This window comes from Bacteroides sp. An322, assembly GCF_002161765.1.
In the GTDB taxonomy this organism is placed as follows: Bacteria; Bacteroidota; Bacteroidia; order Bacteroidales; family Bacteroidaceae; genus Phocaeicola; species Phocaeicola merdavium.
Map to the genome: position 1 here is coordinate 1 of NZ_NFIN01000009.1, position 113015 is coordinate 113015.

102 protein-coding genes and 1 riboswitch are annotated in these 113015 nt (G+C 44.5%); of the genes, 67 read left to right on the forward strand and 35 right to left on the reverse strand.

Annotated elements, in window-relative coordinates:
• Positions 1–332 precede the first annotated feature (332 nt).
• The 38 genes from B5F91_RS06545 to B5F91_RS06725 all read left to right on the forward strand — a co-directional run bounded on the left by B5F91_RS06545 (position 333) and on the right by B5F91_RS06725 (position 38806).
• Positions 333–836 carry a UpxY family transcription antiterminator gene (locus tag B5F91_RS06545; protein ID WP_087428380.1) on the forward strand — a complete coding sequence of 168 codons (504 nt, stop codon included), beginning with the start codon at positions 333–335 and terminating at the stop codon, positions 834–836.
• 103 nt (positions 837–939) lie between these two features.
• Positions 940–1197 carry a hypothetical protein gene (locus B5F91_RS06550; RefSeq protein WP_087428290.1) on the forward strand — a complete coding sequence of 86 codons (258 nt, stop codon included), beginning with the start codon at positions 940–942 and terminating at the stop codon, positions 1195–1197.
• Positions 1194–1373 carry a PIN domain-containing protein gene (locus B5F91_RS15380; RefSeq protein WP_239416293.1) on the forward strand — a complete coding sequence of 60 codons (180 nt, stop codon included), beginning with the start codon at positions 1194–1196 and terminating at the stop codon, positions 1371–1373. The genes B5F91_RS06550 and B5F91_RS15380 overlap by 4 nt, the downstream gene beginning before the upstream one ends.
• A 201-nt stretch (positions 1374–1574) precedes the next feature.
• Positions 1575–1865 carry a nucleotidyltransferase domain-containing protein gene (locus B5F91_RS06560; RefSeq protein ID WP_239416295.1) on the forward strand — a complete coding sequence of 97 codons (291 nt, stop codon included), beginning with the start codon at positions 1575–1577 and terminating at the stop codon, positions 1863–1865.
• The gene (locus tag B5F91_RS06565) at positions 1862–2263 is read left to right on the forward strand and encodes a HEPN domain-containing protein (protein WP_087428292.1); all 402 of its coding nucleotides are present in this window, start codon (positions 1862–1864) and stop codon (positions 2261–2263) included. The genes B5F91_RS06560 and B5F91_RS06565 overlap by 4 nt, the downstream gene beginning before the upstream one ends.
• A 56-nt stretch (positions 2264–2319) precedes the next feature.
• Positions 2320–2706: a hypothetical protein gene (locus tag B5F91_RS06570; RefSeq protein ID WP_087428293.1), complete on the forward strand. Its 387-nt coding sequence runs from the start codon at positions 2320–2322 to the stop codon at positions 2704–2706.
• A 7-nt stretch (positions 2707–2713) separates the two neighbouring features.
• A complete protein-coding gene (locus tag B5F91_RS14895) occupies positions 2714–2908 on the forward strand; it encodes a hypothetical protein (protein ID WP_144025082.1) in 195 nt (64 codons plus the stop codon).
• Between the two features lie 257 nt (positions 2909–3165).
• Positions 3166–4605: a lipopolysaccharide biosynthesis protein gene (locus B5F91_RS06575; RefSeq protein WP_087428294.1), complete on the forward strand. Its 1440-nt coding sequence runs from the start codon at positions 3166–3168 to the stop codon at positions 4603–4605.
• Positions 4606–4610: 5 nt separating this feature from the next.
• On the forward strand, positions 4611–5720 hold the full coding sequence (locus B5F91_RS06580) for a DegT/DnrJ/EryC1/StrS family aminotransferase (protein ID WP_087428295.1): 1110 nt from the start codon (positions 4611–4613) through the stop codon (positions 5718–5720).
• Positions 5717–6349, forward strand: a complete 633-nt coding sequence (locus tag B5F91_RS06585; protein WP_087428296.1) for an acetyltransferase — start codon at positions 5717–5719, stop codon at positions 6347–6349. Before B5F91_RS06580 ends, B5F91_RS06585 begins: the two co-directional genes overlap by 4 nt.
• A gap of 11 nt (positions 6350–6360) precedes the next feature.
• Positions 6361–6591: an acyl carrier protein gene (locus B5F91_RS06590; RefSeq protein WP_087428297.1), complete on the forward strand. Its 231-nt coding sequence runs from the start codon at positions 6361–6363 to the stop codon at positions 6589–6591.
• Positions 6591–7643 (forward strand): ketoacyl-ACP synthase III, encoded by a 1053-nt coding sequence (locus B5F91_RS06595; RefSeq protein WP_087428298.1) that lies wholly within the window; start codon positions 6591–6593, stop codon positions 7641–7643. Before B5F91_RS06590 ends, B5F91_RS06595 begins: the two co-directional genes overlap by 1 nt.
• Positions 7644–7645: 2 nt before the next feature.
• Positions 7646–8398 (forward strand): SDR family oxidoreductase, encoded by a 753-nt coding sequence (locus B5F91_RS06600; protein WP_087428299.1) that lies wholly within the window; start codon positions 7646–7648, stop codon positions 8396–8398.
• 2 nt (positions 8399–8400) lie between these two features.
• Positions 8401–9405: a ketoacyl-ACP synthase III gene (locus B5F91_RS06605; protein ID WP_087428300.1), complete on the forward strand. Its 1005-nt coding sequence runs from the start codon at positions 8401–8403 to the stop codon at positions 9403–9405.
• Positions 9406–9417: 12 nt separating this feature from the next.
• A complete protein-coding gene (locus B5F91_RS06610; protein WP_087428301.1) occupies positions 9418–10365 on the forward strand; it encodes a glycosyltransferase in 948 nt (315 codons plus the stop codon).
• A gap of 5 nt (positions 10366–10370) precedes the next feature.
• On the forward strand, positions 10371–10994 hold the full coding sequence (locus tag B5F91_RS06615) for an acyltransferase (RefSeq protein ID WP_158099895.1): 624 nt from the start codon (positions 10371–10373) through the stop codon (positions 10992–10994).
• Entirely contained in the window at positions 10987–12057 is a 1071-nt protein-coding gene (locus B5F91_RS06620; RefSeq protein ID WP_087428303.1) for a glycosyltransferase family A protein, read from the forward strand. Before B5F91_RS06615 ends, B5F91_RS06620 begins: the two co-directional genes overlap by 8 nt.
• A 61-nt stretch (positions 12058–12118) precedes the next feature.
• The gene (locus B5F91_RS06625) at positions 12119–13144 is read left to right on the forward strand and encodes a glycosyltransferase family 2 protein (protein WP_087428304.1); all 1026 of its coding nucleotides are present in this window, start codon (positions 12119–12121) and stop codon (positions 13142–13144) included.
• Positions 13145–13153: 9 nt separating this feature from the next.
• Complete coding sequence (locus B5F91_RS06630; protein ID WP_239416329.1) at positions 13154–14191, forward strand: hypothetical protein; 1038 nt, start codon at positions 13154–13156, stop codon at positions 14189–14191.
• A gap of 9 nt (positions 14192–14200) precedes the next feature.
• Positions 14201–16165: a capsular polysaccharide synthesis protein gene (locus B5F91_RS06635; protein ID WP_087428305.1), complete on the forward strand. Its 1965-nt coding sequence runs from the start codon at positions 14201–14203 to the stop codon at positions 16163–16165.
• Between the two features lie 5 nt (positions 16166–16170).
• Positions 16171–17022 carry a beta-1,6-N-acetylglucosaminyltransferase gene (locus tag B5F91_RS06640; protein ID WP_087428306.1) on the forward strand — a complete coding sequence of 284 codons (852 nt, stop codon included), beginning with the start codon at positions 16171–16173 and terminating at the stop codon, positions 17020–17022.
• Positions 17019–17993, forward strand: a complete 975-nt coding sequence (locus B5F91_RS06645) for a glycosyltransferase family 2 protein (protein WP_087428307.1) — start codon at positions 17019–17021, stop codon at positions 17991–17993. The genes B5F91_RS06640 and B5F91_RS06645 overlap by 4 nt, the downstream gene beginning before the upstream one ends.
• A 2-nt stretch (positions 17994–17995) precedes the next feature.
• Positions 17996–19291 (forward strand): hypothetical protein, encoded by a 1296-nt coding sequence (locus B5F91_RS06650; protein ID WP_087428308.1) that lies wholly within the window; start codon positions 17996–17998, stop codon positions 19289–19291.
• 101 nt (positions 19292–19392) lie between these two features.
• Complete coding sequence (locus B5F91_RS06655; RefSeq protein WP_087428309.1) at positions 19393–20961, forward strand: ATP-binding protein; 1569 nt, start codon at positions 19393–19395, stop codon at positions 20959–20961.
• An 82-nt stretch (positions 20962–21043) separates the two neighbouring features.
• Entirely contained in the window at positions 21044–22183 is a 1140-nt protein-coding gene (locus tag B5F91_RS06660; protein ID WP_087428310.1) for a glycosyltransferase family 4 protein, read from the forward strand.
• Complete coding sequence (locus B5F91_RS06665) at positions 22180–23433, forward strand: glycosyltransferase (protein WP_087428311.1); 1254 nt, start codon at positions 22180–22182, stop codon at positions 23431–23433. The genes B5F91_RS06660 and B5F91_RS06665 overlap by 4 nt, the downstream gene beginning before the upstream one ends.
• Positions 23434–23460: 27 nt before the next feature.
• On the forward strand, positions 23461–24567 hold the full coding sequence (locus tag B5F91_RS06670) for a glycosyltransferase (RefSeq protein ID WP_087428312.1): 1107 nt from the start codon (positions 23461–23463) through the stop codon (positions 24565–24567).
• A gap of 57 nt (positions 24568–24624) precedes the next feature.
• Positions 24625–25245, forward strand: a complete 621-nt coding sequence (locus B5F91_RS06675; protein ID WP_087428381.1) for a sugar transferase — start codon at positions 24625–24627, stop codon at positions 25243–25245.
• Positions 25246–25270: 25 nt separating this feature from the next.
• Positions 25271–25540, forward strand: a complete 270-nt coding sequence (locus B5F91_RS06680; protein ID WP_087428313.1) for a PqqD family protein — start codon at positions 25271–25273, stop codon at positions 25538–25540.
• The gene (locus B5F91_RS06685; protein ID WP_087428314.1) at positions 25537–26628 is read left to right on the forward strand and encodes a nucleotidyltransferase family protein; all 1092 of its coding nucleotides are present in this window, start codon (positions 25537–25539) and stop codon (positions 26626–26628) included. Before B5F91_RS06680 ends, B5F91_RS06685 begins: the two co-directional genes overlap by 4 nt.
• Positions 26625–27524 (forward strand): phosphoenolpyruvate carboxykinase, encoded by a 900-nt coding sequence (locus B5F91_RS06690; protein ID WP_087428315.1) that lies wholly within the window; start codon positions 26625–26627, stop codon positions 27522–27524. The genes B5F91_RS06685 and B5F91_RS06690 overlap by 4 nt, the downstream gene beginning before the upstream one ends.
• A 6-nt stretch (positions 27525–27530) precedes the next feature.
• On the forward strand, positions 27531–28325 hold the full coding sequence (locus B5F91_RS06695; protein WP_087428316.1) for a polysaccharide biosynthesis/export family protein: 795 nt from the start codon (positions 27531–27533) through the stop codon (positions 28323–28325).
• A 45-nt stretch (positions 28326–28370) separates the two neighbouring features.
• Positions 28371–30734, forward strand: a complete 2364-nt coding sequence (locus B5F91_RS06700; protein ID WP_087428317.1) for a tyrosine-protein kinase family protein — start codon at positions 28371–28373, stop codon at positions 30732–30734.
• A gap of 77 nt (positions 30735–30811) precedes the next feature.
• Positions 30812–31825 carry a PD-(D/E)XK nuclease family transposase gene (locus tag B5F91_RS06705; RefSeq protein WP_087428318.1) on the forward strand — a complete coding sequence of 338 codons (1014 nt, stop codon included), beginning with the start codon at positions 30812–30814 and terminating at the stop codon, positions 31823–31825.
• Positions 31826–32262: 437 nt separating this feature from the next.
• Positions 32263–32469 (forward strand): hypothetical protein, encoded by a 207-nt coding sequence (locus B5F91_RS06710; RefSeq protein WP_087428319.1) that lies wholly within the window; start codon positions 32263–32265, stop codon positions 32467–32469.
• Positions 32470–32488: 19 nt separating this feature from the next.
• Complete coding sequence (locus tag B5F91_RS06715; RefSeq protein ID WP_087428320.1) at positions 32489–34768, forward strand: fimbrillin family protein; 2280 nt, start codon at positions 32489–32491, stop codon at positions 34766–34768.
• Between the two features lie 664 nt (positions 34769–35432).
• Positions 35433–37574, forward strand: coding sequence for a fimbrillin family protein (locus B5F91_RS06720; protein WP_087428321.1), 2142 nt, complete (start codon positions 35433–35435; stop codon positions 37572–37574).
• A 29-nt stretch (positions 37575–37603) separates the two neighbouring features.
• Complete coding sequence (locus tag B5F91_RS06725) at positions 37604–38806, forward strand: OmpA family protein (protein WP_087428322.1); 1203 nt, start codon at positions 37604–37606, stop codon at positions 38804–38806.
• 209 nt (positions 38807–39015) lie between these two features.
• On the opposite strand, the gene B5F91_RS06730 is transcribed toward B5F91_RS06725, so the two are convergent.
• From B5F91_RS06730 to B5F91_RS06745, 4 genes are all read right to left on the reverse strand, one after another.
• Complete coding sequence (locus B5F91_RS06730; protein ID WP_087428323.1) at positions 39016–39399, reverse strand: hypothetical protein; 384 nt, start codon at positions 39397–39399, stop codon at positions 39016–39018.
• Positions 39396–40604, reverse strand: coding sequence for an AAA family ATPase (locus B5F91_RS06735; RefSeq protein WP_087428324.1), 1209 nt, complete (start codon positions 40602–40604; stop codon positions 39396–39398). Before B5F91_RS06735 ends, B5F91_RS06730 begins: the two co-directional genes overlap by 4 nt.
• Positions 40605–40770: 166 nt before the next feature.
• On the reverse strand, positions 40771–42405 hold the full coding sequence (locus B5F91_RS06740; protein WP_087428325.1) for an ABC transporter ATP-binding protein: 1635 nt from the start codon (positions 42403–42405) through the stop codon (positions 40771–40773).
• A complete protein-coding gene (locus tag B5F91_RS06745) occupies positions 42402–42878 on the reverse strand; it encodes a S24/S26 family peptidase (RefSeq protein WP_158099896.1) in 477 nt (158 codons plus the stop codon). Before B5F91_RS06745 ends, B5F91_RS06740 begins: the two co-directional genes overlap by 4 nt.
• A 178-nt stretch (positions 42879–43056) precedes the next feature.
• On the opposite strand from B5F91_RS06745, the gene B5F91_RS06750 reads away from it, so the two are divergent.
• Positions 43057–43761 carry an SIMPL domain-containing protein gene (locus tag B5F91_RS06750; protein WP_087428327.1) on the forward strand — a complete coding sequence of 235 codons (705 nt, stop codon included), beginning with the start codon at positions 43057–43059 and terminating at the stop codon, positions 43759–43761.
• A 112-nt stretch (positions 43762–43873) separates the two neighbouring features.
• Positions 43874–45658 carry a 30S ribosomal protein S1 gene (gene rpsA / locus B5F91_RS06755; protein WP_087428328.1) on the forward strand — a complete coding sequence of 595 codons (1785 nt, stop codon included), beginning with the start codon at positions 43874–43876 and terminating at the stop codon, positions 45656–45658.
• Positions 45659–45901: 243 nt separating this feature from the next.
• Here the strand turns inward: rpsA and B5F91_RS06760 are convergent, their stop codons facing one another.
• Together B5F91_RS06760 and B5F91_RS06765 are read right to left on the reverse strand one after the other, a co-directional pair.
• Complete coding sequence (locus B5F91_RS06760; RefSeq protein ID WP_087428329.1) at positions 45902–46453, reverse strand: NADH peroxidase; 552 nt, start codon at positions 46451–46453, stop codon at positions 45902–45904.
• A gap of 61 nt (positions 46454–46514) precedes the next feature.
• Positions 46515–46934 carry a transcriptional repressor gene (locus tag B5F91_RS06765; RefSeq protein WP_087428330.1) on the reverse strand — a complete coding sequence of 140 codons (420 nt, stop codon included), beginning with the start codon at positions 46932–46934 and terminating at the stop codon, positions 46515–46517.
• 177 nt (positions 46935–47111) lie between these two features.
• Between B5F91_RS06765 and B5F91_RS06770 the strand changes: the two genes are divergently transcribed.
• A complete protein-coding gene (locus B5F91_RS06770; RefSeq protein WP_087428331.1) occupies positions 47112–49043 on the forward strand; it encodes an NAD(+) synthase in 1932 nt (643 codons plus the stop codon).
• 101 nt (positions 49044–49144) lie between these two features.
• Here the strand turns inward: B5F91_RS06770 and B5F91_RS06775 are convergent, their stop codons facing one another.
• Positions 49145–49708: an HD domain-containing protein gene (locus B5F91_RS06775; protein ID WP_239416331.1), complete on the reverse strand. Its 564-nt coding sequence runs from the start codon at positions 49706–49708 to the stop codon at positions 49145–49147.
• 385 nt (positions 49709–50093) lie between these two features.
• Between B5F91_RS06775 and B5F91_RS06780 the strand changes: the two genes are divergently transcribed.
• Genes B5F91_RS06780 through B5F91_RS06795 form a run of 4 tightly spaced genes read left to right on the forward strand, consistent with a single transcriptional unit; the run spans position 50094 to position 54771 of the window.
• Positions 50094–51107, forward strand: coding sequence for a glycoside hydrolase family 43 protein (locus B5F91_RS06780; protein ID WP_087428333.1), 1014 nt, complete (start codon positions 50094–50096; stop codon positions 51105–51107).
• A gap of 33 nt (positions 51108–51140) precedes the next feature.
• Positions 51141–52292: an alpha/beta hydrolase-fold protein gene (locus B5F91_RS06785; RefSeq protein WP_087428334.1), complete on the forward strand. Its 1152-nt coding sequence runs from the start codon at positions 51141–51143 to the stop codon at positions 52290–52292.
• Positions 52289–53410, forward strand: coding sequence for an alpha/beta hydrolase-fold protein (locus B5F91_RS06790; RefSeq protein WP_087428335.1), 1122 nt, complete (start codon positions 52289–52291; stop codon positions 53408–53410). The genes B5F91_RS06785 and B5F91_RS06790 overlap by 4 nt, the downstream gene beginning before the upstream one ends.
• Before the next feature lie 41 nt (positions 53411–53451).
• Entirely contained in the window at positions 53452–54771 is a 1320-nt protein-coding gene (locus B5F91_RS06795) for a family 43 glycosylhydrolase (protein ID WP_087428336.1), read from the forward strand.
• Between the two features lie 191 nt (positions 54772–54962).
• On the opposite strand, the gene B5F91_RS06800 is transcribed toward B5F91_RS06795, so the two are convergent.
• The 4 genes from B5F91_RS06800 to B5F91_RS06810 are packed head-to-tail and all read right to left on the reverse strand — an operon-like array spanning position 54963 to position 58247.
• Complete coding sequence (locus B5F91_RS06800) at positions 54963–56297, reverse strand: DUF2130 domain-containing protein (RefSeq protein ID WP_087428337.1); 1335 nt, start codon at positions 56295–56297, stop codon at positions 54963–54965.
• Positions 56298–56329: 32 nt separating this feature from the next.
• On the reverse strand, positions 56330–56488 hold the full coding sequence (locus B5F91_RS15170; RefSeq protein WP_158099897.1) for a hypothetical protein: 159 nt from the start codon (positions 56486–56488) through the stop codon (positions 56330–56332).
• 30 nt (positions 56489–56518) lie between these two features.
• On the reverse strand, positions 56519–57529 hold the full coding sequence (locus B5F91_RS06805) for a GGGtGRT protein (RefSeq protein WP_087428338.1): 1011 nt from the start codon (positions 57527–57529) through the stop codon (positions 56519–56521).
• A gap of 16 nt (positions 57530–57545) precedes the next feature.
• Positions 57546–58247, reverse strand: coding sequence for a hypothetical protein (locus B5F91_RS06810; RefSeq protein ID WP_087428339.1), 702 nt, complete (start codon positions 58245–58247; stop codon positions 57546–57548).
• A gap of 380 nt (positions 58248–58627) precedes the next feature.
• On the opposite strand from B5F91_RS06810, the gene B5F91_RS06815 reads away from it, so the two are divergent.
• From B5F91_RS06815 to metH, 7 genes are all read left to right on the forward strand, one after another.
• Positions 58628–59143, forward strand: coding sequence for a DMP19 family protein (locus tag B5F91_RS06815; RefSeq protein ID WP_087428340.1), 516 nt, complete (start codon positions 58628–58630; stop codon positions 59141–59143).
• A 230-nt stretch (positions 59144–59373) separates the two neighbouring features.
• Entirely contained in the window at positions 59374–60177 is an 804-nt protein-coding gene (locus B5F91_RS06820) for a hypothetical protein (protein WP_144025083.1), read from the forward strand.
• A 126-nt stretch (positions 60178–60303) separates the two neighbouring features.
• Entirely contained in the window at positions 60304–60438 is a 135-nt protein-coding gene (locus B5F91_RS15515; protein ID WP_255376659.1) for a hypothetical protein, read from the forward strand.
• Positions 60428–60622: a hypothetical protein gene (locus B5F91_RS06825; protein ID WP_087428342.1), complete on the forward strand. Its 195-nt coding sequence runs from the start codon at positions 60428–60430 to the stop codon at positions 60620–60622. Before B5F91_RS15515 ends, B5F91_RS06825 begins: the two co-directional genes overlap by 11 nt.
• Positions 60623–60707: 85 nt before the next feature.
• Positions 60708–61277: a Yip1 family protein gene (locus tag B5F91_RS06830; protein WP_087428343.1), complete on the forward strand. Its 570-nt coding sequence runs from the start codon at positions 60708–60710 to the stop codon at positions 61275–61277.
• A gap of 2 nt (positions 61278–61279) precedes the next feature.
• Positions 61280–61738, forward strand: coding sequence for an SsrA-binding protein (gene smpB, locus B5F91_RS06835; RefSeq protein ID WP_013616098.1), 459 nt, complete (start codon positions 61280–61282; stop codon positions 61736–61738).
• 173 nt (positions 61739–61911) lie between these two features.
• Positions 61912–64662 carry a methionine synthase gene (gene metH / locus B5F91_RS06840; protein WP_087428344.1) on the forward strand — a complete coding sequence of 917 codons (2751 nt, stop codon included), beginning with the start codon at positions 61912–61914 and terminating at the stop codon, positions 64660–64662.
• Between the two features lie 152 nt (positions 64663–64814).
• Here the strand turns inward: metH and B5F91_RS06845 are convergent, their stop codons facing one another.
• The 4 genes from B5F91_RS06845 to pheS form a co-directional block, all read right to left on the reverse strand.
• Positions 64815–65549, reverse strand: a complete 735-nt coding sequence (locus B5F91_RS06845; RefSeq protein WP_087428345.1) for a nucleotidyltransferase family protein — start codon at positions 65547–65549, stop codon at positions 64815–64817.
• A 58-nt stretch (positions 65550–65607) separates the two neighbouring features.
• Entirely contained in the window at positions 65608–67026 is a 1419-nt protein-coding gene (locus B5F91_RS06850; protein WP_087428346.1) for an RNase adapter RapZ, read from the reverse strand.
• 41 nt (positions 67027–67067) lie between these two features.
• Complete coding sequence (locus B5F91_RS06855) at positions 67068–68267, reverse strand: MFS transporter (RefSeq protein WP_087428347.1); 1200 nt, start codon at positions 68265–68267, stop codon at positions 67068–67070.
• Between the two features lie 166 nt (positions 68268–68433).
• The gene (gene pheS, locus B5F91_RS06860) at positions 68434–69468 is read right to left on the reverse strand and encodes a phenylalanine--tRNA ligase subunit alpha (RefSeq protein ID WP_087428348.1); all 1035 of its coding nucleotides are present in this window, start codon (positions 69466–69468) and stop codon (positions 68434–68436) included.
• Between the two features lie 151 nt (positions 69469–69619).
• Between pheS and B5F91_RS06865 the strand changes: the two genes are divergently transcribed.
• The 3 genes from B5F91_RS06865 to B5F91_RS06875 all read left to right on the forward strand — a co-directional run bounded on the left by B5F91_RS06865 (position 69620) and on the right by B5F91_RS06875 (position 72468).
• Complete coding sequence (locus B5F91_RS06865; protein WP_087428382.1) at positions 69620–70480, forward strand: DUF4348 domain-containing protein; 861 nt, start codon at positions 69620–69622, stop codon at positions 70478–70480.
• A 33-nt stretch (positions 70481–70513) separates the two neighbouring features.
• Positions 70514–71527, forward strand: coding sequence for a UDP-N-acetylmuramate dehydrogenase (murB, locus tag B5F91_RS06870; protein WP_087428349.1), 1014 nt, complete (start codon positions 70514–70516; stop codon positions 71525–71527).
• 164 nt (positions 71528–71691) lie between these two features.
• Positions 71692–72468 (forward strand): MBL fold metallo-hydrolase, encoded by a 777-nt coding sequence (locus B5F91_RS06875; RefSeq protein WP_087428350.1) that lies wholly within the window; start codon positions 71692–71694, stop codon positions 72466–72468.
• 145 nt (positions 72469–72613) lie between these two features.
• Here B5F91_RS06875 and B5F91_RS06880 read toward each other — a convergent pair whose 3' ends face one another.
• The 14 genes from B5F91_RS06880 to bglX all read right to left on the reverse strand — a co-directional run bounded on the left by B5F91_RS06880 (position 72614) and on the right by bglX (position 88676).
• The gene (locus tag B5F91_RS06880) at positions 72614–73354 is read right to left on the reverse strand and encodes an NADPH-dependent oxidoreductase (protein ID WP_087428351.1); all 741 of its coding nucleotides are present in this window, start codon (positions 73352–73354) and stop codon (positions 72614–72616) included.
• A gap of 278 nt (positions 73355–73632) precedes the next feature.
• Positions 73633–74580, reverse strand: coding sequence for a nitronate monooxygenase (locus B5F91_RS06885; RefSeq protein ID WP_087428352.1), 948 nt, complete (start codon positions 74578–74580; stop codon positions 73633–73635).
• A gap of 49 nt (positions 74581–74629) precedes the next feature.
• Positions 74630–76282, reverse strand: a complete 1653-nt coding sequence (locus B5F91_RS06890) for a DUF4080 domain-containing protein (RefSeq protein WP_087428353.1) — start codon at positions 76280–76282, stop codon at positions 74630–74632.
• Positions 76283–76423: 141 nt separating this feature from the next.
• Positions 76424–77362, reverse strand: coding sequence for a ribose-phosphate pyrophosphokinase (locus B5F91_RS06895; RefSeq protein WP_087428354.1), 939 nt, complete (start codon positions 77360–77362; stop codon positions 76424–76426).
• Positions 77363–77445: 83 nt separating this feature from the next.
• A complete protein-coding gene (locus tag B5F91_RS06900; RefSeq protein ID WP_087428355.1) occupies positions 77446–78054 on the reverse strand; it encodes a thiamine phosphate synthase in 609 nt (202 codons plus the stop codon).
• A 58-nt stretch (positions 78055–78112) separates the two neighbouring features.
• Complete coding sequence (locus B5F91_RS06905; RefSeq protein ID WP_087428356.1) at positions 78113–78808, reverse strand: HesA/MoeB/ThiF family protein; 696 nt, start codon at positions 78806–78808, stop codon at positions 78113–78115.
• Between the two features lie 85 nt (positions 78809–78893).
• Positions 78894–80015 carry a 2-iminoacetate synthase ThiH gene (thiH, locus tag B5F91_RS06910; protein ID WP_087428357.1) on the reverse strand — a complete coding sequence of 374 codons (1122 nt, stop codon included), beginning with the start codon at positions 80013–80015 and terminating at the stop codon, positions 78894–78896.
• A 1-nt stretch (position 80016) separates the two neighbouring features.
• On the reverse strand, positions 80017–80568 hold the full coding sequence (locus B5F91_RS06915) for a transposase (protein WP_204244667.1): 552 nt from the start codon (positions 80566–80568) through the stop codon (positions 80017–80019).
• A 73-nt stretch (positions 80569–80641) separates the two neighbouring features.
• Positions 80642–82351 carry a phosphomethylpyrimidine synthase ThiC gene (gene thiC / locus B5F91_RS06920; protein ID WP_087428359.1) on the reverse strand — a complete coding sequence of 570 codons (1710 nt, stop codon included), beginning with the start codon at positions 82349–82351 and terminating at the stop codon, positions 80642–80644.
• Positions 82344–83120, reverse strand: a complete 777-nt coding sequence (locus B5F91_RS06925) for a thiazole synthase (protein WP_087428360.1) — start codon at positions 83118–83120, stop codon at positions 82344–82346. Before B5F91_RS06925 ends, thiC begins: the two co-directional genes overlap by 8 nt.
• Before the next feature lie 33 nt (positions 83121–83153).
• Complete coding sequence (locus B5F91_RS06930) at positions 83154–83765, reverse strand: thiamine phosphate synthase (RefSeq protein WP_087428361.1); 612 nt, start codon at positions 83763–83765, stop codon at positions 83154–83156.
• Between the two features lie 6 nt (positions 83766–83771).
• Positions 83772–83972, reverse strand: coding sequence for a sulfur carrier protein ThiS (thiS, locus tag B5F91_RS06935; RefSeq protein ID WP_087428362.1), 201 nt, complete (start codon positions 83970–83972; stop codon positions 83772–83774).
• A gap of 137 nt (positions 83973–84109) precedes the next feature.
• Positions 84110–84200: riboswitch (TPP riboswitch) on the reverse strand.
• 599 nt (positions 84201–84799) lie between these two features.
• The gene (gene guaA, locus B5F91_RS06940; RefSeq protein ID WP_087428363.1) at positions 84800–86323 is read right to left on the reverse strand and encodes a glutamine-hydrolyzing GMP synthase; all 1524 of its coding nucleotides are present in this window, start codon (positions 86321–86323) and stop codon (positions 84800–84802) included.
• A gap of 64 nt (positions 86324–86387) precedes the next feature.
• Positions 86388–88676, reverse strand: coding sequence for a beta-glucosidase BglX (gene bglX / locus B5F91_RS06945; protein ID WP_087428364.1), 2289 nt, complete (start codon positions 88674–88676; stop codon positions 86388–86390).
• A gap of 439 nt (positions 88677–89115) precedes the next feature.
• On the opposite strand from bglX, the gene gap reads away from it, so the two are divergent.
• Both gap and B5F91_RS06955 read left to right on the forward strand, forming a co-directional pair.
• Positions 89116–90126 carry a type I glyceraldehyde-3-phosphate dehydrogenase gene (gene gap / locus B5F91_RS06950; protein ID WP_087428365.1) on the forward strand — a complete coding sequence of 337 codons (1011 nt, stop codon included), beginning with the start codon at positions 89116–89118 and terminating at the stop codon, positions 90124–90126.
• Between the two features lie 104 nt (positions 90127–90230).
• The gene (locus B5F91_RS06955; protein ID WP_087428366.1) at positions 90231–91271 is read left to right on the forward strand and encodes an ABC transporter ATP-binding protein; all 1041 of its coding nucleotides are present in this window, start codon (positions 90231–90233) and stop codon (positions 91269–91271) included.
• A gap of 73 nt (positions 91272–91344) precedes the next feature.
• Here the strand turns inward: B5F91_RS06955 and B5F91_RS06960 are convergent, their stop codons facing one another.
• A complete protein-coding gene (locus tag B5F91_RS06960; RefSeq protein ID WP_087428383.1) occupies positions 91345–92004 on the reverse strand; it encodes a glycine zipper domain-containing protein in 660 nt (219 codons plus the stop codon).
• Positions 92005–92139: 135 nt separating this feature from the next.
• On the opposite strand from B5F91_RS06960, the gene B5F91_RS06965 reads away from it, so the two are divergent.
• Complete coding sequence (locus tag B5F91_RS06965) at positions 92140–93102, forward strand: YitT family protein (protein ID WP_087428367.1); 963 nt, start codon at positions 92140–92142, stop codon at positions 93100–93102.
• 90 nt (positions 93103–93192) lie between these two features.
• Positions 93193–94761, forward strand: a complete 1569-nt coding sequence (locus B5F91_RS06970; protein ID WP_087428368.1) for an ATP-binding protein — start codon at positions 93193–93195, stop codon at positions 94759–94761.
• Positions 94762–94818: 57 nt separating this feature from the next.
• Here the strand turns inward: B5F91_RS06970 and B5F91_RS06975 are convergent, their stop codons facing one another.
• On the reverse strand, positions 94819–95256 hold the full coding sequence (locus tag B5F91_RS06975) for an Hsp20/alpha crystallin family protein (protein WP_087428369.1): 438 nt from the start codon (positions 95254–95256) through the stop codon (positions 94819–94821).
• Between the two features lie 359 nt (positions 95257–95615).
• Between B5F91_RS06975 and amrB the strand changes: the two genes are divergently transcribed.
• The 4 genes from amrB to ybaK all read left to right on the forward strand — a co-directional run bounded on the left by amrB (position 95616) and on the right by ybaK (position 101730).
• On the forward strand, positions 95616–97073 hold the full coding sequence (gene amrB / locus B5F91_RS06985; protein ID WP_239416333.1) for an AmmeMemoRadiSam system protein B: 1458 nt from the start codon (positions 95616–95618) through the stop codon (positions 97071–97073).
• A 152-nt stretch (positions 97074–97225) separates the two neighbouring features.
• On the forward strand, positions 97226–98233 hold the full coding sequence (amrS, locus tag B5F91_RS06990; protein ID WP_087428372.1) for an AmmeMemoRadiSam system radical SAM enzyme: 1008 nt from the start codon (positions 97226–97228) through the stop codon (positions 98231–98233).
• 77 nt (positions 98234–98310) lie between these two features.
• On the forward strand, positions 98311–101148 hold the full coding sequence (gene uvrA, locus B5F91_RS06995) for an excinuclease ABC subunit UvrA (RefSeq protein WP_087428373.1): 2838 nt from the start codon (positions 98311–98313) through the stop codon (positions 101146–101148).
• Between the two features lie 108 nt (positions 101149–101256).
• Positions 101257–101730: a Cys-tRNA(Pro) deacylase gene (ybaK, locus tag B5F91_RS07000; RefSeq protein WP_087428374.1), complete on the forward strand. Its 474-nt coding sequence runs from the start codon at positions 101257–101259 to the stop codon at positions 101728–101730.
• Between the two features lie 64 nt (positions 101731–101794).
• On the opposite strand, the gene B5F91_RS07005 is transcribed toward ybaK, so the two are convergent.
• Positions 101795–102928 carry a glycerate kinase gene (locus tag B5F91_RS07005; protein WP_087428375.1) on the reverse strand — a complete coding sequence of 378 codons (1134 nt, stop codon included), beginning with the start codon at positions 102926–102928 and terminating at the stop codon, positions 101795–101797.
• Between the two features lie 95 nt (positions 102929–103023).
• On the opposite strand from B5F91_RS07005, the gene B5F91_RS07010 reads away from it, so the two are divergent.
• The gene (locus B5F91_RS07010; RefSeq protein WP_087428376.1) at positions 103024–104556 is read left to right on the forward strand and encodes a peptide MFS transporter; all 1533 of its coding nucleotides are present in this window, start codon (positions 103024–103026) and stop codon (positions 104554–104556) included.
• A gap of 229 nt (positions 104557–104785) precedes the next feature.
• On the opposite strand, the gene B5F91_RS07015 is transcribed toward B5F91_RS07010, so the two are convergent.
• Positions 104786–105487 (reverse strand): DUF4369 domain-containing protein, encoded by a 702-nt coding sequence (locus B5F91_RS07015; RefSeq protein ID WP_022038709.1) that lies wholly within the window; start codon positions 105485–105487, stop codon positions 104786–104788.
• Positions 105488–105799: 312 nt separating this feature from the next.
• On the opposite strand from B5F91_RS07015, the gene B5F91_RS07020 reads away from it, so the two are divergent.
• Both B5F91_RS07020 and B5F91_RS07025 read left to right on the forward strand, forming a co-directional pair.
• The gene (locus tag B5F91_RS07020) at positions 105800–107965 is read left to right on the forward strand and encodes a S46 family peptidase (protein WP_087428377.1); all 2166 of its coding nucleotides are present in this window, start codon (positions 105800–105802) and stop codon (positions 107963–107965) included.
• A gap of 112 nt (positions 107966–108077) precedes the next feature.
• Complete coding sequence (locus B5F91_RS07025; protein WP_087428384.1) at positions 108078–110237, forward strand: S46 family peptidase; 2160 nt, start codon at positions 108078–108080, stop codon at positions 110235–110237.
• A 66-nt stretch (positions 110238–110303) separates the two neighbouring features.
• Here B5F91_RS07025 and B5F91_RS07030 read toward each other — a convergent pair whose 3' ends face one another.
• Positions 110304–110645, reverse strand: coding sequence for a hypothetical protein (locus tag B5F91_RS07030; RefSeq protein ID WP_087428378.1), 342 nt, complete (start codon positions 110643–110645; stop codon positions 110304–110306).
• Positions 110638–110958 carry a septum formation initiator family protein gene (locus B5F91_RS07035; protein WP_087428379.1) on the reverse strand — a complete coding sequence of 107 codons (321 nt, stop codon included), beginning with the start codon at positions 110956–110958 and terminating at the stop codon, positions 110638–110640. The genes B5F91_RS07030 and B5F91_RS07035 overlap by 8 nt, the downstream gene beginning before the upstream one ends.
• A gap of 133 nt (positions 110959–111091) precedes the next feature.
• Here B5F91_RS07035 and B5F91_RS07040 point away from each other — a divergent pair, with 133 nt between their 5' ends.
• On the forward strand, positions 111092–112879 hold the full coding sequence (locus B5F91_RS07040) for a DNA polymerase III subunit gamma/tau (RefSeq protein ID WP_087428385.1): 1788 nt from the start codon (positions 111092–111094) through the stop codon (positions 112877–112879).
• The last annotated feature ends 136 nt before the right edge of the window (positions 112880–113015 follow it).

Sequence of the window (113015 nt, forward strand, 5' to 3'; positions counted from 1 at the left end):
AATTGGCAAAAAAATTGTACAAAATCGTATATCGATAAAAATATTTTTATACCTTTGCATTAAAATATCGTCTCATAGTAAGAGATATGTATCATCTCATAGTAAGAGATAGTATTCATCTGGAAAATTTGTATTTCTTAATGCAAATTTCAAGAAGTAGGGGAATAATATTTGTAACTGCTTGTGCTTTAATTGTTTAATGGTACTTGCAGGATTAGTAGAATTGTCTTTAAGTAAAGATGGATGAGTCTTGTGACAATATAGGCAAACGGTTAGAGTGGTCTTCAGAAGTCCTTCCATTAGTAACAAATAAGTTGAAGAAATGGTTCGTTATGCGTGACTTGAAGCGTTGGAATGCTCAATGTCCGGCATATAAACAGCTTCAAGACTTGGGGATTACCGTGTTTACGCCTATGATATGGAAATTGATTCAGATTCATGGGAAACGGATACGTAAGCAAGTTCCCTTTATGCAAGATATGCTTTTCGTTTTTGACTCACGGCAAGTGATAGACCCTATCGTTGAACGGATACCGACATTGCAATACCGTTTTTTGCGGGGCACGTATTGCGAGCCGATGACTGTCAGGAACGAAGATATGGAACGTTTTATCAAAGCGGTAGATTCAGATGAAAATCCGCGTTACTATACTCCCGAAGAACTGACTCCAGCTATGGTAGGCAAGAAAGTGCGTGTTATAGGCGGTCCGTTAGACAATTACGAAGGGCGGTTGCAGAAAATGCAAGGTTCGCGGACGAAGCGGCTGTTTGTAGAACTTCCCTCCCTGCTTGCCGTTTCGGTTGAGGTAAATCCCGAATACATTCAGTTTGTTTGAAGATTCGTGAAGAAATCAGTCGGATTTAATTTATTTTTTTCCTTGCGGAAACGGAATAAAGCCGTTATATTTGCTTGGTGAAATGTAATAAGGAGAAAATAGTATGGGTACTACAGCGTTATATTCCGAAAAATCCACAAGTTCTAATATGTATTGGAATCTGCTTAAGAATTTAAGTTCGGATGTCAAGCTTGATTTGATAGCGAGATTATCTAATTCTTTGTTGAATCAGGATAAACCTGCAGAGGATAGCCAATGGGCTTCTGCTTTTGCAGGGAAATGGATAGATGCCCGTAGTGCGGAAGAAATTATAGATGATATTCGTGAATCACGTACGTCTAACGAAGAAATTGATTTATGAAACAGTATTTGTTAGATACCAGTATTTGCGTATTTCTGTTCCGTAATAAATTCGGAATAAAAGAATGTTTGGAAAAAATAGGTAAATCTCAATGCTATATATCAGAAATCACAATTGCAGAATTGACATACGGTGCTTATAAGAGCAATCGAGTGAATGAGAATTTGCATTATTGATTGCCGCTTCAGCCCGTGTGCGTGATTTGATTTTGGTGGCAGATAATGTGAGGCATTTCCAGAATATCTCTGGTCTTGAGGTGGAAAATTGGGTCAAAAGATAATGGTATTCCTCTTGCGGAAATGGAATAAAATCGTTATATTTGCTTGTCATTAATTATAAATCCTATGGCAACCGATAAGACTAAAATATTGTCCTTGATGAAAGAGACTTTGAAGAAAGTCCTTCCTCCGGGCGGACATGCTTTCTTGTATGGCTCTCAAGCGAGAGGCGATGCCCGTGCGGATTCCGATTGGGACGTGTTGATATTATTGGACAAGCCCAAAGTGGAGGCGGAAGACTATGATAATGTGTCCTATCCGTTGGTTGAGCTGGGCTGGTCTCTGAACGAATGCATCAGTCCGGTCATTTATACCGTAAAGGATTGGATGAGGTATCATTTCACTCCATATTTCCATAATGTAAAAGAGGAAGGAATACAATTGGTATGAGCATGAATGCAGAAGATATAAAAGCCGTAGTGATTTATCGGAAGGAAAAAGCGTATGTGACATTGCGAGAAGCTGAAGATATGATTGCAACTGAGCATTGGAATTTGGCGATGCAGCGTCTGTATTATGCGTGTTTCTATATGGCTTCAGCGTTACTGATAAGTGCCGGGATAAAAGCCCATACACATAATGGTGTAATAGGTCAGTTAGGCTTGAATTATGTGTCTAAGGGTCATTTGACAAAAGAAGAAGGACGTTTGTATTCTCGTCTGTTACAGAATCGGATTACTGGAGATTATAATGATTTTTTCGATTTCGAAAGCGAAGACGTGTTGCCTCTTATAAAGCCGGTAAAGAATTTGCTTGCCCATTTGGATGATTTGATAAAGTTAGATTGATTTCGGTTTTGCAGAAATAAAGCCGTTATTTTTGTAGTAAAAGGGAGGAAAGGAAAATGAAAGAATATAAGGAAACCGTTCATATTGACGGACAGGTGAATGAACCTGCCGCATCATATTCCGCGTCCGTTCCGCAAGAAACGGTCATTCCCGGGTTTTCCGATGAAATCCTGAACGAGCTTTTGCGGCAAAAAGAAAGTGTGAAACTGATGCTCATTCATAAACTTGCTGAAAGTATGATGGACAATCGTTATGCGGAGAAATCTGTCGCATTAGAGGAAACAGGAAACAAGGATTTGAGGGAAGCTAAGCGGAGATATGTTCAAAAGAAATACGGCTTGTCGGAAAGTTTGACTCGCCTGATAGGTGTATTGCCACAGGATGGAGATGATGATTGGAAGGATGCAAAACTGGCATATCTGGAAGAAAAATACGGAAAATGAGGCTTAGATGAAACTGTTTTTAGATACAAATATTATAATGGATTTTGTGAAATGTCGGGAACCTTTTATATATGAGGCTCTGCCTCTTATTCAACAAGGCGAAAAAGGCATTCATCAGTTGTTCATTTCAGATTTGACTTTTTCAGACATACCGGTATATACTCCTGCCGAGTTTATGGAAAATCCTTTATTTACCGAATAGATTCCGAACAAATTTAAAACGCTTCCGAACCCGTTTCCTTTTCCCTTTCATCCGGTTTACTTTTGCATTACCAATCAACGGTAATGCGGTCTATGACATTTTGTAACACCGGTCCGAAAGCATCAAATAGTAATGTCATCTAAGGGAGTAGCGCGAAGGATTTCGTGTACATTAGCTTATAATTTCAAAGAAACTTGATTGGTAAATTGTTTTGTTGAGCCTTGGTGAAGGCTTTTTATTAATGAAATAAAATCAGGATGTCGTCTCTGAAAGAAAAGACCGTAAAGGGGGTGATGTGGAGCAGCATTGACCGTTTCTCCACGCAGGGAATACAGTTCGTGTTCAGCATTCTGATAGCTCGTTTGCTCCTTCCTTCCGATTATGGAGCGGTGGCGATGTTGAACATCTTCTTGGCTATTTCGCAGACATTCATTGACAGTGGATTCAGTACGGCTCTTATTCGTAAATTAGACAGGACGGAAACGGATTTTTGTACAGTCTTTTATTTCAATATTGTTGTAGGGCTTTTTTTCTATATAGTCCTTTGGCTTGCGTCTCCTTATATAGCCGCCTTTTACGAGATACCTTTATTGGAAGACATTACTAAGGTAGTTGCTTTGACTTTTGTGTTCTCTTCCTTTTCAGGGATTCAGAATGCCAAGCTTTCCATTGCTATTGACTTTCAGACCAGAGCGAAAATATCGGTGACTGTAACCTTGTTTACAGGTGTTGTAGGATTATGGATGGCTTATAGTGGTTATGGTGTATGGGCATTGGTCGTACAATCGGTTTTCTCATCCTTGTTGCGTACCGTATTGTTATGGGTATTTGTCAGGTGGGTTCCACGACTGGTGTTTTCATGGAGGTCCTTTAAGGAAATGTTCTCGTTCGGTTCCAAACTGCTTGCCTCAGGCTTGCTTGATACCGTTTATGGAAATGTATATACTCTGGTGATAGGAAAATTCTTTTCGTCCGCTACGTTGGGATTTTATGGACGTGCCGGAAGTTTTGTGCAGTTTCCTTCCTCTAACCTGACAGGAGTGCTCCAAGGGGTTACTTTTCCTGTGTTGTGTTCTATCCAGAACGAAACAGAACGGCTGGCAAGTGTCTATAAGCGGTTTTTGCGTATGTCGGCTTTCATCATCTTTCCTTTGATGGTAGGTCTGGCTGCGGTGGCTGATCCGTTGGTGCGGATTCTGCTGACGGACAAGTGGGAGGGTACCATTTATTTGTTGCAGATTTTATGTTTTTCCTCAATGTGGTATCCTATCCATGCCATTAACTTGAGTTTGTTGCAGGTGAAGGGCCGTTCGGATTTCTTCCTGAAACTGGAGATTATAAAGAAAGTTCAAGGTGTGATCGTATTGTGCGTTACGCTTCCTATGGGAATCGTGGCAATGTGTTACGGTGGCATAGTCTCTTCTTTGTTGTGTCTGGTCTATAATACATATTACACCCGGAAACTGATAGGTTACGGCTATGCGGCCCAGATGAAGGATTTGCTGCATATCCTTGTTCATTCTCTTGTGATGGGTGCCGGAGTATGGTGCATTGTGCAGGTGTTCGATTCATTGTGGCTGCAACTGGTGGTCGGTATCCTGTCGGGAGCGGTCTATTATATTGCCGGAGCGCATTTCCTTCGTTTCGAGGAGTTGGATGAGGTGATTTCTTTGGTGCAGAAAAAAGGTAAGAATTAAGATATATGGAAGAGAAACTGATTACGGTGACATCTCCGCTGATGCCATCCTTAGATGAACTGAATGTCTATCTGCAGGACATTTGGAAACGGAAGTGGATAACCAATAACGGGCATTATCATCAGGAACTGGAAAAAGCCTTGTGCGAATACTTGGGTGTTCCTTTTATCAGTCTTTTTACAAACGGTACGCTTCCGTTGATTACGGCGTTGCAGGCCATGCGCATTACGGGAGAAGTGATTACTACGCCTTTCAGTTTTGTGGCCACCACCCATTCCTTGTGGTGGAACGGAATAAAGCCGGTATTTGTGGATATTGATCCGGTGACATGTAATCTTGACCCTGACAAGGTAGAAGCGGCCATCACTCCGCGTACCACGGCTATCATGCCGGTACATGTGTATGGTTATCCATGTGATACCAAGCGTATACAGGAAATAGCAGACAAATACGGATTGAAGGTCATCTATGACGCTGCCCATGCCTTTGGTGTGAAAGTGAACGGAGAAAGTATCCTGAATGCGGGTGACATGTCTACGCTGAGTTTTCATGCTACAAAGGTTTATAACACTGTTGAAGGCGGTGCGTTGGTGATGCATGATGAGCAGACCAAGAAGCGTATTGATTACCTGAAGAACTTCGGTTTTGCCGGAGAGACGACAGTAGTGGCACCCGGCATCAATAGCAAGATGGACGAGGTGCGTGCAGCATACGGCCTGATTAACTTGAAGCAAGTGGACAAGGCAATTGCAGCCCGTCATCATGTGGCAGACGCATACCGCAAGGCATTGAAGGATGTTTCAGGCATCCGGTTCTTGGAAGATGTGCCAGGGGTGCGGCATAATTATGCCTATTTCCCGATATTCGTGGATGCGGAGCAGTATGGAATGACACGCGATGAGCTGTATTTCAAGATGAAAGAGCACCGCATATTAGGCAGACGCTACTTCTATCCGCTGATTAGCACCTTCTCTACTTATCGTGGACTGGAATCGGCTACACCGGATAATTTGCCTGTAGCAACAAAGGTAGCGGAACAGGTGATTTGTTTGCCGATGTATTATGGGTTGACGGATGCAGATGTTGAACGGATTATAAAATTAATTGTAAAATGAAGAATTTGTTAATAATCGGTGCTCGTGGTTTTGGTAGGGAAATTTATAATTTAGCAAAAGAGTGTGAGGGGTATAATACTGAATTTGTAATAAAAGGTTTTTTAGATGACAATGTAAAAGCTTTGGATGGATATTTGAATTATCCTCCTATTATTAGTTCAGTAGAAGATTATAAACCTGAAAGAGAAGATGTTTTTATTTGTGCATTAGGTGATGTGTATTATAAAAAGAAATATGTAGATATAATATTGTCAAAAGGAGGAAATTTTATTAATTTGATACATCCCACTGCATATATATCGTCTAATGTAGAAATAGGAATAGGATGTATTATAGGTAGGAATGTACAAATTTCATGTGACGTAAAGATAGGAAATTATGTGACTTTACAAGTTTTTGTGGATATAGGTCATGATTGTATTATTGGTGATTTTTGTCATTTGAATTCTTATACTTTTATGGGGGGATATGTAGAGTTGGAAGATATGGTTACTTTACATACAGCTTCAATTATTCATCCTCATAAAAAAGTGGAATATGGCGGTGTAGTAGGAGCGGGTGCGTTTGTCATTCGCAATGTGAAGAATAATACATCAGTTTATGGTAATCCGGCAATTTTATTAAAATAGAAATAAAGAATATGGAACTAAAAGATTTTATTGAAAATTTTGCAGCACAATTTGATGAAACTGATGCTGCTGAAATCCAACCTGATACTAATTTTAAACAATTAAGTGAATGGTCATCATTGATAGCTTTATCTATTATTGCTATGGTTGATGAGGAATACGATGTGCGTGTCAAAGGTGATGATATTCGTTCAGCAGAAACGATAAAAGATTTGTATGATATTGTAAGAAATAGAATGTAATGGCTTTCTTAGAATTAAAAAATGTCACGGTAAAAGGTATTGCAGCTTGTGTACCAAAAAATCTGGAGTTGAATGAAGATATTTATTCTCGATGGGGGAATTATGAAGAATTCTTTCGTACGACAGGAATAGAAAAACGTCATAAAGCACCTGTAGATATATGTACTTCTGATTTATGTATAGCTGCTGCCGAGAATTTGATAAAAGAACTTCATTGGGATAAATCAGAGATAGATACAGTTGTATTTGTAAGTCAAACCCCTGATTATATTTTGCCTGCTACATCTTGTATTATTCAAAATCGGTTGGGACTAAGTGAAAGATGTTACACTTTGGATATATCTTTGGGATGTTCCGGATGGGTTTACGCATTAAGTGTGATTTCTGCTTTAATGCAAAATGGTAATTTAAAAAAAGGATTACTGTTAGCTGGAGATACTGCTCTGAAATATTGTTCTCCCGAAGACAAAAGTACTTATCCTCTTTTTGGAGATGCCGGTTCTGCCACAGCTTTGGAATATGACAATGAAACTTCTCCTATGTATTATAATATGAATACAGATGGTTCAGGTTTTGAAGCTATTATTATTCGGGATGGAGGGAGTCGCAATGGTATAACAAAAGACTCTTTGATAAACCAATCTTACGGTGAAGGAGTAATTCGTAGCAGATTGGATACAGAATTGGATGGTATGAGCGTTTTTTCCTTTGGTATATCAAAAGCCCCTCAAGTTGTGAATGATTTATTGGCTCATTTTGAACTAAACAAAGAGGCAGTAGATTGTTTTACCTTTCATCAAGCCAACTTATTTATGAATGAAAAGATTCGTAAAAAATTGAAGTTACCTGTAGAAAAAGTGCCTTATAGCTTAAAGGACTTTGGTAATACAAGTTCTGCTTCCATTCCGTTGACATTGCTTACACAACTTTCCAATCGCCTGAAATCAGAGAAGTTAAAGCATATAGCTTGTGGTTTTGGTGTTGGGCTGTCTTGGGGGGCTGTATCTTTTGAAACAAACCGAATTGTATGTCCTAATTTAATATTGTTGTAATTATGTATAATCCATTTTCTTTGTTAGGAAAACGTATATTGGTGACAGGCGCATCCTCAGGAATTGGACGTGCTATTGCAATAGAATGTTCTAGAATGGGGGCTAATGTAATTTTAACAGCACGGAATGAAGAACGTTTGAATGAGACATTACAACAAATGGACAATATTCAGTTACATCAGATTATTGTAGCTGATCTTTCTAATATGGATGATATAAAGACTCTTGTAGATTCTATGGGAAATCCTTTGGATGGGATTGTACAATGTGCAGGGTTTACAGTTCCAAAGCCTTTTCAATTTGTTAATCAAAAGGATATAGATTCTATTATGGCGGTGAATTTTATGGCACCTGCCATATTATCCCAAATGCTGTTAAAGAAAAAAATGCTTAATAAAGGAGCATCTATTGTTTTTATATCTTCTATATCGGGGGTATGGGTCTCTTATGTTGGAAGTAGCCTTTATTCTGCGTCAAAAGGGGCAGTTAATGGTTTAGTAAAAGGAATGGCTATTGAATTAGCTGCTAAATCAATTCGGGTTAATTGTGTCAATCCAGGAATGGTAGAGACAAATATTTTGGAGAAAGGAATTATATCAGATGAACAACTGCATAATGATATGCAGCTTTATCCTCTAAAGCGCCATGGCAAACCCGAAGAAATAGCTTATGCCGTCATTTATTTGTTGAGCGATGCTTCCGCTTGGGTTACGGGTACAAATTTGCTGATAGATGGCGGTTATACTTTGTTGTAGTGATGGAAAAAGTTTACATTAAAGCCATATCATATTATTTGCCGGAAAAGATTGTAACGAACGAAGATATAGTTCGAGATTTTCCGGAATGGAGTATAGAAAAGATAGCTTCTAAGGTAGGTATAGGCAAGAGACATATTGCCAAACCAGACGAAACAGCCATGGATATGGCAGTAAAAGCAGCCGAATGTCTGTTTGCAGAACATTCTGTAAATAGAGAGGAGGTCGATTATCTTCTTTTCTGTACTCAAAGTCCTGATTTCAAACTTCCTACCTCAGCTTGCATCCTACAAAGTCAACTTGGTTTAAGAACTCAAATCGGTGCTTTGGATTTCAATTTGGGTTGTTCCGGGTACGTGTATGGCCTTTCTTTGGCCAAGGGGTTAGTATGTGCCGGTGTGGCGAAAAATGTTCTTTTATTGACGGGAGAAACATACAGCAAATTTCTTCATCCGAAAGATAAGGGGAATCGTACCATTTTTGGAGATGCTGCATCCGCTACATTGGTTGGTACGTCTGGTATGGCAGAAATCGGTAACTTTTGCTTGGGAACAGATGGCTCTGGGGCTAAGAATCTGATTGTGAAATCAGGCGGAGCTCGTATTCCTGACAGACAAAATGACTTGGTATTGGATTCTAATGGAAATCCGATGTCTTCTGATTGGCTTTATATGGATGGAAGTGAGATCTTTTCATTTACTTTGGATTATGTACCGCCATTGGTGTCAAATACATTGATTCGTAATCAACTTTCAAGAGAGGAGATAGACTTATATATATTGCATCAGGCAAATAAGTATATGTTGGACTTTTTAAGAAAGAAAATGAAGATTGTGCCAGAGCGGTTTTATTATGCGTTGTCGGAATATGGGAATACGGTTTCCAATACAATTCCCATCGCATTGCATGATGCTATGGCTGATAGAAGCATTTCAAGCGAGAAGAATGTTTTGATAGCAGGATTTGGAGTGGGTTATTCTTGGGGAGGTACTGTATTGCGATTTTAAAATTGAATAGACATGTCAAATCCTTTGGTTAGTATTAATTGCATGACATATAATCATAAAGCATTCATTCGTCAATGTCTGGATGGCTTTATGATGCAGAAGTGCTCTTTTGATTTTGAGGTACTGATTCATGATGACGCTTCTACGGATGGGACACAAGATATTATTCGGGAATATGAGGTCAAGTATCCTGATATAATCAAACCTATTTATCAAAAGGAGAATCAGTATTCAAAAGGTATAGATCCCAGTTTGAAATACAATGCCCCTCGTATAAAAGGTAAATACATTGCTCTTTGTGAGGGCGATGATTATTGGACAGACCCGTATAAGCTCCAGAAGCAAGTAGATTTCTTGGAAAGTCATCCTGATTATGTGATGTGTTCGCATCGTTTTAACCAATATATACAGGACAAGAATTTGTTAGAAGAGGAAAAGAACTTGACATTTCAAGGAGCTGATTATGATTTAAAAAATCTGATAGGCGGAAAATGGCTTACTCAGACATTGACGGTAATGTATAGACGCAGTGCTCTGGATTTGAAAGAATACGAATCGTATGGAATGTCGATGGATATCATTTTATTTTATGCGCTTTTGAAGAATGGAAAAGGATATTGTTTTCCAGATATAATGGCTACGTATCGTCTGCATGGAGGTGGTGTCTGGTCGGAAGTTTCCTTGAATCAACGCCGTTTAATTGAATTTAGAGCGAGATTGGCAATTTATAGTGTTGAGCGTTCGGATAGTGCTGCTATGTTTCTTTTGTATCAATTCGCTAAAGCGATGAGTCGTGTTTGGATATTGAAGCAATGGCGTATGATTATAAAAGTTTTCCAAATATTGAAGAAACATTATGGAGGGGGTTTTGTTACCCAAATGATGTTTGATAAATTTGTATTGAATAGAAATGTAGAATGGAATACAATTCCTGATATTAAGATGATTTCACAGAAATGATAGTTATGAGTGACCTAAAGAAAAAAATTAAAAGAGTAGTTGTGAAATCTCGAATCCTGTCTCCTTTATATAATGTTTATCTTAAATATGTTTTGTGGAAAAGATGTACTATTACAATTAAAAATTACGGACAGAACAATATTACAGATATCCCTATAATTTATAGCAATAATTTTATTGTTACATTCCGAGGTGATAACAATTTTGTAAAAATAGGGAAAGGCTGTAATTTTAAAAATACAAATAGTATTTATGTTCAAGGAGATGACAATGTAGTTGTAATAGGGGATAATGTCACTTTTGATTCAAACGTGTTAATTGTAGTAGGAGAAGGGACAAAGGTAAATATTGGTTCGGATTGTATTTTTGCAGATCGGGTCCATATTCGAACAACAGACCAGCATACTATATACGATGAAAACAGGAAAAGAATCAATCCTGCAAAAGATGTTTATATAGGCAATCGTGTTTGGCTGGGGAAAGACGCAATAATTATGAAAGGCGTTAAAGTCGGGGACGGAGCCATAATCGGAATGGATTCTATGGTAACGAAAAATGTACCTGAAAGATGTATTGCTGCAGGAAAACCGGCCAAAGTCATAAGAACTAATATATATTGGAATGAATAATATTCACGGGAAAATAGAATATTCTGAATTGAAGGATGGTTTGTCGGGTCTTATACGGACACGAAATGAAGCTCCGCTTCTTGGTCCGTGCATTGACTCTTGCATAAACGCATTAGATGAACTGTTGGTTGTTTGTTTTGATTGTACAGACAATACATTAGAAATTCTTGAAGAGAAAAAGCGTCAATATCCCGATAAATTGAGAGTCTTTGAATACAATCATGAGGTTCTGGCATTTGATTTGACGCAAGAGGAGTTTGAATTTGCCAAGACATTGCCTGATGATTCTCCGCGTCTTTATGGTAATTTATGCAATTGGGGAATGTCAAAAGCTAGATATAAATACCTCACCAAGATTGATTCAGACCAGTTGTATTTTGCTGATGAATTAAAAAAATGGAGAGATGTTTGCAGCCGGGATATTCAGATGAAATGGCATATCAGTTTTGTTTTTGGATGGCTGTTTATGATGTATTTTTCATTATACCGTAGGATGTCTCTTCAAGTTGGGAAACCATGTTTGTGGATGATTCCGGATTGGTTTGTGAAGCTTCTTTTTAAACCTTATTCGGATTATTCAAAATGGATGTTGCAACGTGGAAAGGTTCTTATTGCTTTATCAGGTGTAAATGTATTTAAGGATAATCGATGGTATGTGACATTTGATGGGGTAAATATACATCCTCCATACAATGGAGAAGGAGATACCGTGATATTTAAAATCTCTAATCAAGCATATTGGAGCAAGTATTATAGAAACAGGATACCTTATTCGGTGACAGAAGTTTTTATAAATACTTCTTGTCGAAAGCTAATGTTCACTTATCCCATGTGGTTTCATCTTCATGCCAATCGGAAATATTGTTGTAACAAAGTGAAAAAAATGAAAGATGAGCACCCTGAATGTTTTGTGCCGATTGAGGATTTTCCGTCTATGACTTATCGTGAAGTACTTAATAAAATGGATAAAAAAGCGCACACATTATATCAAATGACGCTGTTTGCCTTAATACATAAAATAGGTGTGAGCAGAATAAAAAAACATTTGGATTTATTATCTTAGGTTGGGGGTATTGGTCAAATCTTATTCGATTTTTGGATTTTAAACGAAGAAAAAAACAACAATGAGTGTTCCTTATATTTCGGTGATTGTTCCAGTTTATAATGTGAAATCACTATTGCCTCGTTGTATCGATAGCTTGTTGAATCAGCAATTTACGGATTATGAGTTATTGCTTATTGACGATGGCAGTACAGACGGCAGTGGAGATATTTGTGATAAATACGGGAAGAAGGATTCTCGGATAAAAGTAATACACAAATCGAATGAAGGGGTATCAAGAACCAGAAACAGAGGAATCGATGAAGCAAAAGGTGAATGGCTTACATTTGTAGACTCAGATGATTATGTAACTCCCGATTATCTTTCAAGTCTGTATGCCTGTATTGGTTCGGAAATAGATTTGGTGGTTCAGTATTCAAAGCATATAAGAGAAAACGGTGAGCCTCTTTATGATGAATATAATTTGCCAGAATGTAAAATAGTATATGAAAGGTGTGATTTTGGTAAAATGGTTAAGGAACAATTCATTGCGCAACGAGGACAAATACATAGTAAATTGTTTAAGACAGAATTATTGAATAATAGGGCAATTAGGTTTAATTCAGAAATTAATTTTTGTGAGGATTGGATTTTCTTGTTCAATTATTTAAATGTGATAAACCAAAAGATTTGTTGTTCACCTATATCTAACTATTTTTACATTGATAGAGAAGGTTCGTTATCACACGCCGAGAATGATTTTTCCTCTGAATATGCTACGTTCTGTATTATCAAAGATATTGCGTTGGAATTTTGTTCAAAATACAATGCTAATGTCATAGATTTGGGTCCTACTTATATGATGCATAAAGCAATTACACTTGTTACTTCAAGGGCGCAACTTCGTAGTATTAAGGATACGGATTGGGATTTTTTCAGACGTTATTTCAAAGTTACATCTATGAAAACAGCTGTGGATAAATGGATGATTGATCATTTTTATTCATATCCGTCTGTCTTGTTTTTGTATTTGCGTACTGTCCGGAAATTTAGAAAAGCATTGGAAAGACATAATTTATGGACGATCGTGGATTTGCTACGAAAATAAAATGAACGTATGTATAAGAATTATCAGATAGTAGTCAATACAGCTGCCGGGCGCCGCCGTTATATGCAGTACCTGATTCCATACATTGTATCGAGTGAAATCGTTGACCGGTATGATATTTGGGTAAATACCCATAATGGGGCAGATATAGAGTTTTTTAAGCGGATTGCAGAGAAGTTTCCGAAGGTTAATCTGGTGTGGCAACCCGATGGAGTGGTGAACGGTAACAAGAGCATCAATGCTTTTTATAAAGCATGTATAGAGCCGAATACCATTTATTTCAAATTAGATGATGATATCGTCTGGATGGAACCGGAACTGATAGAAGAAATGGTGAAATTTCGGGTGGATAATCCCCGATACTTTGTGGTTTCTCCGTTGGTTATCAATAATTCTTTGTCTACTTATCTGTTGCAGTTGGAAAATAAGTTGAAACTGGACGCATATTATCAGGCGTATGCTTCAGATTCTGTGTTATGGAAAAGCGGAAATTTTGCACAAGAATTGCATACATGGTTTATTAAGAATTACCTGAAGGACCGGCAATGGGAAAAGTTATATGTAGGAAAGAAAGAAATGGGAATGACCCGCTTTTCCATTAATGCCATACTTTGGTTTGGTGATGAAATGAAAAAGTTTGCCGGTATTGTTCCGGGGGATGATGAAGAATTTATATCCTGTATCTATCCTACACAACAAGGAATGTCGAATGCCTGGAACGGGGATGCAATCGTAGCGCACTTTGCTTTTTATACGCAAAGAGAAGCATTGGATAAGAACGGTATCTTGGAACGGTATGGAGAAATCAACAACCGGCAATGGCATACGGATAAGCAACGGGCAAAAATTTATGATGCGGTTCAGCTGGTCATGAATGAAATACAGGCAGAAGAACAAGAGTTGTTGGGTAAAGCATCTCCTTACAAACGCATTGTGCCGAAAGTAACATGGCGTCAGCGGATAAAGAAATTGGTACCTCAGGTTCTGTTGGATGTGAAGGGATTTCTTGCTGACAGGAAAGACCGTTCCGGATATATACTAAATTAAGGGAATGCCATGGATAAAATTCTGACAATCATTATTCCTACTTACAATATGGAAAATTATCTTTCCTATTGTTTGGATTCTCTTTTGATTAAAGAGAATTTGGAAGGGGTGGAGGTATTGGTTATTAATGACGGGAGTAAAGATGCTTCATCAAGGATAGCCCATACGTATGCAGACCAATATCCGCAAACTTTTCAAGTGATAGATAAGGAAAACGGCAATTATGGTTCGTGTGTAAACAGAGGGTTGGCAGAAGCCAGTGGGAAATATGTGAAGATATTGGATGCTGACGATAGTTTCGATAAGGATAACTTTGAGGCTTTTATTGCCTTTCTGAAAGAAACCGATGCAGATTTGGTGGTATCTGATTTCGCTATCGTGGATGAGAACAGAAATATAAAGAAAATGGTCTGTCACGAATTTCCTTCAGGCTGTATTCCTTTAGATAAAATATGTACCACAGGAAATTTCAGCCACATACAAATGCATGCCCTGACTTATCGGAGAGATGTTTTATCGGAACTTTCTTATAAGCAAACGGAAGGTATTTCCTATACCGATCAAGAATGGGTCTTTACACCTATGGCTGGAGTGAAGTCGGTTGGTTATTTTGATAAATGTGTATATAAGTATCTGGTGGGAAGAGAAGGGCAGACTGTCAATCCTGCTGTAAAAGCCAAGCGTATGCCGGATGTTTGCCAATGTGTTTATGCAATGAGCAAGGCGTATGAACAATACCGAAACAACATATCGGAGCAGTTGCGGATGTACTTTTATGGACGGTTGGATTATATGATAAGGGAAGTTTATGTTTTTGGCTTCTTGCATTATTCTGTTCAGAACAGGAATTTGTTGGTTCAATTTGATACGACTTTAAAAAGCATTTGTCCGGAAATTTATGATTGGGTAGCTAAAGGAAATTCTAAATTCAATTATATCCGGTTTTGGCGGAATCATTCTCATTTGACTCCTGTATTAGTCAGAGGGGGAAGTTGGTGTTATTGTCGGATATTGCTTCCTTTTAAGAGGGTTTTATTTGCATGTCGTAATTATAATCAAACTTCGATGTTGAAAAAAATTGCAAAACTGTTTATTCCTTCCGGTTTACATTCTTTTATCCGAAAGAGATTGATTATGATGAAACATCGTAAGGTAGCGTCTATGCTAAGTGGAATAGTGGAAGATTGTAATGCCGGCAGATTGGAAAAGCCAGTTATCAAAACATTGGTAGAATTACCAAAGGATAAAAAAGTTATTTGGCAATATTGGGCACAAGGAACGGAAAATGTACCTCCTTTGGTACGTATTTGTTTAGATTCTGTAGACAAATATGCTGCCGACTATCATATTATTCGTTTGTCTGACAGTAATCTGGCAAACTATATTGAAATCCCTGATTGGTTAAGAGAGCGTAAACAGCAAATGTCTGTGGCTCATTTTTCCGATCTTCTGAGATGTATGTTGTTGTCTGTTTATGGTGGATTATGGTTGGATGCTGCTACATTATTGACAGGGCGTTTGCCGGATATGTTGTTCCGCTATGATTTTTTTGCATATCAACGTGATTTTGCTGAACCTCATAAAAAATATTGGGAAAATTCGTTTGCCTATTATTGGGGTTGGGATAAAAACTTTCGGGTAAATATATTGATTGGCATTATGTATGCAAAAGCAGGAAGCCAAGTAATTTCAGACATGGTAACTATGTTGTGTGCTTTTTGGAAGTATCATGATAGGGTACCTGATTATTTCTTTTTCCAAATATTGTTTGATATTTATATAAAGGAAAACCAAGAAAAGAATTGCCCGATTTTCAATGATTGTGTACCGCACATGTTGCGTCAAGTCATTAATGCGGAATATCCTTATTTGAGTGTGCATGAAATTTTGGAGAAAACGTCTATTCATTCATTGAATTACAAGAATCCCAAAGCAGCGGATAATTTACGGATTTTGCTTGCGGACATACGTTGATAAAGATGAAACACGCTTATTTGATTATAGCCCATAACGAACCTGAAATTTTGCAGCTTCTTCTTTCATCATTGGATGATGTTCGTAATGATATCTATGTACATATAGATAAAAAGGCTTCGTTTGATGGAACGATGTTGCAGACCGTAAAGAGTGGTTTGCATGTGTTGCCTGTTCGCATGGATGCGCGTTGGGGAGACTTTAGTTTGGTAGAGATTGAATTGTTACTTTTTCATGAGGCATATTCTCGTGGTCCATACGCTTATTATCATTTGTTGTCAGGAGTAGACTTGCCCGTCAAGTCGCAAGACTATATTCATCAGTATTGTGATGAACATCAGGGAAAGGAATTTATAGGGATAGCGCAGCATGTATCTCAACGGGAATTGGATTGGAGGTCGCAACATTGGTTTGTGTATGCCCGTGATTTTCAATCCGGAAATTTATTTAAAAAGGTTGTAAGAGCTGTTTTTGCAAGAATGCAGAGTCTGATTGGATACAGAAGAACATCATTGCAAGTTAAAAAGGGAGCACAATGGTGTAGCATTACACATGATTTCGTTCAGTATCTGCTGCAAAATGAACTGCTGATTCGTAAAATATTCAATCATACCTATTGTCCGGATGAATTGTTTATACAGACCTTGTGTTGGAATTCGGAATTTAAAAGCCGTATTTATAATCCAAATGATGAATTTGAAGGTTGCAAGCGGTATATCAAGTGGGAGAATGGTGTTTTGCAGCCTTTGACATTGCAAGAGGTGGATGCTATGCTTCTGTCTTCACGTTGGTTTGCACGTAAGTTCACTTCGGCTAATAAGCACGTAGTAATGGACGTTTTGAAACGTATCAAATGATGAAAGTTTCTGTTATTATTCCGGTGTATGGTGTAGAGCTTTTTGTGGAACGTTGTGTACGTTCGTTGTTGGAACAAACATTGCAAGAGATAGAATTAATCGTAGTGGATGATTGTTCACCAGACAACAGCATTGCAATTATTCAGAGAGTCGTAGGGGAGTATCCACATAGGTTGGTTAAATTTATAACACATGAAACCAATAAAGGCTTGCCGGCTGCCCGGAATACAGGACTTGCAATAGCAAAAGGAGAATATATTTTCCATTGCGACAGCGATGACTTTGTAGAACCGGATATGTTGGAAACGCTTTATGATGTAGCAAAAGAAAAAGATGCGGATATCGTATGGTGTGACTGGTTTCTTTCATTCGAAAAGAACGAACGTTATATGAAGCAGCCTCAATATGCTTCTTCAATGGAAGCATTGAAAGGTATGTTAAGTGGGGTGATGAAGTACAATGTATGGAACAAACTGATACGTCGCAGACTTTATACGGATTATGCCATTTCTTTTCCTGCCGGATATGGTATGGGAGAAGACATGACTGTCATTAAGTTGTTTGCATACGCTCAAACTGTAGCGTATATACCCAAGGCTTTTTATCATTATGTAAAACTGAATACGACTGCTTTTTCCAATACTTATTCAGAAAGGCATTTGGTTGAATTAAAGCATAACGTACAAGACGTTCTGTGTTTTTTAACGGATAGATACGGTGAGGCGTTGAAGACTGAAATGGCGTTTTTTAAATTGGATGTGAAATTTCCTTTTTTGATAAGTGATGATAAGAAAAGATATAATCTATGGACTACATGGTATCCGGAAGCCAATTCATACATTATGCAGCATAAGAATGTGGGTGTGCGTAGGTGGCTTTTGCAGTTATTGGCAGCAAAAGGACAGTTCGGACTGATTCGTTTCTATTATAGGTTTGTGCATAAATTTGTATATGGAATAATATTTCGATAGTGATGAAATACATATTAATGGCTTTTACTCTGCTTGTAGTCAGCTTTTATTTTTTCCCTTTTCAGTTTCGCTTCCTTCCTGCTGTGAACACCAAAATGGCATTAGCCGCATTAGGTTTGGTTATTTTGGGAATACAACTGGCGAGAAATAGGAATGCATTAATAAATAAAGATTTTTTTATCTTGTCCATATTTGCTGCATTTGTATCGTTGGCAGGTTTGATTTCTGTTATTTATAATGAAACTCCGGATTATGCGTATGCTACCTATATAATATCTATGTGGGTTTGGATCAGTGCAGCTTATGTTGTTGTTTCTTTAATCAGATGGGTACATGGAACAGTTTCTGTGTATCTGCTATGCAATTATTTAATTGCACTGAGTGTTGCCCAATGTATTTTGGCATTGACAATGGATTTTAGTGCACCTGTAAAAGAGTTTATCTTTTCAATACAAGATGCAAGTGTCGGCGATTTTTTCACAAGAAAAGCAAGATTGTCCGGATTGGGAGCCGGACTGGATGTGGCTGGATCTCGTTTTTCAGCAGTTCTGATTATGATTTCAATACTGTGTGTTAATAATTATCAGAAGATTAAACCATATTTGCTATTGTACATTTTAGCCTTTGTCGTCATCGGTATAATTGGTAATATGATAGGGCGCACTACAACTGTAGGCATGATAATAGCTATAGCGTATCTTATCGTAGGGTCTGCTGTTTACATGTCTGGCAAAGACAGAAATCATATCTGGTTATGTATATCGAGTATGTTGATAATTGCCATACCTATATTAATATATGGATATTACAACATACCGGAATTATATGACAACCTGCGTTTTGGATTCGAAGGTTTTTTCAGTTTGGCGGAAGAGGGACGTTGGGAAGTGCATTCCAATGAAATGCTTAAACAAGGATATATCTTCCCGGACAATCTGAAGACTTGGCTAATTGGCGACGGATATTTTGGAACTACGAATATTGACCCTTATTATACGGGCGTGAACTGGGGAGGTTTTTACAAAGGTTCTGATGTGGGTTACTCGCGGTTTCTTTTTTATTTTGGATTAGCAGGTTTGACTGCTTTTTCTGTATTTATGATGAAAACTTGCCAAGTATGTATGAAACGGTTTGGGGATTACAAATTGATGTTTCTGATACTTCTTGCGGTTAATTTTATTGTCTGGTTGAAAGTCTCTACAGATATCTTTCTTGTTTTTGCTCCTTTCCTTTGCATCAGTCAGGAAGAAAATGATGCTTACATGGAGCGGATTGCTTTGCAAGAGAAATCAGAATAGCATAACGGATGGCGGAGAACTTGACGGAATAAAGTCTTGATTTGTTTTGCAGGGATAAAGGATTTCTTTATCTTTGCGATAGACAGCATAAGGAAAAGACCATGGATGCAACGCGTAAAAGATATCCTATAGGAATACAGACATTCTCTGAAATCAGGAAAGGAGATTATCTGTATGTTGACAAGACGGAATATGTGTATCGGATGACACATAGTGACGGGAAGTATATGTTTCTGAGCCGTCCGCGCCGGTTTGGCAAGTCTTTGTTGACAAGTACGCTTTCTGCCTATTTTGAAGGTAGACGGGAACTCTTTACCGGTCTTGCCATTGAACGTATGGAAAAAGAATGGATTTCTTATCCGGTGTTGCATTTTGACATGAGTTTGGGCAAGCACATGGATAAGGATGCATTGAACCGTTATTTGCATAATCTCTTGCGGAACAATGAACAACGGTTGGGGATAAGCACCAGCGAGGCAGAGGATGTGAACGTAAGGCTTGCCAATCTGATTATGGACACATGCAGGCAGACGGGAAAGCAAGTGGTCGTGTTGATTGACGAATATGACGCTCCGTTGCTGGATGTGGTGCACGAAGATAGGAATTTGCCGACACTCCGGAACGTAATGCGTAATTTTTACAGTCCTTTGAAAGCGTGTGACCCCTATCTACGCTATGTATTTCTGACAGGAATCACAAAATTTTCGCAGTTAAGCATCTTTAGTGAATTGAACAACATTCGGAATATCAGCATGGAGGAGGCTTATGCTGATATTTGCGGCATTACGGAGCAGGAAATAAAAGCGCAAATGGGTAACGAGCTGAATGAATTTGCCGAGAAGTTGCAGATGTGTACAGATGAGGCTCTTGAAACATTGAAAGCGCATTACGATGGTTATCATTTCACATTGCCTTCGCCGGATATTTACAATCCGTATAGTTTGCTGAATGCTTTCAGCAATGGGAAATTGAATTCGTATTGGTTTGGCAGCGGGACACCGGCTTATCTGGTAGAGATGTTGCGTATGTTTGACGTATTGCCTTCTGAAATAGGTCCTGTAGAGGCAATGGCTGCTGATTTTGATGCTCCTACGGAGTCTTTGGAGAGTGTTATTCCTTTGCTTTACCAAAGCGGATACATTACTATCAAAAACGGGAATCCGCAGACGGATTTGTATGTGCTGGATATTCCGAACAAGGAAGTGCGCATGGGACTGATGAGAAGTCTTTTGCCAAACTATGTGAGCAGGCAGGCAAGAAATTGTAATATTACTGTCGTAAAAATGTCGGTCGCTATCAGCGAAGGGCGGATGGATGATGCGTTGCGTCTGCTCCAGACTTTTTTGGGAACAGTTCCTTATTGTGACCATACGGATTACGAAGGTCATTATCAGCAAATGCTGTATATCATATTCAGTATGTTGAGCTATGAAGTGGATGTAGAGGTACGTACGCCTCATGGGCGTGTGGATGTGGTATTGAAAACACGGAATGCCTTGTATCTCATGGAACTGAAACTTGACAAGAGTGCCGATGAAGCCATGGAGCAAATCAATCTGAAGAATTATTCGGAACGGTTTGCTTTGTGTGGCTTGCCCATTGTGAAAGTGGGTATTAATTTTAATACTCGAAAAGGAACGATTGAAGATTGGATGATAGCCTCTGCCTGATAAAGTAAGAGGACATAATCTGCTACCGGCAGAGAAACAATTGACATGCTTGGCGAAGCATACTCATTGAATAAAATCTGAAATGAAAATCATTTACTGTACACATTCTCTCTGTAATCCTGGAGGGATGGAGCGGGTATTGGTCAATAAGGTGACTTATCTGGTGGAGAAACTGCACTGGGATGTCTCTATTGTGACAACTGACCAAAAGGGACGACCTGTTTTTTATCCGCTTCCTAAAGGGGTGAGGATGACAGACTTAGGTATTAACTATTCAGACGATAACGCCAAGCATCCTATAGGCAAAATTTTCGGATATTTATTAAAAAGACGTACGCATAGAAAACGGCTTACGGAGTTATTGATGAAGGAGAAAGCGGATATGGTGGTTTCGCTTTATCCTTCGGAGTCTTCGTTTATTCCAGAGATAAAGGACGGTAGTAAGAAGGTTCTGGAACTACATTATTGCAAATTCTTCCGGTTGCAATACGGACGTAGCAGTTTATTGGGATGGATAGACCGTTGGCGGACAAAGCAGGATGAGCGGATTGTAAGCCGATTTGATAAATTCATTGTATTGACTAAGGAAGATAAAGGTTACTGGGGGAATTTGCCGAATATTGAGGTGATACCGAACGCAGCTAAATTTATAGGCAATACTTATTCGGATGTATTGAGACACCGGGTGATAGCTGTAGGCAGAATGGATTATCAAAAAGGATTTGACCGCTTGATATGTGCATGGGAAGTTATTCAACAACATGAACAATTTAAAGATTGGCATCTCGACATCTTTGGGCAAGGAGAATGGCGGGATATGTTGCAACAAATGATTGAGTCACGTGGATTGCAACATTCGGTAAGATTGAATTCTCCGACAAAAGCGGTAGGAAAAGAGTATGCGGATAGTGCCATGTTAGTGATGAGTTCCAACTATGAAGGTTTTCCTATGGTGATGATTGAAGCAATGGCTTGTGGGCTTCCTGTGGTTTCTTTTGATTTTAAATGCGGTCCGAAAGACATTATAAATAACAATGTGAACGGTATTTTGGTTCATAATGGGGATATTCAAGGATTGGCGGATGCAATGATGAGGCTGATGGAGGATGAAAATCTTCGGAAGCGGATGTCGGAAGAGGCGAAGAAGGTGGTTGATACTTATTCGGAAGAAACGGTGATGAAACAGTGGACGAAACTGTTCGAATCTTTAATTAAGAAATGAAAAGGCTGTTGCAGATAAATCCGGTAGTCCGGGTTTCGACATCTACAGGACGCATCATGCAGGAAATCGGGGAATTGGCAATGCGGAACGGATGGGAAAGTTACGTGGCTTATAGTAAGGGGCGTGACGGAATCCGGACTTGTGCTTCGCATACGATTCCGGTTGGCAATAAATGGGATACGTGGATGCATGGATTGGAAACCCGATTGTTGGACCGTCATGGATTGGCATCGGTTTCAGTGACGTACGATTTCATCAAGCACCTGAAAGAGATTTCTCCGGATATTGTTCATATTCATAATATACATGGCTATTTTCTGAATTATCCGGTTTTATTTGAGTATTTGAGCAAGAGTGGCATTCCCGTGGTATGGACGGTGCACGACTGTTGGTTGTATACGGGGCATTGTTATTATTATTCGTATATACAATGTAATAAATGGGAAAGCGGATGCGGGGATTGTCCGCAGAAAAGAAAGTTTCCGGCAAGTTGGTGGCTGGACCGTTCCGCACGGAATTATCAGGACAAACAGGAGGCGTTTACATCCATGCCGTATGGTAAACTGACGATTGTGCCTGTATCTGATTGGATAAGAGGGGAGATGAGCCGTTCGTTTTTGAAGGATTATCCTTTTCGGGTAATTCATAATGGTATTGATACAGACGTGTTTAATGTGTATGACACAGATGAAGTGAAACAGAAATATGGCTGGCAAGGCAAGCATATTCTGTTAGGTGTGGCCAGCATTTGGAGTGAAGAAAAGGGATTGTCTGATTTTATCAAATTGGCTCAACGGTTACGGGAGGATGAAGTGATTGTTCTTGTAGGTGTAACGGAAGAGCAGAAAAAAATATTGCCGCACAATATGTATGGTATTCGGCGTACGGAAAATATTCAGGATTTAGCGAGATTATATAGTGCGGCGGATGTGTTTGTGAATCCTACTTGGCAAGACAATTATCCTACGGTCAATATGGAGGCAATCGCTTGTGGCACTTCGGTTGTAACGTATCGTACGGGAGGAAGTGTAGAGGCTGTAACAGAAGATACGGGTTTGATTGTGGAGCAAGGGGATATCAGGGGATTGTTGGATTCGGTACGGGTAATAGAACAATATGGAAAACATTATTATGCGGACCGTTGCCGAAAATATGCATTGGCGAATTTCCGTAAAGAAGACCGGTATGCCGATTATCTGAATTTATACGAAGAATTACGTAATGGCTGCCCGGCGGGGTATAGTCTGTAATAGCTTGAGCGGGAAAAAATATCTGATATGAAAATATTACAGTTAGGGAAATTTTATCCGATTAAAGGCGGTGTGGAAAAAGTCATGTATGACTTGATGACGGGTTTGTCTGAACAGGGGATAGATTGTGACATGATGTGTACGTTTGCAGGAAATGGCAAACAGACGTTTCCGGTCAATTCACATGCCTGGTTGTTGGGATGCAAGAAGTGGATGCAATGCGCTTCTACCATGATTTCTCCGGAAATGGTTTTCCGTTTGCATCGGATTTGCAAAGAGTATGATGTGATTCATATTCATCATCCAGACCCAATGGCTTGTTTGGCATTGTTTTTTTCCGGATATAAAGGAAGGGTTATTTTGCATTGGCATAGTGACATTGTCAAACAGAAAAAGTTGCTGCATGTGTATATCCCTTTCCAGAAATGGCTTGTAAAACGTGCGGATGTGATTGTCGGTACTACTCCTGTTTATTTGAAAGCATCTCCGTTTATTGCCGGTATGCAGGATAAAACCTGTTGTCTGCCTATTGGGGTTCGTCCGTTGCCGGAAATGCCTGAGGAAGCGAAGAGCATCCGGGATCGGTATCCGGAGAAAAAGATTGTTTTTTCTTTGGGCAGGTTGATAGAGTATAAGGGGTATCGTTATTTGATAGAGGCTGCTAATTATTTGAATGATGATTATGTGATATTGATTGGCGGTACAGGGCCTTTGCAAGCCTCGTTGGAACAGCAGATTCAGCGTTCCGGATTAGAAAAGAAAGTGTATTTGCTAGGCTTTTTGCCTGATTCGTTATTGCCTGCCTATTATCAGGCTTGCGATATGTTTTGTTTAAGCAGCATCCAGAAATCGGAAGCGTTTGGCATTGTGCAGATAGAGGCAATGTCTTGCGGGAAGCCGGTAGTTGCGACAGATATTCCCGGTTCGGGAGTGCCTTGGGTGAATATGCATGGAGTTTCGGGGCTGAATGTACCCGTAGGGGATGCTCGTGCGTTGGCTGGGGCGATTACGGAAATCTTAGCTGATGAAGAGAAATATGCTGCTTTTGCCCAGCAGGCTTTGGAAAGATACCGCACTTGTTTTACATACGAGAAGATGATTAGTAATTGTTTGAAAATATATTCAATGAGATGAACTATGGAATCGAAGATTTATTCAGAAGAACAGCAAAGCTTGGATTATTCAGGCAGAATGTACTATCGTAATGTGGATAGAACGGTATCTCCATGGGCTTCTGCTCTTAAAAGGGGATTTGATATTGTGGCTTCTATTCTGGGATTTATTCTGGCTTCGCCTTTGTTTCTGGTTATTTACGTAGCAATTAAGCTTGAGGACGGAGGAAATGTGATTTTCAGGCAGGAACGTGTGGGGTATCATGGGAAGATTTTTACCTTGTATAAGTTCCGGTCCATGATTGTAGAGGCGGAACATGACGGCAAGCCGGAATTGTGCCGGAAAGATGATGACCGGCTGACAAAGGTCGGGCGTTTTTTGCGTGACCATCATGTGGATGAGTTGCCGCAGCTTTGGAATGTCTTGAAAGGGGATATGTCGTTTGTCGGACCGCGTCCGGAGCGTAAGTATTTTGTAGATAAGATTATCGCTGTCAATCCGGATTACCGTTTGCTTTATCAGTTGCGTCCGGGATTGTTTTCAGAAGCGACTTTATATAACGGATATACCGATACGATGGAAAAAATGCTGGAACGGTTACGGATGGATTTGAATTATCTGATGAACCGTACCTTTGCATTAGACATGAAAATCATTTGGCTGACCGTTATGTCGATTCTGACAGGGAAAAAGTTTTAATAGAATTAGAAAGGACAGAAAAAGAATGAAACTGAACAGAAAACTAGATTTAAGGAAAATCGGCAATAAGTATATGATAGTGAACGGTGATGCCGGAAATGTGGATATGGTTCGTGTCTTTAGCTTGAATGAGCCGGCTGCATGGTTGTGGCAACGCATCGGGGAAAACGATTTTACTATCGATTTGCTGGTTGATTGGCTTTGTGAAGAATATGATGTGGCTGCCGAAACAGCCCGGAAAGATGTCGTGGCATTAATCGATATTTGGACAAAGTGCGGATTGGTTGATGCATGAAAGATTTTGTGTTGGATGACGGGCAACGCGCTTTACTTGTCTTGCTGCGGGAAGGTTTATGGGAACGGGAAACCGACGGAAGGGATTTATTCCCATTGCCGGAAGAGCAATGGAACCGTGTGTTCCGTATGGCTTGCATGCAGACAGTGACAGGGATTGCTTATAACGGGTTATGCCGTTTGCCGGACGAATGGCTTCCTTCCCAATTATTGTTGATGAAGTGGGTGGCAGAAGCAGACCGGATTGAACGGGAAAACCGCCGGATGAATGATGTCCTAGCCGGCTTATGTGAGCTGTTTCGCAACGAAGGCATTCGTGTGGTTTTGCAAAAAGGACAAGGCGTTGCGCTTCTGTATGAGAAACCAGCTTTGCGCCAATGCGGAGACATTGATTTTTATTTTTTGTCCGAAACGGAAAGCCAGGCGGCTGCCAGATTGATGCAGCAGAAAGGATGCCGGTTGCATACGGCACCTGATGGAAGTGTTTGCTATCGGTGGCAGGGAATTGAGATTGAACATCATCCGGCATTGTTTGATTTGCAGAATCCTCATTTGAGAGGGTATTTGCAGGAACTGATTGCGGAGAAAGGGTTTGATAAGGGGTATGAAGATACGATTCTGTTTCCTTCGCCGTTTTTACATTTGATTTTATTGAATGTCCATATCTTGAAACATGCTTTTGGAGTAGGTATCGGATTGCGCCAGTTCTGCGATTTGGCACGTGCTTATTTTGTTTGGCAGAACCAAGTGGATGCAGATGAATTGCAGACGTTTTATAATCGGGCAGGACTGACGAACTGGAGTCGGTTGCTTCATGCGTTTTTAGTGCAACATTTAGGTTTGCCGGCTGGTTGTTTGCCGGTTTCTCTTAAACCGGTTACATCTTGTGATGCGCTGACGAGAATTGTGTTTCGTGGAGGTAATTTCGGACAATACCGGAAGGGCAGGCAATCGGTTTCCGAACGGGTTTGGCAACGGAAATGGCATACATTCAGTTCGTTTTTGACTAATTGGAATTTTGCGTGCAACTATGCGCCGAAAGAATATTTCTGGACAATAATGGGTTTATTGAAAGGGCAAAGCGTATGACGGTTGACTATTATTATAATGTGGGCGGTTTTATCTTCTCTGTAAGTTTGCCGCAAGGTGTGGATGCCGGTTCTTTATTGCCTTCGTTCAAGCCTTTCTGTTGTGAGGCTGTTCAGCCGGAACAATGTTTGTTCCGTATAACGGCGCAAGAGCACCCTCAAGTGCCTTCTGTGCTTGACGGGGATTTATTGGATGAAAGTGTCAATGATTTAGGATATACCAGCTTGTTTGCTGTATCGGATGGGTATCGGGTGGAAATCCGTCATACTTCTCGTGCGGCAATTCATCATTTGCAGGCTGATTCCCGTTTCACATCTGCCGTAGCTACGGTGTTTTGGGAGGATTGCCATGCAGGCAGTGTTTTGTGTTCGATGATTCGTATTGTTTATTCACAGGCGGTTTTGCTTCATGGAGCCATTTCCATTCATGCTTCGGTTGTCAGCCATTCTGGATATGCCTATCTTTTTATGGGCAAGAGCGGGACAGGGAAGAGCACTCATGCAGCCTTGTGGATGAAATATATACCGGATACGGAATTATTGAATGACGATAATCCGGTAGTGCGTATACAGGACGGCACAGCATGGGTGTATGGGACACCCTGGAGCGGGAAAACGCCTTGTTATAAGAACCAGGGCTTCCCGATAGGCGGAATGGTGCGCCTGAGGCAGGCGGCTGCAACGGCTTTTTTGCCTCGGCAGGATATAGAAGCGTTTGTTCTGTTATTGCCTGGTTGTTCGGCTATCCGACAAGATAAGATATTGTATGGGGCATTGTGTTCCACTTTGGTACAGCTTGCCGAAAAAGTGCCTGTTGCACTTCTTTATTGCCGTCCCGACCAAGAAGCGGCAACCTTATGCTTTACTATGTTAGCTAATAAAAAGATTGATGATTGATAAAAAATGAAAAGACAGACTTTGTTATTAAGTTTGCTGGCAGTATTGTTGCTGGCATCGTGTGCTTCACGTAAAAATTTTGTTTATCTGCAGGATATGCAAGTAGGAGAGGGCTATCCTTTCGATACCACGTATGAAGCTGTAGTTCATCGGGACGACCGGTTGAGCATTAATGTCACTTGCAAAAATCCCGAACTTGCCATTCCTTTCAATATGCAGGGAGGAGTGTTCCGGGTTGGGAACGACGGGGATATTGATGCTTCTGCCATTTCTTCTGGACCGCGGGAGAAAGGCTACCGGGTAGACGTAGACGGCAATATCGATTTTCCGATTTTGGGTAAATTGCATGTCGAAGGATTGAAAGTCAGTGAAGTTACCAATCTGATACGCGAGCGGATTATTGCGGGGAATTATATCAAAGACCCGATTGTTTCATTAGAATTCTTGAACTTTAAGTATACGGTGTTGGGTGCTGTGGCAAATAATGGGACATTTACCGTGGACGGCGACCGCATTACGCTGATTGATGCCATTGCCCGGGCTGGAGACCTGAATGCCAAGGCACGGATAGACCGTGTGGCTGTTATCCGTGAGATAGGCGGAGAGCGTAAAATGTTCATGCACGATTTGCGCAGTATGGATATATTTGATTCTCCTTGTTATTATTTACAGCAGAACGACATCGTGTATGTAGAGCCGAAATACCGGAAGAAGGACAACGAAGACCGTGGCTGGCAGATCGGAACGACTTTGCTTTCGGTCGTAACGGCTGTATGCTCGATTTTGTGGGCAATAAAATAAGAAAAGGAACACAAGTTAACTTAAACTTTAAAAATTCATAGTTGAATGCAGACTACTAATTCATCATCTGTAAAGAACAGCGAGCAGGGAATCAACGTCATTGATCTGCTGATGTATTTTGCTTTCCGGTGGAAATGGTTTCTCCTTTCTGTATTGATTTGTGGAGGAATCGCATGGCTTTTGTATGCCCGTGCCCCGTTGGTATATTTCCGGTCGGCAACTGTTATTATTAAAGACCCTTCCAATAAGACGTCTACGGCAGGATTGGACCGGTATGATAATTTTATCAATAAAGTGAATGTCGCGAACGAGATTCTTCAATTCCGTTCCAAGAAACTCATGCGTGAAGTGGTGCGGCGGGTACATGCCGATGTCAGTTACCAGGTAAAGGACGGATTGCGTTATAATGAATTGTATTCCCGTTCGCCGGTGGCTGTGGCATTTCCCGATGTCTTGCCTGGACGCAGTTTCGCTTTTACCGTTACGCCAAAAGACAGTACAACGGTTGCCATAACCGATTGGAAGGGCATTGACGAAGAACGTGCCTATACGGTCAAACTGAATGATACGCTTATGGTGGGAAATGAACGGATTGTGGTGACGGCGACCAATTATTATGGCGCTTCGTGGATGAATGTACCGGTCCGGGTAGAGAAAATGCCTTTAGATGCCATGGTAGGCTATTATTTAGGCAATATCGGTATCCGTCAGGAGGAGGATGAATCGTCTATTCTTACCTTGTCATTGAAAGATAGTTCGCCTGCCCGTGCCGAAGACATGCTGAACATGCTGATTGCGGTATACAACGAAGAGGCGGTTAACGACAAGAATCAGGTGGCTATCAATACAGCTGATTTCATTAACGAACGTTTGATTATCATCGAGAGCGAATTGGGAGGCGTAGAGTCAGACCTGGAGGCTTTCAAACGGGAAAATCAGATTGTGGATATTTCTTCCGAAGCGGGAATGTATATGAGTGAATCGCAGAAATACAGTTCCGATGCCATGGAACTGGAAACCCAGTTGCGGCTTGCCAATTACATTAAAGAGTATCTGACCGACCCGACGAAAGAAACCGGACTTATCCCTTCGAATACAGGTATCAGCGATATGAATATCGAAAGCCAGATTAATCTGTATAATACGGCAAAACTGAAACGCGACCGCCTGATAGACGACAGCAGCGACAGCAATCCGGTAGTGGAAGAACTGAATAATTCGCTACGTGCCATGAAGCAGAACATTATCCGTGCGGTGGATAATCTGATTGTCAGCCTGAACGTGAAACGTGACGATGCCGAGAGCAGGGAACGGCGGGCGCAGAGCCGTGTCGCTTCTATCCCTACAAAGGAACGGCAAATGCTTTCTATTGAGCGTCAGCAGAAAATCAAGGAATCACTTTATCTTTTCTTGTTAAACCGCCGGGAAGAGAATGCGCTTTCCCAGGCTATGGCAGACAATAATGCACGGGTCATCGACAGTGCCGAGGGAAGCAATGCACCTATTTCGCCGCGCCGGAACCGCATTCTTCTGTTGGGCGTGTTGATAGGCATAGCCCTGCCGGCTGTGGCTTGCCTGATGATTTTGTTCCTTGATACGCGGGTACGTGGCAGAAAAGAATTGGAAGATGCATTAAGCGTGCCGTTCTTGGGCGAGATTCCTTTAGACAAGGAGGTGCGGAAAGACGGAAAGCAAGGTTCGGATGAGGATGCCGACAAGGGAAACAGCATCGTGTCGGAAGCTTTTCGTATTTTGCGGACCAATATGTCGTTTATGGCGAAAAAAGACCAGCCGATGCAAGTCATTACCTTTACTTCTTTCAATGAAGGGGCAGGAAAGACTTTCATTTCGCGGAATCTTGCCATGAGTCTGGTGCGTGCCAAAAAGCGTGTGATTTTGGTCGACCTTGATATTCGTAAAGGTACGCTTAGCCGCCGTTTCGGTTCTCACCACAAGGGCGTGACCAATTACCTTGCCGATGCTTCCATTACTGTAGACGACATTATCCAGCATCACGAACATTTCGATGTGATACCGTCGGGAGCAGTGCCGCCCAATCCGGCAGAATTGTTAATGGACAGCCGTCTGGACGACTTGATTGCCGAATTGCGCAAACGGTATGACTATGTGATAGCCGACAGTGTGCCGGTCGGCATTATTGCCGATGCCGCTATTGCCAACCGCATTACAGACCTTACGGTATTTGTGGTCCGTGCCGGACGTCTCGACCGCCGTCAGTTGCCCGATATCGAGAAACTGTATGTAGAGCATAAATTGCGCAACATGGCTGTAGTGCTCAACGGAAGCGAACCCCACCGTCGCGGTTATGGCTACGGATACGGATACGGTTACGGATATGGCTACGGATACGGCCATTACGGTTATGGATATGTGAAAAAAGAGAAATAATGCTTCTAAATAATACCCCTATTCTTTGGGCAATTGCAATAAATTGTGTTTCTTTGTAAAAATAGAAATTCATTACAATGGATAAGAACTCATACATAAGGTTTGATTGGGCGATTAAGCGCTTGTTGCGGGATAAGGCGAACTTCAGTGTCTTAGAAGGATTGCTGACTGTGCTTTTCAATGACAAAACCAAGATTGTGGAGATTTTGGAAAGTGAAGGGAATCAGCAACGAATGGATGATAAATATAATCGCGTAGATATTAAGGCTAAAAACAGTAAAGGAGAAATTATTATTGTTGAAGTACAGAATACACGTGAATTATATTATTTGGAACGTATTTTATATGGAACAGCTAAAGCAATAACCGAACATATTTCACTTGGTGAGACTTATCAGCAAGTAAAGAAAGTTTATTCTATCAGTATCCTTTATTTCGATTTAGGAAAAGGCAATGATTATTTGTATCACGGGCAAAATCGTTTTGTAGGCGTGCATACAAAGGACGAATTGCTGATCAGTGCTAAAGAAGAAGATGCCATTGTACAGAAATTGCCGAGCGAAGTGTTTCCAGAATACTACTTGATTCGGGTAAACGAGTTTAATCAAGTGGCGAAAACTCCGTTGGAGGAATGGGTGAAATACTTGAAAACAGGTATTATTGACCCTGATACGACAGCACCCGGTTTACCCGAAGCACGTGAAAAACTTCGTTATTATGATATGTCTCCCGAAGAACAACATGCTTACGATGAGCATATTAACGCTATTATGATACAAAATGATGTATTGAATACAGCCAAATTGGAAGGTCATGCGGAAGGCCGTGCCGAAGGCCGTGCGGAAGGCCGTGCGGAAGGCCGTGCGGAAGGCCGTGCGGAAGGCCGTGCGGAAGGCCGTGCGGAAGGCCGTGCGGAAGGCCGTGCGGAAGGCCGTGCAGAAGGGCTTGTGGAAGGGCAAGCCAAAGGCCGTGCCGAGGGCGAACGGAACAAACAGATAGAGATTGCCCGCAAGATGAAACAGGCAGGTATGGATGCCGAAACCATAGCCCGGCTGACCGGACTTGCAACTGATGAAATAGATGCATTGTAACAGATTATTTCCACTTTCCCGTAGGGGCGTATCGCATACGCCCTACATATCCACGATCGTATTTCATTCAATGAATATTTATTTTAAAACCTATATAGGAGGTTGTATCAAAATGAGAATTACCTATCAAAAAGTAATGTCATTCTGTTCCCTTAGATGACAAAATAAAAGCTGAATTTTTATTTTGATAAACCTTCTTAGGATTTTGCATGCTATGAGTAATCCGCCACGAAAGACACAGAAAAACAATTGTTTTAATCTGTGTAATCTGTGGTGAAAATACCAAGGGAATCAATTGATTTTTAAACTATAAATTCAAATTTGCCAATGAAACAAAATGAAGAAATCTTTCGGGAACGTCTCAGGCAGAGCCGGGGATGCCCCAATCGCGTATGTGAAACGAATAATGTATTAACTTTAAAAACGAGAGAAAAACAATGAAGAAAAAAACGTATGTAGCTCCGGAAACGGAAATGAAAACCGTGGAACTGGAACAAGGGTTTATGACTGCTTCGGTATTCGACCCAGAAAACGAGCAAGACGATGGTGTATCAATCGAAGGACATAAAGTAGGAAATACAGGTGACTATACCAATATCGGTTGGGATAACGATGGTGGTACACAAAGCACTTGGGGTAATTAACTTAAAAACGAGTATAATCATGAAAAAAATCGTATATTCTTTATTAGCAGCCGCCATGGTAGCCATGAGCAGCTGCCAGGACGAGATGGTCGAAAATCCGGCTACTCCGGCTCAGACCGGTGCTGAGATAACGTTCGGCTCGTCATTGACGGATTTGGAAGCACAGACCCGTACAATTTACGGGGATGAACCTGTAGACGGGGCTTATCCTGTATACTGGGTAAAAGGCGACGAGATTTCAATCTACTGCCCGGAAGCGTCTAATGGAACATTGGTGAATTATCGGGTGACTCCTAACACCAGTGACGCGACCACTTCAAGTGCTGTGACAAAGGTTAACCCTGATGAGGCCGGTCTGCAATGGGGTGCAGCTGATGTACACCATTTCTATGGCTTTTATCCTGCAAGTGCGGTTACAGGTACAGAGGATGGTAAAATCAAGGGACATGTTCCGCCGACACAGAACGTAGATAGCTGGAACCCACAACCCAACAAAGCCGGAGGTACAAATTATTATGGCAAGACAAATACTGACCTTGCCTATATGTGGGCTTACGGTACGGCTAACAGAAGCACAATGGGTAACGACGATGTAAGACTTACTTTCCATCCGTGGATGACTGTTGTGCAGATAAAGCTGCCTGGACCTGAAAGTGGCGAGCTGAAGGTTTCTAACTTCAATATCCGTGCAATAGATGGTTCGCAGACAGTTCTGACAGGTGAATTTATCTGTGACATGAATCCTGTTGAAGAGGGTGGTAACGCTCCTAATTATGAGGCTGTAGTTAGTTCTACCCCTCAAGTGCGTAATACAATTGCTATTTCCGGCTGGAATGAAGAAACACAAGATTTCATTAAGTTGACACCGAAAGATACTCTGATTGTGCGTGCATATCTGTTGCCGGTCGATGAGGCTATTCAAAAATCAAGGGAGCTGCAGATACGTGTGCAGCCACAGAACGGTGCAGTCCTTACACGTACATTAGGTTATTCTAATGCAGGTACAGAATCGTCAATCAAACCGCACAAAGTCAACACCGTAATCTTGCCTCGTTTACGTTCAGTAGGTACTAACTACTGGATGTCTTCATTGGATAGGGGTATTTATCTTTCAGAGTTGTCCATACCGGGAAGTAAGTTCTCTTATCTGACATCTGAAAATGCAGGTAGCAATGCCGCATTCCAAGGCGAGCCGATAGAGCAGCAGTTCCTTGACGGAGTACGTGGCTTCATTGTTCAGGTTGGTGCAAATGCTACGTATAATGCAACTCAAACTGGTGGTGGTTGGTTCCCGAGTTATAATTACACTTATACAGATGCAACACTGCCAATTTTCTGTGGAGGTGGAGATGATTTGTCTGATGCGATAACCCATATTGCAAAAGCACTGGAAACAGCAGAAACGTCTTTGAACAAAGGAGGTCAAGACCGAAATCTGGAATGTGCGGTTGTGATGATTACTTACGCTGGTAATGAAGCTGTGTCGGCAGACTTCACAGGGAGTGGAAGACATAGTATTAGTGATGTCGGTGGAGCTGAACATGTTTGGATGGACGCTATCGCCAATGAGCTGAAACAGCTTGGAGAAGATGCCGCTAACAGAATTTATACAAAAGAAATCACTGCCAATACCACGCTTGACGATGTTAAAGGCAAGATAATCCTGAAGGTTAATACAAACAGCGATGCACAAAACGGGTACATTGCGGCTGATGACGATGTGCCTGCATTGTTCTCCCGTTGGAATGGGGCAACAAATACTGTTCCTTTGCGTTGGGGGTCTCCAAACACAAGTTCAACACGTACACCGCTTAAGTGGATGTATCAGGAGGCCACACACGTTGGAACTGGCACAGAAATTACGCCTGCCAACAAGTATGCTTATGCGATAGACATATTTACCAACAGTGTAGGCATGTATGAGCAAAATGACGCCCATGATACATGGTTCATGAATGACTGTGGCGGAACGTTCCATGGCGAAGTTTCCGGTACTAATGATTATAACAAAGATTATGGAAACGGTGATACGAACGATGAAGCTCCTATTGCATTTGCACGGTGGTTCAATCCGCAAATCACGTCTTATCTGCAGCAGCGTGATGAAAACGCTTCACTGGGATTGGTATTCTTCAATTTTGCAGACAAGCAGAAAACAGGCCAGCAATATGGAACTGACAACTTGATTCAGACCATTATCGACAACAACTTCAAGTTCAACTTGCGTAAGAAAGGAAGTACTCCAAACACGGCTTCTTACGATGCCGCTTATTCCAAAGGCGGTAATGTGTGGGATTAATTAAACAAAAATCTCTTTCATATCCTAAATACCAGTAGGGGCAGGGTTTGCCTGCCCTGAAAGCATTCATGCGGATGTATCCGGGCGAGCAGGTCTCGCCCCTACGGTAAAAAGGGGGAAATGAATTAAATGATAGCCAACTGGTTGTAGGGGCGTATCGCATACGCCCTATGTACATTGGTTGGTGTATGTGGATGTTTTGGGCGTATGCGATACGCCCCTACATTGGCAAGTAAGATAAATTCTAAAAGATTTTCGTATTTGCCTAATGTATAGCATACTCAATTAATTGCAGAAAAATAATTTGTCATGCTGAACGAAGTGAAGTATCTCGGATGCGCCCACGTGGATGTACACGAGATCCTTCACTTGCGTTCAGGATGACAATACATAGAAGTCTGTAAACATCTGACAAAAATGCATACGGCTTCATCGGCTGTTGAAGCAGGCTTCGTAGGCTTACGAAGCAGGGTGCGTTGGCTGATGAACCCTAGTGCATTAAAAAAGTATGTTTGTTTTATGGAAAAATACACGAAACGAGAATCATCTACGAATATTTACAATATTTCGAATATTAACTAATATGAATGTTCGCATTTTGCCCAATTAGTTGTAGGGGCGTATTGCGGATATTCAATTTAACTAATCAAACCAAACTCATTTTATGAAACAAAAACTGGCGTTCTGTTGCGCCGGTTTGCTTTGCCTGCTGGCTGCTTGTACCGACAAGAGCGAAAGCCTTGCCCTGGGGCAGCAGGGAGGTATATGCATCATCGGTTCGGCAGACGGATTTACATCCCTTCCGCAGACGCGGACGCAGGTGGGCGATGTGTCGGAAGACGGTGCGTTGCTGATAGAATGGAGTGCGGGAGACCGTATCGGCGTATTCGGCGACGGTTCGACAGCCAATGCGCTTTTCACCGGAAACAATGACGCACCAGCCCCTACCACAACCTTTGCGGGGACGCTTACGGGAGGCGATATGCCCGTCTATGCTTATTATCCTTATCAGGAAGGCGTTTCAGACAAGACGGTTATTCCGATAGAGATTCCTGCCGAACAGATGTATACCGATGAAAGTTCGGTAGCTCAATACGACTTCAAGGCTTCACGGGAGATAGTGGCAGACCCTTCGGGCGGTTATCGCGTGCAGTTCCGTCAACTGGCAGCACTGGTACGGTTTGAGATTGACTTGACAGGGGTGCAGAGTTTGGCAGACGATGAACTGCTGATGAACATTACGATTCATCCGACGGATAACACAGTGCCTATGACCGGCAGTTTCACTTACAATTTGACTAACTTAGATGCTGGTTTGCAGCCGGGCGATGCAACGAATAGCGGCATTACCTTGCTTTTCACTTATCCGCCTACTGCCCGCGAAAAAGCCATAGCGTATGCCGTAGTAGCTCCGGGAAAGCATGAAGGCGAGACGTGGACTTGTACATTCACCACCGACCGTCAGACGGGAACATTCACCACTACCGCCTTGTGCGATTTCGAGGCGGGCAAGTATTACACCGTTCCGCTTACGGCTTCGGTATTGGCAAACAACTATGCCGAGATTGAAGATATACCGGAAAACGAATTAGAGGAAACGGCAAATTGCTATGTCGTGACCCAGCCGGGAGAACATTCATTTAAAGCTACAGTTATCGGCAATGGGGTAAAAGGAATCATTTCCGGTGCTGGTTTCCATACGGATACTCCTTATATCAATCCGAAATCGGCGAAAGTGTTGTGGAGCAGTAAAAAAGATTTTGTTACGGATGTGCGTGTGGAGAATGGCCGTGTACGTTATACCATACCTGAAAGCATAGCCTTTTCGGATGGTACGGTAAGTGGTAACGCTGTTATAGCCGTCTATAGTGAACCTGATTGCCAAGGCGAAATACTTTGGAGTTGGCATATCTGGGGAACGCAAGGTTTGCCGGAAGACGAGGAATATACCAATCAGGCAGGTGCAACGTTTTTGGTAATGGATAGAGAACTTGGCGCGTCATCCCCGGGCCGTTATGACGACCCTCTGCTTTACCAATGGGGACGTAAAGACCCATTCCCGTCTTGTGATATTCAGGGAAGCCGATTCTTCTTGGATGGAACTACTTTGACTTCAATAGACAACTTGAAAGGTTGGGCATATAAGCTGCAAAAGGACGATGCCACCATTGAAGACGCTGTACGTAATCCGATGTATCTTGTTGCAGGTACCAGCCAGTCGGCACAGCATAATTGGCTTGGAAAGACGAATGTCAACTTGTGGGGTGGTGGCGATAAAGAATTGCCGGATAATCTGACAGCCTCTGAAGCTGGTGCAGACTGGGTTTATGGAAAAACAATTTACGATCCGTCGCCTGTGGGATATCGTGTTGCCAGTATATTCACCTTTAGCGGTTTTACAGATATGCCGAGCGGAACTACAGCCGATGTGACAGAGCCGAATGAAGGCAATTCAATTGTGGCAGCGCGGTTGGATTATATTAACTTCGTCAAGCATTCGTCGAACACTTGGTATTTCAAAAAGAACGCTGACGATACAGAGGGTGCCCAGTATGCGGACATCGTTGTCCGTGACGGATATTTGGGGTATGAGAAGAAAAACAATGGTAAAGGCGGATATTGGTGGACGGCAGAGTCATTTGTAGGAGAAGACGGTAAGACGTATGCCTGCTACTTGAAGACCGATGCGTACAAGACAGGCTCTACAGTGGCAGGAAGTAAAAGCGGAAATGTTATCGAAACCTATGGCAGGGATAAGACATTGCTCCGCGATGCCTATGCCGTCCGTTGCGTAAGAGAAAAATAAAGAAAACCAATCAATTATTTTATATAGTTATGAATAAAAAAGTGTTTATGGCGGCAGCCTTGGTGCTTGCCGCGGGTTCGGTTTGTGCTCAGACCGAACCGGTTGCCCAATCTACCGAAGTAGTAGAAGAAAGCACGGACAATGTAGAGATTAATTCCTTCTGGAGTAACTGGTTTATCAGTGCCGGAGGTGGTGCACAGATTTACTTTGGCGACCATGACCGCCAGGCAAGTTTCGGCGACCGTCTTTCGGGCGCACTCGATATTGCCGTAGGGAAGTGGTTCTCTCCGGAAATCGGGGTACGCTTGATGTATAGCGGCTTGTCGGCAAAAGGTGCCACTCAAAAAGGGCATTTGGCACATAGTACAGGTGTGGATGTCCCTGGTAAAGGTGGTAATGGTTATTGGTTGGAGAAGTCGAAATTTAATTTCTTCAATTTCCAAATCGATGCTATGTTTAATGCTTCCAACATCATTTGGGGGTATAATGAGAAGCGCGTGTACAACTTGAGCCCTTATGTAGGTTTGGGTGTGATGCGTGTAAGCGACAAGCCTGCTGAAACCGCTATTGCCGGACATTTCGGTTTGTTGAACTCGTTCCGTCTCACCTCTTGTCTGGACTTGAATCTGGATATCCGCGGGACATTGGTAAACGATGATTTCGACGGCGAACCGGGCGGACGTAAAGGCGAAGGCTTGCTGACCGCTACACTCGGGCTGACTTATAAATTCAGTCCTCGCGGCTGGAACCGTGGGAAGAATGTCATCCGCACGGTGTATAACACGGCTGAGATAAAAGCCATGCAGGAAAAGCTGCGTCAGATGAGCGAAGAAAACGCCCGTCTGCAAGAGGCGATTGCAAATGGCAATAAGGAAGAAGCACAGACTATCGTGAAGCAGATTGCTTCATCGAATCTGGTGGTATTCCCGATAGGCAAGAGCACTTTGTCGAACGAGGCGCGTGTCAATCTGGGAATGCTTGCCGAGGTGATAAAGAAAGGCGACCCGCATTCGGTTTACACCATTACCGGTTATGCCGATGAGGGTACAGGAAGCGAGGAATTGAATCGCGAATTGAGCAAGGAGCGTGCTGATGCTGTGTACGACTGCTTGGTAAAGGAATTCGGCATCAGCCAGTCTCAGCTTCGCATTGACTACAAGGGCGGTGTCGACAATATGTTCTACAACGACCCGCGCCTGAGCCGTGCGGTGATTACTCAAGAAAGCAACTGATACTGTAGCTTTTATTCTCATAACCTTTTGAAGTGAAAGCACGAAGCCAAACGGATTTCTCCGTTACGCTTCGTGCTTTTTTTGTGTCTTGTACCTCTATGGATGATTAGATAATCAACATTCCTGAGTAAGGAGTTTCCGGTGATTGCATGCGTATTATGTCACTGTTGCAAGACGCTATTAATTGCTGGGCGTAAGCATATACCTCGTCAGGTAATCCGGTTTTCAATAACAATTGTTCTGCAATATGTTTTTTTTCCGATAGCACTATTGTAACTTTCGTAAAGTGCACGCCTCTCTTCCACAATGACATTTCTATCATTTAGCTTGAAAAGCTCAATTGTATATTTGCCTTTCAGACTTTCTTGTCCATTGATAATACGCGGTTGCATAATATGTTGGTTGTAGACAATATAGTTTGATGGGGATTCGGTAGAAGGGTTGATGATAAGTGGTTCTTCTTTACTTATGTCATGGGTGTCAATACTTCGTTTGGTTTCATCTGCCAGCGGAAAATTAGTCTTTTTATAACTTCTGTTGCAAATAGTGCAAGCGAAGAGCAGATTTGTTTTTGATTTATTGAAATGCCTCATAGTTGAATCTTTAATTGTTCTGCTTCTGATAGGGTTGTTTTCGCTAATAATTGATTCCGTTGTTTGATTTTTTCATCCCATTCAGGCGGGAACAGGGATTGAAGCCCGAACCAATCACTTAGAAGTACTTGTCCGATACTTCCCGTATTTATACCGTTGTTCATTTCCTCTTTCTCAGAGCTAAGGTTAACGATTTGGGCAATGTTACTTGCTCCTACTACAATGATAGGGCTATGAGTTGAAACAATAAACTGGATGTTAGGGAATGTATGGTTTAGCTGTTTTAGGATGATGCGTTGCCAGAGTGGATGTAAATGTAAATCTACTTCATCTATCAATACAATTCCTTTCCCAATTAAAGGATTGGGCATTGACGGATTGGCTTCAGCCATGCGTGCAGCTAAATCAGCTACCATTGAAATGACGATTTTATACCCATCACTCATCTGTTCGATGCGTAGTTCATGTATGTTCCCGTCTTTTTCGATTCTATCCATTACGAAACGGAGTGGTTTAGTTTCGATACGAGGGTTTTGAAAAGAATTTATAAAACCAGATAAAGCGTTTCGCACAGTATTTAAAACCGGTGATTTGTAGTTCCAATCTTTTAGCTTTTCTTTCATTCTGCGTTCTTCATCTTCCATTAAATCAAACCAGCCGAAGAATCGTTTAAAATCTGTAGCGGGTATTAAAGCGTTTTTATAGCAGTCCCAGCGTTCATAGGCTTGCGCAAAACCTCTTTTGCGGGCAGGAACTTCAAATTGCCCTCTTCCGGTGCCATAATAGGCAAAGATCGGTATGTGTATATCTGTTTGACCGGCTATAATTGCTTCTTTACAATGAATTGCCGCCTTTTTTAATAGTTCATAATTAGCTTTGGGCGGATTTGAGATACCTTTGCGGTAGCGGATAGAAGCCATAGTGCCGTTTTCATCTTCTAATTCGGCATCAACAGTCAGATAATCAGCCATTTTTCCATAACGGTTGATATGTACGTCCATTTCAGACAGTTGAAAATCAGATATTCCGGGAAATTGCATGGAATAGGGAGCGATAGCAGTAGCCATTGCATCCAATACAGTTGTTTTTCCGAAACCATTATCGCCTAATAAGATTATGACATTCTTATCTTTTGGGAAAGATAATTTTTTCGTTACATTTCCTATGAGGCGCATATTGGTAATAGCAATACTATTAAAACGCATATATCAATTCTTTTTCTGTGTTTGTTTTATTTTTACTATTACAAATTTAGAGAAAAAATTTGTATTGTTGCAATAAAACAAGGTAGAAATCTAAATATTTGGCACGGCTCTTTCATTTAAAATATTAAATGGATATCCGCATTTGCCAAATACCTGTAGGGGCAGATTATTTTCTTTCCAGCACCACCCGCTCTGAGCAAAGTTGGGCGGTTTTGTCTCTGTGGGTAATGAGGATAAGTGTTTTGTCTTGAACCAAACGGGAGAGGCGTTCCATCAGGATGCGTTCGGTCTCTTCATCCAGGGCAGAGGTCGGTTCGTCTAATAGCAGGATGCTTCCGGGGCGGAGCAGGCCGCGGGCAATGGCGATGCGCTGGGCTTGCCCTTCACTCAGTCCGCTTCCTAATTCTCCGCACGGGGTGTCCAGTCCTTCGGGCAGGGTATAGACAAAATCGGCTGCTGCTGTATGGAGGGCATCGCGCAATTGGCTTTCGGTCGCTTGGGGATTCCCTAACAGGAGATTGTCGCGGACATTTCCGCTGATGAGTGTATTCCCTTGGGGCACGTAAACCAAATTGCAGCGCAGACGGGGCGATGCTTCGGCTTCTTTTTGGTTGTCGTAAAAGACAATGCGCCCTTGATTGGGGCTAAGCAGGGAAAGCATCAAGCGGATAAGCGTGCTTTTTCCGGCTCCGGTTTCACCGAAAACTGCCGTCAGGCTTCCGGGACGGAAGTCGTGAGAAAAGCGTTCGATGATGTTCCGATGTCCGTCGGGATAGGAGAAAGTCACATTTTCGATGCGGATGCCTGCCTTTCCCTTCAGCCGAATCGGTTCTCCTTGTTCTTCGGCAGGCAATTGAGACAACTCTGCCAGACGTTCTACCGAAGCCGAGGCACGGACAAAGGCAGGCACTTGGCGGCCCATTTCAGCCATGGGGCGTTGCACTTGGGACACCAGTTGCAGAAATGCAGCCATCATGCCGAAAGTGACCGTTCCGGCTGCCAGTCCATGGATTCCCCATAAGAATGCGGTGAGATATCCGGCGGCAAACCCCAGTTGTACGATTGTCCGTGAAAAGAGGGAGAACCCTGTACGGTGCATGATTTGCTGTTGCAGGTTTCCTTGCAAAGTCTGAAGCGCGCCGATGACTTGTGGGGTATATTCTAAGGTGGATATGAGTGTCCGGTGTTGCAGGTTTTCTTGCACGTGCGACTGTATCCGGCTGTCTGTATTACGGATATCGCGTGTCAGTCGGTGGATTTTCCGCACGTAGGCTTTGCTGAGCAGCAAGGCTGCCGGAGTGATGAAGACCAATATTCCTGCCAGACGAAGGTCTAGCCGGGTCAGGAAGAAAAAAGCTCCGGCTAGCTGGATAGCCGTTACGAGGACGGCAGGCAATGTCCGGCAAAGGATGTCGGTGACGGTATATACATCGCTTTCCAGCCGGTTCAGGATGTCTCCTGTGTGGAAAGTTTCCCGTCCTGCCCACCGGCTTTCCATTAAATGGATGAAAAGGTTTTGCCTAAGGCTATTCCTCATGCTTGTCGCTGTATGTATGTTGAGTTTTCCCATACAGTATGAGGCGGCTATCTGCATTCCAGAGCAGCTTATCAATAGCAGGATATACAGGGTGGTATTGCCTTCTGTTTGTCCGGTAGCAATGTCAATCAGGTGTTTGCTAAGCCAGACGAAGAATAATGAGAGGCAGACATGCACAATGCCGATGAGGCTGTTCGCAAGAATCCGCAGGCGGTATCCTTTCGAAGCTTTTTGTATCCAATGTAGGTAATCGGCTGGTTTCATTTCGATGTCTTGGTTTTATTTATGATACGGCAGATTTTCAACAAATATCTGCGGATAGGCAACAACTGCTGCCAGATATAGGCTTTCCTGCGTTCGGCATCCGCATCGCAATCGGTTTGCTTTCCGTCTCTGATAAGGTATTTCACTTTTCCGATAATGTCTTTGCGCCTGCATTGTTCGGTAGCCCGAAGGTTTCCGTCTCCCATTAAAGTGACGTTTTCCCCGTCCAGACTGCGGATTCTGTGTAATACGTATGGGCCTTCAGGCAAATGTGCCAATACGATGTCTCCTTTTCGGATATGGGAGCAGTGTTCTAAAACGATACAATCCCGGTTCTCGATAATAAAAGGGTACATGCTGTTTCCTTTGGCGTGGAAGGTAACGGTTTTCCCTTCTGCCAACAAAGCCGTTATTTCAGAAAACATGACTTCGTTGGGCACTATCATCTTATGGATGTCTGAGGACTGGTTCATGATGCTTGTCGTTAAGATTGGGTACAAAAGTAATGAATTTATCCGGGTTGTGAAACTTGTAGCGAACATTTGCTGTTTCTACGTTGTTTTATTTTAACGGATAAGATGCTTGGTTTTGTTTTTTTATTTGTATCTTGCCGCATAAAAATACGGAATGTATAACTAAAAGCACAAAGACATGAAAAATTTTAGATTGGAATCTGTTATTTTAGCGATTGGCTTGTTATTATTGGGAATCTGCATCAAAGGCGGATTCGATTCTTTTGCGGAGCGCGACCGTAGTGTGAATGTGAAAGGTCTGGCGGAAGAGGAAGTTCCAGCGGACAAGGTGACGTGGCCCTTGGTGTATAAAAGTTTGGGCAATGACTTGAGCACATTGTACGATGAAATCAAGCGTTCGAACCAAACCATCGTGCAGTTCTTAAAAGAAAAGGGCATTTCCGAAACCGAAATCAGCATCAACGCTCCGGAGATTATCGACCTGAAAGCCGACCGGTATAGCAATCAGGAGAATACGGCGTATCGGTATAATGTGACTTCGGTGATAACCGTGACTTCGAATAAGGTGGATTTGATTCGTGATTTAGTGACCGAGCAGGGCGAATTATTGAAGCGGGGCATAGCCGTTACGGGAGGAGACTACCGGTATAACATTCAATATGAATATACTGGCTTGAACACCATCAAGCCGAAAATGATTGAGGAAGCTACCAAGAATGCGCGTGAAGCCGCCGAGAAGTTTGCGAAGGATTCGGATAGTAAGTTAGGCAAAATCCGCCATGCTTACCAAGGTCAGTTCAGTATCAGTGACCGTGACGCGAATACGCCTTATATTAAAAAGGTAAGGGTGGTCACTACGATAGATTATTCGCTGGAAGATTAAAAAAACGGTTAAAAGTTTTCACTTTCAGGAATTTATTGTACCTTTGCACCCGATTTAGATCAATATAAAGTCTAACACAATTAGTTATTTACAAAACAATTATTTAAACTTAATGGAAAACTTAAAAGACGTAAAGCCCATTGAAGATTTCAACTGGGAAGCTTATGAGAACGGTGAGTCAACCTCAAGCATAAGCAAGGAAGACCAAGAAAAGGCTTATGACAACACCTTGAACAAAGTAGGTGACCATGAGGTAGTTGACGGTACTGTTATCGCAATGAACAAACGTGAAGTCGTTGTTAACATCGGCTACAAATCAGACGGTATCATTCCGTTGAGCGAATTCCGTTACAATCCGGATTTGAAAGTAGGTGACACTGTAGAAGTGTACATCGAAAACCAAGAAGACAAGAAAGGTCAGTTAATCTTGTCGCACAAGAAAGCACGTGCTACACGTTCTTGGGACCGTGTGAACGAAGCTCTCGAAAACGAAGAAATTGTCAAGGGTTACATCAAGTGCCGTACGAAGGGCGGTATGATTGTAGACGTATTCGGCATCGAAGCATTCTTGCCGGGCTCTCAAATTGATGTGAAACCTATCCGCGACTACGATGTATTCGTAGGCAAGACTATGGAATTCAAGGTGGTTAAAATCAACCAAGAATTCAAGAACGTTGTTGTTTCTCACAAGGCTCTTATCGAAGCAGAACTGGAACAACAGAAGAAAGAAATCATCAGCAAACTCGAAAAAGGCCAGGTACTGGAAGGTACTGTCAAGAATATCACTACTTACGGAGTATTCATCGACTTGGGCGGCGTAGACGGTTTGATTCACATCACCGACTTGTCTTGGGGCCGTGTAAGCGATCCGCATGAAGTTGTTCAGTTGGATCAGAAACTGAACGTGGTTATCCTCGACTTCGATGACGAAAAGAAACGTATCGCTTTGGGTCTGAAACAATTGACTCCGCATCCTTGGGATAGCCTCGACCCGAACTTGAAGGTAGGCGACCATGTGAAAGGTAAAGTTGTCGTTATGGCTGATTATGGAGCATTCGTTGAAATCGCTCCGGGCGTAGAAGGATTGATTCACGTATCTGAAATGTCTTGGTCACAACACTTGCGTTCGGCTCAAGACTTCATGAAGGTAGGCGATGAAATCGAAGCCGTAATTTTGACTTTGGACCGCGACGAACGTAAGATGTCTTTGGGTATCAAACAATTGAAACCGGATCCATGGGAAACTATCGAAGAAAAGTATCCTGTAGGTTCTAAGCATACTGCTAAGGTTCGCAACTTCACTAACTTCGGTGTATTTGTAGAAATCGAAGAAGGTGTTGACGGTTTGATTCACATCTCAGACTTGTCTTGGACAAAGAAAATCAAACATCCTTCAGAATTCACTCAAATCGGTGCTGATATCGAAGTCGTTGTATTGGAAATCGATAAGGAAAACCGCCGCTTGAGCTTGGGTCACAAGCAATTGGAAGAAAATCCGTGGGATGTATTCGAAACTGTATTTACAGTAGGTTCGGTACACGAAGGACAAATCATCGAAATGCTGGATAAGGGTGCCGTTATCGCTCTGCCTTACGGTGTAGAAGGTTTCGCAACTCCGAAGCATTTGGTAAAAGAAGATGGTTCTCAAGCTCAGTTGGACGAAAAGCTTCCGTTCAAGGTTATCGAATTCAACAAGGACGCTAAGCGTATCATCTTGTCTCATAGCCGTATCTTCGAAGATGCTCAAAAGGCAGAAGAAAAGGCAGAAAAGAAGGCTAAGAAGGCAGCTAAGAAAGAAGACGCTCCGATGATTCAGAATCAGGCAGCTTCTACTACCTTGGGTGACATCGATGCTTTGGCTGCATTGAAACAACAATTGGAAGAAGGAAAGAAATAATATTGCTTCTTACATAGAATAAAGAAAAAGGATATGCCCTTGCGGGTGTATCCTTTTTTATGTGTATCCGAGATGCTTCACTCCGTTTAGCATGACAAATGCTTTTTCGCAATTCATTTCTGATTGATATCGTATTTTGTAAATCGAGAAGTGTAAATCTGTGCCTTTCTGTGTCGTCTGTGTACTATAAAAAAAGCGCCAGCAATATTTGCCGGCGCCTCTTCTTAACTTGTCAGTTTCTGATTATTTCTTGAAATATCTGTTATACAGACCTTCGAAACCTTTTCCGTGACGAGCTTCGTCTTTAGCCATTTCGTGAACTGTATCGTGGATAGCGTCCAAGTTCAGTTGTTTAGCACGGGTAGCGATGCGTTTCTTGTCTTCGCAAGCACCAGCTTCAGCGTTCATGCGTTTTTCCAAGTTAGTTTTGGTATCCCAAACACAGTCGCCCAGCAATTCAGCGAACTTAGAAGCGTGTTCAGCTTCTTCCCATGCGTAGCGTTTGAAAGCTTCAGCTACTTCAGGATAACCTTCGCGGTCTGCTTGGCGGCTCATTGCCAAGTACATACCAACTTCGGTGCATTCGCCCATGAAGTGGTTGTTCAGGTCTTTAATCATTTCTTCATCGCAACCTTTTGCTACGCCGATAACGTGTTCGTCAACAAAAGTCAGACCGTTGTTGTCTTCTTCCATTTCTTTGAATTTAGAAGCGGGAGCTTTACACAATGGGCATTTTTCGGGAGCTGTTTCACCTTCATGGATGTAACCACATACTGTACAAATAAATTTTTTCATAATCGAATGATTTTAAATGAGTTAGTTATTTAGTTAATACATTAGCCTTTAAAGCTGTTTTTTAATTTTCATTCATGTTCAAGCAATTCGGACATACACCCTTATAATAGTGGTGTATTTCTTCTATCTGATACCCTTTTTCACGCAAATGCTTCATGTCTTCCGGTTCTTCCGGTGATAGAGGAATGTCGGTTATTTTTCCGCATACTTTGCATTGGAAGTGTGCATGTACCGAAGTGTCTCCGTCAAAGCAGGCATTCCGTTCATCGATGGTCAACATTCGCGCAGCTCCATGCTCTACAAAAAGCTTGAGCGTATTGTAGACCGTTGTTTTCGATAGGGTAGGAATATCTGGACATAACGCCATATAGATTTCATCGATGCGCGGATGAGTATGGTGCTTCAGCAAGTAATCCATAATGGCAATACGCTGTACGGACGGCTTGATGTGATAACTGAGCAGATATTCGTAAGCATTCATCTTTATTACTTTCTTATTTGTAATTATTACAATTTTAAATCTGAGGCAAAGATAGAAATATTTTTCTTATCTGCAAAACGTGGATTGCTTTTTTTACTTTTTTTCAATATGGGTAGTTGTTACTCCTTTTTTATATTATCTTTGTCCGTTGTAAATTAGACATTAAATGATACCCTTATGAAATATGGTTTTGTAAAGGTGGCGGCTGCTATTCCTCAAGTAAAGATAGCCGACTGCCAGTATAATGCGGAACAGGCTGAAAGCCTGATAGCGAAAGCCGAAGGAAGCGGCGTGCAGGTGATTGTGTTTCCTGAACTGAACCTTACGGGATATTCGTGTGGAGACTTGTTCGGGCAGACTTTGTTGCTGGAGCAGGCAGAGTTGGGTTTGATGCGTGTGATGAATAACACACGTCAATTGGATATAATTTCCATTGTCGGAATGCCGGTACGGGTGGAATCTGTATTGATGAATTGTGCAGTAGTGATTCAAAAAGGAAAGATATTAGGCATTGTCCCCAAAACTTATTTGCCCAATTATAAGGAGTTTTACGAGCATCGTTGGTTTGCTTCAGCCTTTACTTATACGGATGAGGTGGTAGTCCGCTTATGCGGGCAGCTTGCGCCGGTTAGCGCTAATTTGTTGTTTGAGACATCGGAAGTACGTTTTGGCATTGAGCTTTGCGAAGATGTGTGGGCACCTGTTCCTCCCAGTTCTGCATTGGCTTTGAAAGGTGCGGATATCATTTTCAATCTTTCTGCCGATACGGAAAACATCAGCAAACATCAGTATTTGCGTTCGCTCTTGGCACAGCAGTCGGCTCGGTGTTTGGCTGGCTATGTCTTTGCTTCTTCGGGTTTCGGAGAATCGACCACCGATGTAGTGTTTGCCGGTAACGCGTTGATTTATGAGAATGGAGGCCTGCTGGCGGCATCCGAACGTTTTTCTTTCGATAAACAATTGGTGATGAGCGAAATTGATGTCGAGCGGTTGCGTGGTGAACGTTTGTTGAATACAACCTTTGCCGCAAGTGTCCGCCAAATGGATGGTTGTCCGGCAAAAGTGATTCAGACGGAGCGTGTACCGGAAAAAGAACTCTCTTTGACCCGTAAAATAGAGCCGCATCCGTTTGTCCCTGCAGGAGGGGAGTTGCTTGATGAGCGTTGTGAGGAGATTTTCTCTATTCAGATAGCGGGATTGGCAAAACGGTTGGTGCATACAGGATGCAAGACGGTCGTAGTAGGCATTTCGGGTGGACTGGATTCGACATTGGCGTTATTGGTATGTGTGAAGACATTCGATAAGTTGGGCTTGTCGCGCAAAGGGATTGTCGGGATTACGATGCCCGGATTTGGCACTACAGGGCGCACGCATCACAATGCGGTTGAATTGATGCGCTCGTTGGGAGTGACGTCACGCGAAATCAGTATTCGTGAGGCATGTATCCAGCACTTTAAAGATATCGGGCATGATTTGGATGTTCATGATGTGACATACGAAAACAGCCAGGCGCGTGAACGCACTCAAATCTTAATGGATTATGCCAATAAAATAGGAGGGTTGGTCATCGGTACGGGTGACCTTTCCGAGTTGGCATTGGGATGGGCTACATACAATGGCGACCACATGTCGATGTATGGTGTCAATGCCAGCATTCCGAAAACGTTGGTGCGTTATTTGGTGAATTGGGTAGCCGAAACCGGTGTGGATGCCGATTCGCGTGCGACCTTATTGGATATCATCGATACGCCGATTAGTCCGGAACTGATTCCTGCCGATGAGAATGGCAATATCAAGCAGAAGACCGAAGATTTGGTAGGGCCTTACGAGTTGCATGATTTCTTTTTGTATCATTTTTTGCGTTTCGGTTTCCGTCCGGCTAAGATTTATTACTTAGCTTGTATAGCTTTCCGTGGGAATTATGATGACGCGACAATCAAGAAATGGCTGACCAATTTCTTCCGCCGTTTCTTTACTCAGCAATTCAAGCGTTCTTGTTTGCCCGATGGTCCGAAAGTTGGTTCGGTATCGTTAAGCCCGCGGGGCGATTGGCGTATGCCGAGCGATGCCAGTGCCGCTTTATGGCTTCAAGAGTGCGAAGAGCTATAATTTAATATATTGAACACAGAGACGCAGAGGCACAGAGGAATATTTTTTATCAAGAATAAAAACTCCGTGTCTCTGCGTCTCTGTGTTCAATAATTGAAAAATCAAAGCTCGTCCAGTTCTTTCCCGGTGCGTTCCATGATGCTTGCGGCTAAGTTATCGGCTACTTGGATAATCGAGACTAACGGATAAAGTTTTTTGGATGTGTCATAGCAACGCTGGTCTTCGAAACTGTTCATGTTGATGCCGAAAGCTCCCATGTGCCAGCGGATGGCAAGCATTTCGTCGTCGCTCATTTCCAGTCCGTTGCAAAGCAAGAGGATAACCGATTTCTCACCGTGTCCCATTGGGAAGCCTTTGTATGATACTTTATAGCCTTCGGTGTCTTCCCAAATTCCCAATGCATTCTTGGTCTTTTTTACAGAGCGGATATAGATGTCGCTTTTGCATACGTCATGCAACAGGCTGGCAATGATGACATTGTCTCTGCCTACTTCTTTTTCCAGTCCGGGTTCTAATGCTTTCATGCCTTCCCATACCATGAGGGCTGCTTTGCAAGTATTAAGCGAGTGCTGCACCAGCCCGCCTTCGGTATTCAGATGATGGTTGGCAGATGCGGGTGCGTTGAAGAACCCCATTTCTTCCAATCCTTCAATAACGTCTTCCACTCCGTCGCGGTTGGTTGACCGCAACAATTCGATAAATTCTTCTTTATTTTTTTCAAGTCCATATTGAGTATATATAATATAAGGTGTGGCAAGATACGAAGAAGATTCTGAATAGGCAAATAAAAACGGAAGACTTTCGACTCTTTTGATTTAGCCTTCAAAGCCTTTCACCCTTCACTCTTCAGTTTCTGAATAGGCTTTTCTATTCTGGAAATGGAGCTTAGCGTGCAGAATCGAACTTTTCTGAAAAGCTTTCGGGCTTTTTCGTAGACTCAAATAGCTGTCAATATAAAAAGAGTTATCATTTCATTCAATTTTGATAAATCCTTTGTATATTTACCGAGACTTAGTAATCACAATTTGTTAAAATTAAAATGAAATGCTTATGAGAAATTTGTTAGGAGTAGTTGGAGCAGTTTTGTTATTTGCAAATTGCACCTCTCAGCAGAAAGAGAATGTCCTTCCGACATTTCAAAACATGGGAAATCCGTTGATTACGGATAAGTTTACAGCCGACCCGGCACCGATGGTTCATAATGGGACGCTTTATTTGTATGTTGGTCATGATGAATTTTATGAAGGTCAGGACTCTGCATCCGGTGGAAAGGAATTCAATATTACGGAATGGCTTTGCTATTCGACAGAAGATATGCAGACATGGACAGACCATGGTTCGGTATTGAAGCCGACTGATTTCAGTTGGGCTGTAGGGGAGGCTTGGGCATCTCAAGTCGTGGAAAAAGACGGCAAGTTTTATTATTATACTACCGTACAAGGTGGTGAGCCATACGTAGGAAAAGCAGTCGGAGTTGCGGTAGGCGATTCTCCTACAGGACCGTTTAAGGATGCGATAGGCAAACCTTTGGTATGTGATACCATGACATCTAACGGGGCACGTGGCTGGTGGAACGATATTGACCCGACCGTATTGATTGACGACGAAGGACAGGGTTGGATAAGTTGGGGAAACGGAACCTGTTTCTTGGCTAAACTGAAACCCAATATGATTGAATTGGATGGTGATATTCAAGTGGTAGATTTGCCGAAATATGTAGAAGGGCCGTGGTTGCATAAACGAGGAGATATGTATTACCTGACTTATGCGTCTATGGGCGAAGGAAGAGAAACCATTTCGTATGCAACGGCATCATCGGTTGCAGGACCGTGGACCTATCAAGGTGAACTTACGGGCATGGCTGAAAACAGTTTCACAATTCATCCGGGAATCATCGAATTTAAAGATAAGTGGTATTTGTTCTATCACAATGCTGCTCTGACGTTGGATGGACATAAAGGGGCTATCGGACGTAGAAGCGTATGTGTGGATGAATTGTTCTATAATCCAGACGGAACCATGAAGTTCGTGGAACAGACGAAAAAGGGTGTAAGTGCAAAATAATTTAGTAAATTGTAATTTAGTAAATTGATCGAAATGAAAACATTATCTTTTATAGCAGTCTGCCTGTTGGCTTTGTCAACAGCTACTGCCCAGACTTTGCCGGAAGGTACACCGGCTCAGACAAATGTACCGGAAATGAAATACCCGTGTGTGGATAATTCTTCGAGAGCGACTTTTAAGATAAAGGCTCCCGAAGCTCAAAATGTGCAAGTAGACATTTGCGGGAAAAAATGGCAGATGACTAAAGATGCCGAAGGCGTATGGAGTGTAACGACAGACCCTTTGGTAGTAGGCTTCCATTATTATTTCTTGATTGTTGACGGAGTGGCTGTTAATGACCCTGCCAGTGAGACATTCTTCGGGTGCGGTAAAATGGCGAGTGGCATCGAGATACCGGAAACGCCGGAGGTTGCCGCTTATTATACCTACGACAAGTCTGTACCTCACGGACAAGTTCGTGAATGTCATTATTATTCTACGGTAGAACAAAAGGAACGCCGTTGTTTTGTCTATACGCCGGCAGATTATGATGTTAATACATCCAAACGTTATCCGGTTTTGTATTTGCAGCATGGAATGGGTGAAGACGAACGGGGCTGGAGCCAACAAGGCAAAATGGCGAATATCCTGGATAATCAGATTGCTGCAGGCAAATGTGAACCGATGATTGTCGTTATGGATTATGGAAATTGTGGTTATATTCATGGTACGAAGCCGGGTGAATCCCGTGAAGAATTCGGCGCATCGTTTACGCCTATTTTATTGGAAGACATCATTCCGTATATAGACAAGACTTTCCGGACACTGACAGACAGAGACAATCGTGCCATGGCAGGTTTGTCATGGGGAGGGCATCAGACTTTCCAAACAACCTTGGCTAATTTAGACAAGTTTGCTTATATCGGCGCATTCAGCGGTGCTATTTTCTTGCCTCCGCAGGCGGATATACGCGAAGTGTATAAGGGTGTATTTGCCGATGCGGATGCGTTCAACAAACAAGTGCATGCATTGTTCTTGGGAATGGGTTCCGAAGAGCGTATGGGTAGTAAGGAATTGAGTGAAAAACTGACTGCAGCTGGTATTAAGAATGTGTATTATGAATCTCCGGGTACGCACCATGAATGGTTGACATGGCGCAGATGCTTGAATGAATTTTTGCCTTTAATCTTTAAACCAGTAAAATGATGAAAACACTTATCACTTCTTTACTTCTGATGGGGGCAATGGGATTGTCTGCCCAATCAACTCAAGGCACTCCGACAGATTTGCCGGGTGAGCGTTCGGCTTTAAGTGTGCGTGCTTCCCAATATCCGCGGATATCTTCCGATCATCGTGCTTCTTTTAAGATCAAGGCTCCCGATGCGAAGCGGGTTCAGATTGATTTGGGAAAGAAATACGATATGGAGCGTAACGAGAATGGTGAATGGACCTGTACGACAGAGCCTTTAGGTCCGGGTTTCCATTATTACTTTTTGATAATAGACGGTGTCCCGGTGGCTGACCCTGCCAGTGAATCTTTTTTCGGTTGCAGCATGATGACGAGCGGCATTGAAATTCCTTATCCAGAAGGAGATGACCGTTTTGCCTTGGCTGATGTGCCTCATGGGGAAATCCGTATGAAACGCTATTTTTCGAAAACAGCGAATGACTGGCGCCGTATGTTCGTTTATACTCCACCCTGTTATGAGAAATCAACCGATTCTTATCCGGTGCTTTATTTGCAGCATGGAGGAGGAGAAGATGAACGAGGCTGGTCGCAACAAGGCTTGACAGATATCATTATGGACAATCTGATTGCGAAGAAAGAGGCTGTTCCGATGATAATCGTAATGCTGGACGGTAATTCGAAGGATTTTAATTCAGAATTATTCAACGATTGCATTCCTTTGGTAGAGAAAACGTATCGGGTTAAGACAGATAAAGACAGCCGGGCATTGGCTGGTTTGTCAATGGGAGGCATCCAGACATTGAATGCTTGTATCACTCATCCTGAATATTTCTCATACATTGGTGTCTTTAGTTCAGGCTGGTGGGCACAGCCTCGCCGGGGTATGCCGGGACAGGATACCGAGAAGTATTATCAAATTTTGAAAGAGCATAAGGATGAGTTCAATAAAGGTTTCAAACAATTCTGGTTTTCTATGGGAGGCAAAGAAGACATTGCTTATCAGAATTGCCAAATCATGTTGAAACGTTTTGATGAAATCGGCATTCATTATGACTATTTTGAAACACCGGGCGGTCATACCTGGCCTGTGTGGCGCGAAAGTCTTTACCGTTTTGCTCCATTGTTGTTCAAATAATGGATAATGCAGGATTGTTATACTGAAAATTAGATTGAAACATGAAGAGCAATAGATTATTTGCATTATTGGCAGGCTTGGGATTCGTTGTAGGAATTCAGGCACAGAATCCGATTATAACCGGGCAATTTACAGCAGACCCTACGGCGAGAGTCTTTGAAGGAAAGCTGTATCTTTATCCTTCTCATGATATACCAAGCCCTATCGAGCGGTTGAAAGAATGGTTCTGTATGGCGGATTATCATGTCTTTTCTTCCGAAAATTTAGTGGATTGGACTGACCACGGTATGATTCTTTCACAAGAGAATGTCCCTTGGGTTGATTCGGAGTCTTATTCTATGTGGGCACCCGATTGTGTTTACAAGGACGGAAAGTATTATTTTTATTTTCCTGCCAGCCCGAAAGGGAAAAAGGGGTTCAACGTTGGCGTTGCCATAGCTGATAAACCTTACGGACCTTTCAAACCGTTGCCTGAACCCATTAAAGGAGTGGGAGGTATCGACCCTTGTGTATTGCTTGATACCGACGGACAGGCTTATCTGTATTGGTCAGGGCGGGGATTGAATGTCGCAAAACTGAAAGACAATATGACTGAGTTGGCTTCTGAACCGGTGTTGGTGGCTGATGTAGAAGACGGTTTCAAGGAAGGTCCGTTCGCTTTCAAGCATAACGGCAAGTATTACCTCACTTATCCGTGGGTAAAGGACAAAACCGAATGCTTGGCATACGCGATGAGCGATAATCCGATGGGACCTTTTGAATATAAGGGAATTATTATGGAACAGTCTCCGACCGGATGCTGGACGAATCATCATTCGTTGGTAGAATATAAAGGACAATGGTATTTGTTCTATCATCATAATGATTATAGCCCGGAATTTGATAAGAACCGTTCGGTCCGTGCCGATTCACTTACTTTTAATCCAGATGGGACGATTCAGCTTGTTACACCGACATTGCGTGGTGTGGGCATAACTGATGCTGGAAAAGCTATCCAACTCGACCGTTATAGTGCAATAAGCCAGGAAGGTGCTTCGATTGATTATATCAATCAAGCTAATAAATTTGACGGTTGGAAAGTATTGTTCAATCGTAAAGATGCCTGGGTGAGCTATAATCGGGTAGATTTTGGTAATCAAGAGTGGCAAAAAGTCGATGCACGTGTCCTTTCGTCTGCTGGTGGTACATTAGGAGTATATGCAAATGAAAAAATGATTGCCGAAATAGAAGTGCCGGCATCTGTTTCAGAGTGGAAAACATTATCGGTTCCTGTAGAAGTTGCTCAGGCGGGCATTCAGGATTTGCGTGTATCTCTTGTGAAAGGCAATGATGTACAACTCGATTGGATTCGTTTTGAATGATTGCTTTTTTAAAAGGAAAGATTAATGAAGTTTCTTACTGTCTTAATCGTTATGTTAGGATTTGCTTTGGGCGTATTGCACGCCCAAAGCAAATCCTACTTTTTATAATAACCGGATATAACGATGCATGGAGGTGCCTTCTGCATTGGAAGAAATCGGAATACCCGCTGTCTTCGGGTGCGGAAGGTTGTTTAGGGATTGTCGTTGTCCGCTTGTTCGTTGCGTTGTCTTGCCTCTTCAAATTTTGCTTTCATGGTAGGGTTCCCACGGGTCAGTTTCTTGATAGTAAGTCCGTCTGCTTTGTCATTGGCTAAGCGGAGATTCCTTTCAGACCCTACCAACGCTTCTTTTATTTTTTGCAAATGTTGGATAGATTTATCTATCTCATCGATGGCGGTCTTGAATTTTTCGCTTGCCAAACGGTAATTGTTGGCAAATTTTTCTTTGAACTCATTCAGTTGGGTCTCGAAATTGGTGACGTCAACAGATTGGCTCCGGGCAATCTGAAGCTGGCGTTGGTATTCGATGCTTTTCTTCGAAGTCTGTACCAGCAGCGTGATGAGCGGCATGAAAAACTGCGGACGGATGACATACATTTTGGGATACCTATGCGAAAAGTCTACGATGCCTGTATTGTAGAGTTCGTTGTCCGCCTCAAGCAAGGATACCAATACGGCAAATTCACAATGCTTGGCTTTCCGGTCTTCATCCAGCTTTTTCAGGAAATCTTCGTTTTTGTGCTTGGTTGCGGTTTCATCCATTTGGTTTTTCATTTCGAACATAATGGAGATGTATTCAAAACCGTCTTCGTAATCCCGGAAGATAAAATCGCCCTTACTGCCTCCCGAAGCATCGTTGTCTTTCTCGAAGTAGGCGTTTGGGAAAAGCGGGCGCATACGGTTGAATTCGGTACTGCAATGGATTTCAAGCGTTTCACCGACCATTTTTGTCGATAATTTGCTCTTCAGGTCTTTGTAGTAGTTCACTTCGTCTTCCTTTTGTTTCAGCTTGATATCATATTCTTTTATCAAGCTGGTTTCGCGCAAGGAAGCTTCACTCTTTTCCAGTTTTATCTTTCCGGTCAATTCTGCTATTTGATTGTCTTTTGCCCGTAGTGCCTCCTGTGCTTTTTGTTGTTCTTCCAATAAAGCGATTTGGCGTTTGTTGTCACTTTGCAACAAATGGGCTTTCAACTCGGCTATTTCTTGTTCTTTTTTCGACAGAATGGTCTTGAATTCTAATTCTTTGGTTTGGGAAAGGCTGTCGATTTGTGCTTTAAGCCGGTCTATTTCGTTTTCTTTTTTCCCTATTTCTGTTTGTTGTGCCGAGAGTTTCTTTTGAAAATCTTGTTCTGATTTCAGTACGGCGGCTTGTTGTTCGGCAAGGTATTGTTTATGCAGTTCCTCCAGCCTTCTGTTTATTTCGGCATAGAATTCAGTATTTTTTACTTGGCTGACTATAGAAGCATAATCTGCTTCGTCTACTTGAAACACACTTTGGCATTTCGGGCATTTGATTTCTTTCATATCTGGATAATAAACGTTCTAATTCTGGGTTTTCAGATGAAGCAGGGTTCGATGGCTGATGAAGCAGGCTTCGTTTGTTGTCGAAGCAGGCTTCGTATGCCGATGAAGCCGTATGCATATACAAAGCTACTGATTTTTTTATTATTGTGCAAATAAAAAAACTCCCGCACGGTAAGTACGGGAGTTTCCATGTCAAATTAAATTGTATGTTCAAGCAATGATTACTTGTTCAGAGCCAAAGCCACGTTAACGGCGCAAGCTACTGTACATCCTACCATCGGGTTGTTACCGATACCCAGGAAGCCCATCATTTCTACGTGTGCGGGAACTGAAGAAGAACCTGCGAACTGAGCGTCTGAGTGCATACGGCCCAATGTATCGGTCATACCGTAAGAAGCAGGACCTGCAGCCATGTTATCCGGGTGCAAAGTACGACCTGTACCACCACCTGATGCTACAGAGAAGTAAGGTTTGCCTGCAAGTACACGTTCTTTCTTATACGTACCTGCTACCGGGTGTTGGAAACGGGTCGGGTTAGTAGAGTTACCTGTGATAGATACGTCTACGTTTTCATGCCACATGATAGCCACACCTTCGCGAACGTCATCAGCACCGTAGCATTTTACTTTCGCACGAGGACCGTCTGAATACGGAGTTTCGTTTACGATGTTCAATTCACCGGTGAAGTAATCGAACTTCGTCTGAACGTATGTAAAGCCGTTGATACGAGAAATAATCATAGCGGCGTCTTTACCCAAACCGTTCAGGATGCAACGCAACGGGTTGGTACGAACCTTGTTTGCCATTTCTGCAATCTTGATAGCACCTTCAGCTGCGGCGAATGATTCGTGGCCTGCCAAGAATGCGAAGCATTGGGTTTCTTCGCGGAGCAGACGGGCAGCCAAGTTACCATGGCCGATACCTACTTTACGGTCATCAGCTACAGAACCCGGAATACAGAATGCTTGCAAACCGATACCGATAGCTTCGGCAGCATCGGCAGCGTTCTTGCAGCCTTTCTTCAGTGCGATAGCGCAACCTACTACGTAAGCCCACTTAGCGTTTTCGAAGCAGATACCCTGAGTTTCCTGACAAGTCAGATACGGGTCGAGTCCTGCTTCTTCACAGATCTTGTTAGCTTCTTCAATGTCTTTGATGCCGTTTTCGTTCAATGCAGCCAAAATCTGCTTCATACGACGGTCTTGACTTTCAAACTGTACTGGTCTAATCATAATCTGTGTCCTCCTATTATTCTTTACGTGGGTCAATATATTTAACTGCGCCTTGCTCTTCTTTGAAGCGTCCGTAAGTGCCTGTAACGGCTTTCAATGCTTCGTTAGCGTCAACACCTTTCTTCACTTGTTCCATGAACTTGCCCATGTGGACGTATTCATAACCGATAACTTGGTTGTCTTTGTCCAAAGCCATACGGGTGATGTAACCTTCGGTCAGTTCGAGGTAACGGGTGCCTTTTGCTTTTGTTCCGTACAATGTACCTACCTGGCTGCGGAGACCTTTACCCAAGTCTTCCAAGCCTGCGCCGATCATCAAGCCGCCTTCTGAGAAAGCTGATTGGGTACGACCGTAAACGATTTGCAGGAACAATTCACGCATGGCTGTATTGATAGCGTCGCAAACCAAGTCGGTGTTCAAAGCTTCCAAGATAGTCTTGCCCGGCAGGATTTCAGATGCCATAGCAGCTGAGTGGGTCATACCTGAGCAACCGATAGTTTCTACCAGACATTCTTGGATAACGCCTTCCTTAACGTTCAGTGTCAGCTTGCACGCACCTTGCTGAGGAGCACACCATCCCACACCGTGGGTCAAACCAGAAATGTCTTTGATTTCTTTTGCTTGAATCCATTTCCCTTCTTCAGGAATAGGAGCCGGACCGTGATTGGGTCCTTTTGCGACACAACACATGTGTTCAACTTCGTGTGAATAAGTCATATTCGTTACGTTTTTATTGAGTAATAAAAAATAAGTAGTTTTAATACTTTGCGGGTCGGGGAAAAGCTTTCCTCAATCCGCACGCAAAGTTAGTCGTTTTCTTGATTTATACAAGGTCTTGGAACAAACTTTTTGTTACATTTTAATGATATTTTTTACCGCGTCCGCTATTTTGCTATGTCAACGTGGCAAAATCTTTTTCGTATGTGGATGAAAAGACTTATCTTTGCGGTGTGATTCTTATTTTAATGTAAATCGAACGCAGAGACGCAAAGACGCGGAGATTTATTTTAGAGAAGGCAAAGGGCGCAAGAGGATATTTCTATTGCAAATGAAAAAAACTTTGCGTTTTTGCGTCTCTGCGTTTAAATAAATAATCAATGGAAGAAGAAAAGAAGATTACGGTAAGCGACGAGGCTTTGCGCCGGGCGGCGGGCGAAGGAATGGACGAGTTCTTGCGGGTATTTACCGACCGCTATTTGGAAGTGACGGGCGGGCAGATTAATTCCGAGACGATGCCTTTGCTCAACGGATACCAGCATACGTTGTTGGGATACCGCATCTTTTGCGAAGAGGTGAACGAAGGCGGCTTTGTGCAACTCATCCAGAACGGATACGGACCGTATATTTTTCTCAATCCTTTTGCCAAGGCGATGCGCCTGATGGGTGCAAAGGAGTTCTCAAAGTTAGTTTACGAGGCAAAGAAGATATACGATGCGCATCGGGAAGACTTGGAGCTGGAACGGGATGAGGACGAGTTTATGGCGATGTATGAGCAATATGAGGAGTTTGATGACCTCGAAGAGCAATTCATGGATATGGAAGAGGAAGTGACGGAGCAAGTGGCGCGCTATGTAGACGAACATCTCGACCAGTTTGCCGAGATTTCCGCTTGATGCCGGTAGGGGGAATATAACGCATATAAGTCCGTAGGCTTTCAGAATTGGCTTCATCGGCTGATGCATCTATATTAATAAGGTGATGCATATAGATGCGTGAAAAGGAGGAAAGGATAATAGTTTAAATAAATGTTAAATATAGAAAGCGGATGCAGTATTTCCCGCATCTTTGCATTTTGCATAAAAAGTTTATCAAATTTAATTATAAAATCAAATCAAAGAAGAACATGAAAAAGTTTAAATTTGGCGTGCTCGCCATGGCACTGGTTTCGATGTTAGGGTTTACATCTTGTTTGGATAGTGGTGATCCGGGTCCTCAACAAGTTGGTGGATATATGGAAGTAAGCAGCAGTTTTTATGGGACTACATTTTTATCTGATTATGGCGTTACTTTCGTGCCTACTCAAATGTTGACATCTTCACCGACTTCTTCTGTGGCATACATTTACGGTACGCTTCCAGAGGATGAAGTGGTAACGGCTGAAACAAAATCGGTCAATATAAATTTGGCACAAGACCCTATTTATTTGCGTGAAATGTCACCGGTGCTTACTTCTGTGCCTGAGAAAAGTCAGACGGTTGGTTTGTATGAGATGAGAGGTTGTGCTATATGGGGAGAATATAAGTACTTTATTTACTCTTTTGCTTATTTATTAAAGAAAGGAACCACTACTGAGACTGTGAATACGGCACGTGATGAATTCCGTATCAATGTTTATTATGATAGTAATGAAACTGGCGTTGCAAAAGGGACGTTGAAATTGCATATTCGTTGTGAAGCCAAAGGCATAGATACAAGTAAAGAAAATTGGGGACAAGAATATACCGCAGGTTATCTTGAAGATGTTTTCGTGAGAATGGACCCAATCATATCGCAATATAAAGCAAATAATAATGGGGAGTATCCCAAACGTATTGAAGTGGAATATGAGAAATCTTCTTTGGTTTATGCGACTTCCGATCCTAATGCAAAGTTGTCTCAAACTATAAGTATAGAAAATAGTTATTTACCTAATATGTCAAAAGAATAATTGGTGTTAGTCCAATCGTTAGTATATATGAGCCGGGCAAAAATGTCCGGCTTTATTTTGATATATAGTGTCTTTTTCTCATCTTTGCATTTTGATATAAAAACGATATAATAATTAGAGAACGATATGAAAAAAATGAAATGGAATGTGCTTATGCTGGCACTGGCTACAATGCTTGGCTTTACTTCTTGTTTGGACGGCGAGGATAATAGCAATATCTTGTCGTATAATGAAATTGTGAAAGTGGATAATGCATTTTAACATTAATGATGCGTTGAACCGTTATGGGGAAATATATAGCAAACGTCCGGATAAGATTACGGTTTCGTATGAGCAGAATGCGCGTGACAATAGTTATGCGGAAGATTCGGTTTCCGTCCGTACGGTAGAGCTTAATTATGAGTCAATTATGGAGGCTCATGACCAGATTTCAGGAAATAAGTGAAATAAAAAATAGAGCCGAGTGTTTTATGCCCGGCTTTATTTTTGTATATTTGCAATTTGAGTATAATGCAAAAAACGTGTGAATTTTGAATTATAAAGGATTGTTTCATCAGATATGGGCATTGTTGTCTGTTCCGGGCAAAGCGTGGGATGAGATACGGGAACATGGAGGAGGGCACGATATCCAGACCGGGTTTGTGTATCCGTTGATAGGGCTTTGTGGCTTGTCTGAATTTGCGGGCACCTTTATCGGGAGAGATTTTTCTTCGTTGATGTTTCAAGTGGCATTGACGCGGTGTTGTGCCGTGGCGGTTGCCTTATTCGGCGGTTTTTTCCTTTCGGCGTATGTGCTTGACAAAATTTGTGCCAAGTGGTTGAAATGGGGGAGTATGCACAACCGTATGCTGGTGTTTGTAGGCTATTCGATGGTGGTTACTTTTGTGCTGAATATAGTCAGCGGCTTGTTTTCGATAGCCCTGCTTCATTGGATATTGCAAGTGTACACGGTCTTTGTCGTATTCGAAGGGGTACGCCGGTGGTTAGGAGTTCCCGAACGTCTGCAGATGTCTTTCACTTTTGTGGCTACGTTGGTCATTTTGATTTGCCCGTGGCTGATAGAATACGTGTTTAATCAATTATCTGTAATATTGAATTGAAGATGAAAACAAATGCAAGCAATATAAATATCAAGAACAAACGAGCCTCGTTCGATTACGAGTTTATCGACACCTATACGGCGGGCATTGTGCTGACGGGAACCGAAATCAAGTCTATCCGTCAGGGCAAGGCAAGCCTGGTAGATACGTTCTGTTTCTTTTCGCGCGGCGAGCTATGGGTGAAGAACATGCACATCGCCGAATACTTTTATGGCTCGTATAATAATCATGCCGCAAGGCGTGACCGCAAGCTCTTGCTTACCAAGAAAGAGCTTCGCAAGCTGGAGCGCACTTCAGCCGAACCGGGCTTCACCATTGTGCCTACCCGTATGTATATCAACGAGAAAGGGCTGGCAAAGGTGGTTATTGCCTTGGCAAAAGGAAAGAAGCAATACGATAAGCGCCAGAGCCTGAAGGAAAAGGAAGACAAGCGGATGATGGACCGTATGTTCAAACGATGAGTGTTTTTATTGAACGCAGAGGCGCAAAATCGCAGAGAAGATAATTGAAAGAGAGAAGGCAAAACTCACGGAGTAGTGTGAAGCCTAATTCAGTCTCTATGCTTTTACTTTTTTCTAAATAAAAACCTTTGCGCTTTTGCGTCTCTGCGTTTGATATAAAAATAAGAAGAGCAATGAAAACAATACAAGAGCAGATAAACGAACGCATCTTGGTGCTGGACGGTGCCATGGGTACCATGATTCAGCAATATGGTCTGACGGAAGACGATTTCCGTGGAGACCGTTTCCATGATGTGCCTGGCATGTTGAAAGGATGCAACGATGTGCTTTGCCTGACCCGTCCGGATGTGATAGAAGATATACACCGGAAGTATTTGGATGCCGGTGCGGATATTATCGAGACTAATACGTTTAATGCCACCCGTGTTTCGATGGCGGATTATCACCTGCAAGCTTATTGTGCGGAAATCAACCGGGAGGCGGCACGTTTGGCACGGCGTTTGGCAGATGAATATACGGCAAGATGTCCGGAAAAGCCCCGCTGGGTAGCAGGCTCGGTAGGTCCTACCAACAAGACTTGCTCGATGAGTCCCGATGTGAACAATCCTGCTTATCGTGCCTTGACTTTCGATGAGCTTGCCGAGGCATATATGGAACAAATGACCGCTTTATTAGAAGAAGGTGTAGACACGATTCTGATAGAAACCATTTTCGATACCTTGAATGCCAAAGCGGCTATCTATGCCGCTAATCGAGCTATGGAGCAATGCGGGCGCAAAGTGCCCTTGATGCTTTCGGTCACGGTTTCAGATACGGGCGGACGTACCTTATCGGGGCAGACACTCGATGCGTTCTTGGCTTCGGTGCAACATGCCGATATTTTCTCGATAGGATTGAATTGCTCGTTCGGTGCCAAGCAACTGAAGCCGTTCTTGGAACAACTTGCCCGGCGTGCACCTTATTATATTAGTGCTTATCCTAACGCCGGACTTCCCAATACGTTGGGTCAATACGACCAGACTCCCGAAGAAATGGAAGCCGAAGTGAAGGAATACATCGACGAGGGTTTGGTGAATATCATCGGAGGATGTTGCGGAACGACCGAGGCTTATATCGCCCGCTTCGCTTCGTTGGTGGAAGGAAGAAAGCCTCACCAAAGAGTAGCCGAGCCGAAGTATTTATGGCTTTCGGGATTGGAATTATTAGAAGTTACGCCCGAAATCAATTTTGTCAATGTAGGCGAGCGGTGTAATGTGGCTGGTTCGCGCAAGTTTCTTCGGTTGATAAATGAAAAGAAATACGAAGAAGCCTTGTCTATCGCCCGCAAGCAGGTGGAAGACGGTGCGTTGGTGATTGACATTAATATGGACGACGGTCTATTGGATGCCGCTCAAGAAATGACTACTTTCCTCAATCTGATAGCATCGGAACCCGATATCGCACGCGTACCTATTATGATAGATTCCTCGAAATGGGAGGTGATTGTGGCAGGGCTGAAATGCGTGCAGGGTAAAGGCATTGTCAATTCCATTTCGTTGAAAGAAGGCGAAGCGGTCTTTATCGAACACGCCCGTATCATCAAGCAATACGGGGCGGCGGTTATTGTAATGGCTTTCGATGAGAAAGGGCAGGCAGATACTTACGAACGAAAGATTGAAGTGTGTAGCCGTGCATATCGTATTTTAACGGAACAAGTGGGCTTCCGTCCGCAAGACATTATCTTCGACCCCAATGTATTGGCGGTAGCTACGGGCATGGAAGAACATAACAATTATGCCGTCGACTTTATCCGCGCTACGGGTTGGATTCGGAAGAACTTGCCCGGAGCGCATATTAGCGGAGGGGTGAGCAACTTGTCTTTCGCTTTCCGTGGAAATAATTACATCCGTGAGGCGATGCACGCCGTATTCCTTTATCATGCGATTGCGCAAGGTATGGATATGGGCATTGTCAATCCGGCATCCTCGGTGCTTTATACCGATATTCCGGCAGATGTGTTGGAACGTATTGAAGACGTAGTATTAAACCGCCGTTCCGATGCAGCCGAACGGTTGATAGAAATGGCGGAGAAGCTGAAGGCGGAGAAAGAAAACGCAGGGAATGCGCAAGCGGCAGATGCTCATTTAGCATGGAGAAAAGCGTCGGATGTAGATGCTCGCTTGCAATATGCGTTGGTGAAAGGCATTGGCGATTATTTGGAAGAAGATTTGCAAGAGGCTTTAAAGAGTTATCCCGATGCGGTAAGCATCATTGAAGGTCCGTTGATGGGAGGCATGAACCGGGTCGGGGAATTGTTCGGTTCGGGCAAGATGTTTTTGCCTCAAGTGGTAAAGACGGCACGCACGATGAAGAAAGCGGTATCTATCTTGCAGCCTTTCATTGAAGCCCAAAAGAAAGAAGGAGCAAAGAAAGCCGGAAAGGTGTTGGTGGCTACGGTAAAAGGAGATGTGCATGATATCGGGAAGAACATTGTGTCGGTCGTAATGGCATGCAATAATTACGAAATCATCGACTTGGGTGTAATGGTACCTGCCGAAACGATTGTAGAAACGGCGATGCGTGAAAAAGTAGACATCATCGGATTAAGTGGATTGATTACTCCTTCGTTAGAGGAAATGGTACACGTGGTATGTGAATTAAATCGTGCCGGTCTGCATATTCCGGTAATGATTGGGGGTGCCACAACTTCCAAACTTCATACGGCATTGAAGATAGCTCCGGTCTATCAGGGACCGGTGGTTTATCTGAAAGATGCTTCGCAGAATGCGCCGGTTGCTGCCCGTTTGCTAAATCCTGCCACACACGATGCATTTGTAAAAGAATTAGCAGACGAATACGAAGCATTGCGTGAGGGTAATAAGGAAAAGCAAGTAAAGCCGGTATCGTTGGAAGAAGCCCGAAAGAATAAGTTGAACCTCTTTTAAAAGGGGATTTTGATACAAACGCAGAGACGCAAAAACGCAAAGTTATATATTAGAGAGACAAGCAAAGGACACAAAGAAAACATACAATTCTCTGTGTCCTTTAGCCTTCTCTAAAAATCAATCTCTGCGTTTTTAGCGTCTCTGCGTTTGTTTTAAGTAAAGAGTTGCTCCGCTTGCACTAATGTTTCGGGTTTGCCGATATCTATCAATTGGAGATGTTGGGCGATGTATCCGCCAATATGTGCTTCTTTGCAGGTCTGAAGATAGAAATCGGTAATGGAAAATTTACCGGTCCAATGTTCATCCATATAGCGGAAGAGGGAAGGGGAGATAACATGAATGCCGCTGAAGGCATACGCTTCGTGTTGCTCCGGGCGATAGACAAATCCTTCCGGTTTGGTTTGCCGAGTCTGTTTGTTTATCCAACCGCAGAGACGGGCACTCTCTTTATCAAATAACAGGTAGCGCGAGGTTTCCCGTTGGCTGACCAATAAAGTGGCATCGTTTGTACTGTATAGATGTGATTCGTATAAGGCTTTCAAATCGATATCCGATAAGATATCGACATTATGCACCAAGAACGGTTCATTGCCGCTGAAGAACGGAGCGGCTTTCTTGATTCCTCCGCCCGTATCTAACAATTCATCACGTTCATCACTGATATGAATGGTGATGCCGAAGTTTTGGTTGGTTTGCAAGAAGTTGATAATTTGTTCACCAAAGTGATGGATATTGATAACAATTTCGGAAAACCCTGCTTGCTTCAGTTTAAGAATAACGTGTTGCAGCATGGGCATTCCTCCTACGGGTACCAATGCTTTCGGTATCCGGTCGGTTAAAGGCTTTAGCCGGGTTCCTAATCCGGCGGCAAATATCATGGCTTTCATATTTGTTTTTTCACCACAGATTACACAGATTAAAAGATTATTCCCAGTATTTTTGCTATTAAAATTTATAAGCGATATTTTGTTCCCGGTGAATTACTTCTACGTTCACTCCGAATTTCTCATGGATGTGCCGGGCGGTATGTTCGGCAGCATAGACCGAACGGTGTTGTCCGCCGGTACATCCGAAGCAGATGCTGAGATGAGTAAATCCTCGTTCCAAAAAACGTTGCACATGGGCATCTGCTAAGGCATAAACGTGTTCAAGGAAGGAAAGGATTTCTCCGTCTTCTTCTAAGAAGCGGATAACGGGCTCATCGCGTCCGGTCAGTGGTTTATATGCATCATATCTGCCCGGATTATGAATGGCACGGCAGTCGAATACGTATCCGCCTCCGTTGCCAGACGGGTCTTCGGGAATCCCTTTCTTATAAGAGAAACTGATGACCCGAACCGTAAGTTTACGTTTATTTTGTTCGAGGACATAAACGGGAAGCCCGGTCAATTGTTTCAATACTTTACATAGGTAAGGATATTCCGGGAATTTGTGTTCCAGCAATTGGCTTAAATTTTCAATCGCATACGGAATGCTTTGCAGGAAATGCGGCTTTTGCTCAAAGTACCCCCTGAATCCGTATGCACCCAATACTTGCAGGGTACGGAAGAGGACGAAATGCCTTAATTGTTCCCTGAAGTGGGATTCGGATATGGGATAATATGCTTGAAGCGCTTCTAAGTATTCGTGTATCAGTTCTTCCCGCAAGTCTTGCGGGAATCGGGCTTTGGCTTGCCAGAGGAAAGAAGCCACATCATAATAAATCGGTCCTTTCCGTCCTCCTTGGAAGTCGATAAAGTAAGGTTGTCCGTCCCGTATCATTACGTTTCGGCTTTGGAAGTCGCGGTACATGAAAGTGGAAAATGTATCGGCAAGCAATACATCCGTCATATTTTCAAAATCGTTTTCCAGCAGATTCTCTTGAAATTCGATTCCAGTCGCTTTTAGGAAACAATACTTGAAGTAATTCAAGTCCCATAGGACGCTGCGCTGGTTGAACTCGGCTTGTGGGTAGCATACGGAGAAATCCATGTCTTTTGCCCCTTCGATTTGCAAAGAGGGGAGCAGGCGGATGGTTTGTTTCAATAAGCTTTTCTCTGCTTCATTGAATATGCCTGTAGTCCGTCCTTGTTCAATGGCTTGAAATAATGAAATGTCTCCCAAATCTTCTTGCAAGTAAGCCATTCCGTCATCGCTTTGAGCGTATATTTGCGGTACGGGCAATCCTTTCTCGGTGAAATGTTTTGCCATATAAAGGAAGGCACGGTTTTCCGCCTCCGATGTGCCATATACGCCGATTAGTTGAGGATTGCCTTTCAACCGATAGTATTTCCGGTTAGAACCTGCACCAGCCAGTGGCTCAATGCTTTCAGCGGTATGTCCGGTATAGTCTTGATAGAGTATTTGTAAGATTTCGGGCTGCATAATGTTGTATTAAAATGTTTATTCAGGGTATTATATCTCAATTATCTCAACTTGTTCCGCTGGAAATGCGGGCCTGCTTTCAGGTGGAAATAAATCATCGATACCACCGTGAGAGTGGCTCCAAACAGGTATGCGTCTCTGAATGAGGCGATTTCGGCGATATATCCGCCCAGCAACATGCCGATTCCGATACCTACGTCCCACGAAGTGAGGTAAGTGCTGGTAGCCGTGGCGCGCTGGTTATTGGGGGCAAGGTTTACGAATAGCGTATTGTATGCCGGAAACATCGTGCCGAACCCGATGCCTAAGAGCAGGGCTATCAGGAAAAACAAGGATGTGGTAAAGGCATAGTTCCAGCCTATTAGCCAGCCGCATGCCGTCAGGGCAAAATAGCAGAAGCACACCAAATAGAGTCCGGCATTGATGACTTGGGTGATTTTCCCTTTATCTACCAATCTTCCGCTGAATAAGCGGCTAATGGCCATACCTACCGCCATGAGGGTGAAGAAAAAGCCGGTTTCAGCCGTGATGCCGATTTGTTTGGCATACATGGCTACATAATTGGTGGTCATGCCGTAGGGGATAGATAGCAAGAGCAAGCTGAGTCCGGCGGGCAATCCTTTGATGAGGATAAAGCGGTCGAGCGATATCGGTTCGCGTTTCACCGGCGGCTTGTAGGGAGTCTTTACCATGCTGGCTGCAATGAAGCCTAAGACGCACGAGCCGAGTCCGTAAGAGAAAATCGCGATATAGGATGTGCCCGCGCTATGAAGGAACAAGCCGAACATGGGACCGATAGACATGGCAAGATTGTTCGCCAGCCCGTAATAGCCCAATCCTTCGCCCCTCCGTGCCGAGGGCATAATGTCGATGACTACCGTATTTCCGCCTACCGTGACCATTCCGAACGAGATGCCGTGGATGATGCGGTAGATGATGAACATGGTCAACGCTCCGGCAAACATGTATCCGGCAAAAATCATCGTGAAGATAAAGTAAGCGAAGAGGTAGAGGGGTTTGCGGGCGAAAGTGTCGAGCAGGTATCCGGAGAAGGGGCGGATGCAGAGTGAAGATACGGTATAGCAGGATAAGACAATACCGATGGTGGTATTCGAAGCATGGAAGATTTCCGATAGATAGAAGGGAAGTACCGGAACTAAGAGCCAAAAGCCGAAGTAGAGCAGGAAGTTGGCTGCCAGAATGCAACAATAGCTCGGCGTAATCAGGCGTTGCTTTTCCATAAGCTGAAGATGTTAAGTCTGTTTTCACCACAGATTGCACAGATTTTATTAATTAATAATTAAAAGTGAATCATGAATAGCGGTAAGCGTTTTCATTTGTCGTTATTAACTATTAATTGTTCATTATTAATTAGTTAAATCTGTGTAATCTGTGGTGAATATCTTTTTAGTTTGCCGCTTCAAACTCTTCAAGGAAGCGGGTATCGTTTTCCGAGAACATGCGCAGGTCTTTCACCTTGTATTTCAGGTTCGTGATGCGCTCTACGCCCATGCCGAAAGCATAGCCCGAATATACTTTGCTGTCTATGCCGCAAGCGTCGAGCACGGCTGGGTCTACCATGCCGCATCCCAAAATCTCTACCCATCCGGTGTATTTGCAGAACGGGCATCCTTCTCCTCCGCAGATGTGGCAACTGATGTCCATTTCCGCGCTGGGTTCGGTGAACGGGAAGTAAGACGGGCGCAAGCGGATTTTCGTTTCCGGTCCGAACATCTCTTGGGCGAATTGCAGCAGGACTTGCTTCAGGTCGGTGAACGATACGTTCTTGTCCACATACAAGCCCTCTACTTGGTGGAAGAAGCAATGCGCGCGGTAGCTGATGGCTTCGTTGCGGTACACGCGTCCCGGGCAAATCACGCGGATAGGGGGCTGGGTTACTTCCATGGTACGTGCCTGGACGCTGCTGGTATGCGTGCGCAAGATGATGTTCTTGGTCACATCGTCCGGATTGGTCTCTACGAAGAAGGTGTCTTGCATGTCGCGTGCCGGATGGTCGGGCGCGAAATTCATCTTTGTGAACACATGCAGGTCGTCTTCCACTTCGGGTCCGTCGGCAATGGTGAATCCCAAGCGGCTGAAGATGTCGATGATTTGATTGCGTACGATGTTCAACGGATGGCGTGTGCCCAACTGAATGGGATAAGCCGTACGGGTTAGGTCGAGGTCGGACATATCGGCGTCTTGGCTCTCGAATGTTTCCTTCAGAGCAGCGATACGCTCTTGCGTACGGGTTTTCAGTTCGTTCAACTTCATGCCGACTTCTTTCTTCTGGTCGGCAGGTACATTCCGGAAGTCCGCCATTAAGGCGTTGATGATTCCTTTTTTACTCAGGTACTTGATGCGGAGCGCTTCCAGCTCGTCTGTGTTCTGGGCGGTCAGCTGGTCAACTTCCTGAAGCAATTCTTCTATTTTCGTTAACATAACCTATTATCTTTTTTATTTTACGCGCAAAGGTAAGGATTAAAACTGAATTTTTATCTTTTTCTTCCGATAAAAAAGAAAACTGCATGTCTTTTGTTCCATGAATGAAAAAAAGAAGTACCTTTGCGCTGATTTTTCAGAAGCACTAATCATGAAAAAAATTGTATTTGGATGTTGTTTGCTCGTAGGAGTGATGGCTTCCTGTGGAGGTGGGAAAAAGAAGATTGACCCTTTTGAAACATTGACCAAGCAGATAGACTCGCTTCAGGTCGAGGAAGAAGTTGTGCCGGATACCGCTCCCGACCGTCCGGAAGTGATACCAGCCACGGCGGACGAGAGCTTCGCCGATTTTTTCTACAACTTCGCTTCAAACGAACGTTTCCAGCAATCGCGGATTGTCTTCCCTATTTCTTATTATAAAGGAAGAGAGGTGACCCGTATCGCGAAAGAAGATTGGGAATACGACCCGCTCTTTAGCCGTGACCCGGTGTACACCGTGCTTTTCGATAGGGAAGAAGAAATGGAGCTGGAGAAAGACACGGCGGTGCGGAGTGTGCAGGTCGACTGGATTTACCTGAAAGACCGCAAGGTGAAGCGTTATTATTTCCAGCGCATCAAGGAGAGTTGGTTTCTCGAAGCGATTAATAAGGAAAAGTTAGCGCATGCGGAAAGCGGGAAAGAGGATTTCTTCGATTTCTATTTCCGTTTTGCCAATGATTCGGTGTTTCAAGGCGAGCGTTTGGCAGACCCGTTATCGTTTGTGACGGTCGACCCAGAAGACGAATTTCAGATTTTGGAGACGACGCTCGATGAAGGGCAGTGGTTCTCTTTTCGTCCTCCTCTGATGAAAGAGCGTCTTACGAATGTCCATTACGGGCAGGAGGCGGTGCCCGATACCGACACGAAGATTGTAGAGTTCAAGGGATTCGGAAACGGATTCAGCAACACGCTTTACTTCGAGTGCCGGGGAGGCGAATGGAAATTGGTTGAGTTTGAAGACTTGAGTGATTGATTTAAAAATATCGATATTTCACCACAGAATAAAATGAAAGACTTACGCAACTATCCGCTTTTGGCTCATAACACGTTCGGCATGGACGTGCGTGCTTCCCGTTTTGTAGAATATGCATCGGAAGAAGAGCTTCGCTCGTTCTTGATGCAGCCCCGTGAAGAGGTGCCTTTGTTGGCGATAGGTGGCGGGAGTAATCTGCTTTTCCTGCACGATTTCCAAGGCATTGTCCTGCATTCGGCTATCCGGGGGATTCGTGTAATCACCGAGACCGATGATGAAGTAGAAGTGCATGTCGGTTCGGGCATAGTATGGGATGGCTTCGTGGCTTACACGGTGGAGCAAGGCTGGTATGGGGCTGAAAATCTTTCGTTGATTCCGGGCGAAGTCGGAGCTTCGGCGGTGCAGAACATCGGCGCATACGGTGTAGAGGCTAAAGACTTGATTGTATGTGTCGATACGGTTGGCGTAACTACAGGCGAATCCCGCAGGTTTATGAACGAAGAATGCCGCTACGCATACCGCCAAAGCGTTTTCAAGCAGGAATTGAAAGGGCAATACATCGTGACGGGCGTGACCTATCGCCTGAGCAAGAAGCCCGTTTGGCATTTGGATTACGGGAATATCCGTGCCGAACTGGAAAAGTCGGGCGGGGAATTGACCCAAAAGGCATTGCGTGAGGCCGTTATCCGCATCCGGAATGAAAAATTGCCCGATCCGGCGCGGGTAGGGAATGCCGGAAGTTTCTTTATGAATCCGGTGATTCCCAAGGCTCAGTACGATGCGTTGTGTGCCCTATATCCCGATATGCCCCATTATTCCGCGGGTGAAGGTCGGGTAAAGGTGCCTGCCGGATGGCTGATAGACCGTTGCGGTTGGAAAGGCAAGACGCGGGGGCGGGTAGGTGTACATGCCAAACAGGCATTGGTGCTGGTGAACCTTGGCGGGGCTACGGGAGAAGAAGTCCGCCGGTTAGCCGAAGACGTGGCACGCTCGGTCGAGGAAAAGTTCGGCATCCGCATTTCTCCCGAAGTGAATTATATAGAGTGAAGTGATACGTAGAAATTATGATGAGGAAACGCAGATTTACGCGGATTAATGGATATTCCAATTTATATAATCGTATTTCGTAAATTGGGGGTGAATAAATATATTTGCGAAAATCTGCGTTAATCTGCGTTTCAAAACATATATGTAAACTGATTAAGCGGCTTATGAAGATAACAATATTAGGAAGCGGCACTTCCACGGGGGTGCCGCAGGTAGGGTGTACGTGTCCGGTGTGTACCAGCACCGACCCGCGCGACAAGCGTTTGCGGTGCTCCGGGCTGATAGAGTCCGGCGGAGTGCGGATATTGGTGGATTGCGGTCCCGACTTCAGGGAACAAAGCCTCCGCTTGCCCGATTTTCAGCCTATCGACGGCGTTTTAATCACTCACGAGCATTACGACCATGTAGGCGGGTTGGACGATTTGCGCCCCTTTTGCCATTTCCACGATGTGCCGGTCTATGCCGAGCCATATACGGCAGAACGCCTGATGAACCGTATTCCTTATTGCTTTGCCGAGCATCCCTATCCGGGTGTGCCCCGCATTCCGTTGGTACGGGTAGAGCCGAATGTGCCGTTTCAGGTAGTTGGCGGCGCGGGGCAAAAGGTGGAGGTGCTTCCGCTTCGGGTCGTCCACGGACGGCTTCCCATTTTGGGCTTCCGCATTGGCAACGTGGCATGGATTACGGACATGACCGAGATGCCCGAGGAGACGTATGCCCATTTAGAGGGATTGAATTGCCTGTTCATGAACGCCTTGCGCGTCACGCCGCATCCCACTCACCAGTCGCTCGCCCAAGCCTTAGAGCAAGTGGAGCGCATCCGTCCCCGCGAGGCGTATTTCATCCATGCCAGCCACCAGCTTGGCTTGCATGCCGAGGTAGAACCCACGCTTCCGCCTCACGTCCATTTGGCATACGATGGATTGGTGATAGAGGCATAAATTGAATACAGAGACACAGAGTTTTATTTAATGAATTCTGCAAAGTGCAATGTAGGGACGGGGTTTGCCCGCCCAGATACACCTACAGACACAAGTACATACGTAGATGTATTCGGGCGGGCAACCCCCGCCCCTACAGTTTAATTTACTTGTCAAACCCTTGCTTCCGAAGCGTTTTCTTCAGCACTTCCGACATGGCTTCGTTCCCTTCTTTCGTATAGCGGATGTCGGTGAAAACTTGTGCTAACGTCTCCTTGTGGTTGATTTCCACGAAATGCTTGTTCTCCGGGAGCGACTCCTTGTAGGCATAAATGCGGTCGATGTCCTCGGGCGAATAGTCGTGGTATTGCTCTTCGTGGACGATTCCTTCCAAAGGCAGGCGGTCCGGCTGGGGCGGGCATTCGTCGGGGTAGCCCACGGTGATAGTAGCCAGCGGAATGACCAGTTCGGGCAGGTTCAAGGCTTCGATGATTTGGTCGGGGTTATAAATCGTGGTGCCTAAGAAGCACGTGCCCAGCCCGGCAGCTTCGGCAAGGGTGCAGAAGTTTTGCGTCAGCATGATGGCATCGATGGATGCGTTCATAAACGAGAGCAGGTTGTCGTAGCCCGGTTCGGCTTTCCGCTGACGGCACCATTTGCAGAAGCGGTTGAAGTCGGCGCAGAAGGTCAGTACCACCGGCGCTTCCATTAGCATGGGCTGGTGGAAATGGGCGGGAGCCAAGCGTTCCTTCATCGCCTGGTCGCGGGTGATGATGACACTATAGAGCTGCATGTTGCCCATCGTAGGGGCGCGGAACGCTTCTTCCAATAATCCATTCAGCAAGTCGGCAGGCACGTCCTCTTGCTTATATTTGCGTATCGTACGTCTGTTTTTGATAGAATCCATAATCCAATGTGTTTTTTGTTTACGCAAAGATACGCTATTCTTTCCGTCCGGCAATGGATTTGAAACAAGCGGACGTGAAAATCTGTTAACGGATTAGGCGATATTTACATGTTTTCATGCTAACTTACTGAATATATGTTGATTACAAATGGAATTAATGTATTGTTAAGGTATTTGTTTCTATTATTCATTAATTGTCATTTGTCATTTGTAAGAACAAACTTATTCACAAAAAGACAGATAGCTTGACTTCAAGAAGTAATGTCATTCTGATGCGGCTACATGGGGCGGATAGCTTGCAGGCGGTAAAGGGCTTCATTGTAGTCCTCAATGAGTTCTTTCATCGCTTCCTCTACCGATTGCAGGCGGTGGATAAGGGATGCGGCTTGTCCGATTTCGATTTCCCCTTCGAAAATGTCTCCCTCGAAGATACCTAGTTTGGCTCGTCCGCGTCCTAATAGTTCCCGAAGCTCATCGGCGGAGGCACCGCGGAGTTCGGCTTCTTCCACCTGTTTGTAGAAATCGTTTTTTACCAATCGGGTAGGAGAGAGTTGTTTCAGGGTAAGTATTGTGTCGCCTTCGTTCAGGCGCAGGCATCGGTCTTTGAACGAGAAGTGAGCGGAGCTTTCTTCGGTCAGGGCGAAACGGGTTCCTATCTGCACGCCGTCGGCTCCCAAGGCTTGTGCGGCAAGCATACTTTCGCCCGTGGCGATTCCGCCGGCTGCCAATAAGGGCAGGGTGCACGAGCGGCGTATGGCTGGAATGAGGCACATTGTGGTGGTTTCTTCCCGTCCGTTATGTCCTCCTGCTTCAAATCCTTCGGCTACGATAGCGTCTACACCGGCTTCTTCACACTTGGCTGCAGATTTCGAGGATGCTACCACGTGTGTTACGAGGATGTCCCGTTCGTGAAGCCAGTCGGTCCATTTCTTGGGGCTTCCAGCCGAGGTGAAAACGATTTTTACGCCTTCATCGGCGATGATTTGCATCAGGGTTTCTATTTCGGGATACATCAGCGGGACGTTCACTCCGAAAGGTTTGTCGGTAGCTGCCTTACACTTACGGATGTGTTCACGTAGGGTTTCGGGGTGCATTGAGCCTGCTCCCAGCAAGCCCAGCCCTCCGGCATTGCTTACGGCTGAAGCTAATCGCCAGCCGCTGCACCACACCATTCCGCCTTGGATGATGGGGTACTTGATGTTGAAAAGTCGGCAAATTCGGTTCATGGTATTGCTTTAGTTAATAGTTAATAATGAATAGTTAATAATGAATAGTTTATAGCGGTGGCTGTTCTCTAACTATCGCTTTGAATACGGGTCGGGTCTGTTGCGATTCAGGCTCGAAACCGAACCAATAGGTCGTATTTTCCCCTTCGAGTGGCGGGAGCATGCAGAGGCGTAATCCTTCGTGGTAAGTGCCATAGATGGGCTCCCATGCATCGGGAGGCAATACGTGTTTGGTGCGGATGCGGAAGGCTGGCTCTTTCTTGAGCGACATTCCCGCTTCTATCCATGCCAAGGTCATGTCGGTTTCGTATGTCGGATAGTTTTCTTTACAAAACTTATAGAGCAGGATGCCCCGGCGTTCCAAGCTCATGGGTTGGTCGATGACACCGATGCGGATGAGGTAATCCAAGAACCGGTGCAGGAACTCGGATGCTTCTACAATCAGCCGGCGGGTGATTTCTTGCCAAGGTTGGGCGTTATAGAATCCGTCTATGAGGCGTGAAAGCATGCGTGCGGTCTGAAGTTCGTCGGGGGTGATTTCGTTGGTGCTCAGCACTTCGTAGGGTGGGAAAGGAGCATAGCGGATGCCTAATTCTGAGGCACGCCGGCGCATTTCGGTACCGGGAAGAAGCTTGAGGGATTCCAATTGGATTTCGCCTGCCCGATAGGAAGCCAATGTCTGGACATCTTCGAATATCTCTTCCAGCCGGTAGAGAGGCAATCCCGCTATCAGGTCGGCATGAGTTTCCAAGTTGGGCAGGGAACAGAGGTATTTTAATCCTTCTAATGCATGTTCTAATTTCCCATGTCTTTGGCACACGTCTAATACTTCTTGATGCAAACTTTGGATGCCTGCTTCTAAATGGAGTTGTCCGGTGGGCATTGATGCCAGCTCACTCTTCAACTCTTCGGTCAGGAGGGCTGGATGCACTTCCAAGTGGAAACGGATGTCGGGAAACTCGCGGAACAAGTCGAGCAAAGCACGGGCGTGGCGGGCATTGTAGTTGAAAGTGCGGTCGAGCACACGGATGTTCCCGATGTGATGCGCTTGAATCAATTCGATACGTTTCCGGATGGTTTCAATCGGGAGGGTGCGTACAGGTTTCTCGCCTCCGCTTACACAAAAGGCGCAGGTATTGAAACATCCTCGGGTGGTTTCCAGTTGCACGAATGGTTTGCTCCAATTGAAGAAAGGGCTTTCTTCGGGCGGAACAAGCCGGTCGAAACGCATCACTTGTGCCCTTCCGTTATCGTGATAGACGGAAGCGTGGTCTATGTAGCATAAGCCCTCTATGGTATGCCATGCTTGGGGTTGGTTCCATACTTCCAGCCATTGGGCAAAAGTTTCTTCTCCTTCGCCTCGGAACACACAATTTACGAAAGGATAATTGCGCAGGAACGGTTCGTTATTTCCAAGAAATTCGGGACCTCCCAGGGTGATACAACAATCGGGAAGCAGGGCTTTGATACGTCCCAAAGTGTGAAGTAATGTTTCGTGATTGAAAAGCCAGCATGTAGCGGCTACGATGTCCGGTTTCCGGCGGAAGACTTCGGCACTCGTCATACCCGGATTTTCGTTGATAGTCGCCGAAACGATGTCCCATTCATTTCCGGCATGACCGATGAGTTGGGCTTGCAGGGCGGGCAATGCCAACGAAGAATGCGCATACGAACTATTTAGGTCAAGCCAAAGGATTTTCATGGTGGTGGAATGTAAAATCACCACAGACTTAAATAGTTAATAATGAATAGTTAATAATTAATAATGAACAAACGGTAAATGCTTCGCTTGCCGTTATTAACTATTCATTATTAACTATTTAAGTCTGTGGTGAAAGATAAATTAAAGCAAGTATTGCGTGCTGATAGATTCGTGGCTCAATACGCGGCGAATCGTTTCAGCGAACATATCAGCTATGGAAAGTTGTTTCACTTTGGCGCATCGGTTCGAGTACGGGATGCTGTCGGTGAATACCAGTTCTTCCAGTTCCGAGTTTTGTACCCGTTCAGATGCGGGACCCGACATGACGCAATGCGAAGCGATAGCACGCACAGAGTTAGCTCCGGCTTCTTTCATGATGTCGGCGGCTTTGGTGATAGTGCCGGCTGTATCTACCATGTCGTCAATCAATACCACATCTTTTCCTTTCACGTCACCGATGATTTGCATAGAAGCCACTTCATTGGCTTTTTCACGGGTCTTGTGGCACAATACCAAGGGTACATCCAGGTATTTGGCATACGTGCTGGCACGTTTCGACCCGCCTACGTCTGGAGTGGCGATAACCAGATTCGGCAAGTGTAATGATTGGATATACGGAGCAAAAATCGTAGAACCATACAAGTGGTCTACCGGGATATCGAAGAATCCCTGAATTTGGTCGGCATGCAAGTCCATGGTAATCAGACGGTCAATGCCCGCTACGCTCAACAGGTCTGCCACCAGTTTGGCGCCAATGGATACACGTGGCTTGTCCTTGCGGTCTTGACGTGCCCAGCCGAAGTAAGGGATTACGGCGATGATGCGTTTTGCTGATGCGCGTTTGGCGGCATCAATCATCAAGAGAAGCTCCATTAAGTTATCTGAGTTCGGAAAGGTAGACTGTACGAGGAATACGTGTTGGCCACGGATAGATTCTTCGTAAGATACAGCAAATTCGCCATCGGCGAAATGTGTAATGTTCATGTTACCCAGCGGGCAACCTAAGCTTTTACAAATTTTCTCTGCAAGGTATCTCGTATTTGTTCCCGAGAATACTTTAAAGGTAGATGTTTCGCTCATTGTAATTTTTGATATATTGCCTAAATTTGAATGCAAAGTTACGCCATTTCTTCAATTCGGACAAATGAATGCCCCTAAAAACTTCAGTCGGCAAGCCGTTTCAGCTTTCGGAAATGTTCAATCAGCCGGCTATAATTGTAGTCGTGCTCGGAGTCAAACTTGTTCCATAGCCCTCCTAAAATTGCTGCTCCACCGAATCCGTAGTCTTTCACTTGCAGGATATTGCTTTCATCGATGCCTCCTAAAGCAATGACTTTTTTGTCGATGATGCCGCTTTTTGCCGCCGTCCGTATTTGTTCGGGGGTGAAAGCGGATGAATATCCTTCTTTTGAAATGCTATCGAATATCGGGCTGAGGAAGACATATTCGTTTTGAGGTTTCTTTTCCTTTACTTCTTCCAGCGTGTGGCAAGATGTGGTAATCGGTCCGGAATAGTTATTGGGAGCAACCGGATTCCGGCTATTCAGGTGGATGCCTCTTAGTTTGTACTCTTCTTTCAAGTAGAAATTGTCGTGCACGACAATACGTTTCCGGTATTTTTCCGGTATCAATGTCAATAATCTTTCGGCATATACCGGAATAGAGTCTACTTTACGCAGATGAAGGATGTCCAGCCCTTCATCGAAAAGGGTTGTAATGATTTTATCTTCTTCTACGAAGTAGGTAGGTCGGGTTATTACTATCAGTTTCATTATGAAAACACAATATGATGTGGCAAAGGTAGTAATAAGTTTGTAATATTTGGCTATATTAAAGCAAAATCGTGTACGTTTCCATCGTTTTCAGGTCGATTTGCCATAATTTCCCTGCCAGAATGTCGCCATATCCGCAGATAATCTTGATTACTTCGTTGGCTTCGGCGCATCCTACGAGTCCGGGCGTAACTCCCATAACCCCCTTCGGGGGATGAGGCATGGACAGCATTTCCTCTTCGTCGGGATAAAGGTCGCGGTATCTTTTCCCGCCTTTATTATATAAGAATACGGATACCTGCCCTTCGAACGCGCGGATGGCTCCATATACGTATACCTTATTTAATAGAGCGCAGGTGTCGTCTATCACGTATCGGGTGGCGAAATTATCGCATCCGTCTACGATGATGTCATAGTCCGCAAAGATTTCCTTGGCATTATCCCGAGTCAAGCGGGTAGGGTATGCCTTTATTTGGAGGGTACTGTTCAACGCTTCCAGCCGTTTTTTTGCTTGCAGGGCTTTGGATAAGCCTACTTCAGCTTCGGCATAAAGCACTTGGCGTTGCAGGTTGCTTTCGCTTACGGTATCATCGTCTACCAGCCCGATAGTCCCTATTCCGGCACCGGCTAAATAGAGGGCAACGGGAGACCCCAGTCCTCCTACGCCTACGATAAGCACCCGTGCCGCTCTTAGGCGGGCTTGTCCTTCTTCGCCGATTTCGGGAAGCAGGAGTTGGCGGTTGTATCTTTCCATAATTGTAAATAGTGAACACAGAGGCGTGGAGTCACAGAGAATATAAAAGCTCTGTGTCTTTGTGTCTCTGTGTTCAAATGCGATTTCATTTTACAAAGTCGAACGAAGCGTCCCAGTCTTTCCATACCGGTTCGCGTCCTGCCGCTTTCAGTGCGCATTCCACTTCTCCGGCGGTACGGTCATCGCTGATATGGAATTGTTCCAAGGCTTGCGGATAGGTGTAGTATCCGCCCGGTTCGGTCTTGCTTTCGGCACTCATGGTGGTCACGCCCAATGAAGCCATGTGGTCGCGGATATATGCCGGTTCGCGGGTCGAATACGAGATATCTACATCATGGTCGAAGATACGCATGGCGAAGGTCACTTGCGCCAGTTCCTTGTCGCTCATGATGACGTTGGGCTGGAATCCTTCGTTTTCCGCAGGGCGCATACGGGGGAAATTAACGCTATATTTGGTCTTCCAATAATGTTTTTGCAGATAGCGCAAGTGATATGCCATCATGGTCACATCGGTGCGCCAGTCTTCCAAGCCGATTAATACGCCCATGCCGATAGAATGCACGCCCGCTTGTCCCATACGGTCAAATCCGTTTACGCGCCATTCGAATTTCGATTTCATGCCGCGCGGATGATAGACATTATAGCGTACTTTGTTATAGGTTTCTTGGAAACAGATAACTCCGTTCATGCCGTGCTTGGTCAGTTCGGCATATTCTTCGGTCTTGAGCGGCATCACCTCTATCTTCAGGTTCGAGAAGTACGGTTTTGCCAAGTCAAGCGCTTTTGCCAGATAAGGGACACCGGCTTTAGCAGGGTTCTCTCCCGTTACAATGAGCAGGTTCTCGAACGGAGCTAGCTTCTTGATAGCTTTGTATTCGTTTTCGATTTCCTCGGGTGTCAGGATAGTCCTTGCCATAGGGTTGCTGATGTGGAATCCGCAATATACGCACGAGTTGGTGCATGAGTTGGTCAGGTAGAGCGGGATGAACATCGATACGGTTTTCCCGAACCGTTCTTCGGTATATTTCCGGCTCAGGCGTGCCATGGGTTCCAAGTATTTTTCAGCGGCGGGCGAAACCAATGCCATGAAATCATTGACATCGCAATGAGATTTTCCGAGTGCCCGCAACACATCGGATTCGGTTTTGGAGTAGATGGCTTCGGTCGTCTCCTCCCAGCTTATTTTTTCTAATTCTTCGCTAAACATTTTATTCTGTATATAGTTTATCTTTTTCCCACAAAAAAGGATTATTTAAAATGTATTCCTCAATTTCATCATACGTATGTTGGTTACGAATGATATGTTCGTAATAGTTGCGTTGCCAAACAGAATAACCTATTTTTCGTGAAACAGCACCTTTATATCCACGTATAATGGCTCCTACTGTTTTTGATGGTGATTGTAGGGGCGTATTGCATACGCCCTGATTACATCCACTATAATTTGTGGGTTTATTTATGTTGATGTTTTCGGGCGTATGCGATACGCCCCTACAAATTTCTATAATGGCATGAAAATGATTGGGCATTATTACATATTCATGTAATTTTACTTCTCCTTTTCTAATGTTCATGGTTTGTAACCATTCTTCTTTTACAATCCTTCCTGCCTCATTCAAAATCATTTCCCCATTAACGACTTTACCGAATGTGCATTTTTTCTCTTGGGTACAAATGGTGATAAAATAAAAGCCTTCTGTACTGTAGTTATATTCGGGCAACCTTATACTCTTGCGTCGATGAATGTTGGGGTCATACATTTTATTCAATATAATTTTATTGTTTGTATTGGTTGATGTATTCGGGCGGGCTAACCCCGCCCCTACAACTTAATTAATTATTAATGGATGAAAGGTCACGACTCAACTTCATCGCACAAAAGTTCGGCCCGCACATGGTGCAATATTCTCCGTCGGTATGGCGGCCTTCGGTGAAATATTCCAAGGCACGGTCGGGGTCTAAGCTCAAATGGAACTGGTCGCGCCAACGGAACTCGTAACGGGCTTTGCTCAAGGCATTGTCGCGGACTTGTGCTCCGGGATGTCCTTTGGCAAGGTCGGCGGCATGGGCGGCTATCTTATAGGTGATGACACCCGTGCGCACATCTTCCCGGTTCGGCAAGCCGAGGTGTTCTTTGGGGGTTACGTAGCACAACATTGCCGTGCCCAGCCATCCGATTTGAGCGGCTCCGATAGCCGATGTGATGTGGTCATATCCCGGTGCGATGTCTGTTACTAAGGGACCGAGGGTATAGAACGGGGCGTTGTGGCAATGCTCGATTTGGCGTTGCATGTTCTCTTGAATCTTGTGTAAGGGCACATGACCCGGACCTTCGATAAACGCTTGTACATTCTTCTCCCATGCACGTACCACGAGTTCACCCATGGTGTCGAGTTCGGCAAATTGGGCTTCATCGTTGGCATCGGCAATACATCCGGGACGCAAGCCGTCTCCCAAGGAGATAGCCACATCGTATTGAGCAAGGATGTCGCAGATGTCATCGAAATGTTCGTAGAGGAACGATTCTTGGTCGTGTATCAGGCACCATTTGCTCATGATGCTTCCTCCGCGGCTCACGATACCGCATAAACGCTTGTCTGCCAAGTGTACATTGTGCCGGCGGATGCCTGCATGGATGGTGAAATAGTCCACACCTTGTTCGCATTGCTCTATCAAGGTGTCCTTATAGATTTCCCAAGTCAGGTCTTCCACTTTGCCGTTCACCTTCTCCAGTGCCTGATAGATAGGCACGGTGCCTACGGGTACGGGGCAGTTGCGGATAATCCATTCGCGGGTTTCGTGGATGTTGTCTCCCGTAGAGAGGTCCATAAGCGTATCGCCTCCCCATTTGCAGCTCCATACGGCTTTGTCTACTTCTTCCTCGATGCTCGAAGTCGTAGCGGAGTTTCCGATGTTGGTATTGATTTTCACCAGGAAGTTGCGCCCGATAATCATCGGTTCGCTTTCCGGGTGGTTGATATTAGCGGGCAATACGGCACGTCCTGCGGCTATCTCATCACGCACAAATTCGGGAGTGATATGGGTGTCGATGCCCAATTCCTTGCAATTCATGTTCTCGCGGATAGCCACGTATTCCATTTCGGGGGTCACGATGCCTTGCTTGGCATAGTACATTTGGGTACAGCATTTTCCGGCTTTGGCACGATAGGGCAGGGCGATGTGTTCGAAACGCAGGTGGTCGAGCGAAGGGTCGTCCCGGCGCATTTTGCCGTATTCCGAAGTAATGGAAGGCAATTGCTCCACGTCTCCCCGTCCGGTAATCCACGATTCGCGCATACGGTCGATGCCTTTCTTCAGGTCAATCTCTATCGAAGGGTCGCTGAACGGGCCGCTGGTATCATAGATATAGACAGGCTCGTTCGGAGTCATCACTTTCTTTCCGTCTTGAATGGTGACGGTAGGGGTCAGGTTCACTTTTTGCATTCCCACTTTGATGAAGGGGAAGAGCGTGCCTTGCATGTAGGCTTTCTCGCGGTGTGCGTAGGGTTTGTTTTCTTGTTCCATAGGGATAGGTTTATTCATTCAGAAAAGCGGTTAAAGGTGAGGAAGCGGAAGCTTCGAAGTTTTCGCTTTGTATGCCCAGACCGGCTTCGTATGCCCGGCGTCCGGCGATAACGGCTTCCTTGAAGGCGATAGCCATTTCTACCGGGTTTCCGGCTACGGCGATAGCGGTATTTACTAAGCATGCGTCGGCACCCAATTCCATGGCTTCGGCGGCATGGCTCGGTGCTCCGATGCCTGCATCTACTACCACCGGCACATTGCTCTGCTCGATGATGATGCGCAGGAAGTCGCGTGTCTGAAGTCCTTTATTCGTACCGATAGGGGCTGCAAGAGGCATCACCGTAGCGGCTCCTGCTTCTTCCAGACGCTTGCAAAGGGTAGGGTCTGCCTGGCAATAAGGCAATACCACGAATCCCAATTTCACCAGTTCTTCGGTTGCTTTCAATGTCTCGGTAGAGTCGGGCAGGAGGTAGCGCGGGTCGGGGTGGATTTCCAGCTTCAACCAGTTGGTACCGAATGCCTCACGAGCCATTTGAGCGGCGAATACGGCTTCTTCTGCCGTGCGTACACCCGAAGTGTTGGGCAGGAGTTGGATATGCGGATGAACGATGTGATGCAACATATCATCGTTCTTGTCATTCAGTTCGATGCGTTTCATGGCTACGGTCACCATTTCCGTGCCCGAAGCAAGAATGGCTTGCTCCATGATTTCATTTGAGTTGAATTTGCCTGTACCCAAGAACAGGCGTGAGTCGAATTCTTTATCGGCGATAATCAGTTTTTTCATATTTTTCAATTATTAATTATTAACTATCAACTATTAACTCTCAACGATTCTCTTCGTTTCCTCTATCGGGTCATCTGCCCGAAGGATGCTTCCGCTTAAGGCGATGCCCGAAACTCCGGTTTGCATAATTGCCGGAATATCTTCGAAGGTAATGCCTCCGATAGCCACGATGGGCAGGTGGATGCCCGCTTCTTTCATGCGTGAAACGATGTCCCGATAACCTTCCAGCCCCAATACCGGACTCAGGTTTTTCTTTGTTGTGGTAAACCGGAACGGTCCGCACCCGATGTAATCGGCTCCCGCTTCGTAATGCATCCGCACGTCCTCGAAAGTATTTGCCGTACCTCCGATGATGAAATCCGGTCCCAATATCCGGCGTGCTTCGGCAATGGGCATATCCTTCTTGCCTAAATGCACTCCGTCGGCATGAAGCTTCTTCACCAGTTCCACGTGGTCATCGATGATGAACGTGGCTCCGTATTGCCGGCATAAGTCTTGCACCCGCAAGGCTTCCCGTTCCACTTCTTCGGGCGATGCGTCCTTCATGCGTAACTGAATCCACCGGCATCCGCCTTCCAGTGCCATGCGGGCAGAGTCGAAGTAGGTATATCGGTCGGTATAGTGTGTGATAAATTGCAGTTCCATAGCTCGTTATCCTCCACAAGCCGCTTTGATAATCACCAGGCTATCATTGGTTTGCAAGGTCTGTTCAGCCCATTGCGCGCGTGGAATCATGCGGTTGTTCAGGGCAATGGCTACACCTTTTTCGGGGAGTCCTAATTGGCTGGCAAGGTTTGCAATCGTATTTCCCTGCACCAGCTCCGTTTCTTTGTTGTTTACTAAAATAGTCATATCCTTTTGTTTTAATGTTATTATAAAGGTATATGTAGGACGTATGCAATACGCCCCTACAGCATGAGGAACCTTTAATTTTCAATTATCAATTGTCAATTCTCAATTTTCAAAAGGGGGTAGGGAGAAATACAAGAGTGTTCTTCAGAAACAATCCCTTCGCCGGTACTAACCGTATCAGGTTCGTAGGGTATAATCTCAGCCCGCCGGGCACCCCTTTGTTTTTACTTTTGGCAAAGATACTGGATTTTTTCAAGAAAACAAATAAAAATCTTCAAAGCCTGTTTTAGAGTCGTCAGTTAAGAAATGTTTCTGCCAAAAAGTCAGCATTCTTCTGTCAAAAATGCATACGGGTTCATTGCCTGATGAAGCAGGGTTCGTTAGCCCATGAACTTGGCTTCGTCAGCCGATGCAGTCGGCTTCGTTTTAAGTGGCAGGATATTAAAAGTGGCATCAAAGTTCTAATGACCTCTTTGGAACAAAGTGAACATTAGGATACTCTAATCTTGTGTTATTTTCTCTAAAATTGCCATTGGGTAAACAAATTCTCTAATAATCTATCTTGCTTTGTCATTTATTGAGTTTCTTTTACCACTTCAAAAGGTGGTATTATACCACCTTTTCAGCCTATTTTCTGCAAATATAGCCACTCTCTTTGAGAAAACAAATTTTCTTCCCTAAATAATCCTCCGTATCGTTTCCTTGCTGTACATCCACCAATGCTAACTTCATTTTCTATCATAAGTTTTAGCCTTTTGTAATAAATGAAATAGCCCCAACTTTTTAGGAGTTGAGGCTATCGGAAATAGGTCTAAATACGTGAAATTTTATTCCCACTCAATTGTGGCAGGCGGTTTTGACGAAATGTCGTAGCAAACGCGGTTTACGCCTTTTACCTTATTGATGATATCGTTCGAAACCTTTGCCAAGAATTCGTAGGGGAGGTGTGCCCAGTCTGCGGTCATGGCATCGGTGCTGGTTACGGCGCGCAAGGCTACGGCACGCTCGTAAGTGCGCTCATCGCCCATGACGCCTACGCTCTGTACAGGGAGGAGGATGACGCCTGCCTGCCATACCTTATTATATAAGTCCCAGTCGCGCAAGCCTTGGATGAAGATGTCGTCGGCATCTTGGAGGATGCGTACCTTTTCGCGGGTGATGTCGCCCAAGATACGTACTGCCAAGCCCGGTCCGGGGAAAGGATGACGGGTGATGAGGTGTTCGGGCATACCTAATTCACGTCCTACGCGGCGCACTTCGTCCTTGAACAGCAAGCGGAGTGGTTCGCAAAGTTTCAGATTCATCTTTTCGGGCAAGCCGCCTACATTGTGATGACTCTTGATGACCGTGCCTGTGATAGACAAAGATTCGATGCAATCGGGGTAGATAGTGCCTTGCGCCAGCCATTTCACATCCTTAATCTTGTGCGCTTCTTCGTCGAATACGTCGATAAAGCCTTTACCGATGATTTTGCGCTTACGTTCGGGTTCGGTTACTCCAGCCAGTTCAGTGAAGAACTTTTCGCTGGCATCTACGCCGATAACGTTCAGTCCTAAGCATTCGTAATCGTGGAGTACGTTGCGGAACTCGTTCTTGCGCAACATGCCGTGGTCGACGAAGATACATGTCAGGTTCTTGCCGATGGCTTTGTTGAGCAATACGGCTGCTACTGACGAGTCAACTCCTCCGCTTAGTCCCAATACCACTTTGTCGTCACCCAATTGTTCTTTCAGGTGTGCCACGGTGGTTTCGATGAACGAAGCCGCGCTCCAGTCTTGTTTGCCTCCACAGATGTCTACCACGAAGTTTTTCAGGATTTGCGTACCGTCTTCGGTATGGAACACTTCGGGATGGAACTGTACGCCCCACAGCTTTTCGCCTTCTGCCTGATAAGCGGCAACCGCCACTTTATCGGTAGACGCGATGATACGGAAGTTTTCGGGAAGAGACGTGATGGTGTCTCCATGGCTCATCCATACTTGCGAGTTTTCACGGACGTCTTTCAGCAACGGGTTGTCGTGGTCGAACTTCGCCAAGTGTGCCCGTCCGTATTCGCGGGTATTGGCGGGTTCCACTTTGCCTCCGTTGGTGTATGCCATGAACTGTGCGCCGTAGCAGATGCCCAAGATGGGGTATTTGCCGCGGATGTCGCTCAGGTCGATTTTGAAAGCCTTTTCATCGTAGACCGAGAAGGGGCTTCCCGACAAGATTACACCGATGACCGAAGGGTCGCCGAAAGGGAACTTGTTGTAGGGAACAATCTCGCAATACATGTTCAGTTCGCGCACGCGGCGTCCGATAAGCTGCGTGGTTTGCGAGCCGAAATCGAGAATAATAATCTTTTCCTGCATATTCAGTTCTGTATAAATTTGAAAGATTCGGCAAAGGTACTCATTTAAATCGAGAATTGAAAACTTATTCGGCATTGAATGTGGCACTTTGCACATCCCGGCTGTTCGGGCCTACCATGACTTGGAAAGTTCCGGCATCGTATTTATAGACGAGGTCGGCGTTGTAATATTTCAAGTCGTCTTCCGTCAGGGTGAATGTGACTTCTTGGCTTTCTCCTTTCTTCAAGGCGATGCGGCGGAAGTCTTTCAGTTCTTTCACGGGGCGGGCTATGTCGGCATATTGGTCGTGGATATAGAGCTGCACGATTTCCGTACCGTCGTAGTTCCCGGTGTTTTTCACCGGAACCGTTACCGTAATGCTGCCGCCTTTTGTCAGGGTTTCAGTGCTGAGTTTCATTTCGCCATATTCGAAGGTCGTGTAGCTCAATCCGTATCCGAAGGGATACAATCCGTCGTTGGGGCAATCGATGTAGTTGCTCACAAACCGGTTGAATGTCGTCAGGTCTTCGTCGGGGCGTCCGGTAGTTGTCTGGCTATAATATAAAGGAAGTTGTCCTACCGTGCGCGGGAAGGTGGTGGTCAGCTTGCCTGAAGGGACGGTTTTCCCGAATAATACGTCTGCTACGGCATCTCCCGTTTCACTTCCTCCGAACCATACGTTCAGAATGGCAGGCACATGTTCCGATTCCCACGTTAGGTCGAGCGGACGTCCGGTGAAGAGCAAAACCACCACGGGTTTCCCGGTTTTTACCAAGCCTTCTAACAAATGGCGTTGCGCGTCGGGGATGCGTATGTCGGTGCGTGAGGCTGATTCTCCGGTCATTTCCGCACATTCGCCTACTGCGGCAACGACGATATCGGCACGGGAAGCTACCGCCATTGCCTCGGCATACAGTCTTTGGTTGTCTCCTCTTTGTAACGTGCGTCCGCCGATTGCGCCTGCTTCCATGCGTTCGTCGTAATACACGTTGCTTCCTTTGGCATAGAGGATTTCCGCTTTGCCTTCAGTAGCGGCACGAAGTCTTTCAAGCAACGATGCATGTTTAGACGGGTCGCAAGTCGGGCTCCACATGCCGGACATGTTGTTGGCAGCATCTGCCATGGGGCCTATCAGGGCGATGCGTCCTTTTTGGGCGAGCGGAAGCAATTGGTTTTCGTTTTTCATCAGGACGAACGTTTCGGTGGCGATTCTCCGGGCTTCGGCACGGTTGGCTTCCGAGTATGTTTCCGTCTTGGCGCGTTCCACGTTGCAATATTTATAAGGATTCTCGAACAGCCCTAATTTGTATTTCATTTCCAATACCCTACGGCAGGCTTCATCGATGCGTGCTTTGGATACTTTGCCTTCGTTTACTGCTTCTTCCATCGGGTTGAGGAAACTTTGTGCCACCATATCCATGTCGGTTCCCGCATTCATTGCCATAATGCCTGCTTCTTTTAAGGGGGCGATACCGTGAATGTCTATTTCCCCGATTGAGTTATAATCGGTCACTACCATGCCTTCGAATCCCCATTGGTTGCGTAATACATCGTCAATCAACCATTTGTTGGTAGTGGCTGGGATGCCGTTGATGGTGTTGAAGGAAGTCATCACCGTGCCTACTCCGGCTTCCACCGCAGCCCGATAAGGCGGAAGGTATTCGTTGAGCATCTGCACCCGGCTCATGTCTGTACGGTTATAGTCTCTGCCCGATTCCGATGCTCCGTAGAGGGCGAAATGCTTGAGGCAAGCCATCATGCTGCTGTCCGATTTTTGCAAGTCCTTGCCTTGATATCCACGCACGTATGCGCGTGCCATCATTGCCCCGATGTAAGGGTCTTCGCCGTTTCCTTCGGCAATGCGTCCCCAGCGTGCGTCACGGCAGATGTCTACCATGGGGCTGAATGTCCAGGCGATTCCGTTGGCAGTAGCTTCTTTGGCTGAGATTTGCGCCATCCGTTCGGTTGCCAATGTGTCCCAACTACATGCCAAAGCCAGCGGGATAGGAAAGATGGTTTGATAGCCGTGAATGACATCGGCTCCTACTACGAGCGGGATGCCCAATCGGGTTTCTTCTACAGCAATACGTTGCAGTTCGCGGATTTTCTCTACGCTCATCACGTTGAAGAATCCTCCTAATTCTTGCTTGCGAATCATTTCGGCTAAGTTGCTGTTTTGTACGGCACCCGTTGTCAGGTCTCCTCCGGCAGGAAGGTTGAGCTGTCCTAATTTTTCCCGCAAGGTCATTTTGTCCATCAGTTCGGAGATGAATTTATCCATTTCTTTGTCTTGGGTATTCTCCGATGGTGTACATCCGCATAGGAAGGCGGAAGCCATTCCTGCCAATACGAATAAGTTTCTGAGGTGTTTCATTGTTTTGTCTTTTGAGTTTTGATTAATGAAGTGTATGCTTTATTTTTTTTGATAAAAATAGAGAATAAGGCGGGATGTATGGAACATTTCATGTTAAAAAAAGATGAATGGAAGAAGTCTTTCTTTTATATATAATATAGGTAGGTGTGCATCCTTTTCTTTCTAAGAGGATAAAAAAGTCTCATCATGCAAAGTAGGGATTGCAAAATGATACCTCGGCAGGACACAAACAGGGATTTTAATCGGAAAGAAGTAAAATGTCGCTTGATTTTTTCTTAATTTTAATACTTTTCGTGCTCTACTTTAAAAAGAAATTGCTATTTTTGCAACGCAGTCGAGAGAAAGAAAAGGCTGAAGAGGCATTCTGGAAACTTGATTATAGCGAAGATAAAAGCGAGTGTTTATAACTATATTATAGAACCTTTTAAAATTAAACAAAATGATTAAAGTAGGTATTAACGGTTTCGGTCGTATTGGCCGTTTCGTATTCCGTGCAGCTCAAAAAAGAAACGATATCCAAATCGTAGGTATTAACGACTTGTGCCCGGTAGATTACTTGGCTTACATGTTGAAGTATGATACAATGCACGGCCAGTTCGACGGTACTATCGAAGCTGACGTTGAAAACAGCAAATTGATTGTTAACGGTAAAGAAATCCGCGTAACAGCTGAAAGAAATCCTGCTGACTTGAAATGGAATGAAGTAGAAGCTGAATACGTAGTTGAATCAACTGGTTTGTTCTTGACTCAAGAAAAGGCTCAAGCTCACATCCAAGCTGGTGCTAAATACGTAGTTATGTCTGCTCCTTCTAAAGACGCTACTCCGATGTTCGTTTGCGGTGTAAACGAAAAGACTTACGTGAAGGGTACTCAATTCGTTTCTAACGCTTCTTGTACTACTAACTGCTTGGCTCCTATCGCTAAGGTTTTGAACGATAAGTTCGGTATTGTAAACGGTTTGATGACTACAGTTCACTCTACTACTGCTACTCAGAAGACTGTTGACGGTCCGTCTATGAAAGACTGGCGTGGTGGTCGTGCTGCTTCTGGCAACATTATCCCGTCTTCAACTGGTGCTGCTAAGGCTGTAGGTAAAGTTATTCCTGAACTGAACGGCAAATTGACAGGTATCTCTATGCGTGTGCCGACTTTGGATGTTTCTGTAGTTGACTTGACTGTTAACTTGGCTAAACCGGCTACTAAAGAAGCTATCTGCGCAGCTATGAAAGAAGCTTCTGAAGGCGAATTGAAAGGTGTTTTGGGTTACACTGAAGATGCAGTTGTATCTTCTGACTTCTTGGGTTGCACTTTGACTTCTATCTTCGATGCAAACGCAGGTGTTTACTTGACTGATACTTTCGTTAAAGTTGTTTCTTGGTATGACAACGAAATCGGTTACTCTAACAAAGTATTGGATTTGATTGCTCACATGGCATCAGTAAACGATTAATCATTGGTCGTTAGACGACAATTTTGATTAATAAGAATTTATAATAAGGGAGAGAAGTCATCCTTACGGGTGGCTTCTCTTTTTTTTCTTTATATAAAGTCTAAATGAGAGAAAAAGAAACGATTAAGCTCAGCCGTCTTTCGACCGGTTATTCCGGGAAACACGGTGTGATACGGGTTGCTGCAGATATTGACGCATCGGTGTATGGAGGCGAACTTACTTGTCTGTTGGGGGCGAACGGAGCAGGGAAATCTACTTTGTTGCGTACGTTGTCGGCATCCCAGCCTCCGCTTTCGGGTGAAGTTTGGATAGGAGAGAAGCGTTTGGCTGAGTATTCGGATAAGGAATTGGCAAAAGTGGTAGGGATTGTGCTCACAGAGCGTTGCGAAGTGGAAAACCTGACTGTAGAAGAATTGGTTGGAATGGGAAGGACTCCGTACACTGGTTTTTGGGGAACGCTCCGTAAAGAAGATAAACAAATCGTTGCAGAAGCCATTTCGCAAGTCGGAATTTCGAAGCTGTCTCATCGTATGGTGCAGACCCTGAGCGACGGGGAGCGCCAAAAGGTTATGATAGCCAAGGCGTTGGCTCAGCAGACTCCCATTATCCTTTTAGACGAGCCTACCGCTTTTCTCGATTTCTCCAGTAAAGTGGAAGTGATGCGCCTGTTGCGTACTTTGGCGCATGATTTAGGCAAGACCGTTTTCCTCTCTACACACGATTTGGAATTGGCTCTTCAGATAGCCGACAAGCTTTGGTTGATGAATGCCGGTGGAATTGTTGCCGGTACTCCCGAAGACCTTTCATTAAGTGGTATGCTCGAAGCCTTTTTCGCTCACGAAGGTATCGTTTTCGACCCGCATACAGGTTTGTTCCGCATCGCATTTGATTATGTGCAAAACATCCGCCTTATAGGCGAGGGATATCGGTACGATATGGTGCAGAAAGCCTTGCGCAGGCAGGGTATCCGTGCCGGGCATGAAGTCCGTTCCTTGTCTTATATAGATGCCGGAAGTTTAGATACCGATTCTTTTGTTTGGCATCCGGAATCAGGAGAAGCGGTTTTGTTCGAGACAATCGGCGATATGCTTGATTACATCGCTCCGATTCTTATTGATAAAGAAACGCGGATTTTCGCAGATTAACGCGAATAGAAGAAGAAAATTAAATTATAATCTGCGAAAATCTGCGTGAATCTGCATTTCTGAATAAATACATTTACCGTTGGGTAGGAAGGGTAAATTCTTGCCAGTCGTATTCCCTCCCTTCATAGTCGGCAATGGCAATATGGATGATGACTTCTCCGTCCTTCAAGCGTTTTCCTCCTCGGATGTGGGCGGTGTATTTGATGCCTTCGTGGGGCGCGATTTGCTCCAACATGACTGAGGGTGATACATAAATTCGTTTGTTATTGGTCTGCACGATAGGTACGGCATTATACACCGTTTCGTGGCTCGTATTGATAATTTCGAAGATGACTTTGCTATGTTCTTCCGATTCGATGACATGGTTCCGGTTTTCGTCTATGAAACGGATGTTCCTGATTTGCAGGTAGCCGACACTGGAAGGGATGTCGCTTGGTTGAGGAGTATAGACACGTTGCTCTTCCACTGGGTAGCCCTCTTGTGCCTTCCGTTTTTGTGTCGAACTGATTGCTCCTCCGATAGCCGCTCCGGCTAATGTGCCCACCAAAGTACCGATAGCCGAACCACGGTAGCCTCCGTCCCAATGCCGGTTGCTTCCCACCAGTCCGCCAATCGCTCCTCCTACGTTTCCGCCTATCGAAGCTCCCGCTAGGGTAGACGTAGCCTGATACGTACTTCCGCATCCACAAAGTAGTAACGTTGCCAATCCTAAAACAATTATTTTTTGTTTCATATCTATTGGTTTAATGGTTTTTCCATTGACAAAGATAACGAAAGATTTGAATATTTGTTCGCTCTTCATAAGCAAATTGTATTTGTGTATGTGAACTTTTCTTTGTATATTTGCTGCATAAAAATAAGAAAACGTATGAAGAAGACAATAAGCGGATGGTTGAATATTTTGGTGGGCTGCATTATCTTGGCGGCTGGGTTTGTGTTTTTCATTAACCCGTATAACATTGTTCCGGGTGGTGTGTACGGGGCAAGTATCGTGTTGCACAATCTGTTCCCTTCCATTCAGGTGGGTACGTTCGGATATATGTTCGATATTCCGTTACTCATCCTTTCGGTTATCTTTTTGGGAACTAAGTTAGGGGCACGGACGATTGCGGCGGCATTGACAACTCCTTTATTAATGAACGTGATGTCGCGTTTGGCATATCCTACGCGGGAAGCCTTGCATGCGCTCGATCCTTCCCAGCTTTTGGGAGGCATTATGGATTTGTCGGACCACTTGATGTTGACCACTGTGATGGGTGCTGTGTTGATAGGCATTGGGAGCGGCATTGTGGTGAAGAACCAGGCTACTACGGGCGGGAGTGATATTGTAGCGATGATGCTTCAGAAGTATATGCACATCCGTTTTTCGCGTGCAATTTTGTTGGTGGACGGGATAGTCGTTTGCTTTGGTTTGCTGGTGATAGGCTTCGGATTGGGAAGCGGGGAGATGCCGGAAGAACCTTCCGTTTATTTGTCTTTGTATTCGTTGATAGCCATTTTCATTTGTTCGCGTGTGATTGCTTATATGATAACCGGTGCGAAGAACGATAAGCTGATTTTTGTTATCAGTGATAAGGAACTGCCTGATTTGCATAAGTACATCTTGAAAGACTTGGACCGTACCGCTACGTGTATCAAGAGTAGCGGATTATATACGAAAGAAGAAAAGGAAATGATTTTCCTTGTGGTGAGCTACAAAGAAGTGGCGGGCGTAAAAGCCACGATAAAGCTTGCCGACCCGCGTGCCTTTGTGGTAGTGACCGATGCTTACGATACTTTTGGCGAAGGCTGGAAACAATTGCCTTCACCCAATGAGATTGAGCCGGAATAAAGGCTTTTTCTGGATATTCTTTCCTTTTGATTTTCAACTCTTCGGTAAAATGATTACTTTTGTGAAGTATTCATGAAAAAAGAATGATGTATGAACCAGCCAGCGCGAAAGAAATATCCGATAGGAATGCAGTCCTTTTCGACAATGTGGAAAGAGAATTACCTGTATATTGATAAGACGGAATATATTTACCGCATGACGCATTCCGATAGTAAATATATGTTTTTGAGTCGTCCGCGCCGTTTCGGAAAATCATTGTTAGTAGATACGTTGCATGCTTATTTTGAAGGGAAAAAAGAATTGTTCGAGGGGCTTGCCATAGAAAAGCTGGAAACAGAATGGGTGCAATATCCTGTTTTGCATTTCGACTTTAGCACGGCAAAGAATTTGAATAAAGAAGAGTTGGAAAGCGAACTTTCTTTTAAGCTTGCTAAGTATGAAGAGGTATACGGGCGCAAAGAAGGAGATGAAAGACCCAACCAGCGTTTGCAAGGTTTGATAGAACGGGCATATCGCCAAACAGGTAAGGAAGTGGTGGTTTTAATCGATGAATACGATGCGCCGTTATTGGATGTGATGCATGAAGAAAAAGACTTGCCTGTGCTTCGTAACGTGATGCGCAATTTTTATAGTCCGCTTAAGGCTTTAGGCGCTTATTTGCATTTCGTTTTTTTAACGGGCATCACCAAGTTCTCGCAACTTAGTATCTTTAGTGAACTGAATAATATACAAAATATCAGTATGCTACAAGAGTATGCTGCTATTTGTGGTATTACGGAAGAAGAAATACGCAGGCAAATGGATGCCGGTTTGGAAGCTTTTGCTCAAAAATTAAGCATAACGAAAGAGGAAATGCTTGAGAAGTTGAAAGCGAATTATGACGGTTATCATTTCACTTGGCCTTCTCCTGACATCTATAATCCTTATAGTCTGATGAATGCCTTCAGTGAGACGCGGATTGCTTCTTATTGGTTTGGGATCGGTACGCCGACCTATCTGATAGAGATGTTGCGTAAGTTCGGCATGTCACCGGCTCAATTGGGTGGGGAAATGAGGGCGGAAGCAAGCGACTTTGATGCGCCTACCGAACGCTTGACCGGCATTGTGCCTTTGCTTTATCAAAGCGGATATTTCACGATTAAGAATGGAAATCTGTTGTTTGGTTCATACACATTGGGTATTCCTAACCGGGAAGTACGAATCGGATTGATGAAGAGTCTGATTCCTTATTATTTGACACCGAATACGCAAGCTACATCGGCGGCGGTCATTACGATGGCGGAATGCTTGTATGATAATGATATGGAAGGGGCTTTGCAAGCCATGCGGACTTTTTTAAGCACTGTTCCATACGCTGATAATACCGATTACGAAGGGCATTACCAACAAGTGCTGTATATCATCTTCAGCCTGTTGGGGATGTACACTGATATTGAGGTGCGTACTCCACGCGGAAGGGTAGATGTGGTGATGCGCACGCCTGCTGCGTTATATCTGATAGAGGTAAAGATGGACAAGAGTGCCGATGTCGCTATGCAACAGATAGACTTGACACAATATCCCGAGCGTTTTGCTCTTTGCGGGGTTCCGATAGTGAAAGTAGGTATTAATTTCGATAGCCGCCAACGTACGATAAGTGATTGGAAAATCATGAAATAAAAAAAGCCGGAAGCATCTCGTTTGAGATGTTTCCGGCTTTCGCTTTAATGGTCACTATTAATGAATTTCAATAACCTTGTTGATTTTAGCTTTTTCTTCAGGAGTGCGTTTCGGCAATTCGATGGTCAACACACCGTTGGTGACGTTGGCACTGATTTTTTCTTTTTCCACATCGTCCGGAAGAACCAAAGCCTGTTGGAATTTTGTGTAAGAGAACTCGCGGCGTAAGTACTTCTTGTTCTCTTTGTCCTCTTCCTTGTTTTCGGTCTTCTTTTCCATTGAGATAACCAATTCGTTGTCTTCACTCAAGTGGATGTTGAAATCCTCTTTCGTCATACCCGGAGCCGCAACTTCAACCTTATAGTCTTTGTCGCTTTCTATCACATTGATAGCAGGTGCCGTTGCGTTAGCCTTTACCATCCAATCGTTATCGAAAAAGTCATTAAAAATACTCGGTAACCATTCTTGACTGTAATTTCTTCTGCTCGGTGTCATAATCTTAATCTCCTATTTTTTAGTTCTTTATTTATCAAATTGTTCTTTTGGACTCCCTTTGCCTTTCGGCTTCCGAAGTTCACTTAGAGAAGTGCAAACTCTGTGCCGTTGCTTGGCATGGCTTTGCCTTTTAAACTTACGAAATCTATTTTAAGCAAAATGCCCGCTATTTTAAATCTTAGAAGAATCCGAGGGGGAGAAGCGGATGGAACATTTGTCAGACGGATTGCCTATTTGTCAGAAAAGAAGAAAAAAAGTCAGTTTGATGTGGATAATATGCTATCTTTTCCGTATATTTAGGGGCATAAAGAGAGAATGCCATGCATACCCAATGGAAGTTTGTTTTAATTGTAATGATTATGATACATAGTGTAGGAAACGCCTGCTCTTCGGGTGAAAAGAGAGTCCGTATGCCGGCGGTTGCAGGTGCTTTTTATCCGGCAGATGCGGATACGTTGAGAGAAACGGTTGTATCGTTCTTGTCCGAAGCTTCATCGGCAGAGGCGGACAAAGAAGTGCAGGCGGTCATCGTTCCTCATGCCGGTTATGTGTATTCGGGTAGTACTGCGTCTGAAGCCATAAAGGCTATTCCGTCTGATGCGGTCTATAAACGGATATTCTTGCTTGGTCCCAGCCATCGGGCTGCATTCGACGGGGCTTCGGTGAACAATGCTTTCGATAGTTATGCCACACCGCTCGGGCAGGTGAAAGTGGACCGTGAAGTGTGCGAAGCCTTAAAGCATGCCGATCCGGTCTTTACTTACGTGCCCGAAGCCCATGCCCGCGAGCATTGCTTGGAGGTTCAGTTGCCCTTCTTGCAAGTCCATTTGCAACATGTTCCTCCGATAGTACCGGTTATTATCGGTACACAAGACTTGGCGAAATTAAGAAGAATTGCCCAGGCGTTGCAACCTTATTTCACTTCGGATAACTTGTTCGTTATCAGCAGCGATTTCTCGCATTACCCTTCGTATGAGGATGCCAATCGGGTGGATAAAGCCACGGGGGAAGCCATTGAGAGCGGTTCGCTCCGCAAGTTTTTAGATGCATTGGAGAAGAATGCCCGCAAGGGTGTGCCTCGGTTGGCAACCAGCGCATGCGGACAAAGCCCTATTGCCGTGCTCCTATTATTAATGGAGGGACGGAAGGATTTGCAAGTCCGACACCTGGCTTATTGCAATTCGGGCGATGCCATTTATGGGGATAAAGACAGGGTAGTAGGCTATCATGCTTTTTCGATAGTGAAGAAAGCGGAAGCGGATGCATTCGCCTTGACCGGGGAAGAGCGGGCACAACTCTTGCAAATTGCCCGTAAAAGCATTGATTATGAACTTGCCCGAAAGACGGACTTGCCTTACGATTCTACGAAGATGAGTCCTGCATTGCAACAACATTGCGGTGTATTCGTGACCCTTCATAAGGGAGGGAAGTTGCGCGGATGTATCGGAAACTTGATAGGCTTTTTGCCTTTATATCGTCTTGTGGCTAATATGGCTAAATTGGCCGCATTCGAAGACCCGCGTTTCTATCCTGTAAAGGAAAGCGAGATGAAAGACATCGATATCGAGATTTCGGTGCTTTCCCCGTTGCGGAAGATTCAATCCATCGATGAGTTCCAGTTGGGGCGGCATGGCATTTATATAATAAAAGGAGAGCATCGGGGTACGTTCCTTCCTCAGGTGGCCGAAGAAACGGGCTGGACGAAGGAAGAGTTTTTAGGGCATTGCGCACGTGATAAGGCTGGATTGGCATGGAATGGCTGGAAAGATGCGGAACTCTATGTGTACGAAGCGATTGTATTCGGCGAAGAAAAATAAATGTGATTTATCTAACGCAGAGACGCAAAGACGCAGAGGATTTTTTTAGAGGAAGTAAAATTCACAGAGTTATTGCGCTTTCCTTTTGCGTTTTTTGTTCTCTAAAAATGAATCTTTGCGTTTTTGCGTCTCTGCGTTCAATAAAAGAGAAGATGAAAGAAGCGGACTATTATATTTCGAATCCCGATGGGACGGTGGTATGTATGCTTTGCCCGCATCAATGCAAGATAAATGAAGATATATGCGGGCGGTGTCGGAGCCGTATGAATCGGGGAGGGCATCTATATTCGTTGGCATACGCACATATATGCGCTATGCATGTCGACCCGGTTGAGAAGAAACCCTTGTTGCATTTCTTGCCGGGCGAGACCTGTTTCTCTTTGGCTTCGGCTGGGTGTAACTTGTCGTGCCTGAATTGCCAAAACTGGTCTGTCTCGCAAGTCTCTCCGGTGGATATTCCTTCCCAAACGCTGCTTCCAGAAGATTGTGCGCGCTTGGCTAAGAAGTACGGGTGCAGAGCGGTGGCTTATACCTATACCGAACCGCTTACTTACTTGGAGTATGTGCGCGATTGTGCTTCGGCTTGCCAAGAGGCAGGCTTGAAGAACATTTTAGTAACGGCTGGTTATGTCAATGAAAAGCCCTTGCGCGACCTCTTGCCTTTTATCGATGCCGTAAATATCGACTTGAAATCGTTCTCGGATGAGGCTTACCGGAAGGTGTGCCGTGCGAGGCTCCAGCCTGTATTAGACACCATGTTGCGCATGCACGAGGCGGGCGTATGGATAGAGATCACCCGCCTTCTAATTCCCGGCATCCATGACCGGGAAGAAGATATCCGGGTAATGAGTCATTGGTTGGTAGAATACGGACTTGCGGATAATCCGTTGCATATCAGCCGTTTCTTCCCGCGTTATAAAATGCAGGAGGTAGAAGCCACACCGCTTTCTTCCTTGGTTTCTGCCCGCCGCATCGCACAAGAGGAAGGGATGCGTTTTGTCTATATCGGCAATACTTCGCTTGCGGATGCCGAAGACACGCATTGCCCGGATTGTGGGAATCTGCTGGTCAAGCGGGAAGGATATACCGTTTTATCGGAAGGCTTTTCGGGGGGATGTCCGGTGTGTGGGGCAAAGATTCCGGGCGTATGGACGTTTTGATGCATCGAAAAGCGGGTAAGGTATTGGCGGAAAACGGAATATTCCCTATCTTTGCAAGGATATATCATAGATAAGGCATGAAAGAAGAAAAGGAAACAATCAGTGTGCAGGGAGCACGGGTGCACAATTTGAAAAATATAGATGTCGATATCCCGCGCAATAGCCTGACGGTTATCACCGGCTTGAGCGGAAGCGGAAAGTCTTCATTGGCTTTCGATACCATCTTTGCCGAGGGCCAGCGCAGGTATATCGAGACTTTTTCGGCATACGCCCGCAATTTCTTGGGAGGAATGGAGCGTCCTGATGTGGATAAGATTACGGGGCTGAGTCCGGTGATTTCCATCGAGCAGAAGACCACGAACAAGAACCCTCGTTCTACGGTAGGGACCACGACCGAAATCTATGATTACCTGCGTCTGTTGTTCGCTCGTGCCGGCATCGCGTATTCTTATCTTTCGGGTGAGAAAATGGTGAAATACACCGAAGAGCAGATTCTCGACCTTATCCGGCGTGATTATAAAGGCAAGCGCATTTTCATTCTCGCTCCCTTGGTGCGTACCCGCAAAGGACATTACAAGGAGTTGTTCGAGCAGGTGCGGAAGAAAGGGTATCTCTATGTACGGGTAGACGGAGAGGTGAAGGAAATTGTGCACGGCATGAAGCTGGACCGTTATAAGAACCACGATATCGAGGTGGTTATCGATAAGACCGTGGTGACGGATAAGGAGGAGAAGCGTTTGAAACAAAGCGTGGCTACGGCGATGCAGCAGGGCGACGGGTTATTGATGATATTGGATGCGCAGACCGAAAGCGTGCGCCATTATAGCAAGCGGTTGATGTGTCCCGTGACAGGGCTTTCGTATAAGGAACCGGCTCCGCATAATTTCTCTTTCAATTCGCCTCAGGGCGCGTGTCCGCGGTGCAAAGGATTGGGTTATGTCAACCTGATAGATATCGATAAAGTGATTCCCGACCGCTCTCTATCGGTCTACGAAGGGGCTATCGCTCCCTTGGGAAAGTATAAGAACGGCATGATATTCTGGCAAATCGAGGCTTTGCTTGAGCGGTACGAAGCGTCCTTAAAGACACCGGTATGCGAGTTGCCCGAAGATGCTATCAACGAGATTTTGTATGGATGCGACGAGCGTTTGAAGATAAAGAGCGCGTTGATACATGCCTCGTCTGATTATTTTGTCACTTATGAGGGGATTGTGAAGTACATCCAGCTGATGCAGGAAAGAGACGCTTCGGCTACGGCTCAGAAATGGGCAGACCAGTTTGCCAAGACCGATGTGTGTCCCGAATGCAAAGGGGCGCGGTTGAATAAAGAAGCGTTGCATTTCCGCATCCATGATAAGAATATCTACCAGCTGGCTACGATGGATATCAGCGAGTTATATGCTTGGTTGCAGAACGTAGAGCCTTTCTTGGAGGAGAAGCAACGCTTGATTGCTACGGAAATCTTGAAGGAAATCCGCACCCGGTTGAAGTTCTTGCTGGATGTGGGTTTGGATTACCTTTCGCTCAACCGTTCTTCGGTCAGTCTTTCGGGAGGAGAGAGCCAGCGCATCCGTTTGGCTACACAAATCGGGTCTCAACTGGTGAATGTGTTGTATATCTTAGACGAGCCGAGCATCGGGCTTCACCAGCGAGATAATATCCGCCTGATAAACTCCTTAAAGGAATTGCGCGACTTGGGCAATACCGTGATAGTGGTAGAGCATGATAAGGACATGATGCTTGCGGCAGATTATGTGGTGGATATGGGACCGAAAGCCGGACGCTTGGGAGGTGAAGTGGTCTTTGCCGGAACGCCTGAGCAGATGTTGAAGACCAGTACATTGACTTCGCAATACCTTAACGGACAGATGCAGATTGAAGTGCCTGCCAAACGCAGGGAGGGAAACGGGAAGTCGATTTGGATTCGGGGAGCGAAAGGGAATAACCTGAAGCATATCGATGTGGAATTTCCTTTGGGTAAGCTGATTTGCGTGACCGGAGTGTCTGGAAGCGGGAAATCTACGTTGATTAATGATACGTTGCAACCCATTCTTTCGCAACATTTTTACCGTTCGTTGCAAGACCCTTTGCCTTACGATTCGATAGAAGGGTTGGAATATATTGATAAGGTGGTCAATGTCGACCAGTCTCCCTTAGGGCGCACGCCTCGTTCCAATCCGGCGACTTATACGGGCGTATTTAGTGACATCCGGAATCTCTTCGTGAGCCTTCCCGAAGCGAAGATGCGCGGCTATAAGCCCGGACGTTTTTCGTTTAATGTAGCGGGAGGCAGATGTGAGGCATGTGGAGGAAACGGATATAAGATTATCGAGATGAATTTCTTGCCTGATGTCATGGTGCCTTGCGAAGTGTGCCATGGTAAACGGTACAATCGGGAGACCTTGGAGGTGCGTTTCAAGGGAAAATCCATTGCTGATGTGCTGGATATGACCATTAACCGTGCGGTAGAGTTTTTCGAGAATGTGCCTCAGATATTGAATAAGATAAAGGTGTTGCAAGAAGTAGGGTTGGGCTACATCAAGTTGGGCCAGCCTTCTACGACCTTATCGGGAGGCGAGAGCCAACGGGTAAAATTAGCAACGGAACTCTCGAAACGAGATACGGGCAAAACGCTTTACATCTTAGACGAGCCGACCACAGGTTTGCATTTCGAAGATATCCGTGTATTAATGAATGTATTAAACCGCTTGGTAGACAAGGGAAATACGGTCATCGTTATCGAGCATAACCTGGACGTAATCAAGATGGCGGACTATATTATCGATATGGGACCGGAAGGTGGAAGGGGAGGAGGCGAAGTGCTTTCTACCGGTACACCCGAAGAAGTGGCGTTAAGCCCTAAAGGCTATACACCTAAGTTTTTGAAGGAAGAATTGAAGATATGTTGTCATTGAGAAATTGAACACAGAGACACAAAGACTTAGAGAATACGATTTCTGTATATGAAAATAAAAACTCTGTGCCTCTATGTTTCTGTGTTCTAATTTATTTTGAATAGGACTATGAAAGTAAATAAAACCAATGTAGCCCGTTTGCTAGATAAGGCAAAGGTGGCATACGAATTGATTCCATACGAAGTGGACGAGAACGATTTGAGTGCGGTGCATGTAGCCGCTTCGTTGGGTGAAGACATTGATTGTGTATTTAAGACCCTTGTGCTTCATGGGGACAAGAGCGGGTATTTCGTGTGTGTCATACCTGGCGAGCACGAAGTCGACTTGAAATTAGCGGCTAAGGTATCGGGCAATAAGAAGTGCGACCTTATCCCGATGAAGGAGTTGCTTCCGCTCACGGGCTATATCCGTGGGGGATGTTCGCCTATCGGGATGAAGAAACATTTCCCTACCTATATCCACAAGACTTGCTTGGATTTTCCTTTTATCTATGTTAGTGCCGGTATACGTGGGCTTCAAATTAAATTAGCTCCGCAAGACTTGATTCGGGAAGCAAGGGCGGAGGTGGCAACTCTCTTTTGAGTGAATAGTTAATAATGAATAGTTAATAACGGTGTGTGTGATAAAAGCCATGCCTCGTTATTAACTATTCATTATTAACTATTAACTCCCTTCCAATTGCCCTTCGTATGTTTTCCCGTGTTACCTCCGGTCGCATGGCTTCTTCAAGAGGCAAGTTATCCGGTGATATTTTGACGATTCGGGCGAATCCCATTTGCTGGAGGCATGCTTTATCTTCTACTTTTCCGGCTATCAGCATGACGGGGATGTTGGCTTTTTTCGCTCTTTTCAATACACCCGCTGGGACTTTTCCTTCGGCGGTTTGCCTGTCTGCTTTTCCTTCGCCGGTGATAATCCAGTCGGCATTCGTTATTTTCCGGTCAAAATCTACGGCGTCCAATAGCAGGTCGATGCCCGATTGCAAATGGGCTTGTAGGAAGGTGGCGAATGCTCCGCCCAATCCTCCGGCTGCTCCAGCTCCCTTTACCTTATTTATATTATAGGAGAAATCACGCTCGATGAGAAGGGCTAAATGCCGCATGCCTTCATCCAGTTGGCGGATTTGCTCTTCGCTCGCTCCTTTTTGCCGGGCAAAGACGTATGCGGCTCCTTGCGGTCCGCAGAACGGGTTTTGCACATCGCAAGCTACGATGAACGTGGCTTCCTTTAGTGCCGGATGCAGGTGGTTGAGGTCGATACGTGCGATTTGTTCCATGATTTTCCCTCCTTGTTCTAATTCGTTTCCCTGCTTATCATATAGATGTGCTCCAAGTACTTGCATCATGCCCATGCCTGCATCGTTTGTAGCACTTCCTCCGATGCCGATAATGAACCGGCGGAATCCTTTTTCTAATGCGTCCTTTATCAGTTCTCCTGTGCCATACGTGCTGGTCTCCATCGGATTCCGTTCGATAGGGGAGAGGGTGGTCAATCCGTTTATCTCAGCCATTTCGATGATTGCGGTCCGTTGGTCTCCCAATATGCCATACCGTGTCGGGCGTATCCGCATCAACGGGTCGTGGGCTTGGGTGGATACGAATGTCCCTTGTGTTGCCTCTATCAGTGTGTCGAGCATACCTTCGCCTCCGTCGGCAATGGGGATGCATACGGTTTGACAAGAGGGCAGGATGCGGTGTATTTCTTCGGCGATGCATTGCTCTATTTCTTTCGAAGAGAGGCATCCTTTGAACGAATCGATAGCCAAAACAATCTTTTTCATAACGTACTGAGTTTATTCCTTTGCAAAAATAAGTAATTTTCATACCTTTGTCCGTGGAAAAATGTTTTTTTATTAATCTTAAATAGTTTACATGTATGTTTGAAGGACAACCTAAAGGTCTTTATGCGCTGGCGCTCGCCAATACGGGTGAACGTTTCGGCTATTACACAATGCTGGCTATCTTCGTTTTGTTCTTGATGGACAACTTCGGCATGTCGCCGAGTACAGCCGGTAACATTTATGCCATGTTTTTGGCTTTAGTTTATTTTTTACCGTTCATAGGAGGTATTCTTGCCGATAAGTTCGGCTATGGGCGTATGGTGACGGTGGGCGTCATTGCGATGTTTGCCGGTTATGTATTGTTGGCACTTCCGATGGGAAGCAGTACGATGGGGCTGGTGGCTATGTTTGCCGCATTAGTCGTAATCAGTTGCGGTACAGGGCTTTTTAAAGGAAACCTGCAAGTGATGGTCGGTAATTTGTACGATGACCCTCGTTATGCCAAACGGCGCGATTCGGCGTTCAGCATCTTCTATATGGCTATCAATATCGGTGCGCTCTTTGCTCCGACGGCTGCGGTAGAGATTATGAAATACGCGCAAACCAGTTGGGGCGTGAGCGAGAATGATTCGTATCACTTCGCGTTTGCCGTGGCTTGTGTTTCGTTGATTGTTTCCATGGCTATTTATTACGGATTCCGCAGCACGTTCCGCCATGTGGAAGGAGGAAGCGTGAAAGTGGATAAAAACGCGAATGCGGCTACCGAAAAGCACGAAGAGCTTTCTCCGCGCGAGACAAAAGACCGTATCGTGGCTTTGTGTCTGGTATTTGCCGTAGTGATTTTCTTCTGGATGGCGTTCCATCAGAATGGTTTGACACTGACTTATTTCGCTAAGCAATTTACCGCACGCAGCTCGGAAGGATTGGAGAGCATGATGTTCAGCGTATGGAACTTGGTAGCGGTGATTTTCATTGTTTATGCTTTGTTCTCTCTTTTCCAGTCGAAGACAGGAAAGGGCAAGCTTATTTCGGGCATCGTTATCTTGGCTGCATTGGTCTTCTTGGGCTACCGTTATGCGGCTCTTCCCGAAACCACTCCGGTCGACGCTCCTATCTTCCAGCAGTTTAATCCGTTCTTTGTCGTAGCCCTTACACCGGTATCTATGGCGATATTCGGCTCGTTGGCAGCTCGTGGCAAAGAGCCTTCCGCTCCCCGTAAGATTGGTTTGGGTATGCTGGTGGCAGCCTGCGGGTATGTGCTTATGTTGGCTGCTTCTGTCGGCTTGCTTTGTCCTACCGATCAGGCACAAGCCATCGAGGCTGGAACCGCTTCGTTCGTATCGCCCAACTGGCTGGTATCGACTTATTTGGTATTGACGTTTGCCGAATTGTTGCTTTCGCCGATGGGTATCTCGTTCGTATCGAAAGTGGCTCCTCCTAAGTATAAGGGTATGATGATGGGTGGCTGGTTCGTGGCTACGGCTATCGGTAATTACCTTACTTCGGTGGCTTCTTGGCTTTGGGGTGATATGCCGCTTTACGTGGTATGGGGCACGCTGATGGTGCTTTGCCTCTTGGCAGCCCTGTTCATCTTCTCGGTAATGAAACGTTTAGAGAAAGTGGCATAAATTTGAATTGAATTCTATAAAATGTAAAGACGCTAAAGTGCGGAGTTTTTGGTTTCCCGCTTTAGCGTCTTTTTTATGTTTTGTAGTCAAAAAAATGCATACGGCTTCATCTGCCTACGAAGCAGGGTTCATAAGCGTATGAAGCAGGGTTCGTAGCCCGATGAACCTTGCTTCATTTATTTATGCATTTATATGTACTTGATTTGGGATGTACTGTGTTTAGATAAGTTTATTGCACCGCCTGCAATTTATCCATATTGGTTTGGGCAATAGAGATGAATTCTTTAATCATCGGATTTTCCTTGAAAGAGGCGGGGGCATCGTTGATGATTTCTTTCATAACGGGGGTGAGGACGGGATAGGGCATACCGTAGCACATGATGATGAAGACTTCCGGTCCCAATACGTTTTCATAGTTGGTTTGGATAAAACTTTTGGCAAGGCTATCCATTTGTGATGCCACATCTTGGCGTTGCTTCTCGATTTCTTTTTGGACTTCATCGGGATTCCTGCCGTCCAGAATCATGCGGGCTTCCAGATGTTCCACTTCATCGGCACGGTCGCTCAAGGAATTGCGGTGGATGATAAATTGATTGAAGCTATCGTTCAAGGGAGTGCCTTGGATTGTGAATCCTGCATTGTTGATATTGATGTCGATTTTGCCTTCTTCAATCACTAGAGGCATGATACAATTATCGTCCATAAAGAGGGAAGCTACAACGGTCGAATCGACCTTTCCTTCCATTTTGAACAATCCGTGTATGACCTCTGCCGAATCAATATTGACCAGCTTATCGCCTGAAGGTACTTTGATGAAAAGCATTTTACCGTCAAGGCTCGAAACCGATGATACGCCTTCTATCTTGTACTTCTTTCCGCAGGAAGTACAAAATATCGCACAAAAGAATAAGAATAAATATAACTTATACATGCAACAAAGCCTTTTAGAATTCACGTGGCAAAGGTATAACGTTTCGGTTTTCCGTGGAAATAAATTATCAAAAATTAAACTTAATAGGGGATTATTACAAGACCTTTTGCGGAACGGCTGGGGGTGGATGCCGTCATGCAAATAGTTGCCTTTGATGTTTTAGTTATATGAAACGGGCATTTTACTTAACTGGAATGGAAAATGAAGCAGGTTGGGTAAACAAATGTAAGTGTAAGAGAATAATTTTCCATATTTTGTATTATCTTTGTCGCTCGCTTATATAATTGAATCGAATATTAATGTAATAACAAAATGAAAAAACTAAAAGTTCTGGCACTCGCACTGATTTGTGCGGTATTCTCGCCGGCAAAAGCCGACGAAGGGATGTGGCTCCTCCAATTGATGCAGGAGCAGAACCTTGCCGACCGTATGAAGGCGCAAGGTTTGAAGATTGAGGTGGATGATATTTATAGCCCGAACCGCGTGGCGTTAAAAGATGCCGTGGGTATCTTCGGGCGTGGATGTACGGGAGAAATTATTTCGCCCGACGGGTTGATTCTGACTAACCACCATTGCGGATACGATGCTATCCAGCAACATAGTTCGGTAGAGCATGATTACCTGACCGATGGCTTTTGGGCAAAGAACCGTTCGGAAGAGCTTCCCACTCCGGGATTGACCTTTAAGTTTGTGGAACGTATTGTGGATGTAACCGACCAGGTAAATCAGGATATTAAGGACGGGAAGGTGACGGAACTCAATTCATTCGGTTCCGAATACTTGAAGAAGTTGGCGGATGAGGCATTGAAGAAGAGCGACCTGAAAGGAAAACCGGGTATCTCTACGCAGGCATTGCCTTTCTATGAAGGAAACAAGTTCTACCTGTTCTTCATTAAGACATATAGCGATGTGCGTATGGTTGCTGCTCCTCCTTCGTCTATCGGTAAGTTCGGAGGCGAAACGGATAACTGGATGTGGCCCCGTCATACGGGCGACTTCTCAATGTTCCGTATCTATGCCGATAAGAATGGCGACCCTGCTCCGTATAGTGCCGAGAATGTGCCTTTGAAGGTAAAGAAGCATTTGGCTATCTCTTTGAAGGGCTTGCAGGAAGGTGATTATGCGATGATTATGGGATTCCCCGGAAGCACCAGCCGCTATCTGACTCAAAGCGAAGTGAAGCTCCGTATGGACGGAACCAATACGCCGCGCATTCAGGTGCGCGAGGCACGTCAGGATGTGTTGCGTAAGGAGATGGCTGCCAGCGATAAGGTTCGTATCCAATATGCCAGCAAGTTCGCTTCGTCCAGCAATTACTGGAAGAATTCCATCGGTATGAACAAGGCTATCGTGGATAACCGTGTATTGGAAACCAAGGCAGAACAGGAAGCCAACTTTGCTAAGTTCGCGAAAGAAAAGAACAATGCCGATTATGCTTCGGTGGTGGCTAAAATCGATGAGTATGTAACTAGAGTGACTCCGCTAGCCAAGCAATTGACTTATTTCACCGAAACTTTCCGTTCAGGCATCGAGTTTGGTGCTACTTATTTGATTTTCGATAACCTGAAGGTTGCGCTTGAAAAGAACAAGAAGAAAGATATCGAGAAAGCATTGGAGCAATTGAAAGAAGGATATGCCAATGTGCATAACAAGGATTATGACCATGAAGTGGATCGCAAGGTGGCTAAGGTCTTGATTCCGCTTTATGCCAAGAGCGTGCCTGCAGATGCGCTTCCCGCTTTCTATGAGACTATTAAGACGAAATATAATGGCGATTACAATGCTTATATCGATGCCTTGTATGATACCAGCATTTTCTCTAACCAGAAGAATTTCGATGCGTTTCTTGCCAATCCGACACTGGAAGCTATCAACAATGACTTGGCGGTCCAGTATTCGACCAGCAAGAATGAAATGTTACAGAAGTTATACGAAGACTATGACAAGGCTTGTGGCGATATCGACTTGCTCCACAAGACCTACGTACGCGGCTTGTGCGAAATGTATGCTCCTACGCCGAAAGCTCCGGATGCCAACTTCACTATCCGCTTGACTTACGGTAATGTGAAGTCGTATGACCCGAAAGACGGTGTACATTATAAATATTATACGACCTTGAAGGGTGTAATGGAAAAGGAAGACCCCAACAATCCGGAGTTCGTGGTTCCCGCAAAATTGAAGGAACTTTATGCTACGAAGAATTATGGACGCTATGCCTTGCCTAATGGTGAAATGCCGACTTGCTTCCTGACCACAAACGACATTACGGGCGGTAATTCGGGTTCTCCGGTGATGAACGGAAACGGTGAATTGATTGGTGCTGCTTTCGATGGAAACTGGGAATCGCTTTCGGGTGATATTAATTTCGATAACAATCTCCAGCGTTGCATCGCCGTGGATATCCGCTACGTGTTGTTCATCGTGGAGAAACTGGGCGGATGCAAGAACCTGATTGATGAAATGACGATAGTAGAATAATAAATATATTTTTAGAAGAAACGCAGATTAACGCAGATTTCCGCGGATTGATAAAATTTTAATAATCTGCGAAAATCTGCGTTAATCTGCGTTTAAAATGAAAACAAATATGATGAGAAAATCCTTATTGATAACCTTGTTTTCCGCTTGCTTTCTGGCTTCTCATGCCGATGAAGGCATGTGGATGCTGACCGACTTGAAGAAACAAAATGCGGCGGTGATGCAAGACTTGGGACTGGACATCAGCATTGATAAGGTGTATTGTCCCGAAGGCATCAGCCTGAAAGATGCTGTGGTTCACTTTGGCGGAGGATGTACGGGTGAAGTCGTATCGGCGGAAGGGCTGGTGCTCACCAATCATCATTGCGGGTATAGCTATATCCAGCAACATAGTTCGGTGGAACACGATTACCTGACCGATGGCTTTTGGGCAAAGACGTATGCCGAGGAGCTTCCTTGCGAAGGATTAACCGTGACGTTCATCGACCGCATCCTCGATGTGACCGATTATGTATCGGAACAACTTAAGAAAGACGAAGACCCCGAAGGGCTGAATTACCTTTCGCCTTCGTATCTGGAAAAAGTGGCGGCTCGGTTTGCCAAGAAAGAGAAGATAAAGACCGATGACTTTACGGTGCTCGAATTGAAGCCGTTTTATGGAGCGAATAAGTATTACCTTTTCGTGAAGACCGTTTATAAAGATATCCGTATGGTAGGTGCGCCTCCTTCGTCTATCGGAAAGTTTGGAGCCGATACCGATAACTGGATGTGGCCGCGCCATTGCGGGGATTTCTCTATTTTCCGTATCTATGCATCAAAAGACGGGAAGCCGGCTTTGTATTCATCCGAGAATGTGCCTTTGAAGGTGAAGACGCACTTGACTATCAATGCGGGTGGCATTAAGGAAGGTGATTTCACTTTCGTTATGGGATTCCCCGGACGCAATTGGCGTTATATGATTAGTGATGAGGTGGAAGAGCGTATGACCACCACCAACTTCATGCGTGATACCGTGCGGGGTGTTCGGCTTCGGGTATTGGGCGAGGAAATGGCGAAGGACGCGAAGACCCGCATCCAGTATGCGGCAAAATATGCTTCGTCTGCTAATTATTGGAAGAATGCTATCGGTATGAACGAAGGTTTGGTGCGCTTGAAAGTGCTTGACCGGAAAAAGGCTGAGCAAGAACGCTTGTTGGCATACGGGCGTGAGACGGGAAATGATTCGTATCGCCAGGCATACGATGCCATTAAGCAAATTGTAGCCAAGCGTCATGATGCCGTTTATCATCAGCAAGCCATTTACGAAGCGTTGATGTTGGGAACGGAGTTCTCGAAAGTGCCCGATACAGACGGATTATTGAAGGCTTTGGAGAAAGGGAAGAAGAAAGAGATAGACGAAGCCGTATCTGCTTTGAGAGCGGAAGGGGCGAAGTTCTTTAATAAGGATTATAGTTCTGAAGTAGACCGGAAAGTATCCAAACAATTGATAGCGCTTTATGCACGTTTGGTTCCTTCTGCCCAATATATTAGCATCTTCGAGGTGATAAACGGGCAATTCGGAGGAGATACCGATGCCTTTGTGGATGCTTGCTTTGATAATTCCATATTCAGCACACCCGAAGCATTGGAGGCGTTCTTGGCGCATCCCGATATGGATAAATTGAAGAATGACTTGATGGTGCAATATGCCCGTTCGGTCAAAGAAGGCTATCGGGCTACGGGTGAGGAGATGAAAGCAGAAACCAATGCTTATAACCGTGCGCATAAGACGTGGGTGGCAGGTATGCTTGCTCTGAAGCAAAAAGAAGGAAAAGCTATCTATCCCGATGCCAATTCCACCTTACGCCTCACTTATGGTAAGATAGGTTCCTATGAACCGGCGGATGGAGAAGAGTATCTGTATTATACTACGTTGAAGGGAGTAATGGAGAAAGAGGACCCGGACAATCCCGAATTTATCGTGCCCGATAAGTTGAAGGAATTATATCGCGAGAAGGATTTCGGTCCGTATGCAATGCCCGACGGACGTATACCGGTCTGCTTTGTGACGGCTACGGATAATACGGGAGGAAACTCAGGCTCGCCTGTCTTCAATGCCCAAGGCGAGCTGATAGGTATCGGTTTCGACCGTAACTATGAAGGCTTGACGGGTGATATCGCTTATAATCCTCAACTCCAGCGTGCCGCATGTGTGGATATTCGCTATGTGTTGTTTATCATTGACAAGTATGCGGGCATCCAACGGTTGATAGATGAAATGACGATTAAATGAAAAATGAAGAGTTAAGAATGAAGAATTTATTCCATGCGAGTGAAGCGATTCTTCATTCTTAATTCTTCATTTTCGTTCCTTTTCCATTTCCTGCGGGATACGGAACGCCGTATAAAGTTCCAATACAGCGGCTATGGTGAGGCAAAGCACCCATTCGTTGCGGTTCCATATCAACATCATGACACCGGCAAGGATTAGCAATGCCGCCCCTATCATTTGTTGGCGGCGGAGACGTCGGATGATAAGGTTTTGCCCTTCATAACGGTCGGTTATTTGGGTATAAGCGAAGAGGATAGCTCCTGCTAGATATAAATAAGGAGCCCACATCAACCGTGTGATTTGGATTATGGCTCCAGCTAAGAGCAAGACGGCACCTATGGTGCCTATAGCTGAACGGTATTTATTCATCTTTCTTTTCCAGGTCTTCTTCGAAAACATAAATGTCTTCGTTAGGTTTCTTCATCAGGTATTTCTCACGTGCTATCTTTTCCAGTATTTCAGGATTCGAAGTCAACTCTTTCAGTGCCTTGCTATCCTTTTCATACTGGTCGCGGTAATGCTTTATTTCTTGCTTTAATTCGTGGATTTCACTTAGGTGCTGCATCCGTTGTATCAGACTGTTCTCATCGTCCAACACACCGATAATCAGTAAGAATACCAAAATGGTTATCAGATATTTATGGCGGCGGATATAGCTCCACACGGCTTTTAGTTTGCTCATAATCGAAAATGCTTCTAAGAATAATCGGGACAAAGATAAAAAGATTTCATGGCAAGTCCTTAAGAAAAACGGAGATTTTTATGTACTTTTGTGCAAACGAATCACTATCGCATTAAATAAGAACATCGGAAGTATGGAGAATTACATCGTATCGGCACGCAAATACCGCCCTTCTACCTTCGACACGGTCGTAGGGCAAAGGGCATTGACTACCACTTTAAAGAATGCCATAGCCAACCATAAGCTGGCTCACGCTTATCTGTTTTGCGGGCCGCGAGGGGTGGGAAAGACAACTTGCGCGCGTATCTTCGCCAAGACCATTAATTGCTTGCATCCCACTTCCGATGGAGAAGCTTGCAACGAATGTGAGTCGTGCGTGGCTTTCAATGAGCAGCGTTCGTATAACATCCACGAACTGGATGCGGCTTCGAACAACTCGGTAGAGGATATCCGTTCGCTTATCGAACAGGTGCGCATCCCGCCTCAGGTGGGAATGTATAAGGTGTATATCATTGATGAGGTGCACATGCTTTCGCAAGCGGCTTTCAATGCCTTCCTGAAAACCTTGGAAGAACCGCCTCGCCATGCTATCTTCATCCTTGCCACGACCGAAAAGCATAAGATACTTCCTACTATCCTGAGCCGGTGCCAGATATACGATTTCAACCGTATCAACGTGAATGATATGGTGGAGCATTTGGAAAATGTGGCTTCGAAAGAACATATCGAGGCAGAGCCTGAAGCCTTGACGGTTATCGCCCAAAAGGCGGACGGAGGAATGCGCGATGCCTTGTCTATCTTCGACCAATTGGCAAGCTTCACCAACGGATACATCACGTATAAGAGCGTTATCGAAAACCTGAACGTACTGGATTATGAGTATTATTTCCGTCTGACCGACTTTATCTTGGAAAACAAGGTATCCGATTGCCTTCTTACTTTTAATAATGTGTTGCAAAAAGGATTTGACGGAAATCATTTTATTACGGGCTTGGCTTCGCATTTTCGTGATTTGTTAGTGAGCCGTGACCCGTCCACTCTGCCTTTATTGGAGGTCGGTGCTTCTATTCGTGAAAGGTACTTGGCTCAAGCGCAAAAATGTACCGCGCCTTTCCTTTTCAAGGCGATGAAGCTCTGCAATGATTGTGATTTAAACTATCGGGTGAGCAAGAACAAACGTTTGTTGATAGAACTGACTCTGATTCAGTTGGCACAACTCACCGAACCCGATACGGAGGGTGAGGGGCGTAGCCCTAAGCAAGTACTTAAACCCGTATTCAATCAAGCCCAGCCCGTTCAGGTGTCCCAGCCTGCGGCACAAGCTTCTGTGGCTTCCGAACCCCAGCCCGCTTACCAACCGTCTGTCCAGCCGAAGCCCGCTCAGGCAAGCCCGGTGCATGCCAATCCGCTTCCAAAGACAGATGCGGGTAAGAAGATTCCTGTGATGAAAGCGGGAAGCATGAACATTTCCATTAAGCGTCCGCATGCCGCACAAACGAATGCCGTACAGGCGAACGCCAATCCGTCTGTATCCGTAGAACAAGCATACGAGGATTATATCATTAACGAAAGAGATTTAAATGTTTATTGGACTGAATATGCGGTGAATCTCCCCAAAGAGGAAGCGGCCAATGCCGCACGTATGCGCAACATTCGTCCGCACTTATTGGAAGACGGGGTGACTTTCGAGGTTGTGGTGGACAATGATATGGTGCAGAAGTATATGCAGAATTTAGGTGCAGGCATTGAGGCACATTTGCGCGAGCGGCTTCATAACCGTAAGATTACAATGAATGTGCGTGTGAGTGAGCAGGGTGAAAATGTACGTGCTTATAGCCACTTGGAGCGCTTCCAAATGATGAGCAAAAAGAACCCCAGCCTCCTGAAATTGAAAGAAGAACTGGGGCTGGAACTCTCTTGATAGTTAATAATGAATAGTTAATAATGAATCTCCGTGTGGTGATAAATGTACTAACAAACCTTAAACGATTTCATCGTCCGGTAAGTAGTAGTCTCTCCATTTGATGTCCGATGTGTAAATGGCGGCAATCTTAACC

Excerpts from the sequence above, each read along its gene's own strand:
- B5F91_RS06545 (WP_087428380.1), top strand. The coding sequence starts at position 333 with ATGCGTGACTTGAAGCGTTGGAATGCTCAATGTCCGGCATATAAACAG.
- B5F91_RS06550 (WP_087428290.1), top strand. The coding sequence starts at position 940 with ATGGGTACTACAGCGTTATATTCCGAAAAATCCACAAGTTCTAATATG.
- B5F91_RS15380 (WP_239416293.1), top strand. The coding sequence starts at position 1,194 with ATGAAACAGTATTTGTTAGATACCAGTATTTGCGTATTTCTGTTCCGT.
- B5F91_RS06560 (WP_239416295.1), top strand. The coding sequence starts at position 1,575 with ATGAAAGAGACTTTGAAGAAAGTCCTTCCTCCGGGCGGACATGCTTTC.
- B5F91_RS06565 (WP_087428292.1), top strand. The coding sequence starts at position 1,862 with ATGAGCATGAATGCAGAAGATATAAAAGCCGTAGTGATTTATCGGAAG.
- B5F91_RS06570 (WP_087428293.1), top strand. The coding sequence starts at position 2,320 with ATGAAAGAATATAAGGAAACCGTTCATATTGACGGACAGGTGAATGAA.
- B5F91_RS14895 (WP_144025082.1), top strand. The coding sequence starts at position 2,714 with ATGAAACTGTTTTTAGATACAAATATTATAATGGATTTTGTGAAATGT.
- B5F91_RS06575 (WP_087428294.1), top strand. The coding sequence starts at position 3,166 with ATGTCGTCTCTGAAAGAAAAGACCGTAAAGGGGGTGATGTGGAGCAGC.
- B5F91_RS06580 (WP_087428295.1), top strand. The coding sequence starts at position 4,611 with ATGGAAGAGAAACTGATTACGGTGACATCTCCGCTGATGCCATCCTTA.
- B5F91_RS06585 (WP_087428296.1), top strand. The coding sequence starts at position 5,717 with ATGAAGAATTTGTTAATAATCGGTGCTCGTGGTTTTGGTAGGGAAATT.
- B5F91_RS06590 (WP_087428297.1), top strand. The coding sequence starts at position 6,361 with ATGGAACTAAAAGATTTTATTGAAAATTTTGCAGCACAATTTGATGAA.
- B5F91_RS06595 (WP_087428298.1), top strand. The coding sequence starts at position 6,591 with ATGGCTTTCTTAGAATTAAAAAATGTCACGGTAAAAGGTATTGCAGCT.
- B5F91_RS06600 (WP_087428299.1), top strand. The coding sequence starts at position 7,646 with ATGTATAATCCATTTTCTTTGTTAGGAAAACGTATATTGGTGACAGGC.
- B5F91_RS06605 (WP_087428300.1), top strand. The coding sequence starts at position 8,401 with ATGGAAAAAGTTTACATTAAAGCCATATCATATTATTTGCCGGAAAAG.
- B5F91_RS06610 (WP_087428301.1), top strand. The coding sequence starts at position 9,418 with ATGTCAAATCCTTTGGTTAGTATTAATTGCATGACATATAATCATAAA.
- B5F91_RS06615 (WP_158099895.1), top strand. The coding sequence starts at position 10,371 with ATGAGTGACCTAAAGAAAAAAATTAAAAGAGTAGTTGTGAAATCTCGA.
- B5F91_RS06620 (WP_087428303.1), top strand. The coding sequence starts at position 10,987 with ATGAATAATATTCACGGGAAAATAGAATATTCTGAATTGAAGGATGGT.
- B5F91_RS06625 (WP_087428304.1), top strand. The coding sequence starts at position 12,119 with ATGAGTGTTCCTTATATTTCGGTGATTGTTCCAGTTTATAATGTGAAA.
- B5F91_RS06630 (WP_239416329.1), top strand. The coding sequence starts at position 13,154 with ATGTATAAGAATTATCAGATAGTAGTCAATACAGCTGCCGGGCGCCGC.
- B5F91_RS06635 (WP_087428305.1), top strand. The coding sequence starts at position 14,201 with ATGGATAAAATTCTGACAATCATTATTCCTACTTACAATATGGAAAAT.
- B5F91_RS06640 (WP_087428306.1), top strand. The coding sequence starts at position 16,171 with ATGAAACACGCTTATTTGATTATAGCCCATAACGAACCTGAAATTTTG.
- B5F91_RS06645 (WP_087428307.1), top strand. The coding sequence starts at position 17,019 with ATGATGAAAGTTTCTGTTATTATTCCGGTGTATGGTGTAGAGCTTTTT.
- B5F91_RS06650 (WP_087428308.1), top strand. The coding sequence starts at position 17,996 with ATGAAATACATATTAATGGCTTTTACTCTGCTTGTAGTCAGCTTTTAT.
- B5F91_RS06655 (WP_087428309.1), top strand. The coding sequence starts at position 19,393 with ATGGATGCAACGCGTAAAAGATATCCTATAGGAATACAGACATTCTCT.
- B5F91_RS06660 (WP_087428310.1), top strand. The coding sequence starts at position 21,044 with ATGAAAATCATTTACTGTACACATTCTCTCTGTAATCCTGGAGGGATG.
- B5F91_RS06665 (WP_087428311.1), top strand. The coding sequence starts at position 22,180 with ATGAAAAGGCTGTTGCAGATAAATCCGGTAGTCCGGGTTTCGACATCT.
- B5F91_RS06670 (WP_087428312.1), top strand. The coding sequence starts at position 23,461 with ATGAAAATATTACAGTTAGGGAAATTTTATCCGATTAAAGGCGGTGTG.
- B5F91_RS06675 (WP_087428381.1), top strand. The coding sequence starts at position 24,625 with ATGTACTATCGTAATGTGGATAGAACGGTATCTCCATGGGCTTCTGCT.
- B5F91_RS06680 (WP_087428313.1), top strand. The coding sequence starts at position 25,271 with ATGAAACTGAACAGAAAACTAGATTTAAGGAAAATCGGCAATAAGTAT.
- B5F91_RS06685 (WP_087428314.1), top strand. The coding sequence starts at position 25,537 with ATGAAAGATTTTGTGTTGGATGACGGGCAACGCGCTTTACTTGTCTTG.
- B5F91_RS06690 (WP_087428315.1), top strand. The coding sequence starts at position 26,625 with ATGACGGTTGACTATTATTATAATGTGGGCGGTTTTATCTTCTCTGTA.
- B5F91_RS06695 (WP_087428316.1), top strand. The coding sequence starts at position 27,531 with ATGAAAAGACAGACTTTGTTATTAAGTTTGCTGGCAGTATTGTTGCTG.
- B5F91_RS06700 (WP_087428317.1), top strand. The coding sequence starts at position 28,371 with ATGCAGACTACTAATTCATCATCTGTAAAGAACAGCGAGCAGGGAATC.
- B5F91_RS06705 (WP_087428318.1), top strand. The coding sequence starts at position 30,812 with ATGGATAAGAACTCATACATAAGGTTTGATTGGGCGATTAAGCGCTTG.
- B5F91_RS06710 (WP_087428319.1), top strand. The coding sequence starts at position 32,263 with ATGAAGAAAAAAACGTATGTAGCTCCGGAAACGGAAATGAAAACCGTG.
- B5F91_RS06715 (WP_087428320.1), top strand. The coding sequence starts at position 32,489 with ATGAAAAAAATCGTATATTCTTTATTAGCAGCCGCCATGGTAGCCATG.
- B5F91_RS06720 (WP_087428321.1), top strand. The coding sequence starts at position 35,433 with ATGAAACAAAAACTGGCGTTCTGTTGCGCCGGTTTGCTTTGCCTGCTG.
- B5F91_RS06725 (WP_087428322.1), top strand. The coding sequence starts at position 37,604 with ATGAATAAAAAAGTGTTTATGGCGGCAGCCTTGGTGCTTGCCGCGGGT.
- B5F91_RS06730 (WP_087428323.1), bottom strand. The coding sequence starts at position 39,399 with ATGAGGCATTTCAATAAATCAAAAACAAATCTGCTCTTCGCTTGCACT.
- B5F91_RS06735 (WP_087428324.1), bottom strand. The coding sequence starts at position 40,604 with ATGCGTTTTAATAGTATTGCTATTACCAATATGCGCCTCATAGGAAAT.
- B5F91_RS06740 (WP_087428325.1), bottom strand. The coding sequence starts at position 42,405 with ATGAAACCAGCCGATTACCTACATTGGATACAAAAAGCTTCGAAAGGA.
- B5F91_RS06745 (WP_158099896.1), bottom strand. The coding sequence starts at position 42,878 with ATGAACCAGTCCTCAGACATCCATAAGATGATAGTGCCCAACGAAGTC.
- B5F91_RS06750 (WP_087428327.1), top strand. The coding sequence starts at position 43,057 with ATGAAAAATTTTAGATTGGAATCTGTTATTTTAGCGATTGGCTTGTTA.
- rpsA (WP_087428328.1), top strand. The coding sequence starts at position 43,874 with ATGGAAAACTTAAAAGACGTAAAGCCCATTGAAGATTTCAACTGGGAA.
- B5F91_RS06760 (WP_087428329.1), bottom strand. The coding sequence starts at position 46,453 with ATGAAAAAATTTATTTGTACAGTATGTGGTTACATCCATGAAGGTGAA.
- B5F91_RS06765 (WP_087428330.1), bottom strand. The coding sequence starts at position 46,934 with ATGAATGCTTACGAATATCTGCTCAGTTATCACATCAAGCCGTCCGTA.
- B5F91_RS06770 (WP_087428331.1), top strand. The coding sequence starts at position 47,112 with ATGAAATATGGTTTTGTAAAGGTGGCGGCTGCTATTCCTCAAGTAAAG.
- B5F91_RS06780 (WP_087428333.1), top strand. The coding sequence starts at position 50,094 with ATGAGAAATTTGTTAGGAGTAGTTGGAGCAGTTTTGTTATTTGCAAAT.
- B5F91_RS06785 (WP_087428334.1), top strand. The coding sequence starts at position 51,141 with ATGAAAACATTATCTTTTATAGCAGTCTGCCTGTTGGCTTTGTCAACA.
- B5F91_RS06790 (WP_087428335.1), top strand. The coding sequence starts at position 52,289 with ATGATGAAAACACTTATCACTTCTTTACTTCTGATGGGGGCAATGGGA.
- B5F91_RS06795 (WP_087428336.1), top strand. The coding sequence starts at position 53,452 with ATGAAGAGCAATAGATTATTTGCATTATTGGCAGGCTTGGGATTCGTT.
- B5F91_RS06800 (WP_087428337.1), bottom strand. The coding sequence starts at position 56,297 with ATGAAAGAAATCAAATGCCCGAAATGCCAAAGTGTGTTTCAAGTAGAC.
- B5F91_RS15170 (WP_158099897.1), bottom strand. The coding sequence starts at position 56,488 with ATGGAAACTCCCGTACTTACCGTGCGGGAGTTTTTTTATTTGCACAAT.
- B5F91_RS06805 (WP_087428338.1), bottom strand. The coding sequence starts at position 57,529 with ATGATTAGACCAGTACAGTTTGAAAGTCAAGACCGTCGTATGAAGCAG.
- B5F91_RS06810 (WP_087428339.1), bottom strand. The coding sequence starts at position 58,247 with ATGACTTATTCACACGAAGTTGAACACATGTGTTGTGTCGCAAAAGGA.
- B5F91_RS06815 (WP_087428340.1), top strand. The coding sequence starts at position 58,628 with ATGGAAGAAGAAAAGAAGATTACGGTAAGCGACGAGGCTTTGCGCCGG.
- B5F91_RS06820 (WP_144025083.1), top strand. The coding sequence starts at position 59,374 with ATGAAAAAGTTTAAATTTGGCGTGCTCGCCATGGCACTGGTTTCGATG.
- B5F91_RS15515 (WP_255376659.1), top strand. The coding sequence starts at position 60,304 with ATGAAAAAAATGAAATGGAATGTGCTTATGCTGGCACTGGCTACAATG.
- B5F91_RS06825 (WP_087428342.1), top strand. The coding sequence starts at position 60,428 with ATGCATTTTAACATTAATGATGCGTTGAACCGTTATGGGGAAATATAT.
- smpB (WP_013616098.1), top strand. The coding sequence starts at position 61,280 with ATGAAAACAAATGCAAGCAATATAAATATCAAGAACAAACGAGCCTCG.
- metH (WP_087428344.1), top strand. The coding sequence starts at position 61,912 with ATGAAAACAATACAAGAGCAGATAAACGAACGCATCTTGGTGCTGGAC.
- B5F91_RS06845 (WP_087428345.1), bottom strand. The coding sequence starts at position 65,549 with ATGAAAGCCATGATATTTGCCGCCGGATTAGGAACCCGGCTAAAGCCT.
- B5F91_RS06850 (WP_087428346.1), bottom strand. The coding sequence starts at position 67,026 with ATGCAGCCCGAAATCTTACAAATACTCTATCAAGACTATACCGGACAT.
- B5F91_RS06855 (WP_087428347.1), bottom strand. The coding sequence starts at position 68,267 with ATGGAAAAGCAACGCCTGATTACGCCGAGCTATTGTTGCATTCTGGCA.
- pheS (WP_087428348.1), bottom strand. The coding sequence starts at position 69,468 with ATGTTAACGAAAATAGAAGAATTGCTTCAGGAAGTTGACCAGCTGACC.
- B5F91_RS06865 (WP_087428382.1), top strand. The coding sequence starts at position 69,620 with ATGAAAAAAATTGTATTTGGATGTTGTTTGCTCGTAGGAGTGATGGCT.
- murB (WP_087428349.1), top strand. The coding sequence starts at position 70,514 with ATGAAAGACTTACGCAACTATCCGCTTTTGGCTCATAACACGTTCGGC.
- B5F91_RS06875 (WP_087428350.1), top strand. The coding sequence starts at position 71,692 with ATGAAGATAACAATATTAGGAAGCGGCACTTCCACGGGGGTGCCGCAG.
- B5F91_RS06880 (WP_087428351.1), bottom strand. The coding sequence starts at position 73,354 with ATGGATTCTATCAAAAACAGACGTACGATACGCAAATATAAGCAAGAG.
- B5F91_RS06885 (WP_087428352.1), bottom strand. The coding sequence starts at position 74,580 with ATGAACCGAATTTGCCGACTTTTCAACATCAAGTACCCCATCATCCAA.
- B5F91_RS06890 (WP_087428353.1), bottom strand. The coding sequence starts at position 76,282 with ATGAAAATCCTTTGGCTTGACCTAAATAGTTCGTATGCGCATTCTTCG.
- B5F91_RS06895 (WP_087428354.1), bottom strand. The coding sequence starts at position 77,362 with ATGAGCGAAACATCTACCTTTAAAGTATTCTCGGGAACAAATACGAGA.
- B5F91_RS06900 (WP_087428355.1), bottom strand. The coding sequence starts at position 78,054 with ATGAAACTGATAGTAATAACCCGACCTACCTACTTCGTAGAAGAAGAT.
- B5F91_RS06905 (WP_087428356.1), bottom strand. The coding sequence starts at position 78,808 with ATGGAAAGATACAACCGCCAACTCCTGCTTCCCGAAATCGGCGAAGAA.
- thiH (WP_087428357.1), bottom strand. The coding sequence starts at position 80,015 with ATGTTTAGCGAAGAATTAGAAAAAATAAGCTGGGAGGAGACGACCGAA.
- B5F91_RS06915 (WP_204244667.1), bottom strand. The coding sequence starts at position 80,568 with ATGTATGACCCCAACATTCATCGACGCAAGAGTATAAGGTTGCCCGAA.
- thiC (WP_087428359.1), bottom strand. The coding sequence starts at position 82,351 with ATGAATAAACCTATCCCTATGGAACAAGAAAACAAACCCTACGCACAC.
- B5F91_RS06925 (WP_087428360.1), bottom strand. The coding sequence starts at position 83,120 with ATGAAAAAACTGATTATCGCCGATAAAGAATTCGACTCACGCCTGTTC.
- B5F91_RS06930 (WP_087428361.1), bottom strand. The coding sequence starts at position 83,765 with ATGGAACTGCAATTTATCACACACTATACCGACCGATATACCTACTTC.
- thiS (WP_087428362.1), bottom strand. The coding sequence starts at position 83,972 with ATGACTATTTTAGTAAACAACAAAGAAACGGAGCTGGTGCAGGGAAAT.
- guaA (WP_087428363.1), bottom strand. The coding sequence starts at position 86,323 with ATGCAGGAAAAGATTATTATTCTCGATTTCGGCTCGCAAACCACGCAG.
- bglX (WP_087428364.1), bottom strand. The coding sequence starts at position 88,676 with ATGAAACACCTCAGAAACTTATTCGTATTGGCAGGAATGGCTTCCGCC.
- gap (WP_087428365.1), top strand. The coding sequence starts at position 89,116 with ATGATTAAAGTAGGTATTAACGGTTTCGGTCGTATTGGCCGTTTCGTA.
- B5F91_RS06955 (WP_087428366.1), top strand. The coding sequence starts at position 90,231 with ATGAGAGAAAAAGAAACGATTAAGCTCAGCCGTCTTTCGACCGGTTAT.
- B5F91_RS06960 (WP_087428383.1), bottom strand. The coding sequence starts at position 92,004 with ATGAAACAAAAAATAATTGTTTTAGGATTGGCAACGTTACTACTTTGT.
- B5F91_RS06965 (WP_087428367.1), top strand. The coding sequence starts at position 92,140 with ATGAAGAAGACAATAAGCGGATGGTTGAATATTTTGGTGGGCTGCATT.
- B5F91_RS06970 (WP_087428368.1), top strand. The coding sequence starts at position 93,193 with ATGAACCAGCCAGCGCGAAAGAAATATCCGATAGGAATGCAGTCCTTT.
- B5F91_RS06975 (WP_087428369.1), bottom strand. The coding sequence starts at position 95,256 with ATGACACCGAGCAGAAGAAATTACAGTCAAGAATGGTTACCGAGTATT.
- amrB (WP_239416333.1), top strand. The coding sequence starts at position 95,616 with ATGATACATAGTGTAGGAAACGCCTGCTCTTCGGGTGAAAAGAGAGTC.
- amrS (WP_087428372.1), top strand. The coding sequence starts at position 97,226 with ATGAAAGAAGCGGACTATTATATTTCGAATCCCGATGGGACGGTGGTA.
- uvrA (WP_087428373.1), top strand. The coding sequence starts at position 98,311 with ATGAAAGAAGAAAAGGAAACAATCAGTGTGCAGGGAGCACGGGTGCAC.
- ybaK (WP_087428374.1), top strand. The coding sequence starts at position 101,257 with ATGAAAGTAAATAAAACCAATGTAGCCCGTTTGCTAGATAAGGCAAAG.
- B5F91_RS07005 (WP_087428375.1), bottom strand. The coding sequence starts at position 102,928 with ATGAAAAAGATTGTTTTGGCTATCGATTCGTTCAAAGGATGCCTCTCT.
- B5F91_RS07010 (WP_087428376.1), top strand. The coding sequence starts at position 103,024 with ATGTTTGAAGGACAACCTAAAGGTCTTTATGCGCTGGCGCTCGCCAAT.
- B5F91_RS07015 (WP_022038709.1), bottom strand. The coding sequence starts at position 105,487 with ATGTATAAGTTATATTTATTCTTATTCTTTTGTGCGATATTTTGTACT.
- B5F91_RS07020 (WP_087428377.1), top strand. The coding sequence starts at position 105,800 with ATGAAAAAACTAAAAGTTCTGGCACTCGCACTGATTTGTGCGGTATTC.
- B5F91_RS07025 (WP_087428384.1), top strand. The coding sequence starts at position 108,078 with ATGAGAAAATCCTTATTGATAACCTTGTTTTCCGCTTGCTTTCTGGCT.
- B5F91_RS07030 (WP_087428378.1), bottom strand. The coding sequence starts at position 110,645 with ATGAATAAATACCGTTCAGCTATAGGCACCATAGGTGCCGTCTTGCTC.
- B5F91_RS07035 (WP_087428379.1), bottom strand. The coding sequence starts at position 110,958 with ATGAGCAAACTAAAAGCCGTGTGGAGCTATATCCGCCGCCATAAATAT.
- B5F91_RS07040 (WP_087428385.1), top strand. The coding sequence starts at position 111,092 with ATGGAGAATTACATCGTATCGGCACGCAAATACCGCCCTTCTACCTTC.